Origin of the sequence: Lentibacillus populi, from assembly GCA_014642895.1 — a bacterium.
GTDB lineage: Bacteria > Bacillota > Bacilli > Bacillales > Amphibacillaceae > Lentibacillus_C > Lentibacillus_C populi.
This window is the reverse complement of record BMJD01000010.1, coordinates 1-105,289: the sequence shown is the minus strand read 5'-3', so window position 1 is coordinate 105,289 and position 105,289 is coordinate 1. Positions and strand designations below refer to the sequence as shown.

Sequence of the window (105,289 nt, the reverse complement as noted above, 5' to 3'; positions counted from 1 at the left end):
GCACCAATGGCGTATGAAAAAATGTATCTAAGGTAAGATAGCTTTATAGAAAAACGTACTAGCCTCTCTGTTAAAAGAAGGGGCGTTCTTTCCCCTTATTTTAACAGAGAGGGAAGCAAGCGGAGCGCGGTAGGAATTTAAAAAATTCACCATTTCTAGTGTCCAATTTCTTGACATAGATCCAATTTCCTTTAATATTCAGTTCTGCCTGTATCTCTTCACTAACTGTTACTAAAAACCCCACGATATTCGTCAAATTCCCTATCGATTGTATCTGATTTCCAAGCTTATCTAAAGAGGGATACTGTTCACTGTCTGCAACCAAAGCGTTACCTGTTGCTTGCAAAACATTCCCCCATAAATCAAGATGAGCAAGTAAATCTTGATCATTCACTAAGGACGGGGTATTTGCCACCGCGGAAACCGTTGTGCCTATTGCCTGTATCCAGGTTCCATAAAGCACTTTTAATCGATCATTCAACGCAACCTCCACCTGTTAATTGATTTATTCTATCCTATTTCATTAAAGAAGTATTGTTTCCGCTACAGACTAATGATGTAGAAATTTTCTATTTTCAGGTTTGAAATGTCCTCGAAGAAGGATATTAAACAAAATGACAAAAAACAGTTTAAGCAACGAGAATACATTTTCCGTAGTAAAAAGACAGCAGAAGAACTAAGCAAAAGCATTACCATTAGAATATAAATCATGATAAACTTATTTAAGGGTTAGCTGATAATTTATTTCAAAAGCATTAAAGATATTCAGCATTTATTATTTGATCATTTTAATAACCTTTTTACAGAGATTTTTCATAGAATTGAGGTGTGCTACGATGCCAAGAAAGGGAACAATGATTGAGCGTAAGATTTTTAGCCGTTATTTAGACGAGGAAATGACATTAAAAATCTACCAGCCGGAAAACTTTTCACCGCTTTATAAATATCATATTTGTATTATGCAGGATGGAAATGATTATTTTCAATTAGGCCGGGTGGCAACACTTAGTGACAGGCTTCATGAAAGTCAGGAAATAACAGATACGATTTTTGTTGGGATCCATTATAAGGATAAATTTGACCGCAAAGAAAAATATCATCCAAGCGGCAAACAGCATCAGTCCTATATGAAATTTCTAGTTCAAGAAGTTGTGCCATATTTAGATGATCTCCTCCCGACATACCATATGGGACAATCACGTACGTTAATGGGGGATTCGCTTGCAGGAACGCTAGCATTAATGACCGCAATTACCTATCCTAATACATTCAGTAATGTCATTATGCAGTCACCATATGTCGATGAAACGGTAATGAATGCGGTGAAGAACGCTAAAGATATTTTCTCACTGGATATCTACCACACAATTGGCATCGGGGAGACGGAAGTAGATACAACAGATGGTTCCAAACAGGATTTTCTTACCCCGAATCGGGAATTGAACAGACTGTTAGCTGAAAAAGGTATAAGTTATCTGTATTATGAACTGGATGGCCCCCACACATGGAAGCCATGGCAGAAGGATCTAAAACGCGCGCTTGTCTCCATGTTTGACGAATAATCACACCGCTTACGGTTTGATTAAAACATAAGCCACATATCATACCAACGAATCGTCAAAAATTTTTCGAAAAATTTCTTTTCCATTTTATGCTGTTTTTTGTTATAATAAAGAGTAAATCATAAAATACAGGGTAAATGTATCACGTATTAATGGATTAAATATGAACAGGAGGTTTTACGATGAAATACGGTATTGTTGTTTTTCCATCCAAGCCTATCCAAGATGAAGTTAACTCATATCGGAAGCGTTACGACCCACATTATGCGCTAATTCCACCACATCTTACATTGAAGGAAGCATTTGAAGCTGATAATGATGAGCTGGAGACGTTAATAACCGAGCTAAAAATGATTGCAAACGAAACAGAGCCTTTTAAAATTAATATCAACAAGGTAAGTACATTTGCTCCTGTTACAAACACTATTTATTTAAAAGTTGAGCCGATTCAGGAATTGATTGATTTACACGAAAAAATGCAAAGCGGCAAATTCCCGAAAAATGAAGAATATTCCTTTGTTCCACACATTACGATTGCGCAGAAGCTGAAACACGATGAATATTCCGATATATTTGGCAGTCTGAAAATGAAATCCTTTCAAATCGAGGATACCGTTGATCGCTTCCAGTTATTGTATCAATTGGATAACGGTTCTTGGACTGTTTATGAATCTTTCGTTTTTGGGAAGGAATACGTTTGATGATCAAAAAGGCAAACAGTGATCAGGAAATAAAGCAGGCTTTCCAAGTGCGCACCACTGTTTTTGTTGATGAACAACATGTGCCGCCAGAGGAAGAACTCGATCATTTCGACAAAGAAGCAGTCCACTTTATTGTTATTCAGAATGACAGCCCAATCGCCGCAAGCAGGCTTCGTTTTGCCGGTGACTACGGAAAACTGGAACGCATTTGTGTTTTAAAAGAGCAGCGCGGTAAGTCATATGGTGCACAGCTCATTCAAGCCATGGAAACGGAGACTGCGAAAAAAGGTTATCGAAAAGCAAAATTAAATGCGCAAACACATGCGGAAAATTTTTATAAACGGCTAGGTTATGAAACAGTATCAGGGGAATTCCTCGATGCCGGTATCCCGCATGTTACGATGATAAAGCAACTATAAAATGACAGCCACCATATTGGCGGCTGTCATTTTTAGTTTTTTAATGCTGTGGACAGATCAGAGAATAATTTATAAGAGATGTCTTGGGCGGGTTCTATTGTTATGCTACAGATTACTTCTGTTGTTCAGCAATTCCACAGTAGTCTCCCCTTCATTCGGATTGCCATGCAAGATATCTCCAGTCACAGAACGAAACTTCCTGTCCTAATTGTTTCCAACAATGTATATCCCCTCCACTTCCGGCAATGCTAATTTGTGAATGTGTAAAGGGGGCTTTCAAATGAGTAGTTTTATGCCAATGTTTTTGGAAACGCTTTTTGGTTTTTTTGCTTTGTTTGCTTTGACAAAGATTCTTGGTAAGACACAAATCTCACAATTAACCGCTTTTGATTTCATTGCATCACTCGTTCTCGGTGAGCTTGTCGGAAATGCCTTATTTGACCCTGACACAGGGATTAAGGATATTGCTTTTGTTGTCGTATTGTGGGGTGTGTTATTATACGCGACAGAGATTATTACACAAAAATTCAAAAGAACCCGTGCCATGCTCGAAGGCAGCCCAGCCCTCGTCATACACAAAGGAAACCTGATCAGGGAAGTAATGAAAAAGAATAAACTCGATATAAATCAGCTCCAGCATTTACTACGAGCCAAAAATGCCTTTTCATTACAGGAAGTGGAGTATGCGATATTAGAAACAGATGGCAGTCTCTCAGTAATGAAGAAAGCCGAATTTCAAACGCCTACCAAACAGGATTTGAAGGTTTCACCAGGTGATGCCCAGCTTGCAGTGACCTTAATTAATGATGGGGAAATTTTAGAGGATAATCTGTGTGAACAAGATCTCAGCGAAGAATGGTTAAACAAGGAACTAAGTAGACAGAACTTTCATTCCGTAAAAGATGTATTTTATGCCGAATATATTCCCGGAAAAAAATTGTTCCTTCTCCCCTATGTAAATAAAAATAGTAGAAGTGGTACTTGAGATGAACCAGTATAAATCAGTTGGACTTCTCCGACTAAGCGACTTAAGGATCTTATTTAACCCTCAAATATTAGCAAGCTAATCTTATCAGCAGTTCCCTCCTCACGATAAAACCAGGTCACTTTCTGTAAATGTATCCTGGTTTTATCATATGCTTACATTAAAATGCTTTCCTTTTCCTGTTAAATTTGCATATATTTTGTCCGCACCACAATGCTTTATTTGTTTTTCCTGTTCGACAAAGGTATCTATGATTGGTTGCTGTGATTTTTTGCGAGGGGGATCCTGATTTTGCAATTCCAAGATGATTTTATACGGATTTTCAATATAAAAGGGATCTTGTTTATCTTTCGTAATACGATTTTTATAATCGTGGTACTGATGTTGTGAAATTGGTAACACATAACCCATTCTAACCCCCCCTTGCTACTGTTTTTACATCAATTCGATGCCCTTAAGCTATTTATGTCCGATTTTTCAAATACCTTTACTTAACCATACCCGTTACATGATAACTTTATGCAAAAAATTTTAATTATCCTCCATTTTCTTTTCTAGTTCTTTAATTAACGATTCAAGATGGCCGATCCCTTTTAAAAAATCAGCATTCCACTTTTCCATGTCCTGTTCAATTCGCTCCATATTTTTTTCAGGATATTGGAACCACTTTTCATTCTTTTCCAAATGCTTCTCGATATCCCGCAGATGTCTTAGCCAGGGGATGTTCGATTTTTTAACCATGATATACATTCTCAACTCCTTTTAGCGAAATAAAAGACAGCTTTAACAGCTGCCTCTCATTGTAAGCAAGTAAGCATTATATCCAAGAAAATGGTCCCCGATTATCCCTGTCTTCACTTTCATCCGCATGTTCATGTTCGTTTTCTCGTTCGTCACCAGCCGCTTCAGCACTTTCATGTTGTTCATCCATACGCCGCCCACCAAAAAATGGATCATAACGGTGAGGACGTCGCGGCTCAATATGCACATTGTCAGCTTTAATTACCAGATCCTTCACATGGATGACTTTTTTCTTGTCAGACATTAAGATTCACTCCTTTTTACGTTTACTTCCTTAGAGGATGTTCAAAAAGTCCGGTAAAAAAGACATGCCCCTTCAAAAGGGTAGACGTGAGTTGGGCGCAAAGCCCGTTTTTAGTCGGCCATCATTTGAAGAAGTTAGTTGCCTCGTTTATCGGCGGCTGGAAACTAAGCTGTCTCAAACTAGGTATCCAGGACGTTACGACGGCAGCCGACTTCGATCCTTTTTATCCTCCTTTTGAACACACACTTATAAATTTGGTCGCTATTAGTCTATGTAGACATTTCACCATGGGTATGGACATTCGCCCCTTTCCTCGTAAAATTTTATCCTCTGCTATTCATTGGTTTTATGCCCACACCAACTAATGGAAGTGTCATACCCTATTAGGGACAATACGTCAATAACACATTAGGAAGGAGTAATAATTTATGGGTTGTTGTGGAAAAGAGTTTGATACAGGGAACTGTGTATGTGACATTCTAAAGGAAATAGCAGATGTACAAAATGATATTGTAGAGAACTGCTGTGATTCGAGCTGCGAAAGATCCATTAACGATTTACTGGGAGAGCAGGAAAATAATAACGATCTGGATACAGTACCTGTTCTTTTGTACTGTCAAGATGGTTGCAAACCATTTAAAGGCTTCGGCGCATTCAGGGGCGATAACAATGGTTCGTGTGACTTTGGCGAAGTTGTCGGCAGCTTCTACTTCCGTGTGAAAAAAGTCGACGACAATTGCTGTGCAGTTCTTGAGCTGCTGCGAGATCCAGCCGATGACGATTGCAATCCTGAAAATCCTGTTGATCAGGATACTTGTCATTTACGCGCTACCGGAATTTGCATCACCGTTGATGTAAACTGCTTCTGCCATGTAACATGCTTACCGGCAATTTCAGCATTTAACACTGTAGTATCACCTTCTCACAAATACTAATGCAGAACTTTTGGAGAAGAGGACATTTTATCCTCTTCTCCTTTCATTTTCAGTAAAGAACATATAAAATTTATAGCTGTATGGATTCTTTGACAGGAAGAGCCACGTCTGGCTCCAGCGCCCAGCGGCAACACCGAACCACACTAAATAGCAGGGCGAGAGCACTCTCGCCGCTAACCGAGCACTTCCGCCTTTGTGCTTACATACCAAGCATGCGAATTTCGATAATGTCTTCAATAGGTATACTGAATTTCCTTTTTCCCGTTCGAAGTAATATAACCTCATCCTCGCGTTCTATCATGATGCCACGGTATGATCGGTCCTCTGTTTTTACTTCACATTTTAGTTTAGGGATGTGGGACGGAATGTTAATAAAATAATCAATTTTTTCGGCAATGCTCATATCCTTGAATTTGGGTCTATTCTTATTTTCTTCCTCTCTGGCATCTTCAGTATCATTTCCCGGTTGTTCATGTACATCACTAGTTTCCGATTGAGTGTCAGTCAGTCTTTCACTTTCAGCCGTGGGTTGTGGATTTTGAAATTGCTCAAAGTTATTCCCTCGTGCAGACATTAAAGGGCTAAAATTGTTGTCACCCCGCTGTTTATTTGGTTTTGCTTTTTTTGGCGTCGTATAATTATGCTGCATGGGTGCCTCGGGCTTCTTTATTTTGGGTTGTTGAATGTAAAATAATGGGTCTCTGGCATATCTCTTTCTGACCATTGGACAATCTCTCCTTTTAAACTAATTATCAACTCATTATATGAGCCTATTTGCGTAAACGTGTTTAGGGAAATATCCCGGTGAGAGACTTCAATGCCCAGGAGGTGCTGTATTCTTTAAAACATGTTATTCGATATCAATAATCGCTTATAGTATGCAAAAAGAGTGATACCATTAGAATCACTCTTTTTAGCAAAACTCACAGCAAAAAACCCATGAATGCAGTTGCCAACCCAAAATAGATAAGAATGGAAATAAGATCATTGATCGTGGTAATAAATGGACCTGACGCTACGGCGGGATCAATTTTTAACCGATCCATTACCATTGGAATCAAGGCACCCGCGATTGTTGCAACGGTCAATGTCGCTAAAATGGAAATGCCGACAAGTAGCCCAAGAAAAATATCGCCTTTCCATAAATAGATCACAATCGTAATCACGACTCCACAACATGAACCGGTAATTAGTCCTGTACTGGCTTCTCGCATAATAAGTTTAAGCTTACCGGATTGACCGTATTCACCTGTTGCAATTCCTCTTACTGCAACTGCCAGAGCTTGTGTACCAGTGTTTCCGGACATCCCGGCAATTACCGGGATGAAGGCAGCCAAAATGGTTACTTTACTAAGTGTATCCTCAAACCGGCCAATCAAGCTGGCTGTTAGCATCCCTAAGAATAGTAAAATAATCAGCCAGGGCAACCGTTTTTTTGCAGAATGAATTGCACTTTCAGTAGGCCGATCTACATCAGATACTCCGGCAAGCTTGGAATAATCATCACTCGCTTCTTCATCCATAACATCCAAAATATCGTCGACCGTAATAATCCCGAGTAAATGCTGTTGAAAATCTACTACTGGAACCGCAAGAAAATCATAATCACGGATCATCTGGGCAACTTCTTCCTGGTCAAGAGCAACCGAAACGGACACAACCTTTTCACTCATCACTTCACCAATTAACGTATCTTCATCGGCAATGATAAGATCACGTAACGAAAGTACCCCAACTAAACGTTTATCTTCGTCTACCACGTATAAATAATAAATCGTTTCCGCATCCGGAGCTTCTTTTTTCAGGTCAAGCATCGCCTCTTTCGTTGTCTGTGTTTTGTAAAGGGCGATAAATTCCGTCGTCATAATACTTCCAGCAGTTTTTTCCTCATAATGGAGCAGCTGTTTAATCTCGCCGGCCGCCTCCTGATCCATGATCGTCAGGAAACTTGCAACTTTATCCTTTTCCAGTTCATTTAATATATCGACCGCATCATCGGTCGCCATGTCAGCGAAAACCATTGCGGCAAAACGCGGATCCATTTCACTAAAAAATGCTTCGGTATCTTCCAGTTCAATATTTTCCATGATCTCGGCGGTCTCTTCCGGAGATAAATACGTATAGATTTGCATCCGCAATTCTTTTGGCTGATCCATAAAAAATTTCCCCTGATCATACGGATGCATGTCCAAAAATTCTTCACGAAACAGATCAATTTGTTCATTTTCCAAGACCGTTGTCAAATTCCCCCATTGGCCTTCAATTTCGTTACGATTATCCATATGTATCACTTCCTTTCCGCCTATACTATATCATTATTCCCCAGGCTTTCAACTGTCATAAACACCGTTTATTATTTCACTTTTCAAAATTTGATAAGAATGCTTAAAAAAATCATGGTTTTCGTGTAAACTGTCTTAAGGAGCTTTATTTAAACAAATAAGGAAAAACAGAAAGCAAGGTATCCGAATGAACAGTCTATCGAACCGACTAAATATTGATTATACATTAATTTTCATTATCATCCTACTGGGGTGTGTAAGTTTATTTACCATATATACTATTGTGCCGTCCTTACCTGCAAGCTATGAGGGATCCAACTTTGTATTAAAACAATTTGCCTGGTATATTTGTGGTGGCGTTTTAGCAACATTTATTATGTTAATCGACTATGATCGATTTAAACAAATCACTTGGATATTATATGGGATTGGCATTGTATCGTTACTAATGTTAAAATTGCACTTTCCAGCACCACTTATTCATGAAGCAAACAACGCTACCAGTTGGTTTAAATTTCCGGGTATCGGCACCGTTCAACCGTCCGAATTTATGAAGATATTCCTTGTATTGACGCTTTCCCTTGTCACATCACAACATAATGAGAAGTATAAAGCAAGAACCATTAAAAGTGATTTGGGTCTGTTGCTAAAGATAGGGGCAATTGCTGTGCCACCCATGTTGTTAATAGCTACGGAGCCTGACTTAGGCGGCTTCCTGGTTTTGGCATTCATTACTGCAAGTATTGTGCTTGTATCTGGAATTAGCTGGCGTATCATCTTTTCGATCGTTTTCATTGTGCTTGGCGTTGTAGCTGCTGGTGTTGCTACATGGTACTTCTTCCCTGGTCCAATTGCTGACTTTCTTGAAGACTCGGTTTTTGGCCATGTATCAAGTCGGATATATGGATGGCTTGATCCGGAACAATATCCCGACTCTGGATACCAACTAATCTTAGCGATGCTTGCAATTGGATCTGGTCAGTTATTTGGTAAAGGAATAAGCAATATGGAAGTCTATGTTCCAGAGCGGCACACAGACATGATTTTCACAGCTATTTCTGAGCAATTTGGTTTTATCGGAGCAAGCCTTGTTGTTGCCCTATTCTTTATCTTGATTTATCGTTTAATTCATATCGCCTTATTAAGTAATGATAATTATGGCAGCTATCTTGTCACGGGAATGATCGGGATGTTTGGCTATCAAATTTTCCAAAATATTGGTATGTCCATCCAATTGCTTCCGGTTACTGGTTTACCTTTACCATTTCTAAGCTATGGTGGTAGTTCAACACTGGCCTACATAATGGCCATCGGTATTGTGCTTAATGTCCACTCACGGACGAGGAAGTATATGTTTGAATGATTATTCTCCAGCCACGCTGTTCTTTAAGAAATCGGCTACTTGGCCGATTTCTTTTATTTTTTCTCTTGCCCGATCGACCTGTTTCAAAATTTCTTTTTCCCGTATACTAAAACTATTCATATCAAGATAAAGGTGGGTAACTATGAAAATCGATGTTATCGGTGATGTGCATGGATGTTTGAATGAATTGCACACATTGTTTAATAAGTTAGGTTACGAAAAGCAAGATGATAGTTTTATCCATCCGGACGGGAGATTACCTGTTTTTGTCGGCGATATTACTGATCGAGGGCCACACTCGATGGATGTTATCCGGCTGGTATGTGGCATGGTTCTCGACCAAAATCGAGCAAGATATGTACCAGGAAACCATTGTAACAAGCTGTACCGGTATTTTTCAGGGAATAATGTCATGCTGAAGCATGGACTTGAGACAACGGTCGCGGAGTTTCAGGTGCTGAATGCGAAAGCACAGTCCAGCATAAAAAAGCAATTCATGACGCTCTATGAAAACGCGCCACTCTATTTGGAAATCCCGGAAGCAAATGCAATTGTTGCCCATGCAGGGATTAAGGAATCCTATATTGGGCGCTACGGGAAGAAAGTAAAAACGTTCGTTCTTTACGGCGATATTTCCGGTGAATATTATCCGGACGGGCGGCCAATCAGGAGAGACTGGGCGAGGCATTATCATGGAGATCGGTGGATTGTGTACGGACATACGCCCGTAATGGAACCGCGACTCGTTAACAAAACAGTCAATATTGATACGGGCTGTGTGTTCGGCAACGCGTTAACCGCTTTTCGCCTGCCAGAGGAAGAAACCGTAACAGTCCCATCCAGTCAGCCATTCATCGCCGAAAAATTTACACATTTTGATTAATCAGCCTGTTCATATCTTCCGGAATTGCCGAGTTGAACCGCATTACTTCCCTTGTAAATGGATGTTCAAACTCGATCTGGTAACAATGTAATGCCTGCCGGTCGATAACATTGGAAGTACCCCCATACAGATCATCTCCGACAAGCGGGTGACCGATATGGGAAAAATGAACCCGGATTTGGTGGGTTCTTCCTGTTTCGAGATTAACATCAACAAGTGAGTGTGCAGCTGTCTCCTGGATAACATGATAATGGGTAATCGCCTGTTTCCCCGTTTCCGTGACCGTCCGTTCAATAATGGATCCCTGTTTCCTGCCGATCGGTTTATTGATCGTACCCTGATTCATTGGCAGCGTTCCTTCGACAATTGCCTGATAATGCCGTTTCACTTTCCCTTCCCTTTGCAATCGGGAAAGCAGTGAATGGCTGTAGCGGTGTTTAGCAATTAGCAAAAGCCCGGACGTATCCCGGTCAAGTCGTGTTACAACATGGACTGTAAAAGGGACTCGCTGCTGCTTGTAATAGGCCAAAACACCATTGGCAATGGTACCGGATGGCTGGTTCATCGATGGAATGGTTGCGATTCCAGCAGGCTTGTCAATAACTAAAACCCCATCATCTTCATAGACAACGGAAAGTGGCATTGTTTCCGGGTACATGCCGGTTCCGATTGTTTCTGGCGGAAGCTTTAATTCAAGCTGGTCACCTGTACCTAACGGAAACCGAACAGATTGCGCCTTACCATTTACACGTATTTCTCCTCCAGCAAATTTTACCACCTTCAAAATCCGCCGGGAAACTCCTTGTACCTGCTGTAAATAATCACGGACCAGCATCCCGTTATATTCGTTCGTAATTGTCCACTTCACCCTTGTCACCTGCTGCTTTCTCTCTGTTTGTTCCACGCTTTTAGTACCAAGCATGGCCTTGACCTGTTATTTCTTCTTATCCTCGTCCGTAACAAAGGAATCTCGCACCCGATTCCAAAACGGAAATGGCCGGAATCTGGCAAACCGTACTCTCTCTTTTGCGACACGGCACTGAATCGATTTCACATTTGTATACGTTTCAGTAAAGTGATCTATCGTAATAAGAAAGCTGCGATCGACAATTGGTTTTAGCAAGCATGTATGATGCTTTGGTAAAATTAATGGAGAACCAATTGTCCGGAAAACCCGGTTATTAATCGATGCCATCTCCGTCAGCTGAATGGCTTCCAGTGACGGATGAATAATTCCGCCGCCCAATGCCTTGTTGTATGCTGTGCTTCCCGACGGGGTGGATACACATAATCCATCCCCGCGAAACGTTTCAAAATGCTCGCCCTTAATTTCCACATCAAAAACGACCGAACCATCAGCTGTTTTGATTGTTGCTTCATTTAGCGCAAGGAATCGGTCTTCTGATGCCCCGCTTTTTGCCCGGATAATCACTTCCAGCAGCGGATATTCGACGACCTGGAATGGTGTTTTGGCAATTTCAATAATTAGCTTTTCCACTTCATTTGGGACCCAGTCAGCGTAAAAACCCAAATGCCCTGTGTGGATTCCGATAAATGCGGTAGAATCGGTTCGATGTACATAGCGATGAAATGCCTCAAGCAATGTGCCGTCACCACCAACTGAGATGACCAGATCGGGCTCTTTTTTATCATAAACTAAATCAAAATCGGTTAAATATTGCTTGATTGTTGCTTTGATGCTATTTGAGCGTTCGTCCCCTTTTGATACGATAGAGAATTTCATGTGCAGTCATCCCTTTCCATTCCTAATTCCTTTTAACCTAGCTACTATTATTTACGGTGAAAGATCCGCTGCGCTTCCTGAACCTCATTTTTAATTTTCGACATTTCTTCATCCAGCTTAAACGCAGCCTCGGCGGCCCGCTTAAGTCTTGCTTTGATATCAGACGGAATTCTGCCTGCATACTTGTAATTCAATGAATGTTCATTTGTTGCCCAAAAATTCATGGCCAGGGTGCGGATTTGAATTTCCGCCAATACGATTTTTTCTCCGTGAATCGTTTCAACCGGATATTCAATAATCATATGAAACGAACGGTAGCCGCTGTCTTTTTTATGGGAAATGTAGTCCTTTTCTTCGATAATCGTTAAATCATTCCTTGATCTGATCATTTTTACGATCGTATAGATATCATCGACAAATTGGCAGACAACCCGTACCCCGGCAATATCCTGCATTTCGCGTTCAATGTTTTCAAGCTTTATCTGTTTCCGTTTTGCTTTTTCTAAAATGCTTGGAATCGGCTTCACTCTGCCACTTATAATTTCAATCGGTGAATGCCGTTTTTCATGTTCGAATTGTGCCCGCATCCCTTTTAATTTTACCTTTAATTCTTCAACAACCTGAGCATAAGGCGCAAGTATGGCTTCCCAATTCATCTGATGCACCACCTGTTATCTTTCAAAATTATAGCCCTTTATATTTTAACATATCAGCTGGCAATAGCTAATTTTTGCATATTCACCCAACATCCGCGATAATCAATAGTAACCGATCTTGAAACGATGGAGGTTTTCATGATGCAGGAAATTGAAATCGAATATAAGAACCTGTTGACTGAGCATGAGTTCAATCGGCTTTTACGCCAATACTTCTTTCCCAAAGAAGCCGTAACACAAACAAATTATTACTTTGAAACAAAAGACTCTTTATTAAAAGAAAATGGCTGTGCATTACGAGTTCGTGAAAAAAACGGCAGCTTTATTCTTACTTTAAAAGAACCGCACCCAACAGGACTTTTGGAAACACATGATGCTTTAACGGAACAGGAAGTTCAGGACTTTCTAAATGGGAAATTTATCGAAAAAGCCAATGTCACCAATCGATTAAACACTATGCATATCCCCATTCAATCTTTAGTATACTATGGTAAATTAACTACTGAAAGACGGGAAACAATATACAAAAATGCTTTACTCGTGCTTGACCACAGTATGTACAATGAAACAGCGGATTACGAATTGGAGGTTGAAGCACCATCTGAACAAATTGGAATGCAGGTTTTCATGGCCGTGTTAGAGCAAAATACGATTGAGAGACGGGACACACCGAACAAAATCGAACGCTTTTTTGCAACGTTATAAATTTTTGGTAGATATTCCAGAAAGCGTTTACAAACAGATTAATTGCCCATTTACGGTTAACGTTGCTACAATATAGCTATCATTGCAACAGGAAAGTGAGAAACTCATGGAGCAAACCGGAACCATATTTGAAGCTATCGGCGGCTTCGATACAATAGATCGATTAGTAACAGCCTTTTATAAACGCGTTGGGAAGCATCCAAAATTAGTACCAATTTTCCCGGAGGATCTAACCGAAACAGCTAGAAAGCAACGATTGTTTCTTACACAATTTTTCGGTGGACCGAAACTTTATTCCGAAGAACGTGGCAATCCTATGATGAGGCGGCGTCATTTACCATTTGCAATAACACCATCACGGAAAGATGCATGGCTGGAATGCATGCACGCTGCACTGGAGGAAGCGGAAATTGCCGAACCATATCGGACAGCGATTTTTGAGAAATTAACCATGACGGCACACCATATGATGAACACACCGGAATAACAGAAAGGAGAATCGATGTGAGTTGGGAACATGCTGGGCTGCCAAGCTCGAACAAGACTAACACATCGGCTGGGTACAGATTATCTGACTATGTACAAAAACCTATTGAGATCTACGTTTTTATTGATCCACTATGTCCTGAATGCTGGTCACTTGAACCGTATTTGAAAAAGCTGGCGATCGAATATGGCGACTATTTCACAATCAGGCCAATCGTTAGCGGTCACTTGAACAATTTAAATAAAGATATTTTTGATAAGCCAAAAAAACTGAAAGACATTTGGGAAAAAACAGCAAGCCGGACCGGCATGAGCTGTGACGGGGATTTATGGATGGAAAATCCAATTTCGTCCCCAGCGATTGCTTCCCTTGCGATCAAAGCAGCCGAGCTCCAGGGTAAAAAAGCTGGACGGATATTTTTACGTAAGGTACAAGAGAACTTATTTTTAATGAAACGAAACATTTCTGATGAGGATGTATTGCTTACATGTGCCAAGGAAGCAAACCTGGATCTGGATGAATTCAAAAATGATTTGTACTCATCGTCTGCAAAAAAAGCGTTCCAGGGTGATCTAAAGTTAACACAAGAAATGCAAGTTGATTACATTCCGACAATCGTCTTCTTCAATCAAGTTATCGAACAGCATGGCATCAAAATCTCTGGCCTCTATCCATATGACATCTATGTACGTGTATTAAAACAAATGCTGCAAAAAGACCCGCAACCTGCTGAAAAACCACCCTTGGAAGAGTTCTTGGCTGATTTTGAGGTGGTAGGAAATAAGGAAGTCTCCGTTGTATATGACTGGACAATCGAAAAAGCTGACAAGGAAATGAAAAAACTGCAATTAAAACGGACGGTCGAAAAAATCCCCGCCAAGTTTGGAGCATTTTGGCGGTATATAAAGAAATAAGAACCCTCTATTTGGAGGGTTTTTGAATGGAAAAAAGGCAAGGTTGCCATACCCTTGCCTTTTTAACTTCCTATTAATCGTATACTGGTATTTTCCCATATGGACTTACCGTGACGCCACATTTGCTATTCCCTCCTTCTGTTAAAAATACCTTGTAAGATTATCTGCCAATCTCGTTGTTTGAAATTACGAAAACCGCTAAATTATTACTAACATCTAATGTTAACAAATATCACACAAAAGGAGACGGTTTTTATGGATCCCATATTTTTAATGAATAATGTATGGATTATTATTTGCACGGTCCTCGTTTTATTGATGCAAGGTGGCTTTATTTTACTTGAAGCAGGCTCAACTAAAATGAAGAACGCGGGACATATAGCAGGCAAAACAGTCTTTACTGTCGGGATTGCATCCTTAATCTTTTGGGCTGTCGGTTATGGACTAATTTATGGAGAAGGCAATTCCTTTATCGGTTTTTCCGATTTCTTTTTTGGTGATGCAACAACGATGGGAGAAGGCTTGGCTGGTTCTGTTGATTTTATGTTTCAACTGGCATTTGCTGCAATTGCGCTAACAATTGCTTTTGGCGGATTTGCTGAACGGGCAAAATTATCCGTTTATGTGGTTTTTGCCGTTCTGTTTTCTATCGTTATTTACCCGGTAATCGCTCATTGGATTTGGGGCGGTGGTTGGTTGGCTGAACATGGAAAACAGGATTTTGCCGGTTCAACAGTCGTGCATTTAACAGGAGCTATGGCTGCCATGGCCGCAACGATCATTTTAAAGCCACGGATCGGCAAATATAATAAGGACGGTTCAGCAAATAATATCGCAGGCCACAACCAGGTCTATACGGCATTGGGAACACTGATTCTTTGGGTAGGCTGGTTTGGATTTAATGCTGGAAGTACATTCGGTGTTGCAGACGCATTTTTCGGTTATGTCGCACTTAATACACAACTTGCTGCCGGGGCTGGTGCAATCGGTGCATTAGCAATTGTCTGGTTGGTAAACGGGAAAGCTGATATTCCCACAATATTGAATGGTGCTCTAGCAGGACTTGTAGCCATTACTGCTTCGTGCGCATTTGTAGAGCCTTGGGCAGCCGTAGTGATTGGTTTTATCGGTGGTCTGATTGTCTTTTATAGTATGCGATTCTTTGATAAACAAAAAATCGATGATCCAATCTTCGCATTATCGGTTCATGGTACTGCAGGTGTCTGGGGAACCCTGTCAAACGGTTTATTTGCAACACCTGAATTAGCAAGCATCGGACACCCTGGTTTATTTTATGGCGGTGGTTTTACGCAACTAGGTGTTCAAGCGCTCGGTGTTGTAACCTGCGGATTATATGCATTTGTTGCAGCATATATCATTTTGAAGGTAGTGGATCGTTTATTAGGCGGAATCCGTGTATCGAAGGAAGAAGAACTGATCGGTCTTGATTTAAGTGAACACGGCAGTTACGGGTATCCGGAAGCTATCCGTCATCCAAATGATAAGTTAGGTGCTTAAGCCATTGATGTAATTGAAACTAATTACAATACGAGCGGGATCCCCTCTCGTATTGCTTTCTTTAAATGCTGGCTGAAGTTTTGGAAAATGGAGCGGGATAATTTATGATGAAATGAAATCACCATGACTGTTCATTAAGGGATTAAAGAGGAAGTTACCCAACCGAAACGAGCATTCACTATAAATAGCAGGAGGAACAATTGATATTCATTTTTTCCTCACCCCAAATTGCGCATTAAACTGGCCACGTAACATTTCTTCCTTTAATTCTTTATCTTGCTTATTTTTCTCCTTCAACATGTCTTTGCGAATTTCGAATGTTTGAACTCCCTCTTCCCGCTTATTCGCAATATCAATAAGTTGTTCCACGTCATTGAAAGAATATTTCCGGTTTCCACGTTCCGACCGTTCAGGAAAAATAAGTTTTCTTTCTTCATAATACCTGATTTGCCTTTCCGTTAAGCCGGTTAACTCACTGACAGGTCCAATTGGAATTACTTTTCTTTTTTTATAGAAAGAGTCATTTGTCATCTTCCCACCTCAATATATTTGTTTGTTCGATTATACTAGAAAAACGGATGTGGATACTACTTTTATGTAAGAAAATCTGACATACTTGCTGTTTCCGACAATGTAACGTATCCACTAGCTTCACACCTTTGAGAAATCCACATAAAATAACTATTGGGCAAATTAGCCAGAAGGAGTGTCGTTATGTGCGGTATAACAGGATGGATTAATTGGAATCGAGAGCTAATAGGTGAAGAGCATATTGTAAAACAAATGGTTGCAAAACTGCAACATCGCGGCCCAGACGACTTAAATACATGGGCTTCCCGCCACGCGTTACTGGGACACTCACGTTTGATTGTTGTGGACCCCGCGGGTGGCAGGCAACCAATGACAAAACAAAAAGACGGAAAAAACGTCACGATGGTTTATAACGGGGAACTATATAATACGGAGGAACTGCGCACAGAATTAACCAAACGTCACCACACATTTCAGGGTCATTCTGATACCGAGGTTTTACTTGCGGCATACTTGGAATGGGGAAAGGCTTGTTTGGCTCGGCTTAATGGAATTTTTGCCTTCGCGATCTGGGATGAAGAAAGCGAAGAAATGTTTGCAGCAAGAGACCGTCTCGGTGTCAAACCGCTTTTTTACATCGAACAGAACGGCGAATTGCTTTTTGGTTCAGAAATAAAAGCAATCCTGGCTCATCCCGCGGTTAACCCAATTGTTGACCGAGAGGGTTTATCTGAAGTATTCGGCCTTGGACCTTCGCGTACGCCGGGGCATGGCGTATTCAAAGGAATTAATGAATTAAGACCTGCACATGCGCTTAGCTATAACCGTAATGGGATGAAAATCTGGCGATACTGGGATGTCGAAAGCGTGGAGCATACCGATGATGTCGACACAACCGTAGAAACAGTTCGTACTTTGTTCCAGAATGCGGTGGAGCGACAGCTTGTTGCAGATGTTCCATTAATAAGCTTCCTTTCCGGCGGTGTAGATTCAAGTGCCATTTCAGCATATGCCCAACAGGCTTTTGAGCAGCAGGGCAAGGCACCGCTTCATACGTATTCGATCGAATATGAGGAGAATGAAAAATACTTTAAAACAAGTAAATTTCAGCCTGATTCAGACAGTCAATGGATTGATCAGGTGAAAAATGCGCTTGGTACGGTACACCATGATCTAGTAATAGATAATACAACACTTGCTCATTACTTAAAAGATGCGGTATATGCAAGAGACCTGCCAGGAATGGCTGATGTTGATTCCTCGTTATTATGGTTTTGTGAGAGAATACAGCAACAGGCAACAGTAGGGCTTTCAGGTGAATGCGCGGATGAAATTTTTGGTGGGTACCCGTGGTTTCATAGTCCGGAAACGTCTGCAGCGGAGGGGTTTCCATGGATGCGCTCAACAGCTGAACGCCAGGCACTTTTAAATGATTCGTGGCAAAATAAGCTTCAATTAAATGATTACGTCATGCAGGGATTCCGTAACACTTTACAGGAAACACCACTGCTGGAAGGAGAATCCGAGATAGACGCCAAAAGACGACAGCTATTTTACTTGAATATGCACTGGTTCATGGCGACACTGCTGGACAGAAAAGACCGAATGAGTATGGCGGCAAGTCTCGAGGTCCGCGTCCCATTCGCCGATCATCGTATTGTGGAATACATGTGGAACGTTCCGTGGGCAATGAAAATGCTCGACAACAGGGAGAAAGGATTACTAAGAAGAGCTTTAACTGGAGTACTTCCTCACGATGTATTGTACAGGAAAAAGAGTCCTTACCCGAAAACATTCCATCCCCAATACACAAATGCAGTTGCTGATTGGCTGTCATCGATCATCAATGATTCAAATTCTCCACTACTGTATTTTTTTGATAAGAAGAAAATAAAAGAAATAATCGACACGAAAGGTGAGTCCTTTCAGGTTCCCTGGTATGGCCAGTTAATGACCGGACCGCAATTAATAGCCCACCTTGCCCAAATTAATACGTGGCTCAATGATTATAATATAAAGGTTGAAGAGTATTGAAAAACTTCCTTTCCGGGAAAAAGATGGAGGATTTGCCAATGTCGGCTTTCGCTCCATCTTTTTTGTTTGACTTCTCCGGCTTTTAATTTCCCCATTTTTCCGAATTTAAAAAAGAGCCATTTATGTATTGCCAAGCGAATGAAAACGTGTTAGATTAAACCTTGCAGAAATCGCGAAAGATATTTTTGGCTTAAGGGGGTATGTTTGACATGAAAGGTAAAGGTAATGTGGCAAGAAGGGAATCCAAAGATAATTTGTGGTTTATACCCCTAATTCTCTTTATCGGTAGCATCATTGCCATAAATCTTTATTATTAGGGTTGTAACCATATTAATGATAATTTGACATGTAATAAGGTCAGCAATTTCCTCTATACAAGAGGATGTGCTGACCTTCTCTTATTTTACCAGCAAAAAACTTCATAGCATAATCTTCTCATTTTTTCAGCTATCTCTCCGGAACCGTACGGCTGCTGGCACTTGATTTTATTGTATTTGCATTTCCTGCTGATGGACGAGATTTTTTAATGAAGAACGCTAGTATAAGACCAATTATGGCAAATACGCCGGCAACGATAAACGATACATTGACTCCATGAACCAGCCCATCGACACCTTCTTCTGGTATCGCATTATTTGACATAACGGTAACAAGCAATGCTGTTCCGACTGCACCTGCAACCTGCCTCATCGTATTGTTCATTGCAGTACCATGTGGAATTAAATCCGTTGGCAACTGGTTTAGTCCCGCAGTCGTAACCGGCATCATAACCATCGAAATTCCGAACATTCTAATCGCATTGACCGTTGCAATATACGTAAACGTTGTTTCGCCGGACATATCTGCAAATAAGAAGGTTGTAATAACAACAATGATTAAGCCGGTAACCGCAAGCCATTTCGCACCAAATTTGTCAAATAATCTACCCGTGATTGGGTTCATAGCCCCCATTAAAACTGCTCCAGGCAATAACGCCAGGCCAGACTCTAATGCAGAAAATCCGAGCATATTTTGCATCAATAATGGCAAAACAACGGCCGCCCCAATCATTGCCATAAATGTCACCATGCCAAGAGCAGTAGTTAACGTAAAAATCGAGAATTTAAACACTCGGAATTCAAGGATAGGTTTTTCCAATCTCAGTTGTCTGAAGATGAACCATGTAAGTGCAACCACACCAACGATCATAGAAATAATAACATGCATACTGGTCCATCCATCACTTCCCGCTGTACTGAATCCGTATAGCAAACCACCAAATCCTAATGTAGATAATATAATCGATAAAGCATCGACCTTTGGATTTTTTTGTTCGGTGATATTCCTCAGCATGAAATACGCAACAATAATATCAATAATAATGATTGGCAGGATTACATAGAATAAACTTCGCCATGGAAAATGTTCCACCATCCAGCCGGATAATGTAGGACCAATCGCTGGCGCAAAGGCGATGACCAAGCCAAACATCCCCATAGCCGTTCCCCGTTTTTCAATTGGGAAAATGAGAAACAGGATTGTTTGCATTAAAGGCATAATGATTCCTGCACCAGCGGCTTGGGCAACCCTGCCGAGCATCAAAATCGGAAAATCTGGAGCAACGGAGCAAATTAACGTACCAACCCCAAAGATTCCCATCGCAAACAAGAATAATCCTCTCGTCGTAAACCGTTCGATTAAAAACGCCGTAATCGGAATCATAATACCATTGACGAGCATAAAAATGGACTGCAGCCATTGTGCGACTGTCTCATCCAATTGTAAATCCCGCATAATATGAGGTAATGCTGTTGCTAATAATGTCTGATTCAGGATCGCTACAAAAGCTCCCGAAATTAACACAATCATTATTGGTGTTTTATTAATAGTATTTGACGATTGCGCAGGCACTTGATTTTCAACCATAATTTTCTTTCTTTCGTACGAATTTATTTCCCTTATCGTTTCCATAGCAAGCCTATTTTATGAATAGACTGCCTGCAGAAAAATTTTGATTGGAAACTTCCCATCATTTTCTTCCTTAAAAGGTAACATTTTATATCCTAACACAATAAATAAATGACTAAAAGAAATTAAGATCAAATGAGGAATTTAATTTCACCCGTAAAACACATAAAAAAACAAAGGATATGCGGGGCAGCGCATATCCTTCATTTTCACATCGCTTTGTATTATACAAAGGGGGATGGGAGAAAGTTCATGGTCAAACAAAGGGGTTTTGTTTGTTACTGATCTTACATTTATACTATAACAACGTTTCAACTGATTTTCAATAAGAATGTTCATCATTTCACAAAAATGTCACAGTTTTATTCATATTAACTTACTTTAGATACATATAATAGAGCAAATTAAACTTTTTGAGGTGATGTCGATGCAAGGTTTACTCCCCATTTTGTTTTTCATCATGACCATCATAGCCTTTTTCCTTAATATCCTGGCATTCATGAAACTGGTTCCGATATTTGTATCCTTGCCATTGCTATTCATATCGATCTATTTAACAATTTTCACATTTACCCACAAACGTGTATTTCGCGGCATGCAATAATCAGATTATGTAGCGGGATGTAGCCGGTTTTCAGCGTCATCCCGTTTCATATCCGCCTGTTTTACGTTATTTCCACCTGGCATCCTCAATTCGCCATTTTACATTATTCCCCACTTCCAGAGCCCACCCGATTGTGTATTTACAAAATAGCTGCACCACCCCAGGTGATGCAGTATCTATGATCTTATTTCGATAACAATTTTTCCATTTCATTTAATTTTTCTTCAAAAACATCCAATGCGTCCAGTATCGGTTGTTTGGATGTCATGTCCACTCCAGCATGCTTTAAAACCTCAATTGGATAATCACTGCTTCCGGCTTTTAGGAACTTGTTGATATAACGATCAACTGCGCCCTCCTCACCAGATAGAATCCGATTTGCCAAGGTGGTGGCCGCGGAATACCCTGTGGCATATTGATATACATAATAATCCATGTAAAAATGCGGGATCCGTGCCCATTCCAGGCCAATTGCTTCGTCCGAAACAACATCGTCACCAAAGTATTTTTTATTTAAATTATAATAAATCTCCGTTAGCTTATCAGCTGTTAAGGCATCCCCATTTTGCATGCGAACATGGATATCGTGTTCAAATTCTGCAAACATCGTCTGACGGAAAACAGTGCCGCGAAAGCCTTCAAGGAAATGATTGAGAATATAAAGCTTTTGCTGCTCATCATCCAAGTGATGCAGCATATATTCATTCAATAATGCTTCATTACAGGTAGACGCTACCTCGGCAACGAAAATGGAATAGTTCCCGTAACGGAAAGGCTGTGCTTTTCTCGTATAATAGCTATGAACAGAATGACCTAATTCATGTGCCAGGGTAAACAAATCATTCAATCTGTCCTGCCAGTTTAATAAAATGTAAGGATGGGTTCCGTATGCACCCGACGAATAGGCACCACTGCGCTTTCCTTTACTTTCTTCGACATCAATCCAGCGATTTTCATAACCTTCTTTTACGATATTGACATATTCCTCTCCAAGCGGTGCCAGCCCTTCCAGTACGAGTTGTTGCGCTTTTTCGTATGGGATCTCCAAATCGACATCTTTGACGAGCGGCACATACATGTCATACATATGCAACTCATCAACTCCAAGTACTTTTTTGCGTAATGCCGCATAACGGTGCAGAAGCGGTAATTTTTCATTGACTGCCCCAATGAGATTTTCGTACACCTGCTCATCAATATTATTACTATCCAGCGCCTCCTGTCTTGCTGAATCATAATGACGGACTTTGGCGCTGAAATTATTTGTTTTAATCGTTCCGGTTAGTGTCGATGCAAAAGTATGAATGAAATTCCCGTACGTTTCATACATCTTATTAAATGCCTCTTCACGTACACGGCGGTCTTTGGACTCTAAAAATCCAACATAACGGCCATGGGTCAAATCAACTTCTTCCCCTTTTTCATTCGTAATTGTCGGGAACTTCAAATCGGCATTGTTCAGCATACTGAATGTTTGCGACCCATTATCCATCGGTTCAGCTGCTTCGGCGAGTAATGCTTCTTCCTTTTGGCTCAACACATGTGGCCGCTGTCTCGTAATTTCATCCAGTGTGTGCTTATATACCTGCAATTCTTTCTTTTCCTCCAAAAATTGCTTTAATGTTGTTTCATCGATTGTTAAAATCTCTGGAACAATAAAACTCATGGAGCTGGATGCCAATGTTAACACACTTTCTGCCTTTTGATTGATCGCCTGATAAAATGAATTCGTCGTATCTTCATCATAACGCATATGTGCATATGTAAACAGCTTGCCCAGCCGCATAGATAAATTATCCTGCATTTGTAACAGGTCATACAGATTCTGTGCGGATTCTGCCAGTTTCCCCTGAAATTCTTCTATTTTAGGAATATCATTTTTTAAGGATTGTAATTCCTCTTCCCAAGCATCATCGGTTGCAAAAATATCTTCCAATTTCCATTTCAGTTCCTCTGAGATCTCACTTCTTTTTGGTAATTCCTTTGTTCCTTTCGCCAAGTCAATTTCCTCCTTTATTTTCTGCACTATACAGTTTCAACATCCATTGCCTAAATCCCTCTATTTAGATAGTATAACGAATTTATCCCGATTCATGCTCATATTTTGATCGAATTATTTGCTAACAGCCGATTAATAAACACATCGTCTCCTAATAATGCTTCTTCCACATTTTTATAAAATAAAAGGTTTGTTTGCTTGGTAAAATGAAAAGGAGATTGTTGCTTGAGGATGTTAATCTGTTCTAGTAAAAGGAGATATTGCTGAATTGGTTGTATCTCGGCTGTAATAAGCGGGTAATTGGCTGAAGAAATGATGTGCTTTCTTAATAAATGTACACAGGTTGATAAGGAAATATGTCCGCCAATTGGTAAAGGGTCAAGTAAATCGAGACAAATCCGGCTTTGCCAATCCCATAATGGTGAACACATGCGATATTGTGCGGATACTGGAAGATGAATAACAGATGGCAGGTATTCAAAGTGGGTCCGTTTTAAGTAAAGCCACTGATGCCAGGCAAGCTCACTCCCATACAAACGATCTCTTTGTCGCAAGCGGAATCGCTTTTTTTCCTGTTTCCACAGCGTGTAAAGCAGTTGATTCGGCAGCCGATGTTGGCGAAAGATGTCGATGAATTTCATGTTGTTGAGGAGGGTATACGTTAGCTTTCCGATTGCCTGTTTTGTTGTTGTTATATAAATGTCTTGAAAAGTAGAAAACAGGGTAGTTTCCGGACAGAAGAACAATAAGGTTAACGGGAAACGCTTTGAAAATTGATGAAGAAAATGGTGGAGAAAATTATCCAGTTTGATTTGATACCGACTCAGTCGTTTAAACCGATTGGCACCGATGATCCATATTGGTTGTATGCCAAGCTGACGATAGCCTTCATTTCGTTTCCGGATTTCTTTCAAGGAAATTCTGGTACACTGATATTCCACAGCAATCTTTTTATTGTCAATTGTTACTAATAAATCCGGACGCTGTTTAATTTCAGATAAATATTCCTCAAGTTGAACGTTTAGTTTCTGCTGTTTTAACCATTTGTACAACATAAGCTTGCCTTTTTCATGATAGGCACCTTCCCCACCTTCATGTGAGGGACAATTCACTTTCGCTCGATGGGCAAAATGGGGAATCATTTTTGAGCCGGCCTTTATTACAACTTTTTCCTGACATGACGGACAGTAGAATTGTCCATTTGTTTTTAGTTCGGAAATTTCCTTCTTTGTCAATAAAGCAAGCATGACAAGGTTTCCCTCTTTTGTTTTCGCTTGCAGCATATACTACATCCACCTCCTTCATAATACCTATTCGACAGTAAGGTGTAAAATCCTGCAAAAAAATTAAAAACCTGCAACATATTATCTTTGCAGGCTTTCTACTTACCGAACATGGCACAGTTTTAAGAAGCCATATCCTTATAATTGAGCCGGGAAATGTGTTTTAACCTGGGTAAATACATCATTGGCAAAAATCTTTTTCCCGTATTCTTCGAGAAAATGAATGGTTAAGTCAGAATCATTGCCAAATTCGAGAACCTGGCTAATCAAATCTTCTTGCTGATCATCATCCAATTCATCTTGGGAAAATTCCATATATAAATAATAGATATCATTATAATGGTATAAGCTATTTTCCTCAATACCAGAACCTGTACCATGGAAATAATGACTTAGTTGAATAACATCCTCGAAATCATGGAAGCTTACGATAAGTGATAAATTGCCTTCTTCCGCTGTTTCATCATCCGGGTTTTGCTTGCTGGTTTTTCCAAATTTGTCGTCTAATATATTTTCAATTTTTTCATCAACAGATAAATCGATTGTTTTCCCATTTTCAACAGGAAGTTCAATACTCTCCCCACTTTTGGATACTTGGGCTTTTGTTACAATAATTTCTAAACCCTTTTCCAATGCTTGAACTTGAATCCATAATGGACCATCTACATTAAAATCTTCCTCATAGTTCAATTCATCCATCATTTGCCAAAATAATTGTTCACTGCGTTCGCGATTATACCAAATTTCTTCTCTTTCAAAACCGCGATCCTCAATGTCAATATAAGAAATATAAAATTTAACCGTATTTTCATTGATGCGTTCTATTTCCATTCCAATTCTCTCCCTTCTATAGAAAAACATTCGACCAAACTCAATATCCAAGTCACTCGTTTTTCCGTTACTTTACACCGCATTACTTTTAAACCATTTTAATGCGACAAATCATTAGGTGGAAGAGACAACTTCACCTGATACCTCTTTCCTATTGTTCTTATCCTAAACAGCGCTAACCATTCATTCTTCTATTTATATCTATATCTTATTGTATGACAGAATAACGCATTTTGAAAATTTAAATGCCTATATAATTAATTTATTATGATAACCGATTTTGGACAAATTGTCACTGGAATTTTTTGTGAATATAGTTAAAAATAAAGTGAATAAAAGCGCAGATCAATATTCCTGGATCTGCGCTTTTATTTTGTATCAGAACAATTAGTTTACCATACGCTGAGCTTCACGCAATTGAAAGGTACGGACCGTCCGCGGCAAGAAACGGCGAATTTCGTCTTCGTTGTAACCAACCTGCAGACGTTTTTCATCCAGAATAATGGGCCGCCGTAATAATCCGGGATTTAATTGAATTAATTTAAACAAATCTTTCATCGGCAATTGATCAATATTTACGTCCAATTTTTGAAAAACTTTAGAGCGTGTTGAAATGATCTCATCCGTTCCATCCTCGGTCATACGCAATATTTCCTTGATCTCATCCAATGATAATGGCTCGGAAAAGATATTCCGCTCTGAAAACGGGATGTCATGCTCCTCAAGCCACGCTTTTGCTTTTCTGCAAGATGTACAACTTGGTGAGGTATAAAGTGTTACCATGAAACTTCACTCCTCATTTCTATAAAATGTATGGTCATCTCATAAACTTTGAACAACCTATTAGATTAAAATAAGTTTAAATAACCTTATATGTATAAGTATACTACAATTGTCAAGCAAAAGGTAGGGGATTTCTTAGAAAAATAAGCTGAAATTCAAATGTTCACGAAATGTTTATATTTATGTATAAGATACCCCAGTTTATTTTCAATTAAACATTTTATTTGAAAAAAATATAGGATTTTTATGGAATGTCTTAAAGTGCGTGTTCAAAAAGTCGCCGAATTGGGTCTTGAAGGTCGAGGCAGCGTAGCTTTGAGCACCGGAGTGTACATAAAGGTACATGAGGAGCGGAAAAGCAAGCGGGCGACACGATTCGTCGCTTATCATTTGGTGACTTTTTGAACATCCTCTTCAAAGTCCGTATTCTAAAAATATCTCTTGAAGGCCAAAGCGGCGCAGCCCCGGCACCTGTCTTGGACAGGAGGTATTACCTTCTACTGTTGGCTATTGTCGTGGCGGTTTAGCAGAAGATCTCTACTGCCAGCTCCAGAGTTCGCCGCTCAGCATTTGGTGACTTTTTAAATATCCTCTAAAACATGAAATAAGGGGCATTCCATTTTAAGTCTTTTCCGTTAAACCATCAAATAAATTATCAGATTCCCGCTCTTCATCGTAAATTAATACCTCATCGACAGGCTGATATGATTTTCCATATAGCTCTTCATCTTTATACGTATGGATATCTTCATACATTTGTTTCATCTTTTCATAAATCACATCTTCTGATTCATCGTTGGGAGACCAGTATAAAATTTCCATTGGGGTTTCTTCATTTGTAGCAAGTGACCGGCGATTATAACCGATGGATTGCGCGTGGGTAAATCCTTCTCTTTGATAAAAATGAAGTCTTTTCCCAGTATCCGAATCATCATAATCAACAGGCTCTACCTCCAGGATAATCGGCTTATTTTTTTGTTTTAGCTTTTCAATCAGCTTATGCCCAATCCCTTGACCTCTTGATTTTGCTGAAACCCAAACATAATCAATAAAAATAAAGGTGTCAAATTCGGCGAACATTAATACATGATATGGCCCTTCATCCTTGTAGTACACGTCACCCTTTTCCCTTAACAGCATTTCCATATGTTCTTTGGATTTCATTTCTTCTACTGGAAAATATTTGTTTAACTTTTCATACCAATTCATTGACCTACTCCTTTTTTTATAATCCTTTTCTATTATAACGAAAATTTTCTTGTTTGTTAAATGGCGTTTACAAGGCACCATGTGTAGTTTACCCGGCAGTGTTTTTTTTCAAACATACAAGAGGTCAGCAGCAACATAGCGACTGACCTTAACAGTTAATCGATCGGTGTATAATCAACATTCTTCGTATACACATTTGCAGCATTCCAAATCAAAAATTCGTTAATTCCATTTTCCTGCAGTGCCTTTATTTGCGCTTCCACTTCCGCTTTTCCATATTGGGTTGGGGCGCCATCATACAACCATGGTGCTTCAAAATCTTGGATCCAAGGCCTTGAAATTGGCGGATCGTCCAGCTTGCCTAATACGTCATTTTCCACCTTCGTATATTCGGTTACCAATTTATACGGATGTTTATCGGGAAAATCAATCCCGAAATAGGCTGTCCAATGACTTGGGTAAATCATTGATGAAATAACATCAACATTACTTGCGATTTTCGAGAAATTTTGTCCAATTCCTGGTGCTTCTGGGATAGTTGCCGAATAGCCGAAAATATCGACCCCAACCTTTACATCATAATACGCTAATTCTTTTTTGGCATATTTAACAAAATCCGTAACAGCCTGCACACGACGCTGGATATTTTCTACGTCAGTATCTTGATAGTCCCCTTGGCTGTATTCCAGTTCCTTATCATAATGTTCAAATCCTTCAGGAAACCGGACATAATCAAATTGAATTTCCTGAAAACCTAACGCTGCAGCCTGTTTTGCGAGATTTACATTGTATTTCCATACTTCCTTTTTAAATGGGTTAACGAAAGCCTCCCCTTTTCCATTTGTCCAAACCTTGCCATCTTTCTTGAAGGACAGGTCTGGACGTTTTTCTGCTAAAACGGAATCTTTAAAAACAACAATTCTGGCAATCGGATAAATCCCCTTTTTCTCAAGCTTTTCCAGCATTTTTCGCGGCTCATCTATGTAATTTTGGGCAACATCTTCATATGGTGATCCCTTTTCCGGTCTAAATGTAACGTTCCCATGATCTTCTTTGATGTCAATTACCATTGTGTTTAAATCGGTGGACTCAACCAAGTTTACGAGTGATTCAAACTGGCTTCCCCCAGCGGAAGGACCGGTAACATAGATCCCCCTGACAGCATCAGGATATGTAAAATTGAAGCCGGAGTCATATATGAAACGTTTGAAATGTTTGCTCTCGTCAAGTAGTTTTAAACTGGTCGTATTTTTAGCATGCAACTGGGCGATTTGTAATTCTTCTCCACTAATGACGCACGGCATACCTAATCCAAGCAGAAGAATCCCGAGAATCGTGATATCCTTCAGTTGTCCCTTCTTCATAAATTATCAATCTCCCTATTTTTAGCAACCTATTTATCTAGTATAAGGGAAACAATCAAATATTTGAACGGAATTTGGAGATTTTTGTCGAGTTTTTTAACTTTAAATCTGAATTAAATCAAAACTAGCAAGCGAAGAGATTATAACATAAAAGGCTTCTATCATTTTAAAAGCCCTTTACATTTTATAAAATCTGCTATTCTACTATCTAATTTACGCTAAGAGGCAAAGTAAACCAAAAGGTGTGGTAGTGACCGTTAGACTTTATCCCAATCTTGCCAGTGTGATGTTCAATAATTTCCTTTGAAATCGCAAGTCCAAGCCCTGTACCTCCTGTATCACGAGTCCTGGAAGGATCAACACGATAAAATCGTTCAAAAATTTTTTCTTGTTCTAAAAATGGAATCGTTTGACCAGGGCCAGAGACGGCAACCCTATATTCCGAGTTTAGGCTTTCACCTATAACTGTTATTGGCTCAGTCCCCTGATAATAACGAATGGCATTATCAATTAAATTACTGATGACTTGTGGAACTCCTCCATCATATACATTTACAATGCCGGGCTCGGTCTTTACATGCAACTTAATACCAGCATTTTTCAGAGACCAGCGAAACATCTCTACTGACTGCTCGACTAACACGGCCATATCTATCGGTTCTTTTTGAGAAAAGGTTTGCTTTGTTACATAATCCCATTCTTTCAGTTGTTCAAGTTGTTCAACCAAACTAATAAGTCTTTTTAATTCCTCATGAAGCGATTGATATAACTGCCTGTCACCCGAAATCACGCCACTTTTTAAAGCACTAAGGTACCCGTTTAAATTCGATAAGGGGGTACGAAGTTCATGCGACAAATCTGATACTAGTTTTTGCCGATACTGCTGATTATTTTTTAATTGCTTAACTAAATCATTAAAGTGACTGATTAATTGGCCTGTTTCGTCGTCAGACTTTACTTCAAGGGGATTCGGATATTGTCCCTGTTTCATCCGCTTCGTAGACTCAATCAATTCTTTTATTGGGTGTATCAATTTTTTTGTTAAATAAAAATGTATAAGGCTGCCGATTACAATTGCGGAAACACTAAATATCCACAAATACTGAAAAAGGGTTGAGTCAAACTGACCCTGTTTTTGATTATCCATTGCTCCCAATCCATCCGCCAAAAAACAAGCTGTGTTATAGATCGCCCAGCTGCTAAGTACAATAAAAAAGCCAATAACGATAATGTTTGTAAATGTTAACTTCCATAGAATTTGTTTGGGCCATGTCCTTCCACGTTTATTCATTAACATATTTATACCCCATTCCACGAACTGTATGAATACGTTTAGGTGAAGCAGGATTATCCTCAATTTTTCTCCGTAATTTTTTAATGTGTGCGTCAATTGTACGGTCCAGCACGGTTTTATCAGCGTAAGGATAAAGCCTGTGAATAAGCTCCTCTCTTGAAATGACAACATTAGGATTCTCCATAAAATGATAAAGCAGGTTAAACTCATGTTTAGTCAAATTCAATTGTTTATCAAGCAGCCATACTTCGCCCTTTCGCGGTTTTATGCATAGTCCACCATAGGTAATTTTTTGACAATACTGTCCAGTTCTTCGTAAAACCGCTTCAATATGTGCTACCAATTCATCTGGGTCAAACGGCTTCGTCAAATAATCATCCGCACCTATCTTTAATCCATTAATTCTTTCATCTACTCGTGCTTTTGCGGATAACATAATAATAGATACTTCATTACGTTCTTGTTCCCGGACCCACTTGCAGAAATCCTCTCCACTTAGTTTAGGGAGCATTAAATCAAGCACAATTAAGCATGGATGATAGGTTAAAAAAGCATCCTTTGCCATTTCACCATCAGTAGCCTCAACCACGTCATATTCCGCTTTTTTCAAATAAATGTTGACAAGCTCACGGATCATTTTATCATCTTCCACTACTAAAATTGTTTGTTTCACAGGATCACCTCTCCCCTATTGTACGTAAAAAGGGGTCCTACTTCATCTTTTCAAATTCTTCGACCATCATTTCATAATGTAATGCTCCGAAAGCCTTGTACTGAATAATTCCATTTGAATCAACCATGAAAGAAGTTGGAATCGGACGGATCGCATACGTATTGGCCACTTCAATATTCTCATCTAACAAAATAGGAAATGTTAAGTTAAATTCATCCACGAAATTTTGAACTTCTTGCATCCCTTGCTCTGTTTGTGTTAAATTGACCGCCAAAATAACGACATCTTTATTTTGATGGAATTTTTCCAAATCTGGCATTTCAGCACGGCATGGAGGACACCAGGTAGCCCAGAAGTTAACCATTACACGTTGGCCACGATAATCCGATAATTTCACATTCTTCCCGCTTAGCGTCTTTAGTTGAAAGTCAGGTGCAGCATTTCCTACCTCTAAGCCAACTGTAACTGCATTAGTTGTTTCACTCTTTTTATCAGCTGCTGCTTTGTTATCTTTATCACTATCGGAGCTAGCCTCTTGTTTTATTTCCTCATTTTCATCTTGAATTGACGTATCATCTGATTGGTTAACAAAATCATACACAGCCCATCCTATCATTCCAATAAGCACGATAATAATGATAGCTTTTTTCATTATTTTCACCTCCCTGGAACCCTGATAAGGGGATCATTTTACTCCATCTTTTCCAATTGTTGTACCATAAGATCATAATTCATCGCACCTAATGCAATAAATTGGATCCGACCATTAGAATCAATCATATAAGAAGTTGGATATGCCTGAACCTGATAAGCAGTAGAGACATCTGAGTTTACATCCATCAATACTGGAAAAGTCATTTCGTATTCTTCTACAAAATCGGTGATATTGTCTACGCTTTTTTCCGACTCTGTCAAATTGACGGCTAAAATAACAACATCCTTGTTATTATAAAGTTTTTCCAAGTCAGGAATTTCCGCCCGGCATGGCGGACACCACGTAGCCCAAAAGTTAGCTAAGACGCGTTTCCCTTTGTAATCCGATAAACGTACTGTCTCACCCTCCAGCGTTTTTAATTCAAAGTCGGGAGCAATTTGCCCCTTTGCAAGTCCCACTTTATCAGACTCTACGACCTTCTCTTCATTATCTGCCGGCGGAGAAGTAATTTTACCTCCGGAGATGCCGCCAGTATCTTCTTGAGTTGTTTCATCCGTTGAACTGACAAAATCATACGTGGCAAAACCAAGCATTCCTACTACAATTACAATAAGAATTATCTTTTTCATTGACCTTGACCTCCGTTACTATCCTAATCTCGATAGCCATGTATCTTGTACTAAATTAAGTAAAAACTCTGTAATACGCGGCATAAGACCGAAAAATAAGACCAACCCCATGATAATCATCATAACTGCACCTACCTTCATTATGACCTGACTATGCCTGACAATCCATCTTGTCGACCCAAGGAAAAAAGTCAAAATAAGAAATGGCAGTGAAAAACCAATAACATACATAACAGTGTAAAATATGCCCTGGCTTGGATTGCTTGCAGCCAGAAGCAAAATAGACCCAAAGATCGGACCGATACACGGTGTCCAACCAGCAGCAAATCCTAGGCCGATAAAAAATGTCCCCACATATCCTGCTGGCTTTTTAGAATAATGAAACCGCCTTTCCTTCATTAAGGCCGGTATCGTGATCCAGCCTGCAACAAACAATCCCATAACAATAATTAAAATCCCTGCAATTCGTTGAATAAACAATCCAGAATCACCTAGAAGTAAATTTTGTGCCCATCGACCCAAAAAGGAAGCGCTGGCACCCAAGCTGATAAAAACCAACGAAACTGCCAATAAAAAAAATAAAGAATGGCTTAATAACTGGCGACGAATTTTTGGGTTGTGATCTCCTTGCAATTCTTTTACACTGATTCCGGTAATATAGGACATATAAGCAGGGAAAATTGGCAGCACACAGGGGGACAAGAAGGATAATGCTCCTGCCCCTATCGCTAAAAACATTCCCACAATCAACATCGTATCTGCTTCAATTCCGCCCATTGCGATCCCTCTTTCTATGTTTAAAAATAATAAGTAAAATACTGCTGATAAAAAACAACCCCACAAACCACGGTGCCATTATATAGCCAAATACTGTTACAAACGGCTGAATAAATGTTAACAATAACACTCCTGCAGTCCAACCCGTTAATATCATAATTATTATCGTGATTACTGCTATACGTCCGCGGGTGAGGAAAAATAAAACAAGAAGAACAGTCAGTAAAACCAGGTACCCAAAAGCATATGTATTATCGTTCCAAACGAGCTGAATAAACTCATACGTAAATGACGCTACCAAAAATACATGTAGAAAGGATTCTATAAATTCAAGCACATACAGCTGCTGCCTTTTGGACTTATACACAAGTAGTAAGCCACTAAATAATACAGCCAGGTAAAAGCTTTGTGAATTGCTTGGATAAGCCAAAATAGCTAATGGATCCTTTATGAATATGGAAAAATTCAATATGACTTTTCCAAGCCAAATAAAGATGATAAAATTAATTAACTGTGAAATCATCTCCTCCATATGTTTTTTTCTTTGTTCCTTTGATAAATCGCTCGTTATATAATAGGAAATAAATCCCGCGAACATACTTACAGCAATAATACCAATGGATATTAATTTACTTACAATCACCAAAGAAGTTTCCTCCATTTCGATGTCTATCCAATCCTATCATAATAGGACAATGTGAAAATTTGATGAAAATAAGACTAATCCACAAAAAAGTTGGAATTAAAACAGGGACAATCTCGCGCCACGCTAAAGCTTCACCGCGTTAGTGTAGTGGAGGACTGTCCCACGTCCGTTTTAGATGACTTTATCAATAGATGCTATCAGTCTTTTCTCAATGTCTTGTGCAAGTTCCACAATGGATTCATTTTCGGTCATTTGCATCAATGCTGTCGGCCTAGGCATACCAATTTTTGTTTTTCCCTTATCATCATAAACAACAATTTTATTAGAAAACTTGGCATTCGCCATGCCTTTGGGCGAATGCCTTAGTTGCACTTATGCAGAATAAGAAAGTTTAAACTTTCTTATCTGCCAAGGTAAGAAATAGCCGACCAATTGATTCTGTGATAGCACGCGTTGTGCTGCTTCTGGGTTACACACTCCTAAAACATGATAGGCTTGCTGAAAGTCAATCGCTTTTTTCTGCAATGTTTCTCTAATATCAAATTGCCAAAGGACTCCAAACTTTTCATCTTTCAAACTCTTCTCAAGTGATTGAATTGCTTCATCGATTGTTTTATTTGTTTCAACTGTATAATGAAACATGATCAAGTATCTCCTTTTTAATTAAAGTTTTCCAATTTCAGAGACAGGATTTTATTTAGGGATTGCTCTTACAGCATAATTTGCCGGATTCAAGGGAACAACCTCCGTATCAAAGCCATTCCGTTCAAGAATGTTTATCATTTCGTTTGAAGAAATTCGGTGATGCAATGGCGGGCCTGATTCCGTTTCAATAGCCTCCCAATCGAGCAAAAGCATCTGTCCCTCAGGTTTTAAAATACGGTTTATTTCGGCAAGAGTCCTGTCAACATTCGGAACCTCATGCATCACAAAAGCAACGATAACTTTGTTTACGGATTCATCATCAAGTTTAATATGATCCAAGTCACTTTCTACATACTGAATGTTGTCAAGTTGTTCTTCTCCTGCATTTTCCTTCAGCATTTCCAGCATTTTGGGCTCAATATCAACTGCATAAACTTTTTCCGCGTTCTTGGCAATTGGAATGGTAAAATAGCCATTACCAGCTCCAAGGTCGGCAACAGTATCACCTGAATTCACACCTAGATATTCCATGATCTCATTCGGCGGCAATAATTTTTTACGCTCCGTTCGCATTAATGAATGTGCTTTTTCAGGATTAAATCGCTTGTCCGTCATATTTTTAGCCCCTTCTCTTCGTATTCTTGTCATCTCTTCTTGCCACTTCCAAAGTATTTTATTCAACAATATACTATTCTTCCCTTATCTACACCCAGGCACTCATACCACCTTTTACATTTGTCACATTCTTAAATCCTTGTTTCTTCAAGATTTTGGCTGCTTTCAGACTTCTCATCCCACTTTGACAAATAACTACCACTTCTTTATTTTTATCGAGTTTATTCATTTGTTGAGCTAATTGTGATAACGGTATATTTTTAAATGGTTTTCGGTGATTTGCTTGGTATTCCTGAGGTGTTCGTACATCAACAAATTGAACATTTTTGTCGTTAAACTTCTTTTTCAATTCCGGCACTGTTATTTGTGACAAACCTTTAACAGGCATGAATTTTCTTAGTACAAATGCTAATATTCCTATCAAGATTATCCACTGTATGATTCCCAAAATTATTTCTCCTCCCATTTGACCATGTTAAATGAAGATATCAACCCAAATTTTAATTGCTGTTCCCAAAATTAAAACTGCTAAAATCCACTGAAGATGCTTCGTATTTACCTTTTTCCCTATGTTTGCACCTAATGGAGAACCAAGTAAACTTGCTATTATCATGATTATGGCAGGTATAAATAATATTTGACCTGTCATCATCTTACTCGCAGTTGCACCAATGGATGATATAAAGGTAATTGCCAAAGAGGATGCGATGGTAACCCTTGTTGGAATATGCAATACAGTTAGCATCACTGGCACTAACAAAAATGCTCCACCAGCACCGACAATACCAGCTCCAATCCCAACCAAGAGTGCTATTGCAGCTGCAAGCCATCGGTTAAACTTTACACTGTCAAAAGTCGTTTCATCGCTTTCCCTTTTAGGCAAAAACATCATAATAACCGCAATTAAAGCCAGTATACCGTATATAATATTAATACCGGCTTCTGACATGTGTGATGAAACAAAGCCTCCTGCAAAACTGCCTATTAATATACTAATTCCCATATAACCAATGATCGTTTTATTTAAATATCCACCATTCCGATAGGCAACGACACCGCCTACTGTAGCAAACAGCACTTGAATAGCAGTAATACCAGAAACTTCATATGCACTAAAACTTGCAAAACCTAAAACAACAGGAATATATAATAACATCGGATAATTAATAATCGCTCCACCAATTCCTACCATTCCAGAAATAAAGGAACCGATAAAACCAATCAAAAAAATGGTAACGATAAACATCATACTATATTCCATATAACCTTTCCCCTAAATCAAAGGGGACCCAGCTGAAGGGTCACCTTTATCCTTTTTTTATCCAAAATTTTAGTACACTGTCTTTTTCTAATTCTTTTAAAAGCTCATGTCCACCGGATTTTGCCCATGCTGCTAGGTCACTTTTAGCACCCTTATCTGTTGCATGGACCTCCAATATTTCGCCTGTTTTTAGTTCATCCATTGCCTTTTTTGTTCTTACGATCGGCATGGGACATGATAAACCTGTTGCATCCAATACTTTATCTGCGCTCATTTTGATATACCTCCTAATTTATTCAGTTCAAATACATACGAGGGTATTATTCAAAAAACTATCCCTCAATCGCACAACGGTTAGGTCCTATTTCCATTTCTTTCTGTTCTTCCTGATCGGGCGAAAGTTTACCCATATTTATTTTGCGAATATCTTCATACGCATTCGGTTGCGGCGGAAGATTTTCGGTTACCATTTTTCTAAATTTCTGCTCATCATCTACTTGTAACCCTGCATTTTTCTGATAAAGGTCACCTAACCGAGCTAAGACTTTACCACCTTCACCAAGTTCTTCTGCAAAAGAGTAATGTGCAGGTAATACGATTAAATCATCGGAAAGTTCTTTGTAACGGTTATAGAGCGTATGTCGAAGATCTTCTACCCAATCTTCTGCCAATCCGGCTAAATCCGGACGACCAATTGATCGCACAAATAGATTGTCGCCAGTTAATAAATACTTACCATCAATTATAAATGACGTACTGCCAATTGTATGACCCGGTGAATAGATTGGTTGTATCTTTATAGCAGTATTACCCACCATGATGTCATTGCCTTCTTCAAGTGGTGTATACGAAAAGGTAGCATCCGCTGCATCTTTAGGTGGCAAGTAATAAGTGCCACCAACTTCTTCCGCGAGTTTGCGTCCGCCGGAAATGTGGTCTGCGTGTAAATGTGTGTCCATGACATGCTTAATCTGTACACCCTGTTCTTCCGCAAACTGTTTATAAATATCCGTCATCCTTGCTGTATCTACAATTGCTGCTTCTCCATTTGATTGAATGAAATATGATAGGCAACCTTTTCCTAAACGAACAAATTGGTGCAGGCTACCTCCGTCATTTAAATCAGCAATCTTTACCGGCTCCAAGTATTCACTCCAAGCTTTCATACCATCTTTCAGGCTATAAACCGTTGTAAATCCGGCATCGCTTAGCATATCTCCGATCATTTCGGATGAACCGCCTTTTGCACAGACAACGATTATTTCCTGATCTTTTTTCAACGTACCTTTAATAGGATCGATCCCGTCCAGTAAGTTGAAATACGGTTTATTGATAGCCCTGACCTTTTCGCCCTCTATTTTCCAATTATTAAATTCATCTGTATTCCGTACATCCAAAATCAACGTTTCTTCGCGGTTTACTATTTTTTTCGCCAATTCTTTAACTGAAATTGTTTTTGTCATTTGCAACCCCTCCGTTAAAATGATAGTGAGATATTTGCATCCTTCGCATAATCAATGAATGTAGCCGCGCCGCCTACTTCAATTCCATCAACAAATGCATCCTTAGCCAGATTCATTACATCCATCGTCATTTGGCAAGCAATTAATTTGACACCCAGTTCTTGAGCAATACCTACCAGCTTTTCAATGGATGGCACATTCGCCTTGCTAAATCCTTCCGCAAAATGTTCTTTTCCTTTTGGTAATGGAAGCTGTTTATGCGCCTCCTTATGAATTAGATTTAACCCTTCAAACGTAAAGAAAATCCCTACTTCGGCATCGGACGCTGCAGCTGCCGTCGCAATGTTAAATACCTTATATGCGTCAAATAATGTTCCGTTCGCTGCAATAATTGCTACTTTTGTGTTAGCCATTTAAAAATTCCTCCTAAAAGTGCGTGTTCAAAAAGTCGCCGAATGAGAAGGCCGGCTAAAATCGCAACGTCCTGTTGCAACGCCGGCACTAGCACTTCCTGTGCGTCGCAAGAAGGTCGAGGCGGCGTAGCTTTGAGCACCGGGCTTCCACAGGATGTGGTGACTTCTGCGTTGCCCACAGGACGTGGGCGGTTTTAGCAGAAGATCCTCTTCCGCCAACGAAGAGATTCGCCGCTTATCATTTGGTGACTTTTTGAACATCCTCTATAAGTGGTTATTCAAAAATTGTTTAATTTTTTTCTATTGGGCTATCCCATGTGGACATACCTGGTAAAACATTTATCACATTCTTATATCCTTTTTCGGTTAACTTTTGTGCTGCTAAATCACTGCGGTTAACTGTACGGCAAATAATATATAGCTCCTTATTTTGGTCTATTTCATCTAGACGTTCATCTAATTCCCCAAGGGGTATATTGACCGCCCCTGGAATATGACCAAAAGCAAATTCTATGGGTTCACAAACATCTAGAATTGAAATGGGCGGTTCATTTAACTTACTGTGAAGTTTGTTAAGTTCAATGGTATATTCATGTTTGATTTCTTCCTTCAGTTCGGGATCACTTGCTTTTCGTAGATAATGTTTTAACAGATCACCGCCCTCGACTGTTCCAATATACTGGTGCCCGGTATTCTCTGCCCATGCCTTTAAATCAGCAATTGAGCCTTTATCTATAGCCTGAACTTCCATAACTTGACCAGGTTCTAAGTTCATCATTGCTTTTTTGGCCTTCACAATAGGCATTGGACATGTCAGCCCTTTTGCATCCACTATTCTATTTGCTGTAATCTGAATCCTCCTTACTTTTCAACTTCATCTTCCCAGTCCAGCATACCGCCTGTCATATTCGTAACATCATAGCCTTGCTCACTTAAAAACAAGCAAGCTTTGCCACTTCGACCACCAGAACGGCAAACCATATAATAATGTTTATTTTTATCCATCTCATCAAGACGGTCTGGTAATTGACCAAGTGGAATATGAAGTGCACCCGGTATTTTCCCTTGTGCTACTTCTTTCTCTTCCCGAACATCAATAATGCTCACGTTTTCCCCTGCTTTTAATTTTCCTGCTAATTCTTTTGCTGCAACTTCCTTCACTACTGTTCCCTCCTAACTAGTAAAATTCCAGACCAATCATCATTATACATATACCCGTACAGGTATTATATATTAAATAAAAAAATGGGTTAGTTGATTGCTTGCTTAACCCGTTTTTTATGATAAATGTTGTAAAACAGCTTGTCAATCTTATCTGCTTCTAACTAATAAATTAACTGCTTCTTTAATAAGATCCTCAGAACTTTCGCCAGTTTGTTTTTCTTCACGAATGCACTGTTCCAGATTTTTACTGACAACTAATGCAGCGGTACGATCCATTGCACTTCTGACAGCCGACATTTGCGTCACGACATCCCGGCATTCTTTTTCTTCCTCCATCATTTTTAATAATCCTCTAACTTGCCCCTCAATACGCTTCATTCTATTTTTCATTTGGGCATCATATTTCATTCGTAACACTCCTTTCAGCTTTACTAAGTGAACACATACATCTTTTTTGCGGGATACCGCTTCTGTCGTTTTATTATTGTCGCTATGCTCACATAATATACCCATGGAGGTATTTTGTCAACATGTTTCTACGTAAATGTTAAAATCACATGAATACCCAACTTTTATATAAAAATAAAACAAGAACACTTATTACTTTCTAAGCATCCCTGTTTTATTTTCATCCATTCATTGAATTGTCACTTTAACAGTACGTACTCCCCATTTTATTGCAGCTTGCTTTGTCCGGACATAAACATCAATTTTGTTACCATTAATTGCACTGCCAATATCGCCAGCAATCGCATAACCATATCCTTCTACATGTACGACTGATCCTAAGGGAATAACATTTGGATCGACCGCAATTACTCTTGTATTAGGATTTTCCCTGAGGTCGATTCCGGTGTGCGTCACCCCTGAACCACCGGCACTCTCCATTGTATAAGCGGTGGCAGTAACGGTAAATGTTTTTTTGTTTGTGTTGTCCTGTGTTGCTTTTTTAGGTTTATCTACTTTTTCTTTACTTGCCGTACTAACTTTCCGTCCACTTTTTTTAACTTGTTCAGATTGCGAACTTTTTCTTGCTGCTGCTACAATATTTTGTTTTGCTTCCGTTTGAAGCGAGGCAATCTTTTTGTCTTCCAGTTGCAAGTTATCTATTAATGCAATTAACTCTTGCTGTTTCTTCTCTAACGACTCCCTGCGTTGTTCATTTTGCTGCTTTTCTTCTTTAATTTGTGCTAAAGTTTCCTCTTGTTCCGCTTTCATGGCGTTTAACTCATCAAGCTTTTCTAGTGCAAGCTTTTGCTTTTCGGCTACTTTATGTATGTCATTTTCGAGGGTTTCTAATAAGGAAGCATCAGCCTCCGTAATCTTGTTAACCATGGAAGTTCTGCTTATAAAATCACCAAAACTTTGCGCACCGAATATTACTTCTAAATAAGTCATTGAACCGCCCGCCTGTTGATAAGAGGCAATTCGTTCCTTTAAAATTTCCTTGCGTTTTTCAATATCCGTCTCTAATTCTTTAATTTCATCTTGAAGGATTCTAATTTCTTCTAGTGCACTTGTAATGTTTTGTTCTGTTTTCTCCATCATACCTTGCTTTTCATTCAATGATTGATTTACGCGTTCCATTTCTTTATTCAAATCTTCTATTTCTGACATCAGTTCAGCAACTTGTTCTTCTGCATTTGACAAATCTTCTTTAACATTCTTCCGTTGTTCCTGCAGGTTTTCTAACTTTGAATTTGCTTCTGCATAGCTATAATTGTTAAAAAATAAACTTCCTAAAACAATGATAGTTGCTAAGGTAATTGTAGCTAATTTTCTTGTCAACTTTTTCCCTCGCTTCCTATTTTTATTAAAAATAATTGCATTTCAACTCCAATAGTATATCACGGCAAACTTACACAACAATTAAGCTGAGATTACAATTGTATTTCATAAGTATCTCGCGTCAGAAATTACTTGCCATTTGTTTCATTTTTAAATAGTCTTTAAATAAACACCAATACAGAAAGGATTTTGTCACTGTGGAAAAAAAGATAAAGGATCTGACCCTGCTATTACTATATCTGACCTCTTGGAAGGAAGATGATATCCCAAAAGAAATGAGAAGAAGCTGGAAAGGCTATCCGTTTGAAATTTTAGATGAATTAACGGATGAAGATTTCATTAGAGGAAGTAAAAAATCAAAATCGGTCTATTTAACTGAAAATGGTATCAGCGAAGCGAAAAAATTAATGGAAACATATTTACAATAATGTATCTGCGCACTAAAGTTATAAACCAGGCTTCCCTTATATTTCATTGGCTTATTTTCTGAATAAACATGATATACTATAAGAAGGATCTTTGACATGGAGTGATTGAAATTGGAACGGTTAAACTTGAACGCCCTAAACCAATGGATAGATGAAAAAAAGCCTGAAGTTGAACGGCTAATAACCAGGAATCGTGATTAGAAAAAATAGGTTCGTACTCGCAAACGGGACGAAGATGAACAGAAAATAATCGACAAACTTTGTATTAGAAAATGGAAAATGGCTGATTAGGAAGGAAAAGTAAAATATCTTTCCAAACGGAAGTGGTTCTATGATTTCGATTGACGGGGCTAAATTGCGAATGGCGAATGGAGGGTAAATTATCCCTCCAATAATCAAAAAAGGTGACTCCAAAATTAAAAGTAAATGTTGAGTCGCCTTTTTTGATAACTCTTTTGAAAAAATGAACACCTTTTAGTATATAAAGAACTAACTAAGGACTGCCTCTTCTTCGCTTAGACCAAGCGCTCGCGCTGTTAAAGCATGAATTTCTTGAATAAGTTCTGGATTTTCCACCAGTGACAAGCCATAAGAAGGAATTATTTCTTTTATTTTCGGTTCCCACTCTTTTAGATGCTGCGGAAAGCATCTTTTGAACATATCCAGCACAACATGAACGGCAGTGGAAGCACCTGGAGAAGCACCAAGCAAAGCAGCGACTGAACCATCAGCAGCACTAACAAGTTCCGTACCAAATTGAAGCGTTCCTTTTCCGCCATCATCAGTGTCCTTAATTACTTGTACACGTTGTCCCGCTGTCACGGTATCCCAATCTTCACTTTTAGCATCTGGAATAAATTCCCGCAATTCTTCCATCCGTTGTTCTTTCGATAACATAAGCTGCTGCACCAGGTATTTTGTTAGTGGTATGTTTTTTGCACCTGCCGCTAACATCGTGAAGACATTATTCGGTTTTACAGAGCCAAATAAATCCATATTTGAACCAGTTTTTAAGAACTTTGGGGAGAAGCCGGCAAACGGTCCAAATAATAATGTTTTCTTGTTATCGATATATCGTGTGTCAAGATGTGGCACAGACATTGGAGGAGCGCCAACTGCAGCCTTTCCGTATACCTTTGCATGATGCTGCTTTACAACTTCAGGATTGTTACATACTAGGAATAGTCCGCTTACCGGGAACCCTCCAATATGTTTACTTTCGGGAATCCCGGTTTTTTGCAGTAACGGCAAGGCCCCTCCACCAGCCCCGATAAAGACGTAATTTGCAGTATGGTATTCGAGGGTACCGCGATCGAAATTACGAACTTTCACTTCCCACGAACCGTCGTCAGTACGTTTTATATCATCTACCGTGTGATTGTATTTTATATTTACATTTTGGCCCTTTAAGTAGTCTAACAATTTACGCGTTAGAGTTCCAAAGTTGACATCCGTCCCTGAGTCGATTTTTGTTGCTGCTATAGATCCCTTAGATGTACGGCCATCCATAATAAGCGGAATCCATTCCTTTAATTTTTCCGGGTCGCAAGAAAATTCCATCCCTTGGAACAAAGGATGGTTTGCCAGTGCATCAAACCGTTTTTTCAAAAACATTACATTATCTTCCCCATGTACTAAACTTATATGAGGCAATGGTTTGATAAAGTCCTGAGGATTACTTATCAGATTGCTGTTTACAAAATAAGACCAAAACTGTTTTGAAAGCTGAAACTGTTCGTTAATCTTTAGTGCTTTGCTAATGTCTATGGACCCGTCCGGTTTTTCGGGAGTGTAGTTAAGCTCGCACAGTGCCGAGTGCCCGGTTCCCGCATTATTCCATTCGTTGGAGCTTTCCTCTCCTGGCTTTTCAAGCTTCTCAAATACAGTAATTCTCCAGTCTGGTGCCAATTCTTTTAAGAGAGAGCCCAATGTCGCACTCATGATTCCGGCACCAATTAAAATAACGTCTGTTGTCGTATGTTTATTACTCATATTTACCTTCCTTACATCTTAAAATTTGCACAAAGAAAGCAAGCGCTCCTGCTCATACGTTAACAAGTCAGGGCGCAACCTAGTTATACATCTTTTCTAACCATATTATATTGTATTACAATTATACCATAAGTTATTTAAAAGCTGAAAAAAAGTGAGAAATCAAATGCATACGATATAGCAATGAAAAAGATAAAGTACAATTGCCCGTTGGATTTTTAGGGAGCTGGTGCAAACAAGTACCATGGTAATTTGGAAAATTGGGCTTTGGAGCTAAATTTTTATAAAGTAATTCTGTGTCCAGCAGAGTAATTAGGGTGGCGCCGCGGTTCATGTGTCACATAACCACAAAACCTTTGATTGCATTATTATAGAAATTACTATATAATCCAAGTGATTATTCTCTTCTTTTTTAAGTTTCTATTCTAATTCCTAATCTTCCTATCTAATTGAATACGCTGATTTATTAGCCTCGCAATCGTTTCATCATGCGTTACTTAAAACTCCTTCAATAGTATGAAGCAAAGTAGATATTCCCATTCTAGACTGGCACCATCTTATAGTGATTCAAACAGAACTTATATATTTTTCATTCCATCTATTTCAAATTTTAATAGACTGGGACTCTATAAATAAAAAGGATGTGGACTATGTTTTATAAACCGCGTACTATGTCTAACGAATTAATAATTCTGGAATTATTGAACGAGCGAAAGAATTTACCTAGAAAGGATAAGCAGCACTATTTTAATCTAAACAAAGGTTACGAAGGAGAGGTGCTATTTGATGCCTTAACAGAAAATCTTCAGTGTGAATGCTTGATATTAAATGATTTGTTACTAAAAGTAAATAATACTACCTTCCAAATTGATTCCCTCATTATTGCACATGGAAAGATTTACTTTTATGAGGTAAAAAACTATGAAGGCGATTATTATTACGAATCGGATAAGCTATTCAAAAGGAACCCTAAAGTAGAAGTAATTAATCCTCTGTACCAGTTAGGTAGAAGCGAATCCTTACTGCGTCAATTACTCCTCAGCATCGGATTCAACCCTCAAATAGATGCTTCCGTTGTTTTTATTAATCCGAAATTCACCTTATACCAAGCACCTCTAGATAAACCAATTATTTTTCCAACCCAAGTTAATCAATACATCGAAAATTTTAATGCAATACCTTCGAAATTGTCGGAAAAACATAAAAAAGTTGCAGATCAATTATTGTCGTTAAATAATACCGATTCTCCATATAAGCAAATACCTTCTTTCTATTATGACGAACTACGAAAGGGGATTACTTGTTCTAAATGTCATTCATTTAACTTATCTGTTGAGAAAAGGAAATGTATTTGTCACGAATGTGGGAATGGAGAGCCGGTTACAGACGCTGTAATGAGAAGTGTTAAAGAATTTAAGATTCTATTCCCCAATGAAAAGATTACAACCAATATCATTCATGATTGGTGCCAAGTGGTACAATCAAAAAAGACAATAAGAAGAATTCTAGCAACCAATTTTAATATTGTAGGGGTTCATCAATGGACATACTACGAATAAGATTTAGATTTCTAACGCTATAAGTTCCCTCTAGTCCCTCATAATCAAAATGAAGGACTTTTTAGTGGATTGAAGAACATATTTGAGGTTTTCATCATATCGATGAGTGACTTCTTACTGGCTACACCATCTCATTTAGGCTTTCATCTCTTCTATGAGTGACTTTTCTTGGGTTCCAGCAGCGCGTTTGGGCTCTCATCTCTTCCATGAGTGACTTTTCTCGGGTTTCAGCAGCGCATTTAGGCTTTCATCTCTTCCATGAGTGACTTTTCTCGGGTTCCAGCAGCGCATTTGGACTTTCATCTCTTCCATGAGTGACTTTTCTCGGGATCTACCATCATGATTTGTTCTTCGCCACAAGATGAAAGACGTTTAAGGAGTTTCATCTTGCATTTCAACCAACGGATCTATATAATAATAAAAAAGTCAATATCATAGCAATGAAAAAGATAAAGTACAATTGCCCGCTGGTTTTTTAGAGAGCTTGTGGCTGGTGAAAACAAGCACCATGGCAATTTGGAACTGGGCTTTGGAGCTTATTTTTTATAAAGTGATTCTGCGTCTAGCAGAATAATTAGGGTGGCACCGCGGTTCATTCGTCCCTTTACGCAGGGATAAATGGACTTTTTTAATGGAATTTTTTAATAAAACAAAACGGAGTGAAACAGATGAGCACAATATTTTCAGGAATACAGCCAAGTGGTACGCTAACAATAGGAAATTATTTAGGTGCGATGCAGCAGTTCGTCAAATTACAGGAAGAAAATCATTGCTATTTTTGTATTGTTGACGAGCATGCGATTACTGTACCGCAGGATCGTTTAAAGCTAAGACAAAATATTCGTTCGCTTGCAGCCTTATATCTTGCTGCAGGAATTGATCCGAACAAATCGACATTATTTATTCAGTCAGAAGTATCTGCACACGCGGAGCTGGCATGGATCATGCAATCGATCAGCTATATTGGGGAATTGGAGCGAATGACCCAATTTAAAGATAAAGCAGTTGGTAAGGAAGCAGTTTCTGTTGCATTATTAACGTACCCACCACTAATGGCCGCAGATATTTTACTGTACAATACCAATTTAGTTCCAGTCGGCGAGGATCAAAAGCAGCATCTCGAATTAACACGGAACTTGGCGCAACGCTTTAACAATAAGTACAACGACATTTTTACCATTCCAGAAATCAGCGTCCCTAAAGTAGGCGCGCGCATTATGTCTTTACAGGAACCAACCAAGAAAATGAGCAAATCGGATAGTAATGAAAAAGCATTTATTTCAATGCTGGACGAACCGAAGAAAATCGAGAAAAAGATTAAAAGTGCTGTTACCGATTCAGAAGGGATTGTTAAGTTCGATAAGGAAAACAAACCTGGCATTTCCAATCTACTAACGATTTTGGCGAGCTGTACTGGCGAATCAATTGAAAAGCTTGAAGAAAATTATGCGGGTAAGGGATATGGGGAATTCAAACAGGACGTGGCCCAGGCCGTTATCCAGGTACTGGCACCAATTCAGGACCGTTACGATGCTCTTATCGAAGCTGAAGAATTAGACACTATCCTTGACGATGGTGCAGATCGTGCCGCTTTAATCGCAAATAAAACGTTAGCGAAAGCGAAAAAAGCAACAGGTTTGGGACGAAAACGGAAATAAGATACTAAAAGTTGAACGTAAAAAGAAAAACACTTGACTAAAATTTAGCCAAGTGTTTTTACCGCTATTTTTTTCGTTTTTGCCTCTGAGTTCCGCCCTCTTTATTTCTGCTTCGACGTATTTTGTTCCTGACTTTGTTCCAGTTCCCACATTTTTTCCAAAAACGGCTGACCTTTAATCATTTTTCCGCACAGGTCTTCATGGGCGCTGCTCCAGCCATGTTTGACACCATTATATAAAGCTTGCCAAACCTTTTCCTCATCCATATAACGAATATATGGGTATTTTTTTGGGTTCCATTCCGTCAGCCAATAGCGCAATTCTTCCAGGTTATTTGCTGTATGTAACTGATCAAGCGCCATCATCAGCAACTGTTTCAGCTGCCGCTCCCGTCTTGTTAATCCGAAGACAAGCTCTGGCGGCATGGATAGCATATGATATTCTTTTTTATACAAATCCCCATCAAATTTAAATGATTGTTTTTTCGTGTTTTCGATCATATCAAAGACAAGCTGTTCTTGCCTCGGTATTAATCTGCTTTTACGAATTGGAATCTGATAACCGATTGTATCCATTGCAATGATATCCGTTCCATCCGTAACTACACAGGCATAATCCAGTACGGTACGCTCCTGTCCTTTTCGAATATATGCACGTTTATATATGCAATCAAGCATTGGTTTTGGTAAATCATGCATATCATTTTCAATATAGTTGTATAAATCTTCATTTATGTACAAGAGCGGTACTTGATCAAGCAATTCGATCCCATCTTCCTTCCGCCATTCGTGAAAATAACATACATTATACCCATTCTCCTCCCCTTCAAACCAATTCACCCACACATCGTGCAAATACAACATAAACAACCCTCACTTTTCAACTAACATTTACCATACATTATGACCATCATGTTAGAAAAATATTCTGGGATTTTTATCACGGATTAACGGGTCATCATACCACCATCTCCAAGCGTGAGTAAACTAAAGACGTGAAGGTGAACGATAAACACCCCGTAAATTCCCGATTCTGTTCAATGTGTGTTTGGATATCGATAAATGGCAATCGCCATAAGGATAAACCCAATTGGTAAAAAGTAACATTCCGGTCGTCCTTTAAGGAAGATAAAATAATCAATCCAGCCTAATCCTGCCGGCAAAAAATTGGAATATGCAACAATGGTCACACCACCGGAAACAGCCAGTCCAAACCCCAATAAAAAGAGAAACAAATAAAACATGTCCATCCCACCCACGCTTGTCCATTCGTTTTAATTCAGTTTATGCTTGTGGACCGAAATACATGATAGGGTTGTCCATTTTCATGTTTTCGTTCCTGAATGCTATAGCAAGAATGCGTTCATGTTTCTGCTCTCCGGTTGATGTTTCCGTTCTCCGGTCGATATTTCTGCTCTCCGGTTGATGTTTCCGTTCTCCGGTCGATGTTTCTGCTCTCCGGTTGATGTTTCCGTTCTCCGGTTGATATTTCTGCTCTCCGGTTGATGTTTCCGTTCTCCGGTTGATGTTTCCGTTCTCCGGTTGATGTTTCCGTTCTCCGGTTGATGTTTCCGTTCTCCGGTTGATGTTTCTGCTCTCCGGTTAATGTTTCCGTTCTCCGGTCGATATTTCCGTTCTCCGGTTGATGTTTCCGTTCTTCGGTTGATGTTTCCGTTCTTCGGTTGATGTTTCCGTTCTCCGGTCGATATTTCTGCTCTCCGGTCGATATTTCCGTTCTCCGGTTGGTATTTCTGTTTTCCGGCTGGTGTCCCTGCATCTCCAGTTGATGTTCTCTCCTGGGGCCTATATTCCCGCTTTTCCGCTTGATAGTTACCACCACCCGGTTCACATTCACAGCCTTCTTCATTTTTCTTGCTAGTAAAAAAAGACCAACCAGATCACTGGTCAGCCTCTTTTTAATCCGTAGAACTTATTTATATTTTTTAAAAATCAATGCAACATTGTGTCCGCCAAAACCAAGTGAATTGCTCATGACAACTTCTACATTTTGTTTACGTGCTTCATTCGGCACATAATCCAAATCACATTCCGGATCTGGTGTTTCATAGTTGATTGTCGCTGGTATAATATCGTCATCAATTGCTTTTACAGCAATAACGGATTCAATTCCGCCTGCTGCACCTAACAGGTGACCGGTCATGGATTTCGTTGATGATACAGCTACCTTTCCAGCATGCTCACCGAATACGCGTTTAATTGCAGTCGTTTCATATTTATCATTTAAGTTGGTACTTGTGCCATGTGCATTAATATAATCAACATTTTCCGGGGAGAGCTCCGCATCATTCAATGCTTGTTGCATCGCTCTTGCTGCACCTTCGCCATCAAGTGCTGGTGCTGTAATGTGGTATGCATCCCCTGTTGCACCGTAACCAACAATTTCACCGTAAATATGGGCGCCACGCTTTTGTGCCGATTCAAGCGTTTCCAGGAGCAAAATTCCAGCCCCTTCTCCCATAACGAATCCATCACGATTTTTATCAAACGGTCTGCTTGCAGTTCGTGGATCGTTATTTAGCGATAAAGCCTTCGCCGAACAAAAACCGGCAAATGCCATATTCGAAATCGGCGCTTCGGTACCTCCGGCGATGACATAATCCGCTCCACCACGCTGAATTACTTTAAATGCGTCACCGATGGAATTAGCGCCTGATGCACAGGCTGTAGTCGTACAAGAATTAATTCCTTTTGCGCCCAATTGAATGGATACTTGGCCTGCAGCCATATCCGGAATCATCATTGGTACAAAAAATGGACTAACTCGTCTGGGGCCTTTTTCCAAAAACTTTCTGTGCTGATCCTCCCATGTTTGCATGCCGCCAATTCCTGATCCGATCCAAACGCCGACACGATCAGCGATTTCCTCATCGATTTTTAAATTTGCATCTTCCACAGCCATTTTTGCTGCTGCAACAGCGTATTGTGTGAATGGATCCATTTTACGAGTTTCTTTTTTATCAATATAGTTCAATGGATCAAAATCTTTCACTTCAGCAGCAACCTTTGCCGGAAAATCATCTTTATTGACTTTTGTGACAAAATCAATTCCGGATTTTCCGGCGACAAGATTATCCCATGTTGTCTTAGCATCATTGCCTAACGGAGAAATGGCTCCTAATCCGGTCACAACAACTCTTCTTTCCTCCATTTGGTCATTCACTCCTCGTCCTTTTACTCACCTATCATTATAATTGATTTTAAACGTTTAGGAAATTACGGCGCTCCGGTTCCCCGGAATCTTTCTCCTCTATTTCCCCCAACGTAATGCAACGGACCCCCATGTTAGTCCTCCACCAAAGCCGACTAATACCAGTAAGTCGTTATCCTTGATTCTACCATTCTTTACAGCTTCTGATAAGGCCATCGGAATAGAGGCTGCAGATGTATTTCCATATTTCTTAATTGTTTTTGCCATTTTATCTTCAGAAATGCCTAATCGTTCCCGGGCAGCTTCCATGATTCGTATGTTTGCCTGATGAGGAATCAGATAATCAACATCCTCTTTATGATACCCAATTTTTTCAATAACACTTACCGCTGATTTAGGCATTTGTCTAACCGCAAACTTGAATACCTCACGCCCGTTTTGGAACAAATATTTATCAGGATTCTGATATAAATATTTACCGCCTGATCCGTCAGAACCTAATTCAAACGATAATATTCCTTTTTCTTCCGATACTTTACCAACGACAGCTGCACCTGCACCATCACCAAAAAGGACACACGTATTGCGATCCTTCCAATCGGTTATTTTTGATAGCTTTTCTACACCTATGACCAATACGTGTTTGTAGGCATTTGTCTCGATAAATTGCTTGGCGGTGATCAACGCATACATAAACCCGGAACATGCTGCACCTACATCCATCGCCGCTGCTTTCGTTGCCCCCAGCCGATCTTGCAGGCGGCATGCAACAGATGGAAAAGGTGTATCAGGTGTTACAGTTGCAACCAATATCAAATCAAGTTCTTCTGGTTGCACGTTTGCTTCTTCCAATGCATTTTCCGCCGCATAAAAGGCCATATCTGAAGTATCGGTATCGTCATCAGCTATTCTGCGTTCTTCAATTCCTGTTCTCGTTTTGATCCATTCATCATTCGTGTCCACCATTTTTTCCAAATCTTTGTTTGTCAATACTTTCGGCGGAACATAATGACCCGTACCTAGTATACCAGCACTCATATCTCCATCCCCTTATATTCTAATGTTAATAGTGCTCTTCAAAAAGCTGCCAAATCAACGCCTAGAAGGTCGCCTTGTAGATCCAGGGTACCGGGTTTGCTAGAAAGAAAGTATAAATTTGCAGCTGTATGGAGGCTTTGCGAGGAAGAGCCACGTCCAGCTCCAGTGCCCAGCGGCTAGTGTGCAACACCAGCCTCCGCAAGACAAGTCAACATCGGCTACTCCAGAGTTTACGCTTATTATTTGGTGGTTTTTGAACAACCTCTAATATCAATTATTATGACTTGGTACTAATTTTAATTCATTCTTCCCCCTGTTGCAAGGGAAAAAGAGAGTCAACCATTAACAACGTTTGTAATCGGGTAGGAACCACACAAATTAAGTCCCACCGTTACCGCTCATTTGGCAGCATACCAGTTTTTTTATAAACATCTATAGCATCTTTTATCTTTTCCTGAAATTCTTCTGGGACATCCGGGCTGAACCTGCCTAATGAGATGGCATCATCCTGAAAATCAAATGTTAAAATTTGGCCTGAGAGTTCCCCTTTATTGAACTTTTTGGCAATGAGCTCATACAATTTGTCTGCATGCTGAACGGTGCTTGTCAATACTGCCGTTTCATCAATATCCGACTGATCGGAAACGTATCCAATCGCATAGATTCCATCTTTACTTGCCAGTTTAATCATTTCACTACTAAAGGCATCACCAGCAGGATAAATAACATCAGCATTCACATCACGCATTTTCTCGAAACTCTCCAAAGCGCTTTTTTCATCATTCCAATCATTAACATAATCAATATGCACTTCCGCATCGGGGTTTTGATATTTCACCCCTTCATAAAATCCTTCTATTTCGGGCTGCCATTCATATGCAGCAACAATTGCAACCTGATTTGTTTTTGTCATTTTTCCTGCAATCATTCCACCAAAATAACCCATCGCATGTGCATTAAAATTTAAACTTATCACATTATCCGCATAGTACCCACCATTAAAATAAACAAATTGTACATCTGGATACTCCTGGGAAATATCGACAAAGAACTTCCCATATGCACTGCTATGGCCAAAAATGAGGTTTACTCCATGGTTGACCAATTCATCCACAGCATTTGCCACGTCCTGCTCTGTTTTGATCCCCTCTTTAAAATAAACATCAACATCATACTTATCACGAATGGCGAGTAGGCCCTTATACCCCTTGGCTCCCCATGCTTGATCATGGATTGAGGTTTCTGCCAACATGCCTGCTTTTTGTATTTTGCCTTGGTCAAAATAAGAACTACAGCCTGATAATAGTATGATGAAACCGATTAGGATTATGATGTATCGCTTTTCCAACGTGTGCACTCCCATCCGTGAACATTGATGTACGGGCATCTCCCTATGTTAATTGTAGCGTTTAACCATCCAGCAGTAAACGTTATTCCCGATTACATTTATATTACATTAGTAAATAGTTTTAAATCTATTATAGTGATCCTGCACTTTTTTAACATTCTTCTCGATAGGTCTAATGTCACGAAGGAAGATAAACCGTTTACTGTTCTTATCTAGTTTCCTATTGTCTTTTACAGACCTTAGTTCGATAAAGGATGGTAAATGATTGGATTGAATGATTTGCATCAGACAAAGAACAAAATCTTCAATATAAATGGCATCGTTTAAGAATACGTCTGAATCAAATGGTACAAATCTATTTTGAGCGTACATCCCCTTCTCATTCATTGGCATCCATTCACCAAACAGCAGTGGGAGCATAACCGTTGTCAACTGGGCATCACCTTCTTTCCTCGCTTCATCCCGACATAATTTAACCATTTTGTCTGCCTTCAGATCCAATGCATGACCATTTGATCCGTTTATAATAATTGCTGTATAACGTTCTCTGCATTCTTTTTTATCCTGCAACAAGGAAAATAAATCATTTCGTCCAACCATCATTGCCAAATTCTCTTTCTTATTTGTAGCAGTATTATCAAATCCATCTACCTGATAACCATTTTCAACCAAATAATTGATAATATGAAATCCAATCCAATCGAAACAATTTGTTACAAGAAATGACATCGCCTTTCCCCCTGTTCCTTATTACTATATTATTCATAAAATGAAACTTCATTCTGTGGGGGCTGCCGACGCGACAGGGCGTGCTAATACAGGCGAAGGCATGCGGACATGACGATTTTAGCCTGCCTTCCCTCCCCACAGAGTGTTGTGAGCGAATCAGGAATTTACGAACTCTTTATCTCCTACCTTCCCATTTTTGGTTTAGACACGCTTAGAGATGGGTGTATTACAGCCCGTCACTACGTGATAACGTAAAAGAAATACTTTTATTTTTTTAGCCAATTTGGTAAACTAAAAGCAGAATGTTAAAAAATGAGGTGTTTTCAGATGCGGTTCTTTTGGACGTTCATTTGGGCATTGGCAGTCGGCAGTGTTATTTCTTATATCCTGTCCAGTATGGCTGGTAATCCTTTTAACGTTGTTCATACACTTGCCCTGGCAATTATCTTTACATTAGCTATCTACTTATTAGGAGAAGGTGTACTGAAAGAACAAGAAGAGTAACCTTGGAACGACAAGATTGATTGTATATGTTCAAAAGTCTGACAAGTTACACATAAACCCTTGCCAACAAGGAGATGGCAAGGGTTTTAATGTTAGAAATGAAATGTGCGTCAATTGACTGTTAGTACCATGGTAATACACTTAATGCAGTAAGAGCAGCCAATGGCAAAATTAACCGTCGGAATCTTCTTGGTGGATACCCATAACCCGGGTACCCGAACCCTCCTGGATACCCATAACCCGGATATCCATAACCAAATTGCCGATTTTGATGGTTCATTTCCGGCTGTGTATGGTGTTCATACTGTTCTAAAGGTATAGCTAAATAAACATATTCATCATCCAGTCCGGTTACTATACCGTCAACTTTTGAGCCGTCAACTAATTCTGCAAGTACGTAAGAATGCATATGATCTTTACATAATTCGTATATATGATGATAGTCTTGTTTCATTTCCCTTTTTCACCCTCCTCTGCAACTAGACTATTCATTAGCCCAAAGAATAGTGACTGAAAAAGGATAGCAATTCACATAGATAAGAACAAAGGCGCAAGCGCCCGTTTAGCGGCGTATGTGCTGGACTGAGCCGTAGGAGATAAAGGAAACACGACGACCGGAGGGAGTCGATGTTGACTTATCGTACGGAGGTGAAGGAAGCACACTAGCCGCTGGGCGCTGGAGCCGGACGTGGCTTATCCGGTTATTAAGTTATCCACAGCCGCAAAATTTTATAATTTCCTAGACGATAAGAAAAGCGGAAGCGCCCGTTTAGCAACGTACAAACCGCGCCCGCGCAACGCGGGTGGTTCGGTGTTGCTGCCGGGAGCAGCGGTTTTAACCGAACAAACAACCGCAATGAGATAAAGGAAACATGCCACTAAAAAAGGGGTAGACGTGAGTTGGCCGCAAAGGCCGTTTTTAGTTGGCCTTCCTTCTCCCCGAACCGATGTTACTTATCGTAGTGAAGGAGTGTGAAGTTTGCTTGGCTTTAGCGCTGGAGCTGGACATGACCAACTCGGACGCAAGCAGAATAGAGCCTGAATTTTTATACTTTCTTTACTTATAAATTTAAAAAATGGAGGATTTTTTCATGGATGGCATTACAGAATTCTGGTTATTAGTAAAGTATGTACTGCTAGGATTTTTCCAAGGGATTACTGAACCAATCCCGATTTCTTCGAGTGGACATTTAGTCATTTTACGTGAACTGTTTGGTATTGAGATCAAGGGGCTTTCCTTTGAAATACTAGTCAATTTTGGATCACTCATTGCCGTTTTAGTTGTCTATCGCAACGATATTATACGCCTAATCAACCATTTCTTCCGCTACATATTCACAAAGGATGCATCGGCAAAACGTGATTTTCGATTTGTGATGTATCTGGTAATTGCGACCATCCCTACCGGCATTATTGGTTTGCTGCTGGAGGATTACATCAGCAGCAAACTAAGCACGGTAGCGGTTGTCGGTGTAACACTGCTGATTACTGGTTTTGCTTTATGGATCATCCGTAACCTGCGTGGGAAGAAAAACGATGGTGATTTAACAGTAAAAGATGCGATCATTGTTGGCTTGGCACAATCGGTTGCCTTAATTCCCGGAATTAGCCGCTCCGGTGCAACCATTGTCGCTGCTATGCTTCTTGGAATGAAACAGGAAACTGCATTGCGCTTTTCTTTTCTATTATATATCCCGGTAAGTCTTGGAATAACCGTCATGTCTCTTTCCGATATTGTCAATGATCCTGACTTTGATGTATTAATGATCCCATATTTGCTCGCATTCATGGCTTCCATTATCGCATCATACTTTGCTCTGAAATGGTTTATCAACATTATGCGTCAGGGCAATTTGAAGTATTTTTCTTTCTATTGTTTTGCTATTGGGTTACTTGTAATCTTATTTTTATAATAAGCTCATCCCCTTGCTGCACTAAAGCTTAGTGTAGTAGGCACTGGGCACGGAAGCAATGGGAAATGGCAGCACAAAAAACTAGCGGATCGATAGAAACATTTGTATGTGATGAGCAAATTGTGACTGCCAGATCCGGCTCTAATTTAACATATTTAAGAAGTCGGTATCTTCTGTACATTCATAATTTTAAACAGCTACCTTTTATTTCAAGGATATTATCTGCTATACTTAGTGAAAGAAGATATGATTATTCTTTAAGGTGGTTATTTAAGATGTCTGAGAGGTACATCAAATCCAATATGTCCGATGATCTGAAGGAGCTGCTTGCTTCCGTTGACCATACGAAACCGATCAAAAAAGACACCTTTTTATTTTCGGAAGGCGAAAAAGCTGAAGAGTTGTACATTATAAAATCCGGGAAAATTCAAATTGGCAAGCTATCCCCTGACGGAAGGGAACTCACGCTTAGAATCTGCAACAGAGGTGACATTGTGGGTGAGCTTTCTTTATATGATAATGTGAAATATATTCTGAATGCAAAAGTGTTGGAGGATGGAGAAGTAGCTGTTATTAAAAAGTTTCATTTGGAAGAAAAACTGTTAAATAACGGCAGTCTGGCAATTGAATTTATGAAAGTAATGAGTGAATCCTTCCGCCGGGATCAAACAAGATTTCGTGATCTTGTCATGCATGGGAAAAAAGGGGCGTTATTTTCCACATTGATCCGCCTGTCAAATAGTTATGGCAAGAAACAAAGCAGTGGAAATATCTATATTGATATCGTCCTAACTAATCAGGAGCTGGCAAACTTCTGTGGTACATCCCGGGAAAGTGTCAATCGTCTATTAAATGATCTAAAGCGCAATCATATTATCTCAATGAAAAAAGGACATATTATTATTCATGATTTAAACTTTCTAAAGAAGGAAATAAACTGTGAAAATTGCCCGGTTGTCCTCTGCAGTATTCATTAATTGGACACAAACACTGCCATCATTTGTCAGTCACTCGACTGAGAATCAAAAGCTTCTAGCGTATAATACCTAGAAGCTTTATTCATGAAAGTTACTTTACAGCCCTTTTCTTCCCTCTCATCACCTTAGGTATATACACGCAATATGGCTCGGATTCCATGTAATCCCCCGTAACATTATAGGCTCTCGATCTTGAACCACCGCAAACAAAACGAAATTCGCAGACACCGCATTTCCCTTTATATTGATCTGGATCTCGTAGATTTTTAAATACTTCTGACTCCCGGTAAATCGTTGCTAACGGAGTGGTTCTTACATTACCAGCTTTAATTGGCAACAGACCGCTTGGATATACATCACCAATATGCGAAATAAATACAAAGCCATTGCCATCATTCACCCCTTTTGGTGCACGGCCAAGCCCGTCAATTTGCCCTGTCTTCCCATTCATCAAGGCATCCTCATAATAAATATGGTCTGTACTGCTTTTCCCATTATGTTCCCGCATTTTACCTTGGATAACGACGCGTCGATAGTGCTGAGCTGCAGTTGTTTTAATGTCGAATGGCACCCGTTTGGATAAATTATATAACCAGCGTAAGACACGTTCGTGCTCTGCTGGTGAGATCATATCCGATTCTTTCCCTCGCCCAGTCGGTACGAGGAAAAATACACTCCACAGCACACAGCCCAACTGTTCTACCATTTCAGCAAGTTCATCTAAATAATCAACATTGTACCGGGAAATGACTGTATTAATTTGCAATGGCATTTCCAATTCGTGCAAATAATTAATCGCATTCATTGTTAAATCGAATGAACCGGTTGTACCGCGAAAATGGTCATGAACCTCGGCGCAATGACCATCAATGCTGAATGCCCAGCGTGCCAGTCCGACATCTTTTGCCTTCTTCATTGCTTCCTTTGTGACATTCGGGGTTGCGGACGGTGTCATCGATACGCGAACCCCTTTGTGCACTGCATATTCGGCAATCTCAAAAACATCCGGCCGCTCCAATGGATCACCGCCGGTAAAGACAAGCATTGGATTATCCATTTCATAAATATCATCAATTAATTTCTTTCCTTCTTCAAACGTTAATTCTCTCGGATCCCGATGATACTGAGCCTCGGCGCGGCAATGCAAACATTTTAATGCACATGCACGTGTCAATTCCCATATTACAATAAATGGGTTTTTATTGTAATCTTGTGTAAACATAAAACCATCTCCTACCAATCATTACGACACTACGCTTACTGTACCACGATTTTCAAGTATTGGATGTGATGAAGTTCACAAATATCATTGCAAATGTCTTCGCTTTGAAGGTCCCTTGAATTTGTTTGGCGGATCCCATTATCAAATTTTGGGCTGGTAATGCTGATGTTTCAAGAGTCCTTCATAGTTTTTAACAGGGTATACTGTAAAAAACTTTTCGCTACAGAAGAGATTCACTGCTTAAATTTTACTGACTTCCTGAGCTTCATCTTATATTATTTTTTACCGATAGTAACTCGCCATATTGCTGGTCCCTGTTCCGTATATTCCCATGTAAATGCAGCTTCCCCCCGTTCGATCATCAATTGATAATGAAGTGGTTTTGGATCATGATCATTGGAAAGCTCCATATATTCGCCCGGCTTTAAACTATCAAATATTTCGAAAATCTTCGGATGACGAAAACGCGGCTCAATCTCCGGGGCATGGATTTTGGTTACAAAGTCTATGTTGTCCATTATTTTTCCTCCCTCTTCGTTTTATTACCACACACTTACTATAAAGGATAAATGCTATATAGGATGTGAGAATAAACACCTTCCAACTATGATTTTTATCACGCTATTAAAAACTGTTGACAATTAGGCTAATAACTTGGGGTGGAACGTGCTAAAATGATAAATAAGGATCAATATTTAAGATTTTATCTGCAGAAAAGAGGATGATTATGAACAGTCAATCCATTCAGGAGCTTCTGCAAAAAGTTCCCTTATTCAAAGATTTAACGGATTATGAAATGGAACCGATTGTAGATCTTGCAAAATCTCGAATATACCGGCGTGGGACACACATATTCATGCAAGGAGACCCATTAACGAACGTCTATTTTATCCACCAGGGAAAAGTGAAAATATACAAGACAGATTTTCATGGAAAGGAGCAAATCGTTAATGTCCTGCAGCGTGATGATATGTTTCCCCATCAAGGCTTTTTCAGACAGGACAATTACCCGGCACATGCGGAGATACTGGAGGATGCTACGCTAATCTATATTCCAATCCATTCTTTTGAAAACTTTCTTATCACCCATCCGGAAATTTGCATAAAGTTATTTCGTGTGTTAGGTGATATTATCGTTGATTTGCAAAGTAGATTGGAAGAGAAGATTTTGCACAATACGTACGAACAAATTGTTAAGCTTCTATTACGGCTTGCCCGGCAATACGGCACGAAGACAAGCGATCGTCACATTCGTGTAGCTACCCATTTTACCAACCGGGAGCTTGCCAACATGATTGGATCCAGTCGTGAAACGGTAAGCCGTACATTAACACAGCTGCGAAAGCAAAAATTGGTAACAATGGATAAAGCCGGTTTTTTCCTGCTGGATACGGAAAAATTGGAAGACGAGATGTTTTAGCCTACAAGCGACTGCTGGCATTGTAGTCGGTGTACTAACCTGCAACCTCAAACAGAATGACCCGAATATTCGTATATTTAGATTTAGTAAACTGCACAGCCATAGCTCTCTTGTCATAAAGAAGGCTGTCCTTTCATCGGACAGCCTTCTACTGCTAATCTACGGCTTTCCCATTCCCCGCAAAAACTGCAGCATCATCGTAATACTTTTATTAATCTCGGGATCCTTAAGCGCCTTTAACAGATCGAGCGGTCTGGTTGGTTCAGTTCGTTCATATGTGCGTGCCTCTTCCATCGCGTTGTTTAGTTTAGTTGTAAAATATTTCAGATCATCCACCCGGAGATCACCAAGCAGGAAAACCAATTTTCCGGCATTCTCCATTATTTCGGCATACTGTTCCTTGTTCAGTTCCCCCATAATATTTTCCATTGCTTCTTCTTTATGCTTCACAAGCGCGTTTATCATATCAAGGAACCCATTATCATGGATCGTTGACAATAAATCAATGCCTTTCAAAATAGCTTCTTTATTATCACTGACAGCTTTTATGACTTCTTCTATATTGCGCTCCTGAATGACCTCTTCAGGAATTTCCATTCGTTTAATGCTTGAAATAGGATTTGCCACTAGTTTTTCACCTTGCTTCCTGGAAAGATATAGTCTTTACGTTCCCATTTTCGTTCCACATTGACACTGATTTGCGGCTGCCGATTCCCTTTCCTGTGGTTGTGTGATGGGATTGGACTATTCCCTTTTCTCTGCAAAACTACCATTTTCGCGGCTACTTCCTTGTAAGCCGGTGTATTACTATCCTTATCGACTTTATTATTCGTTAAATAATTAATTGCCGATTTCCCATTATCATTTAAGGGCAAATAAAGCTCTTTCCCTTGTACTCGATCTGTTATATGGACTGATACTTTTACTTCTCCTTCTCTTGAGATCAGCTTCACTTTCGCCCCTTCTTCGACACCACGATCCTTGGCCAGCTCATGGGAAATTTCGACAAATGCGTTTGGTAATTCATGCGTTAATCCTGCTGATTTATAGGTCATATTACCTTCATGAAAATGCTCAAGCACCCGACCATTGTTAACATGCAAATCGTATTCCTCATCTGTATCATAATCATAGTTAAAATCCAATGGGTACAATTGCGCCTTATTATCCTCAAACGGAAACCCATCAACATATAATAACGGTGTATCAGTACCATCTTGTAAAACCGGCCATTGCAAACTACTATAGCCTGTTAAACGATCATAGCTTACTCCTCTAAATAATGAAGCAAGTTTTGCTGCTTCATCCATAATTTCCGATGGATGGGAGTAATTCCAGTCATAGCCCATTTCTTTTGCAATTAACGTGATGATTTGCCAATCCGGCTTTGCATCCCCGACCGGATCAAGTGCTTGGTATAACCGTTGGATGCGCCGTTCGGTGTTCGTAAACGTTCCTTCTTTTTCCAGACTAGGGACTGCTGGCAAAATAACGTCAGCATATTCAGCTGTTTTCGTTAAGAATAAATCCTGTACAATAAAGAAATCCAATTTTTCGAAGGCATTAGTTACGTAGTTTATATTTGCATCGACAACACCAGTATCTTCCCCTAAAACATATAAAGAATGGAGCTCACCATCATGAATAGCACGGATCATCTCATGGTTGTCCTTACCCGGTTCTCTTGGAATCTCAGTATTCCATGCTTTTTCATAACGCTCCCGAACTGCATCATCGGTTACTTTTTCATAGCCCGGGAAGAAGTCTGGCATACTACCAAAATCACTGCACCCTTGTACATTATTGTGTCCCCTTAACGGATATGCCCCAGTACCATTTCGCATATAGTTACCGGTGATTAGCAACAAATTGGATATTGCCGTGCTTGTGTCACTTCCCAACGTATGCTGTGTTACACCCATCGCCCAGCAAATGGCCAATTTATCGACACGAACTATTTCCTGGGCAATTTCCTTTAAATCGGCTTGGGAAATTCCCGTTAATTCCTCAGCATACGCTAACGTAAATTTTTCCAGACTTTTTTTGTATTCAGCAAAGTTATTGACCCATTTATCAATAAACTCCCGGTTTTCCCAGCCTTGGTCAATAATATATTTTGTCACGGCAGACAACCAGACTAAATCAGTTCCGCTTTTGGGCCGGAAAAATCGATCGGCTCGCTGGGCCATTTCATGTTTCCGTAAATCGAACACGTACAGTTTTTGCCCGAAAAGTTTGTGTGAACGCTTAATTCTTGAGGCAATAACGGGATGTGACTCCGCAGTATTCGACCCAATAACTATCACCATATCTGCTTGGGCGATATCGTCAATCGAACCGGAATCACCGCCATGCCCAACAGTCCGAAACAGCCCTTTCGTTGCAGGAGCCTGACAGTAGCGGGAGCAATTATCCACATTATTTGTACCAATAACTTGTCTTGCCAGCTTTTGCATAAGATACGATTCTTCATTGGTTGCTTTCGATGAAGAAATAAAGCCAAGTGCATCTGGACCATGTTCTGCGCTAATTTCCTGAAATCGTTTTGCGATAAAGTCCAATGCTTCTTCCCATTCCACTTCAGCAAAATGATCCTCTTTTCGGATGAGCGGCCTAGTAATCCGTTCCTCTGAATTCACGTAATCCCAGCCGAATTTCCCTTTTACACAAGTGGAAATGCCATTTGCTGGGGAATCTTTTTGTGGCTGGACTTTTAATATTTTCCGGTCCTTTGTCCATACATCAAACGTACAGCCTACCCCACAGTATGTACATACCGTCTTCGTTTTTTCAATCCGTTCTTCCCGCATTGCGGCTTCTGTATCCGAGACCGCAAATAAAGGCCCGTACCCCGTTTCTGCTTTTTTCGTTACTTCAATCATCGAGCGTAACAAGCCTGGTTTATGGTCGGTCATATAGCCAGCTTCGCCTTCCATGGACGTTTCCATTATCGCATTACAGGGGCAAACCGTTGCACACTGGCCGCAACTGACACAAGATGATTGATCAATTGGTACGTCATTATCCCAGATAACACGCGGTTGTTCTCTGTCCCAGTCAATAAGTAAAGTTTCATTCACCTGAACATCCTGACAAACTTCAACACAGCGCCCACATAAGATACATTGATCCGGATCATACCGGTAAAACTTGGACGAACGATCAACCTCATATGGCTTTGCTTGAAAAGGCCTTGCCTGATGTTCCAATCCGAAATCAGCAACCATATTATGAATCTCGCATGTTCCATTGTTGTAATCGCAAACCGTACAATACAATTCATGCTTTTCTAATATTCTGTCTAACGCTTCCTTCTGTGCAGTATGGACCATTTCAGCGGTTGTCTCCACCTCCATCGCCTCGGTAATGGTTGTACCACATGCGCGGACAATTTCCCCATTGACCTTGACCATGCACGTGTCACAGGTCTGAATGGGCCCTAGTGATTCGTTATAACATATTTGTGGTACAAATTCGCCCGTAGTATTTATCAAATCTAGTAAAAGCTGTCCTGGTTCTGCCAGATATTCTCTACCATTTATTGTTACAATGATATGCTTTTGCATCAAGCTTTCCTCCCTATTTGGAAAAATACAGATTCCGCTGCACATCCCCATATATGCGCGAATCATGTGTATATACATTCAGTTTATTTTTGCGGACAAAACCAACTGCCGTAATGTGCAAATCATCAGCCAGTTTTAATGCCAAATCTGTAGGCGCTGATTTTGCTAACAGAATGCCCCCTCCCATTTTGGATACCTTCAAGACTACTTCAGAGGAAATCCTGCCACTAAATAAAATACATTTATCTTTCATTGACAGTTTATTTTGCAAAATAAATCCATATAGCTTATCAAGCGCATTGTGTCTGCCAATGTCAATGAAGGAGCTGATAATGCCGTTGCCAGCTGCCAGTGCTGCCTGGTGTACACCACCAGTACGATCAAACGCCTCGGCGATGTAATCGAATTGTTTCATCAAGTCAAGCGCCTGATCAGTGGAAATCGTTATTCTTGTTGTAATCGTTTTAGCTGTTTTAACGTCCTGTTTCAAATAAAATTCCCTGCTTTTACCACAGCAGGAACCAATCCATCGTTCAGTTCGTTCCGTAAATTCGATCGTGTTAACGAGCTCGACATAAGCAAACCCCGCCACATCGTCAATTGTTAATGCTCTCATTTGTCCGATCGATCGAATAATACCTTCTGAAGCCAAGAAGCCAATAACTAATTCTTCTAGATGATTTGGCGTACAAACAATCGTGGCGTATTGTGTACCGTTGATCACAATCGTCATTGCCGATTCGCGAGCGATTTCGTCTTCCTCTATTGTCTGCAGGTGGTGATGATATTTCGTTGTCTTCCATAATGTTGTACTATTTTTGTCCATAATCGCTCCTCCCTTTGACCATAAACCATACCTTTTCCCACGTAAGACCGACTATTAAATTATATTTCTAACAAGCGCCGATGATTCCACTAACGTGGTTCATTAACAATACCCGAAATTTCGATGTTTGCATCATATTGCTCACCTTGTAATCGTTTCATATCAACCCTGATCCATAGGGAAAGAATCAAAGCAACGATGAAAAGAATGCCAAAGACAAACATCGTAATATTGTAGCTTTTCGTTGAATCATAAATTAGTGATAAAAGAAGCGGACCAGCCACGCCAGCCATTGCCCAGGCAGTCAGAATATAACCGTGAATAGCACCGAGCTGTTTTGTCCCGAATATATCGCCAATATAAGCAGGAACGGATGAGAAGCCACCACCGTAACAGGACACAATGAAAAACACCAGTATTTGCAGCAATATTGCACTTGCAGCAAATGGCAAAAGCAAGAATGCAGCAATTTGAATCACAAAAAACGTGGTATAAACATTTGGACGTCCGATATAGTCTGACAACGTTGCCCAGCCGATCCGACCGCCACCATTAAATAACCCCATAATTCCAACCATGGCTGCAGCCGCGGCAGGTGTCATCCCGGCAATTTGCTGAGCCATTGGAGATGCAACTGAAATGATAGCAATTCCACATGTTACATTCAAAAACAGCATAAACCATAACATCCAAAACCGGCGCGTTTTTATTGCTTCATTCGCAGTAAGCTGGGAAAGATCCGGTTTAATTTTTCGTGTACCATTTTGTTCACTTTCTCGAAATCCTTTAGGTGCCCAGCCCTTTGGCGGTGGGGCAAGATACAAAGAGGCGAGGCTCATAACGGCAAAATAAATAATTCCAAGAATAAAAAACGTGTTGGAAATTCCTACTTTAACGATTAAGGATGCAGCTGCCGGGCCACTAATTAATGCCGCAAAACCAAAGCCCATAATGGCAAGACCCGTAGCAAGTCCCCGATGATCGGGGAACCATTTGACCAGCGTCGATACTGGAGCTATGTATCCTATCCCCAAACCAATTCCACCGATAATACCGTAGAAAAAATACAATAGAAGCAATGATTCCATTGCTGTGGCAAGACCTGAACCAGCTACACCGACACCAAAAAACAGCGCAGCCAGCATTGCTGATTTTCTCGGTCCATGTTTTTCAACAAATCTGCCCATAAAAGCAGCAGCAAACCCCAAAATAAAAATGGCAATACTAAAAACGAGCGAAATTTCTGTCGTACTCCAGCCAAATTGGTCTACCATCGGATTTGTAAAAACACTCCATGCATAGGCGGATCCAATCGAAATATGAACCCCGACAGCAGAGGCAGCAATTAACCAGCGATTTTTAACCCTCTCCAATGACATCCTCTCCCCTTTTGGTTTTCAATTATAAACACTTTGTGAATTAAATTTAAAGCAAATTTATCATGTAAGCGTATGCAAGTCAACCAGCATTTTGACTTTATTGAATTTTCATCGCGCTTTCCATTACGTTCCCACATTCTTGGTGATGTTTCACGTTTTACGTTGCATATGGACTTGTGACATTAATCACTACTTTTCTAATTGAAAATAATTATCATGGGGTATAACAAAGGCATATGAATCCGTAATACGAGGTGATAGTTCAATGAGCACAAAAAAATTTATCGAGTTAGATGTACGGGAGGATCTTCGTTTAAAAAAAGAGCCTTTCGATAAAATCATGGGAGCCGTGAAGCAGTTGGAAGATGGGCAAGCACTTGTATTACACGCACCCTTTAATCCTGTTCCTTTACATGCTGTTTTAAAGCGCAAAGGGTTCACACATGAAGCCGAAAAAGTAGCGAAAAAGCACTGGAAAGTTACCTATATCAAAAAAGGAGTTGAATGAAGTATGATTATTGATAATCGTGGACTAGAACCACCAAAGCCAATGATGCGTACACTAAAGGCATTGGACAAGATGAACAGCGGTGAGTCGTTAACCATTATCAATGACCGTCGTCCGATGTTTTTGTACGAGGAATTAAATGAGCGCGGATATTTGCATGAAACAGAACCTCAGGAAGATGGAAGTTTCAAGATTATCATAACAAAGACTGGTGATTAAACATGATGCCCGGTACGAGCATGAAATCAGACACAAACATTAAATTACCACTGGCTTTTATTCTTTATGCGCTAATAGCATTAGTAGCAGCACAAATAATACTTTTTGTAAATAATGATCTATTAGCTGCGGGAAATTTTCGCATCCCCGACATCTGGATGGGGGCTCATTTTTTGCTGTTAGGATATGCTGTCATGATTGCGATGGGGGCAATGTATCAGCTTGTCCCTGTTGCCTTCCTGACACCGATATGGAATCAAACATTTGGTTTTATCCAATTTCTTGTTACCGCTATTGGGATAACAGTTTTTGCGTTGTTACTGGGCTTGAAACCTGACCAGGCTATCTACGGTGGAATTATGGCCATTATTGGGATCATTATGTTTGTGATTCAGATGGCTAAAACGATCTTAAGGCAGCAAAAGAGAAATTCAATGACCCTATTTGTTCTTGGAGCAATTACCTGCTTTTTTTTAACAATTGTTGCCGGATTTTTGTTAGCATGGAATTTTGCCTTTGGCGGTGTTGGTAACCATAATACCATTTTGCATACGCATATCGTACTTGGCGTTGCTGGATGGTTCACCTTGCTGATTTTCGGGTTTTCCTATAAGCTTGTCCCCATGTTCAGTTTATCTCATGGTTATTCGATGAAATGGGCAAAAACCGCCTTCTTTACCTATATTGCAGGATTGCTCGGATTAATTGGATCATTTTGGACAGGAAGTGCATTGTTATCAGGAATTGGCTGGATTTTGCTGTTAGCCGGATTTAGCTTCTTTTTCTTTGATATTCGGGAAATCCTCGCAAAACGAATTAAGAAAAAATTGGATCGTCCTTTTTCATTTTCTTTGTTAGCCATTCATATTGGTTTAGGTGTCCATATAATCGCTGTAGGGCTATATCTTTTTCAGGTAAGTAATCAATTGATTTGGAGCTGGTTGATTTTTCTTTATGTGATGGGCTGGATCATCTTTAGCATTTTAGGATATTTATACAAAATTGTTCCATTTCTATGGTGGACATACAAATACTCGGAACGAATCGGCAAGGAAAAAGTTCCGACATTAAAAGATATGGTTAATGAAAAAGTGGCTGTAATACTGCTTGTGTTGTTTATCATTAGTGTTGCAGGACTCATGCTGTCCGGGTTATTACAACTTAGTATATTTTTACTTATTTTTCAGGCTCTGCTCGCGTTAACTTCATTACTTTACACAATATCCATTATCCGCGTGCTGCTTGTTTAATAATGAAAGGAGAGATTAGAAATGTCATTATTAACAGAGGTTAGGGCATCATTATTTGAAGTGATTGATCCGGAACTTGGTGTTAATATTATGGATTTGGGGCTTATTTATGCGATTGAACTGGATGATAATGATAACGTTAAAATCACGATGACACTTACGACCCCCGGATGCCCGATGCATGATAGCATTGCTAACGGAGTAAAATATCGAGTCGGTCAAATTGAAGGGGTTGCTGAGATTGATGTTAACCTCGTTTGGGAACCGGCATGGTCACCTGATAAAATGAGTGACCGGGCAAAAGAAATGCTAGGGTTTGCATAAAGTGAAGCTTCATTCAGCGGGGGTTTCCGACACACAGGACGTAGCGTTTTTAGTTTACTCACACTTAGAGGTGGGTATTGCAGCGTTAATACATAATAAAATACTAAAGGCTAAAGATACCGCTATATCTTTAGCCACTATGGCGCCTCCTCTTAATAAGGAGGAGTTAGCAGGTAATCGTAGGCCTCTCCTTGAAGAAGCCTATTTTTTTTATGATATCTCTATGCAAATGGCTCCATCATCCCCCGCTAACCGGCGGAATAAATGCGACGACATCACCATCCGCAATTTTCGCTTCTTCGGTTTGATACTCCTCGTTAACCGCAATCATCGCATTATCAAGGTTTTCCAACTGATAGGTTGCCAGCAATTTTGCTTTTAACTCCTTGACCGAAACAACATCCGCTTCGACAGAAATTTTCTCCTTTCCTATCGCTTCCCGCAACTCGGCAAAAAATAACACATCAATCATTTTTCATTTCCTCCTCTGTTGGCAGATTGTCCATATAAGAAACCATTTCTTTCTGATCACCTATCCACTCGGTGCCATCTTCCCAGTGTTCCTTTTTCCAGATCGGGACAATTTCCTTAATTCGTTCAATGGCATATCTGCTTGCCGCAAAGGCATCATTTCGATGTGGAGTCGAAACAGCAATGACAACAGCAATATCGGAAAGCTCCAAACGACCGATACGATGTACAATTGCTGTTTTGGCATCCGGCCATTTTTCACTTATTTCATTACCGATTTGGCAAAGCTTTTTCTCCGCCATTGCAATATATGCCTGGTATTCCAAAAATAATGTTCGCTTACCCTTCGTAAATTCGCGAACGGTGCCAATAAATGTATTAATCGCTCCCGCCTCGGTACGAACAACCTTTGCGATGCAATCATTCAGGTTTATCGGCTGATCGGTAATCCAAAAATCCTTTGCCATCCTAACACCTTCCGTCCAGTATGTAATCCGCCAGCTTAATTACATGTGCTTCCATGTTTGTGATCGGAAACGCAGGATAATTTACACCTTTTAGCAGGCCTTCATCCCATGATCCTACTGCAATTATCGACGAAAGCTTGTTTAAAAGCGATTTGTCCTCTTCACATTTTAATAAAACAATTTTGGGAAAATCCGCTTGTTTAAACCCTTCTACAAACAATAAATTAATCTGCAATAATGTAAATAATCGAATAAGTTCTGTTAAATCCAGATTCGGAAGGATTATTTGGCTGTTAGTTTCTCCTTGAACCAGACTAACGCTTGCACCTGCTGCAAAATGCTGATAATTATCCGTATTCTTTATTAATGCGGGCTCTCCTCCATGTCCGTGATGTTTTAACGAACCGACTTTCAAGCCCTTTTTGGAAAAGTGCGTTATCAAATACTTCATTACAGTTGTTTTACCTGAATTTTTATAACCAACTATTTGGCATGTTTGCATATCCAAGCCCTCATTTTAAAAATCTCATTTTGAAAAGTAAAAAGGCTGATCCATCACTAATGAATCAACCTTGTACCATAACACTGATCAATCTGGAATGCCTAATGCAATCTTTGCATAACGCGACATTTTATCTTTGCCCCATGGCGGATTCCATACGATGTTCACGTTAACTTCTTTTATTTCAGGGATGTCATCAAGTGCCCGTTTAATGTCAGCTTCAATATGCGCGGAAAGTGGGCAACCCATTGCAGTGAGCGTCATGGTTACATCACAAACACCGTCATCTTTCAAATCAACACCGTATATGAGACCAAGGTTTACAATATCAATGCCCAATTCTGGGTCAATAACATTTTCGAGTGCACCTAGTATGTTATCCTGTAACGCTTCATCCATCAGAATACCTCCCTACCTGTTTCTTATTCTTATTTAAACATATTTCCATGTTTTTTTAAATGATTTACCTCACACCTTATAGTACGTACTTGTGCAAAGGTCTTGAAGGCCTAGGCGGCGAGTTTCCGAGCACGGATTTGAACAGAATGTGCTGACTCCTAACGTTGGCGATTGTCGTAGGTGGTTTTGGCAGAAGATCCCCTATTGCCAGCTCGAGATTGACCGCTTACTTTTGGTACTTTTTGAACATCCTCTTACAAATGTGTATCAAACCATTTTACAGTTTCCAAAATGGCGTAACGGCTCACTTTATGATCACGATTTGCTTCTTTGATAAAACGAATATGATCCTGATTCGTATATTGATGTCTTGCTTCATCATAAAAGGTGTACGAATGATCAAACGGAACAACGGAGTCACTTTCGCCGTGCCAAAATAATAATGGCCGCTGATCAAGTTTTTCTGCCTGTTTTGACAGGTCAAAAGTCACAAGTTCTTCATACAATTGATCGATCTCTTCTTCTGTTACAGGCAGTTTCCCCATTTTTTTAAAGCTGTTAACCAATGTTTTAGCATAGGTGGTGATTTTTGGGGATCCCATTAACACGGCAGCAGCTTTTATCCAGGAATATTGCGTTAATGCAGCCGAGGTTGTAATTCCGCCCATACTTGTCCCGGCAACCCCAATTCGGTTGTCTACAATCAATTCCCGCTTCTCAAGTTCATCCTTGATCTCTTTTAATTCCTTTACATTCTGCATCACAATATCCCAAAATGAAATTTGTTTTTTTAGTGCTGAAATTACAATCTCACGCTCTCCATGGTATTCGCTATCAGGCAGAACAACACGGTATCCCTTCTCAGCTAATAAATACGCTATCGGTAAACTATGTTCTTTCGCACTCGTAAAACCGTGAAAATAGATGACAACCGGTAAGGCCTCCTTTTCCTTATTCGCGTCAACAACAACTAATGCTGGAACTTTATTGAAGTTTTTATGTAATACACCAATCATCATCAAGATCCTCTCGTCAATATTATATATAAGTACATATTAGTATTATTCAGCACCCATTTGCAAACAGTTTGAATATCCGAAAGTAAATGGTGTGTTAACTTTTTGCGTTCGTGCAATATTATCCTTTACATTCTGATGAATCACTTATAAACTAGGTTCAGGCGAGGTGAAAACTAATGGAAAACAAACGGTATTTAATTGCGTTGGATTTAGATGGTACACTTTTAACCGATAAGAAGGAAATTAGCCCCCGAACCAAACAAACGGTAATGAAAGCAAAAGAGGAAGGTCATATTGTTGTTATTTCAACAGGCAGGCCGCATCGTGCAAGCATTAATTATTATAAAGAACTTGGATTAAACACACCAATGGTCAACTTTAACGGTGCACTGATCCATCATCCATACGATGAAAATTGGCAGGCATTGCATAATCCAATGCCAAAAAGAACGGCTCTTAAAATCGTTGATGCCTGTTACCAAATTGGTGTGCAAAACATCCTTGCTGAGGTACAAGACAATATTTACCTTGATCAATATGATGAAAAAATCCTGGAAATTTTTCATACAACACAGAATGACCCGCCATTTACGATTGGCAGCTTAAAAAATGAATTAAAGGATGATCCAACATCATTGCTTATTCATCCGGAAGAAAACCACATTCAGAAATTACGAAACCATTTGGACGATTATCACGCAGAATTAATCGAGCACCGCAAATGGGGCGCCCCATGGAATATCATTGAGATTGTAAAGAAGGGGATGAATAAAGCAATTGGATTAAAAAAAGTCGCTCATTATTATCATATCCCAGAAGAACGAATTATTGCGTTTGGAGATGAAGATAATGACTTTGAAATGATCGATTACGCTGGTGTCGGTGTTGCAATGGGAAACGCCATTAATGAACTGAAAACCATTGCCGATCACGTAACAGATACGAATGAAGCAGATGGAATAGGTGTTTTTCTGGAAAATTATTTGAACCTGGATAAAAACGGAAACACCCATATAGCAAGGTAGAACTCCGCCTGTTCTACCATTCGGTACCTGATGGTAATTTCATTTATTGGATAGTTCTTCTTCTATTTAGAAGTATTCCTTCCATTTCGGACAGTATCTTATCCGACTTGGGCAGTTTTTCCTCTATCTCGAACAGTATCTTATTCGATCTGGACAGTATCCCCTTCATTCAGGATCATTGTTTTCCCAGTGACAGTGTTCCGTAAGTATCTCGTTTTTGTTGATTTCCGGCATTTACCTTCTATATTTGCAAAACATCTATCCATACTAGTAGTGAGCGTAGGATATACGTTCACTTATTTTGTTGGGAGGAATCATCATGGGAAAGCACAGTAAGTCGAGAAGATTTACACAGCAAGGCTCAGATTCCGTTAAAAAACATGATGAACGGTTTCCTTACAGAACACGTTTTTCAGATGTGGAACGAAAACATGAGGAAGCTGACAACCACACAGTAGGAGGATTTTAATTGGAAAATAATCTTTTTCAACAAGCCAAATCTGCTGTTAGTCGTTTAACAAATGCTCAAAATACGCCTAGTGAACAGGAAAAACAGGCTGCACAAAATGCTATCCAGCAAGCATACAACGATTGTACAGCTGAGGAAAAGCAGCAATTGCAGCAGCTTGAACAAACACTTAAACAAAAAAACCAATTGAGCTAATCTCCGCAAAAATGGTCTGGGCAGGCAGAAACCACATGCTTGTCCTACCTAAAAGCTTGGTCTTAGTCAATATCTACTTCATTAACAATGATGAAACAGTTTCGCTATTACTAAGCAAATCCCCCTGGCCAATGAAAATTGACCGGGGGATTTTTCATTTATATCTTTTTTCCCTGTTCTTTTTCTGCTAATATAGATGTAAGTAGGTATAATTTTAGGAGGGATTAATACATGGGAGTAAGAGCTGAAGCTACACCGAATCCAAACGCGCTGAAATTTACAACAGATAAATTGATCTTTCAAGGCAACAACAGTATTTCTGTAATGCCCGGGGATACAAGTGAACATGAAATACTCAATGATTTAATGAAGCTGAAAGGCGTTGATAATGTCTTTGGATATCAAAATTTCATTACAGTCAATAAACAATTTGATGTGGAATGGGACGACCTTCAACCTGAAGTGATAAAGGTATTTGAGAGCTACGGATATTAATCCGCGATGGGAACCGAATTATATTATAAAAAAAGCTTGGGTAGTCCAAGCTTTTTTACATAACTTGCTTAATGTTTTATTCTTTCCCAACATCCACTGGTACATAATTTGGATTAACGATCTCACCTTCGTTATTTTTACTATAAAACGTAAAGACCGGAATTTGTTTTGCTGTTTTTCCGTCATCAGGCTGATCAATCGCCAATTCGAAACTCCCCCACCCACTTTTATCCGTATCCAATTCAATTTTTCTCTCTTCCACAACAACGGTATCACCATATTTTAACGTAAAGAAAAATTCGTCATTTGTAGCGTTCGCATTCCCTTTCACTATAATTTTTCCATCTGGTGTTTTAATATCAATATTATTTAATTGTACCGAAACCTTTTCCTTGTCCGCTACTGGCTTATCCTGATTCTGGTTTTCCTTCTGGCCTGGATTATCTTGACCGCTGCAGCCTGCCAAAAGAAAAATGATGGAAGCTAACAATAGTAGTTTTTTCATGCTTTACCTCCTTGCAGCTTAAATTAGTCGTTGCGTCTAAAAAATCCGAAAATCCCTGTTGTTTGCACAATATTGGTGAATGCATTCGGATCCACTTCGGAAATAATTTTTTCCAGGTCATATAGCTCGTACCTTGTAATAACAAGATACATCATATTTTTGTTTTCTTTTGTATACGCGCCTGTTGCAGGTAAAATGGTGATGCCCCGCACCATTTTATTATGAATTGCCTGTTGCAGTTCTTCTGCCTTGTGCGTTATAATCATAGCCGTTACCTTCTCATGGCGAGTATGAATGGCGTCTATAACACGTGTTGTTACATATAATGCTACCATCGTATATAAAGCATTTTCCGGTTCATAAAGTACACCAGCCAACGCAATTATAACAGCATTCAGCAATAAAAAGTATGTACCAATTGGCCTGTCCTTCATTCGGGAAAGTACCATTGCCACAATATCCATACCACCTGTTGATGCACCAATCTTTAGTGTAATTCCTACACCAGTTCCTGCAATAACGCCACCAAATACAGCGTTTAATATAATATCCTCTGATAAGCGAAGTACCGGGAGAACTTCCAAAAAGATCGTTGTGCACAAAACAGAAATTGCACTATAAATCGTAAAACCTTTTCCTACTTTAAACCATCCCAAGACGGCAACCGGAATATTAAGCAGGAATAACAGAATACCAGTACTAATCCGAATATCCAAAAAGTCTTTAAAGATACTCGAAATGAGCTGTGCAGCACCCGTGAAACCACTCGCATAGACATTGGCTTCAATGAGAAAGAAGTTTAATGAAATAGCTCCTAATAAAGAACCGAATATAACAATAATAATCCGTTTTGCCTCAACTAAAAACATGTCTGCCTCCTTATAATTCAATGGGCTTTTTCCCTCTAACCGTTTGCTGAACGATCGAATCTTTACGGGTAGTTAATCCCCGGCATTTTCTTTTCCACTTTCTTTAAGTATCTGGAAGCAGTGTTTCACTGCCCGTTTAGACGGGTAAAAGCTGGCAATTTTGAAAATAATGAAGAAATATACTTTGACTAACTACTATATTAGCTATAAACTAATAAGAAAATAACGTTTTATTTTATGAATGAAGGTGAAAAACATGAATGTAAAAATTCTAGCCGATTCAGCATGTGATCTGTCGGAACAATATTATAACGAATTTGCCATTGAAATGATACCATTAACCGTTCATCTTGATGAAAAAGACTTTCAGGATGGAAAGACCATTTCGGCGAAAACCGTCTATGATGCAATGCGCGAAGGAAAAAGTCCGAAAACATCCCAAGCATCTGCCCAAGCTTTTAAAACTATTTTTACATCGTACGCGGAAACAAATCAACCCTTAATTTATTTCGCCTTCTCCTCGGAGCTATCTGGTACATATCAAGCAGCAAAAATGATGGAGCAGGAAATTAAAGAAAACTATCCGGATGCGCCCATTTATGCGGTTGACACAAAATGCGCTTCAATCGGCTATGGACTGGTCGTTCTCCGAGCTGCCCAACTCGCGAAAAACGGTGCAAGTGTGGAAGAAATTTTGGAAACTGCAACCTACCATGCCAACCATATGGAGCACATTTTTACCGTTGATGACCTGGAATACCTGTATCGTGGCGGGCGGGTTAGTAAAACAGCCGCATTTGTCGGTTCTTTATTAAAAATTAAACCGATCCTGCATGTTGACGATGGCAAATTAATCCCACTTGAAAAAATGCGCGGGTCCAAAAAATTGCTTGCCCGTATGGTTGACATTATGGACGAACGTGGTGTTGATATCAACAATCAGGTTATTGGTATTAGCCACGGCGATGATTTGGAACGAGCCGAACAATTAGCGGAAATGATTAAGGAAAAATTCCAACCAAAGGATATCGTGATTGAAATGGTTGGTTCAGTAATCGGAGCACACTCCGGGCCAGGTACACTTGCCCTGTTTTTCTTAAATGATCAATATAAATAAATGATATTAGAGCATGTTCAAAAAGTCACCAAATGATAAGCGGCGACTTTTTGAACATGCACTATTAGGCTATCCTGTTGGGTAGCTTTTTCTTTTTTATCACGCATTAACGCGAAGTAATACCCCACTGAATGAAGTTCACTTTATCACTAATGAAGTGCTGCGTTTGTTCGGAAAATAGTCCCTTCCACCGTTCCACCAGATCAAAGGCACAAGATACATTCAATTTCCCCTTGCCGCGCAGTTTTGCAGTTCCATTCATCACAATGTTCAACCACATTTTCAACTCCTTCTGTAACAAAAATAAATGTTCATCGTCTAATTTGTTAAACAGGATTAAAAATGAGGTGTATCCAATGAAAAAGAAAGTTTGGCTGGTTAGTGGTGTGTGTATTGCAATCACAGTCTGTGCATTTTTGTTTTTTTCCCATTCATTAAAAGTGGAGATTCCATTCGCATCTAGCCACGCACCCCCTTTTAAAGCTTGGCAGATTCATTTTTCTCAGGAGATGGATCCGGAAACGTTCCATCATGAAACAGTACAAGTCATTTCCGCTGATAAAAAATCTGTTCCGGTTTCCTGGAAATGGAATGTGGATCACACAGTACTTACAATCAACGCACCCGAATCCGGTTATACCATTGGGGAAACATACCAATTAATCATTACGGATACGGTGCAAACAGCCGGGGGTAAAAACTTCGGTGATAAATTCACCCACTCATTTCAGGCTGTTGACGAACTGCCGAGCATTAAAAACCGCAAGCAGCTGGTAACGCTTTTAGAAGAACGAACAGAGCAAACAAAAGAGTTTACTGTCCTTGAAGAAGATAACGCTACTGCTGATATGAAGACAGAGAGTTCTGCAGCAGAAAATACCCCCACTACATCGGAAACAAATGTGCAGGTACATGGTATTGACGAGGGTGATTTGATAAAAACAGACGGGAATTCCATTTATTTTGCCAGAGATTCCGACATCATCATTGCTGAAGCAAACGGGAAAAGCAGCACGGCAAAAAGCACAATTAGCGAAGAGCATTTTCAGCCTGTTGAATTGTACGTTCACAAGGATTTGTTGATCGCAATTGGCAATTCCAGTAAAAGCCTGCGTGATCAATCGAAAACAGCTGAATACGTTATGGAGCAAACAAGCATTATTTTTTATCGTATCTCTGATCAAAAACCACCAGAAAAAATTAGAGAAGTAACTTTGGAGGGTGATATGACCGCTTCTCGACAAATGGATGGCTATCTCTATTTGGTTGCCAACTCATATCCGCCGTATCATATTTTGCAAGACAACAAGCAAAATATGGATCCACGTCCATTTATAAAGGATAGTGCAGTAGCCCAAAGTAATAGCCAGCCGCTAGCATATCATGACATCTATTTTTTCCCGGAAAGCACGGAGAACGCCTTTATGTTGCTGGCATCCATTAATTTGAATGACATGGAAGAAGCTGCGCAAATTGAATCATACTTGGGTGCTTCTGATCAGCTATACATGTCAAAAAATAACATCTATATCGCAATGGAAAAGTATGATGCTGCCTTGGAAACAAGTGATTCAGCCGAAATAGCTGTCAATAATTCAGCTAATACTGAAATATTTCAATTTCATATTGACAATGGTTCGATAGATTTCCAAAATTCACTCTCCGTTAGCGGTACATTGGTAAATCAATTTGCCATGGACGAACGTGACGGGGTATTTCGTGTCGCAACCACAAATGAAAAAGACAATACCACGACAAATAATTTGTACACGTTTGATTCCAAACTCAATGCATTAGGTTCGATTGAGGATCTCGCGAAAGGGGAACAGATATATAGTGTACGGTATCTGGACAATGTCGCCTATATGGTCACGTTCAAGCAGGTTGATCCATTATTTGTAATTGACTTAGCTGATCCAGCGACACCCACTGTGTTAGGAAAGTTAAAAATACCTGGATTCAGTAATTACCTCCATCCCCTTGACAAAGATCATGTGATTGGATTTGGACAGCATACAAAGCTAGTACAGGAAGAAAATAGTAATGAACCATCCGTACGTATGGATGGGATTAAACTGTCTTTATTTGATGTCAGTGATCAAGCGAATCCGAAAGAAATAGATAGTGAAGTAATTGGTGAAGGCAGCTCGTATACCGAGTTGAATCATAATCATAAAGCTTTATTCAAACACCCGGATAAAAACCTGTTCGGATTTCCTGCTGTGGCGTTTGACGCTAAAACAGTCCATAAAGGCGATGCCACCTACGAAGAAGAACGGCCTGTTTTTGCAGGTGCTTTCTTATATAGCATTTCTCCAGAAGATGGGATTGTCTTGAAAGATTCGATCACTCACCAGGAAAATGTACAAGATTACCCGGAATGGGATTCGGAAATCAGGCGGATTGTTTCAGTTGATCATAACCTTTATACTTTTTCGTATGACCAAATGAGGGTATATGACCTGAAAGGTAAAAAAATTATCCAGAAAATAGCTTTTCCTGACCCATCCACCATGAATTAGCGATACTTAGCAGAGTTATGTATACACACTTTCAAAATTGAAATTCTTATAGATGAGTGATTTGCGTTATTTGATGCCCCCTTCCGTTGTATGAAGCACTCTAATAAGCTCGTAAATAAATTGAACATTAATGAGCCCTGGTAAACACTCCTGTCTGGTACAAAACCTTGTATCCGTGACAGGAGATCTCTTTTCTTCCCACAAAAATTGCCATTTACGACACAAAAATGTTATATTTCTTTGACATTCTTCTATTTCCTATTGCATCTTTTGTCCTATTTGATGAAAATTAATAATAGTTATTGATGTAGGAGCGATCATAGAATGCCGCGGCTATTTATACATTTTACCTTTATTTTATTTACCCTTACAGCTCTATCCGGTTTATGGATGCGATTATTTTCGTTTTTTCCAAGCAGCACGATTCCATACACAAACGTTATGCATGCACATTCCCATTTAGCTATTTTGGGATGGGCATTTATCGGGGTTTTCCTTATTTTTTTAACGCTTTTTTGGAAATCCATCAGGCAAAAACGGCAAGCAATTGCACTGATGATAACCATTTTTATCACCTCGTTTTTAATGTTTACAGCTTTTATTTATCAGGGTTATGGGGTATATTCGATTATCATCTCAAGTATTCATATTTTTACCGAATACTGGGCTGCTCTATTTATATACCGGCAGCTAAAACAACAGAATAACCTGCCTAATACAAGCCGGTTATTTATCAACGGTTCATTAATTGCATTAATCATCTCGTCAATCGGTCCTTTTTCATTAGGATTTATTTCCGCAAATGGTTTAAGGAACAGTCCGATTTTTGATATGGCCATTTATTTTTATTTACATTTCCAATACAATGGCTGGCTGTACCTCGTATTGATTGGATTATTTATTATTGTCCTTCACCAGAGAAGGATTCATTTTCATCATTCACTGGTAAAAACAGGATTCTGGATTTATTTTGCCGCCCTGTTTCCGGGATATTTCTTATCGGTTCTATGGGGGGATCTGGGGAGCTATGGCAGCATACTGGCAACCATTGGCAGTATTGGTCAGTGGATTGGGGTGCTTGCTCTTGTTGTTGCCTTTAAAGGAATATGGTTACACCTTTATAAACAAGTCAACGAAATCACTATCGTTTGTTTATGGATAACCTTTTTCTTGTTAGTCGTCAAAAGTACGATGGAGCTCGGGCTGATTTCACCAACGATGGCAGAACTTGTTTATCAAACGAGAAGTATCATTATTGGCTATTTGCACTTTACCCTTTTAGGTTTCGTCAGCATATTTATCCTGACCCAATATCAGCTGGCACGAATTATAGAAACAAAGAAAATACTAGTCCAATCAGGGATTATTATTTTCCTTATCGGTTTTTTAGTAAATGAATTGTTTTTATTTGGTGATGGGTTAGCCCGCTGGTGCGGATTTGGATCTCTTCCCTTTTTTTCGCAAGGGTTGCTTGCGGCAAGTGTACTGCTGGCAATTGGTATTTTGATCATATGGTTATCTTTTTCCAGACAGAAAAAGCAAGCCGTATGAATGAATTTACTATATCCTTCATATATTTTTAGATAAGCATTGACTGGACAAGTTCTAAAAAATATATGAAGGAGGATATTTATGCAGCTGCAAGATTTAATTCAGGCGTATGAACAAGATCGCGGGCAATCTTACCAATCGATAAACCAGTTGCTGGATTTTTACCAAAAGAAATATATTGCTGGCGAAATTGATATCACAACCTACCAAAAAGTATTTCATTTTTTACATGACCAAGGTGCAACTTCTTCACATGAGTATGCTTTCTAGATACTAAGCTTACATATAAAAGCACCCGGATTCATATTCCGGGTGCTTTATAAGTTTAAGGTTGTATTGCTTCGTTCTTGCGCTGCTTCCGGCTTAACAGGACGACCGCCAAAATAAATAACACAAAAACACCAACGATCATGCCGATAAACAGCCAATTAAACCCGTTATCCTTCTCAACAACAAATATTTCAACCGATTCACGATCAATCCCGATTTTGTACTTTCCCTGTTCATTTTTACGAACAATGTTATCACCCAACAAACCGGTTAGCTGCATACCATCAGGAACATCGGTGACCGATACTGCTTTCGTGCCAGTATCATTATTGATTGCGATAAACATCGTTGTATCTTCATCAGATCGTTTAAACACACTCATTGCTCCGCTTGATCCTGCAAGTTCAAAGTCTCCATACGACAGGACGGGAAATTGTTTACGAATAGCTGCGATTTTATTAAAGTAGTCCTGTAAATCCTGGTCACTATTGTTAAATTGCACCAGCCGTTGTACCTCTTCCAACGATGCACCATCCATCGGTATTTCTGAGCCTTGATAGATTTGTGGTACTCCTGGCGCTGTATATAAGTAGACAAGTGCGATTTTCCACGTTGTTAATGGGTTTTGCCCACTTTCTACGATCTTTTGGGTAAAACGTTTGGTAAACTTATCATCAACATAGACTAAGCCTCCCCTTTTTCCGTTCGACTCCCATGTATGATAAAGCTCTTCAACCGGTGTTCCTGCATTGGTCAATACATCTGATATTGCCTTTTGCATTCCCGCATTTTCTATCAACGGGATACCCACGTTATCATATTCATCGGTTAGATCATTCTCATGTAAAACACTTCCAGTTAAATCAATATTTGGCTTAACGCTTCTCAGATGATCAACAAATTCCTGTAAGAACGGGAGTGGTGTTTGATCAATTGCGTGAAGATTGTAGCCATCAATATTTGCTTCTTCAAGCCAAAAGTCTGCAGCCTTAAAAAGCATATTCTTCACTTCTGTATTTTCCAGATTTAACGTTACTGCCTTATCCAGCCATACCGAATCCTTTACAGAAGTTGGGATCGTTTTATCGGCATCTTTTGCAAATGGGTGTGTCGGTGCAACATAATTCGGGACAAATTCCAGTATAACGTGCAAATCACGTTTATGTGCCTCTTCAACCAGCTTTTGTAAGTCTTCCATCGTGCCAAATTGCTCTTCAACCTCGAAAAAATTTTCAATCCAATAGCCATGGTAGCCTTCTCCTGCGTTTTCCATAATGGATGATATGGAGATCGTCGTAAAGCCCAGTTGTTTTATGTAATCCAATTTATCGGTAATCCCTTTAATATCGCCACCATGGTATGCTTCTGGGTCATCCACATTGACCTGATTACCAAGCTGCTGATCACCATTGTTAAACCGATCAACAAAAATCGTATATATCATTTCCTCCTGTATGGAATTATTCTCCTCTGCATGGATCGAATCCCCCCAGCAATAAAAAAGTGGGATGACAAGCAGTAGTGATACTAGCTTTTTCATATGTATTTCCTCCAGAATAGTAGTCGCCTACCTTTCATTATTCTCCTTTTCGGTCAATAGTCAACAATCCCGGCAACATTGTTAAAAATCATTCATAATACGGTGGTTGTTAACAAGCAGTAGTTCCAAAAAGGCAGGATTCAGTAAAATTAGTCCGAAAAACGGTCCGTGTTAGTCGAAAACAGTGTTTCCAATTGCTCATTTGGTGCAATGTGCTGTTTGGCATGGTTTACCGCAATTGGTCCTTCATTAAATCCACCAGCGATTAAATGCAATTTGTTCGGATAATACGCAATATCACCAACTGCAAATATTCCAGGAATGGACGTCTGCATTGTACTGTCGACTTTAATTACCCCATCAAACATGTCACAGCCCCATTCTGAAATAGTACCTAAATCGATTTCGAATCCATGATTGACAATAAGATCGTCAAGTGGGAGTATTTTCTGTTCACCTGTTTTGACATTTTCAATTGTAATTTCAGCTATTGCTTCTCCATTACCGGTCAACCCGGTAATGCTATACGGTGTAAAAATGTTTACGGATGAATGTTGCATTTTCGTTACACTACTTTCCATCGCCGGAAACGCATCTTTTCGGTAAACCACGCTCACCTCCGCGGCAATCGGTTCGAGCTCATTTGCCCAATCAATCGCTGTATTTCCACCACCAGAAATAATAACTTTTCTACCACGGAACCGTTCACGCTCCCGGACAAAATAATGTAAATTCGTTTTTTCATAGACAGGAGCTTCTGGTAATCCGAGCTTGATTGTTTTTAAAGCGCCAAAGCCTGTTGCCAGGATAATCGTCCGGGTATAGTGCTCTTCCCCGGTTTGTGTTCGAACTATAAAATTACCATTTTCTAATTTCTGTAAAGTGGTTGCCTGTTGCTCCAGGATTATCGTCGGATCAAACGTTTTCGCTTGTTCGATTAGCTGCTCCGTTAATCCTATCCCGGATATCTTAGCTATTCCACCGACATCACGAATTATTTTTTCCGGATAAAAATAGGGAACTTTTCCGCCAAGAAAAGGGAGAAACTCGATTATCTTTGTTTTCATTTCCCGCATCCCACTATATAATGCCGTAAACAAGCCAACCGGCCCGCCACCAATAATTGTAACGTCGTAAAGCTCTAATTGTTTTTCCATCCGCTTTATCCCCTTTATACTTTCTGGCTTGATGTTCGTCTATACCGGCAAAAATAGGTAATTTCTGTCCGGAGTGAAGGATTTACAGTCCAATTTAGATGAAATACTGCCCAAATCAGATCTAACATTGTCCAACCTTTCACCAGTACGCTACCGCTCTTGTCCCTACTTCGTTTTCATCAATAAATATACAAAATATGGTGTACTTAAAATAGCAACGACAATGCCGACCGGGATCTGTGTTGGTGTAAGCAGATTTTTCCCGATTATATCTGCTGTCATTAATAATAAGGCACCGACAAGTGTCGAAATCGGAATAATCAACTGATGGGTTGGACCTACAATTCGCCTCGCGATATGCGGGACTACAAGCCCGAGAAAGGCAATTCCTCCACCTGCAGCAACACAAGCACCAGCAAGCGCAACTGCTAGCATTAAAAGAATTCGCCGCTCATTCTCCACCTTTGAGCCAAGCCCCGCCGCTATCTCATCACCCAGATTTAACACATTTAAGCTGCGTGCCTTATGCATGGCATACGGAATTAAAATGAAAATCCAGGGCAATAAAGCAAACACAAAATTCCAGTCAGCATTCCATATATCACCCGACAGCCAAACGGTCGCCTGGCGAAAATCCTGTGGGTCCATTTTTAATTGAATTATGATTAATGCCGCACTAAAAGCAGCATTAACACCAATTCCTACTAAAATAAGCCGAATTGGATTAACACCATTCTTCCATGCCAAGGCATAAATCAATAGTGCTGCAAAAAGAGCTCCGATCAGAGCGAATAGTGGCATGATAAAAGCAGATAAGGTACTTCCCGCGTTTAATGTATCCTGGAAAAAAAAGATAAATAACACAACGGCAAGCCCTGCTCCCGTATTGATTCCCAATATTCCAGGATCAGCAAGTTCATTTTGCGTTACCCCTTGCAATATCACCCCTGACACAGCTAGTCCCGCTCCAATTAATAAAGCAAGAATGATTCCTGGCAACCGGAAATCAAATAGAACAAGCTCTTGTTTAGCTGTTCCGTAACCAAACAAGGTACGAATCACATCTAACGGTGCTATTTTAATAACCCCGATACTTAAACTAACAAAAAACATTACCACAATGAGCACGATTAATAGACCTATTAATGCTATAAAGCTTTTTCGTTTCAAGGTTTTCTCTGATGTCATGATTTACTCCCCCCACTGCCACGTGCTAAATATAGAAAGAAAGGTACACCAATGAGTGATGTAATAGCTCCTACCGGCGTTTCAAAGGGAGAATTAACTAAACGCGCTGTTACATCAGATATCACTAACAAAAGAGCGCCAAATATTGCTGAGGTCGGGATAATCCAGCGATAATCTGTGCCAATAATAAACCTGGTAATGTGTGGCACAATTAAACCAACAAATGCAATCGTACCGGCAATGGAAACAGCCGATCCGGTCAGGACTAATACAGCAATAATACCAATTACCTTCGTTACCACATTATTCTGTCCCAAACCAGTTGAAACATCTTCACCAAGGCTTAGCAATGTGATTGATCTAGCAATAAAAAATGCCAAAAATAAACCTGCTGCACCAGACAGTAGCAGGATGTGAATCGACGTCCAATTTACACCAGCTAGTCCGCCGGCAATCCAGAAACCCATTTCTTTTTCAAGCTGGAAGTGTAATGAAATAACGGAGGACAAAGAACTTAACATGGTTCCGATTGCTACACCAGCTAAAGCTAATTTAACAGGAGTCAGGCCACTTGTGGAAAAGGAACCAACCATAAACACAAGGACAACCGCTATACCAGCACCGGCAAAAGCTGCCATGGTATAGCCCAAATTACCTGCTCCCGGGAAAAAGGCAAGCATCATTACAAGCGTAAATGCAGCGCCATCGGTAACCCCCATGATGGATGGCGATGCCAAGGGGTTTCGGGTCAGTCCTTGCATAATTGCCCCTGATACGGCTAAAAACGAACCAACTAATGCTGCAGCAATCGCCCTAGGTAAGCGCAATTCCTGGATTACTTGATGAGAGGTGAGCTTACTCTCAAAGTGAAAAATGGCTTGCCAAACAGTTGATAGTTTTATATCAACAGCACCATAAGAAACAGATATTCCGATGGAAAAAACTAAAGCTAGTAATGCAACTACATTAATTGCTAATTTAAGTGCGTGCGAATTTTTTATCATTGAAAACATCATATTCCCCTGACTTTACTAAATGTGCTCGGCAAATCAATTTGATTGATAATCATAATCAATTAAAAGTATAATCGTAAACGTTATGTACTGCAATGATATTTGATCGAAGGATTCAACAATTAATTGACAATTCAATTGAAAATGATTATCATTACCGTTAGGGAAAACATTAAAAAGGAGAATTACATATATGAAACGAATCCCATCACGTCTTACCATCTTCGCCTTACTAGTTGTACTATCCATGATTATTGCTGCTTGTGGAAATAGTGCAGATGATAAGCAAACAAATGAGTCCAAAACGGAATCAGAGGGTAATACAGAGGTAACACTTGATAGTAAAATGGGTGAGGTAACCTTACCGGCAGACATCAAGAATGTCATTGCGCCGTATCACGAAGATGCTTTATTAGCATTAGGGATAACGCCCGTTGCCAAGTGGTCCATCGGTGAATCAATCCAAAATTATTTGGAAGACGAGCTCAAGGATGTACCGCGAATTGAATGGAACCTGCCTGTTGAGCAAGTGCTTGAGAAAAGTCCGGATTTAATTATCCTGGAAAGTAATCTTGACAGTTATGAAGGAAGCTATGAGGATTATCAAAAGATCGCACCAACATACGTTATGCCTGAAGAAGTGACCACCGACTGGAAAAAACAAATTGAAACGTTCGGAAAAATATTCCAAAAACAAGACAAAGCTACGGATGTTTTAAACCAGTATAAGGATAAGGTGCAAGACGCAAAAGCAAAGCTTACTGACGCAATTGGTGATCAGACGGTTGCTGCTATAATGGTCATGGGAGATAAATTTTATCTATTTGAGAAAGACCGTCATGTTGCTGACGTACTTTATTCCGATCTTGGATTGCAAGTGCCAGCATTAGTTGATAGTTTAGGTAATGCAAAAGCGCAATGGAATCCGATTTCCATCGAAAAGCTATCCGAACTGAAAGCGGATCATGTCTTTCTATTGGCTGAAGAAGGCGAGCAAGGAATGGAAACATTACAAAATAGTCAAGTCTGGCAAAATACGCCGGCGGCCAAAAATGATCATGTTTATACCCTGAACGACCCAAGCCATTGGACAAATAAAGGACTAATTGCATCAGAGAAAACAATTGATGATGTGTTAAAAGAATTGGTGAAATAAAAATAAAGGGCAAGTCTCCCAGAGGTAATGGGGGCTTGCCCTTTATAGTTTATGGCAATAAGCCGCCTGGCAGTCGACCAAATCCTAAAACCATTGTTAACAATACAGCGATTACCAATTGGATCCACCAGCTTTTGGTCGGCTCTTCCCGACCTGTTTTCAAGCTGATCATTTCCATGGCAAATATTGCCCAGATACCTGCAAGTCCTTTAAAGATGGCCTCTCCCATCATTGGACTTCCACCAAAATATTTTGCCAGCAATGCCCCGCCTGAATACAGGATCAGTAAATAATCCAGTCTTAAAATCATTTGAACAATTTTTGCACCCTTCGCCTTCCCTTGCTTATTGAGTATGACAACAATAATAAACAAGATAAAGGCCAATGCCCAAGCTGTTATGTGTAAATGTGTATTCACCCGAAGTTCCTCCTCAATGTTTTTCATACTGGCCAATTTATTTGCCTAATAAAGCTATCATATCATGTCCATCCAATAAATTCATTTGAAAATTATATGAACATTGCTAAGGGAAGTCAAACATACAGAAAACTGTTATAATGAAAAATGTATTGTATTTCACTTTAGAATTCGGAAAAACACGAACTTGCCGCTCAATTTAAGCAGCGTTTTTCCAAAAACCAGGAGGGATAAGATGGCACAATCAAGTCAACAAATTATCGATCAAACCCAGGAGTACGGGGCAAAAAATTATCATCCGCTCCCTGTTGTGATAACAAAAGCAGAAGGTGTTTGGGTAGAGGATCCAGAGGGCAACCGCTACATGGATATGCTAAGTGCCTATTCAGCAGTTAATCAGGGACATCGGCACCCGAAAATTATTGAAGCATTAAAACAACAAGCTGATCGCGTAACATTAACTTCTCGTGCCTTTCACAATGATCAGTTAGGCCCATGGTATGAAAAAATTTGCAAATTGACAAACAAAGAAAATGCCCTGCCAATGAATACTGGTGCCGAGGCTGTCGAAACAGCTTTCAAGGCTGCGCGCAGATGGGCATACGATGTGAAAGGTGTTGCAGAAGGCAAGGCCGAGATCATTGCCTGTGAAGGAAATTTCCATGGCCGTACCATGACAGCGGTTTCTCTATCATCAGAAGCAGAATACAAGCGTGGATTTGGCCCAATGCTGCCAGGGATCAAACTTATTCCATATGGCGATATTGAGGCATTGAAGGAAGCTATTAATGAAAACACGGCAGGCTTCCTATTTGAACCAATCCAGGGGGAAGCAGGTATCGTTATCCCGCCGGAAGGGTTTCTGAAGGAAGCATATGAAATTTGTAAAGCGAACAACGTACTATATATTGCCGATGAAATTCAGGCGGGTCTTGCTCGTACTGGAAAAATGTTTGCCTGTGACTGGGAGGACGTCACCCCGGACATTCTCATCTTAGGAAAAGCACTTGGCGGTGGTGTGATGCCAATCTCTTGCATCGTCGCCAACAAAGATATTCTTGGTGTATTTAACCCCGGATCACATGGATCAACATTCGGCGGTAACCCATTAGCATGTGCAGTCTCCGTAGCCGCGCTTGAAGTGCTGGAGGAAGAAAACCTGGCAGACCGTTCACTGGAACTTGGCAATTATATGATGGACGAATTGCGTAAGATTGATAACCCAGCGATTAAAGAAGTTCGCGGCAAAGGACTATTTATCGGCGTTGAATTAACGGAATCTGCCCGTCCATATTGCGAGGCGTTAAAAGAAAAAGGATTGCTATGTAAAGAAACACACGAAAATGTAATTCGCTTTGCACCTCCACTTATTATTAAAAAAGAAGATTTGGACTGGGCGATTAAGCATATTAAAGAGGTTTTAGCAGAGTAATAGGTGACAAGGCTTTCTATTTGGAAAGCCTTGTTTTGTTGATGCTGCACAGTTTACTGTCTACAACTTGCATAGCTATTCACTAGACAACTGTTCTTTTCGGACCTTTTTCAGTGGCTGCCGCTGCCAATATGTTAAACTCCGCCAAATCCATTCCAATGGACCAAACAGAAAATGGGAAAACCACCATCTGCTCACAAAAATTTGACCAACGAAAACGATCACAACAATCACCACGCTAACACTTGGGCGGATTGACCCATACAACCCAAACCCGACTCCATAAAAGAGGATAAAACAGATAATCGACTGTGTTATGTAATTGCTTAGTGACATGCGACCAACATATGTTAATGGTTTCATTAGTTTCATACCCGTTTTAGTTTGGGTTAGCAACACAATCGATAGGACATAAAATAATGCGGATGCTGTTCCGCCAATATTATCCTGAATATACGAAAACCATGTCGGATTCCCGTACGCATACGGCCCCATTTTTAACACCAGGAAAATAACAAGACTTATAACCCATGCCGTAACAAGCAGACTTTTGTTTTTATCAGGCTGATGCAGCCAGCGTTTCCGGGCGATAAACATGCCGAAAAGGAACAACGGTAATAATGTTGTTGCTAACATAAAGTACGAGAATATGCCATTTGCGTAAAACCAGTCTTTACTATTCTGGCCGAGAATAACAAGCAAATTACTGCTGCTATAATGCTCTATCGCCAAATAAATGGCAGCAACATCATAATAATCCAAATAATCCCTAAAGGCATATAAGAAACGGGAATAGACATATGTACTACCACCTAAAATCAGCACTGCCCAGATTACCATTGTTTTGTTCGAACGATTGATAAATGCCGGCAGAAACAGCCCGATAATGCCATATGAAAGTAAAATGTCTCCGTTCCAAATGAAAAAAGCATGAATCACACCGAAACAAATCAGGATAAAAAGTCTGCGAAACAAAAATGGACCGACATCAATATTTTTTTCCACAAGTCGTTCCTTCAACATTTGAAAACCAAATCCAAATAATAGGGAGAATAACGTGTAAAAACTAGCCTGAAAGAAAATATCGATTATCTCCATCGTATAGCGGTCAATCGTCTGAGTCCACGTATCCTCTGCTCCACCATACAAAAAATATGGAGCGGAAAATGCTCCGATGTTCACCATAAATATTCCAAATATCGCAAATCCGCGAGCGGCATCGACCCATTGCAGGCGACTTGCTTCTTTTATTGGAGCAGCTTGACTGTTCATCTCCCACCCCCTCCCTCCTAATTATATATTCGCTGCTGCTCGCTGTACTTCCTTCCCTGTTTCAACAATTTAGGAAAATCACATAAACTATAGAACAAAGGCGCAAGCGCCCGGTTAGCGGCGTATGTGCTGCGCCCGCGCAACGTGGGTGGTTCGGTGTTGTTGCGCAAAGCAGCGGTCTTAACCGAACAATCCTACCGTAGGAGATAAAGGAAACATGCCCCTGCAAAAGGGGTATGCCGACGTTGGACGCAAAGTCCGCTTTTAGTCGGCCTTCCTTCTTACCCGAGTGGATGTTGACTTATCGTACGGAGGCGGGTGTTGCACTAGCCGCTGGGCGCTGGAGCCGGACGTAGCCTTTCCAGATAATAAATTAATATAGCTAATTTTCAATTTTTTTCATTAATAAAGAAGGGGGACTATCAATGCCAGCAAAAGTAGGTGCAGTTAAAGTCATAACAGTTGCTTCGTCCAGTATTTTTAATATTGGCGACGTATATTCCATGTGCCCGGAAAGCTCGGCAAAAACTTATGCTGGCGGCGGTTCCTTTAATACAGGTGACGGCATTCGGGTAAAACTTGCCAATTCGCATACGTATGTTCATGACAAAGATTTTATTGACCAGCCAGTTGAGTAATTAACGGAGTGAGGAATATGAATATTACGATTCATCAGTCCATCCATATTAATATCATCAAAATCGGTTCAATTACAAATTCTTCCGTTTTACAAATTGGCAGTACTGGCAGTATCCAGTCACAAGCAGATATCCACAATACCGGAGGATACACCGAACCGGCGGCAGAAGCTGAAGCAGTTAGAAATATAACTTCCCCATTAATTCCGCTAGCACCAGAGACGAGGAAGCACAACTTTTAAAGAGCCGCATACAATAATCATGGGCCCTAGCCTATTTTAAAAGCGCTAATTGATCTATCAGGTATTTAGGGGGACTTTTTCATGAACGGAAATGAATGGACGAATTACTTTTACGACCTCCATCAGCATATGAAAGAACAAGATAAGAAAATAAAAAAATTGGAATCAAGGCTAAATCAAGTGGAACAGATCGCACAGGAGAAAAACAAAAACACAATCGAGAAAATCGAATATAATTTTGATCAGCTAAAAATTGAGCGACTTGACGGGACACTGCATATCGGGCTGACACCAAGTGACTTGGCGAACATTGATGACCTTGGAATTAACCAGGCAAACCAAGCAAACCAGGGCGACCAGGTTGGTGTCGAACAGCCAATCAAGCAAACGTTATTAACTGATTTAAGCCGGTATCTCAGCAAAGAGGGACCGACACTTATCCAGCATTTAGCTGAACAATATCGGAACCCTGTTGATAAAGGATTCCAATCCATCATGCTCCAGGATATTGAAAAACAACTTCCCCATCGGATTGCTTTTTACGAGCAAGAAGCAAGAAAAAACAATAAAGTAGTTTCAGAGGATCAATTAACGGCCTACATTACGGAGCAAATTAAACAAGAAATTTACCAATCGCTTGTTTCCTATATGCAAGGAAATGAACAAAAAGGAGAAGATCAATGAATCTGGAAGTTCATAACTGGGGATTAAACGTATGTAATGTGGAAATTGATGCCATTACAGCCTCATCCGTGTTTCTGATCGGTGATAATGATGAAATGATCCTTTCATCATTTTTCGATACCCCACCTGAAGCTTTCACGGTTGGAGCGATTGTTCCATTAGCGCCATAATAAAGCAGACTAAACAGATTTCTGAAAAGGTGATTCAATTGGAAAAAAGGACTGCATGTGTAAAAAATGTCGAAGGTGCTTCCGTTGCCTTTAGTTCCATTTTAGCAATCGGCGATACGGAATTTTCACGGCCAATTTCAAGGGTGATTGCAGTACAAAAAGAAGGGGCTGTGTTCACTCCTAAAGACGATGTCCCATTTACAAATTACGATTTATTTACTCGGCCTGCCAAGTGGCTGAATAAAAGCAGTAACGTAAAGCAGCGAATCTATCATCATGAGCCATCTATCCATGTACAACAGGCTCAATTCATTGGGGTTGATACTTCTTCTATCTTTCAAATCGGCAGCATTCATAAACTATCTGCCGAGGCTCGAATAAAACATTTCCGGATCTTGCGTGAAGAAGATGTTAGCCCTGCACAAAGCACATAAAGGATTCATAGTTTATCCTAGGAAGAAAAAAACCCAGGAAGGTGTAAAAATGCCATCTATTGTAGGTCCGCTAAAAGTAAACAGCATTGATGGTGGGGTTGTTAATTTTGGAGATTCCTTTTACCTGTCTCCCAAAAGCACATCAAAAACAAGCTCTGGTTCCGGTTCGTTCAACACAGGGGACTTTATTTGTACCAATACAGGTATTAGCTCGACAAACCCATTTGATCAGGATGCATACGACCAAATTATATCTGCAAATGCATAGGGATCGGTCCTCCGCAAATCTAATCCAAAATCGCGGAGGGCGGATTCTTTATTCATAGGTTGATTGATCGGTGAAAATGAACTGGATACCATAAATAATCATACACGCCGCCATCGCAAGTGACCCCCAGCCAAGTGTTTTTTGATCGACCTCCAGGTAGTTGTTACATATTTGTTCATCCGTACCAATATACAAAACTGCCATTAATGAAAAAATAAGCATAATAAATACGTAAATAAATCCTTTTCCGAAAGTACTGAGCTTCTTCCAACTATCACGTAGGGGAACCCCAGCTAAAAATGGCAAACTAATAAATTTAAATATCTCGACGACCTGAATCGTAATTGCCTCATCCATCGCCCGTGGTATCATCCAATAACTCCAAACGATAAGGAAAAGGAGAAGCCCTGGTACACCATTTTGATTCCATTTGGCAAAAAAGCGTGGAAAGCGGAGTTGGAAAAATTGCGCCATAAGAAATCCGGAAAAAACGAGCAGCGGCATTTGGGTATGCATATGAACAATCATAATCGACTCAAGCAAATTCGCAACAGGCGGCAGGATCAAAAAAATATATAACAATAAACCATACATTGCCTGTTTCATTTGTCAGCCCCCCGTTTCATTACCAAGCATCGCGATAACGGTATCTGCAGCATCTTCTATTTTCGTATAATCCAGTATCTCCATTAAATGACCTTGCTTACCTATTAAATAGAATGCCGTATTATGAGTGAAATTTCCGTTCCCATCAGGAATGACAATGACACCTAATCTCTTTAATAATGAATCCAACTCTTTCTTATCATTGATCCGTGCCATTCGCCAAGTCTCACCATCACTGCCGAAATAGGTTTGATATTTCGCTAACGTTTCCGGATTATCCCGCTCCGGGTCAAAACTGATACTTAAGAAAAGGATATCCTTGCCAATATATTTTTTCGGAATCGCCTCATAAACATCAGCCATATTCATTTCCAATTGCGGACACACGGTGGTGCAGCTTGTATACATAAACGTTAGAAACACAAATTTCCCCTCGGCAAACTCATCGAATGAATATGTCCGTTCCTGACTGTCCTGTAATGTCACATCAGGGAAAACTGGCTTATCTTTTAACAATTCATATGTTCTCGCACTTTCCGCAGTAAACGCCCTGAACCCATCTGTACCAACGTAAAATAATGCACTTCCAAATATGATGACTAGTATAATAGCTAACGTATTACGCCAATTTTTCATAAACGATCACTTCCTTATCTAGCAATCAGATGACAAAAGTCGGAGGTCAGATTTAGATATAATGAATTTACCGATCTCTTTTCTCTGACTTCCGACTTCTGTTCACTGGCCTCTGAACTTATACAGTAATCAGGGGCCAGAATTCGGAGGCAAGATTTGCATGCAATGAATTCGCCGATCTTCTTTCTCCTGCTTCCGACCTCTGGCATCCCACCTCTGCTTCACCATGTCTTGATCGGTGGTGATCCTGGAGGTGCATTTACAATAAAATCAACAACAGGTACGACATACGCCATCGCAACAACCATTAGCATCAGGACAATCCATAACCCCCAGCGTTCCATCCAAATTGGCGTTGGCAGTGCATCGTCTTCCGGTTCACCGATTGGAAATTCAGTCTCTCCTTTTGGTGCAAAAAACATCATGTTAAATACGGCGTAAACTTGAATAATTACCCCGATTAGCAATAACGTCGCGCCAATCCCCATCACATATTCATAAGGAACCCAGCTTAATGCTGTGTTATGATCCCCGTATGTGGTAAAAGCTGTACGCCTTGGATCACCAAGGAGCCCTACTAGATGTTGGGAACCAGACATGAGAATCATTCCGACCGTCCAAATGATCGTTTGAATGACACCAAGCTTATTCATTTGTGGTGTTAGCTTGCGTTTTGCTAAATACGGGATCAGCCAATAACAAATTCCAAAGAATGTTAGAACAACTGATGTCCCGACTGTCAGGTGAAAGTGTCCTACTACCCATAATGTGTTGTGAATAACCTGGTTCATCTGGTTGCTCGTATTTACAATACCACCAGCTCCTGCAGGAATAAAGGCGATCATTGCAACCATCGGCGCCAGGAACCGAACATCGCCCCATGGCAGTTTTTTGAACCATCCCAGCAGCCCTTTTCCACCTAATTTCCTGCCAGCCCGTTCAAATACGGCAAACATAGCGAATGCAGTCATTAGAGAAGGAAACGCAATTGATATACTCATAAATACATGTAAAAACTTAACTGATTCCGAAATTCCCGGATCAATGATCTGATGGTGGAATCCTCCAGGTATATTAAGAATCACTAGTAAAACAACTACCAGTCTTGCTAATTTGTCACTAAACACTCTTCCGCCGATAATCTTTGGTACTACGACATACCATGCGGAGGTTGCTACAATATACCAAATGTTTACTAATGTATGACCAAAGCTCCAGAACAATGTACGACTAACCATTACATTGATCGTTTCTTTCCAGCCCAATGACCAAGGAATAAGCGTTAAAACTTCGGTGGTTACACCAAGACTTCCAAAAAACCATAATACAAAGACGCCCATAGCGAAAAATGCCAGTAATGGAGTTACCTCACCGCGATGATTTTTCCGCCAGTGGTTATAGTTGATAAACACCCCAAAACAGCACGACCATATTCCAAGTACAACAAACACTAATCCAATATAAAACACCGGTGATGCTGCAAGCGGCGGGTAAAACGTATATAAAACAGACGCTTCATTTGCCACAATCGTGATGACTACTAATGCTACACCAATTAGCATGAGGACAAATCCAGTCCAAGCCATTTTCCGGACTTTTGGCAGCAATCCGCCAAGTGTATGGGAAACCCCTGCATATAAATAACCGATTGTAAATGTTGACGTGAAAATAAGAATGAGTAAAATTCCATGTGCTGTTAACACTTGATAATAGTTCAGCCAAGCTGGCAATTCCAGCAAACCGGAACGCTCAAGCCCTTGCAATAATCCTAAAATACCGCCAACAAGCAAGGTGATGAAGGATACGGATAGGTATGCTTTTGATAGTTTCGCGTCCTTGAGATTGACACCTAATGCTCTGTTCGCTTTCTCCCGTAATGTTGATTGAATCGCTTGTTCCATTTCAGTTCCCCTCCTTTACTTCACGGTAATTGTTGTAGACATCATCTGATGTCCTGTGCCACAATATTCGTTACATAAAATTAAATAGTTTCCCGGCTTATCAAATGTGTGTGATATTTTTTGAATATGTCCTGGCATTACCATTGCATTCACATTTGTTTCAGCAATTTGGAAGCCATGTGTCACATCCTTTGACGTCATAGTAAAGTTCACTTTTGCCCCAGCTGGTACTTCAATATTACCTGGGTTGAAACCAAATGCCTGTAGTGTCATGACTACTTCATATTCGTTTTCACCAATTTTCTTTACTCCCGGATCGTTAAATGGTGCAATCTGATCTACTTTTTGCGGATCAATCGTTTCTTTTTCACTTGGCGGCCCCATACCTAATGCAAACGTTTGATAGCCGACAACCACCATAAAAATGATTAAAATACCTGCACTTAAGGTGAGCCAAATTTCCTCAAATTTATGCATGCCCTCTCCCCCCTATAATCTAGTCATATATAACCAAAATACCGCTACCCACATTATGACGATCACAGCACCGACGATTCCTGTTGACACCAACGTGCCTTTTAACGATTTTACGTCATCTGCGCCCTCTTGCTGTTTGGAAATATTCGCTTTGGTTGTGTTCATTTCCAACCCTCCCTGGTTCTGACTATTACACTTACATCTTATTAGGGAAGTGCTATGCAAGAAGTGAAATAAATCACGAGCAACTGTGATTTTTATTACAGTTATAGGGGGAAAAATTAGCAGCAGCGGGTTCCCACTGTAACGATATTGGGGCAAACCACTGGTATAGAAAGGTTTACGCGTTGTTAACACCAGTTATAAATTGCAACAAATCCGTCACAATCCAATAAGAAAAGCGCAAGCGCCCGTTTAGCAACGTACAAACTGGAGCACTCCGCAATGAGATAAAGGAAACACGGTGAGCTGGAAGCGAACCGATGTTGACTTATCGTAGTGAAGGAGTGTGAAGTTTGCTAGTTGCTGGGCGCTGGAGCTGGACATGGCCAACTCTGACGTAAGCAGAATAGAACCTAAATTTTTATACTTTCTTTACCTAGAACAAAGGTGACAAGTTTTAGAAGCAAGGTGTTTCATTGGGAATCAATGGCTGTTCGTTGGCACGCGGGAAAAACCTTGTATCCATTTTACCTGGCGTGACAGTCAGGCAAACTTATTCGATTTGATTCACTTTCTGTCTGTCTTTTACATACGTTAATATATATCGGTTTAAGGAAAAGAGTTGGCTAGTGGAGGAATATCCGGGACTCATTCATATTTCTTAACCGCAAGTAGACCTATTCCATAATGGAATAGGTCTGTTTATTGTTCAGTAATGATGTATGGCTGCTCTCCCAGGTTTGGCATGAATACAGGTTTCTTCTTGTCTCAACTCGTCCTGTTTTATTGTCCGCACCCTCCTGGGGAATGTTCACGCACCTAATTTCATTGCTTGCTCACATCCCATAATCACGGTGCTTATTCGCCAGTGGCATCCGGTACTTTAACCACCAGCTGTTTAGCAAAGAAATAGAGGTATGTCTCTTTTACCGGCTGGTGCCAAATTGTTTCAATTGCTTGCCGGTACAGGTTCATTTGCGTCATGTATCTCTTCTTAAGTTTGCTGGTAACCTGTTCTGTTACTTCTCCATCAATGGCATCTGTCTTATAATCCAAAATAATCCAGCCGTCATCTTTTGGAATAATACAGTCGATCACACCTTGAACCAAAACGTGTTCGTCCGTTTCACTTGACCAATCCGGATAAACCTGACTAGCCGGCAAAGACAGACTAAACGGGACTTCCCGGTATAGCTCGGGAGTGGAAAGCATGTACTTGCCAATTTCGGTTGTAAAAAACTGAGCTATAGCGCTAAAGTCAATGACCGCCGCTTTATCGTTTGTCAGTATTTCTTTCTCCACGAGGATTTCTGCAAACTCCTCAACCTCTTCAGCTGCTAATGCCTTGTCCAAAGGAATATGCTGCATCACCGTATGCATTACCGTGCCACGTTCGGCCGCTGAGATAGTTTGTTCCTGCTGCATGAATTTAGGACGTGTGACGATTGGTGCTTGAAATGTTTGGACAAGCTGTTCATCGCTGTATTCGTCTTTTATTTCCCGCTGCCGCTTTATTTCGGTAACAGTTTGTTTAGCCCGGGCCGTTTGGGCCTGCTGGAACGGGTACTGGAATGACAAACGTCGGTTAACGGCTTCGGTTAATCCAGCATCCGCTAATAGCAATGGCTGCCACTCGATTATATTTTCCTTCAGTTTGGCGTCCGCTTCCACCTTTACCTCATCTAAATTAGCATATTCACTGCCATGAACAATGGAAACGTTCCATGCCGATGGATCAACCTTAATTTCATCCAAAACAGCATCACTTAATTCCTCTGTTCGTAATGCAGCATTTTTCTGGTGACGAAGCAGCGCAGGACCAACCCAATCCAAATATGTTTTTGCTTCCATACGATAGTGTGCTGGTAAAACCCATTCACCATGATCGATCATCTTTTGCCATTTTGCTTGTTTCTTCTCAAAGGAAGCGACATTGGCGACCATTACCAGTTTTTCTTTTGCGCGTGTCAGAGCAACATACAAAACCCGCATTTCTTCTGCCAAAAGCTCTCGCAATTTCTCTTTTTGGAAAGCATGAAAAAGCAGGGTCGGATATGTAATCCGTTTTACCGGATCAATATATTTACTGGCAAAACCAAGATCCTTGTGCAATAAATAGCGTTGTTTGAGATCCTGCATATTAAATTGTTTATCCATTGCACCTAAAATAACAACCGGGAATTCCAGTCCCTTGCTTTTATGAATTGTCATGATCCGGACAACATCTTCCTGCTCACTAAGCGCCCTTGCTGCACCTAGGTCTTCTCCACGCTCTTCCATCCGCTCAATAAAACGCAAAAAACGGAATAATCCCCGGAACGATGTAGTCTCATAGCCACGGGCACGGTCATAAAGCGCTCGCAGGTTTGCCTGGCGCTGCCGTCCACCTGGCATACCGCCGACAAAATCATAATAGCCAGTTTCCCGGTAAATTTGCCAGATCAGCTCCGATAATGCTCCCTGCCTTGAGGCAACACGAAACCGTTTAAGCTGCTCTAAAAAGTTGTTTATTTTTACAGCAGTCTCTCCTGTTTCCTGGCGATTAAACTTTTTCAAGGCATCATAGTACGTATGCCGCCTGTCTGCCAGGCGGATCCTGGCTAATTCCTCCTCGTTCAGTCCAACAATCGGAGACCGCAATATCGATGCGAGCGGAATATCCTGTCTTGGATTATCAATGACCTTCAGAAAGCTCAGCATAATCTTCACTTCAATTGCTTCAAAATAGCCAGTGGAGAGCTCGGCATAAACCGGGATACCTTGTTTTTTCAGTTCATCAACAATTGTTGGCGCCCATGTCATCGATCGTAATAAAATTACGACATCACGATATTGGATACCCCGTTGTGTTTGGGTTGCTTTATCGACAACCTTTAGTGGCGGGTTGTCCTTTTGCCCAATCCAGCCTTTAATCTTTTCGGCATATGCTCGTGCTTCAAGTTGCGCTTTTTCCAGGTCTTGATAATTTTCCGGTTCATCCTCCTGTGTTTCATTTTCTTCCGGTGCTTCACGGTCAATGATTAATAGCTCCGGTTCGGATTCTTGAAAGTCAAGTGAATCGTACATGTGGTTTGCATAAATTAACTCGGCATCCTGATCATAATTAATCTCTCCTACATTTTCATCCAAAATTTGTCGAAAAATATAATTTGCACCAATTAACACCTGTTCACGACTGCGGAAATTACTTGCCAGGTCAATCCGTAATCCGTTCGTTTCCGGTTGGGCGAAACGTTTGTATTTGTCAATAAACAAGGACGGCTCAGCATGTCGGAAACGATAGATGCTTTGTTTCACATCACCAACCATAAACATATTCCCTGAACCGTCCTGATCACTGATCAACGACAAAATTGTCTCCTGCACCAGATTTGTATCCTGATACTCGTCCACCAATACTTCGGTAAACTGCTTTTTAAAATGGTTGGCTACAGTTGACGGCACAGGATAATCATTCCCCATTGAGGTATCGCTTAACAGTTCGAGACAATAGTGTTCTAGATCGGAAAAATCGACAATCGCTTTTTCCCGTTTTTGCTCGGTAAATCGTACTTTAAATTGTTTGACAAGCTCCGTCAGCTGTTTAATGACAGGGGCAAGCTCCCGCATATCGGCAATATGACCCGAAAGATCACGGGTAAACCAGTTTTGTTTCATATCATTCCAGCGTTTTTTGTAGCTGTCTCTGAGCATCTTGACCTTATTTTTCTTCGTTTCGTCACAATCGACTTTTTTCCTGGATAGATTGGCAAAGGTGCTTTGTTGCATGTAAGCTTGCAGGTTGTCCCATGATTCAAGCTGTGCTAATGCTTCTTCCAGGTTGGCCAAATCGGCGGCAATTGCTTCAGCATAATGGTATGGACCATCATTTTCTCTCGTCAGCCCAAGAGCGAGGCTCGTTTCTTCCTTCATTGCGGCAAGTTGGCTGCTTACTTCCCGCTTCATGATCGAAAGCCACGGCAATTTGGCTTCTGTCCATCCGTCTTTGACGTCGTATGTTTCCGCCAGACGATCAAGCCAGCGCTCCGGGTAAGGATTTTGCATCGCAAATGTATACAGGTCAAGTACGAGATTCTCCACATCTATATCACTGCGGTCGCTGGAAAAACGATCGACAACAGCAAAAAAGTGACCTTGTTCATCACCTTCCTTGCCATACCATTCCTCAAACAGATCAGCAATGACTTCCTGTTTGATTAAATCTGCCTCCATATCATTGGCAATCCGGAAGCCTGGATCAATATCAAGCAAATAGGCATATTGTTTCACCACATCCAGGCAAAAGGAATGTAATGTTGAAATCGAAGCTCGCTGCAACAGGGACAATTGTTTTTTTAAATGGTTTGATGCTGGGTTTTCGGCAAGTGCCCGTTCCAATGCCAGCCCAACACGATTGCGCATTTCCTGTGCGGCTGCATTTGTAAAGGTAACGACTAGCAATGTATCGATGTCAACCGGATTGTCCTGTTTAATTAACTTCTGAATAATCCGTTCTACAAGTACGGCAGTTTTTCCCGATCCAGCAGCTGCCGCAACCAGTACATCACTTCCATCTGTATAGATAGCCTTATGCTGCTCGTTTGTCCAATTCACCATATTATACTCCCCCGTCTTTCCGCAGTTTTTCGATGATGTCGTCTTCTTTCATTTCGGTTAGCTTGCGGAAATTATTCTCGTCCAGACTCGGGTCAAATTGACAGACGGAGCTAAATGAGCAAAATGTACAGGCGTTTTTCTGTTTATGCTGATACGGGTTTAAGTGGACGCCACCTTCCGTCATATCAATACCCGCATTAATCATTAACTGTTGAATATGACCTTGGAGGATTTGAAATGTTTCCTGGTCCGCAACATGAGAGCTTGCATAAAATCCCCCATTTTTCTTTACCCCTGCTGGGACAATTTGGCTTGTCCCCGATTCCAGTGATGTATCCATCATTTTTACCGTGTCTTCATTAGCGAGAAGCAATCCCTGCATTTTATATTTTTTAAAAAGTTCATTGTCAATATCCTGATCATTCATGTTTTGCTTTGCCGAAATCATTGGATTATGCACATGGAAATAAAGTACTCCCGCTGGCGTTGCTTTGACTCCAAGCCATTGCTCCGACTGTGACAGAACAACATCCAAATAAGCGAGCATCTGCAATGTGAGGCCGTAATACACTTCAACAAGATTTAACCCCTTTGCACTTGATTTATAATCGATAATCCTGAGAAACAGGTTTTCCTGATTGATAGCCTTGTCAACCCGGTCAATTCGCCCGCCAAGCATTAATTCAAACCCATTGGCAAGCGGCAATCTGACCGGTTTCAGTGTTTGTTTTTCTCCAAAACCAAGCTCCAGACCAATTGGTGAAAAATTGCTTTGGCGCGCCTGTTCACTTAAAACATATGCAGCTCTGGCAATAACCTCCTCCAGTTTTTGCTGTATATAGTGATACCTGTTCGAACTGTGCAAAATCTGATGCTGTAAAATCGGTGCCAATTTCGTTACCGCTTTTTGCGCATAGGTGGCAGTGTCGATTTTGCTTAATTGGGCAAAATCTTTTCCTTCAGCTTGAATCCATTCGGTTATTTTTTTCAATGCCTCATGAAAAAGCTGGCCAATATCAGGTGCATCCAATTGGTATGTTTTCCGCTCATCAAGTCCTAAACTGTACTTAGCAAAATGCTGATAGGAACAGCGATAATACATTTCCATTCTTGACACACTTGCTTTTACTTGCTTTGGATACAATTTTTCCGTTGTTCGTTTTGATAGATTGACCGGTTTATTCTGGTAATACAAGCTTTGCAAAATCGTATAAGTTGTTCCGTATTTTTCACTTGTTTTTATATACCAATTGAGCACATGCCACCAGATCGGCTGTACCGGGTATCCCTTCCGATGACGGGCAAGCTGGGCTGTTAACGCTGACCTTGTTTTAATTGGTGTCGTAATAAACCGGTCAGCCTCCACTAGTTCATCGGGATCCTGAAGCAGCAGGTGATCACAGCAGGCAGGAAACAAATCCTCCATCCGTTTAATCAATTGTGAAGGCATTTTCGCTTTCCCATCCTCATCACTCAGTGGATAACTGATCCATAGTTGATCACTTACTGCAGTAAACGCAAGATACATGTAAAACCAGTCATCCAGTAATTGCCGCTTACTGCTTTCAGCCAACCGTAAGCCATGCTCTGCCAGGAGTTCCCGTTCTCTTTCATTAATCATCCCGTCAGCTTGTGGCTTCATTGGCCAAACACCATCATTTACGCCTAGCAAGAATGCACATTTCATCCCGCTAATCCGCGAACGATCAATAGTTCCAACGATAACATGATCGATGCTTGGCGGCACATGGGCAAATTTCAGCGAATCAAACCCGGCATCAAGTGTCGAACGAAATGTTGTTAGATCCATCGTTTCATCCCCGATGATTTCGACCATTTCGTCAAGCAGCTGAACGACCGCATTCCACACTTGTTCCTGCTCACGACCTTTTTCAATCTGTCCAGCATCATCAAACACATCACGCATTTGTTCAAGGCGCTGCGGGACATGAAGCTGTTCCATCCATTGAAACAAAACCTGGCACATTTCCTTTACTGTACCCGCTTGCCGGATTTGATCATCAAACGGTTTTAATGCCCTTGCCACTTGTTTGCGGTATGCATTAATCCGCTGCTGCATTTCTTTTTCGCCATCTGTTTGGGCAGTTTGATCAAACCCGCGAAACCGCTGGAATATCCAATCTTTATCACTCGTCCAGCGTGTTCGTGAACGAATCCCGTATTCCAATACATAATTTTCCAATTCATCAATCGCATCGTCCGTTAAAGGGTATCGTTTATCCGAAACAGGAATAAAGCCTGTCTTCAGCACGCGAAAAATAGCATCATAGCGCCAGTTCCCCTCAACAATATCGAAAGCGGAACGGATCAGCTCTATCAGCGAATGATTCAGCATTGTCCGTTTTTCATCGATAAAAACAGGAATACCGTAATCCTCGAATATCGTAGCAATCAAGTCATGGTAATTTTCCGATTGCCTGATAAATATCGCGATGTCCCGATAACGGTAATGTTCTTCCCTTACAAGCCGAATAATTTCCTGAGCAGCTCCTTCGACTTCTGCCCGTGGATGGACAGCCTCAGCAATTTGAATCGGTACATCACCATGAAATTCAGGGGCGGGTCGCACATCAAAATTTGCTTCCAAATGGAGAAAAGCAGGATTATCTCTAAATCTGCCATGTGCTGGACGCAATACAATTGTGTCTTCAACAGCAACCTGATTTTCTCTGGCAATTGTCCGGAGTAATTGGTAGGTTTCCTTCGTCTGATAAAACAAATCCAGTTCAGAAACAGCGGTATCTTCCGGGTCATCAATGGTCAGAGCAATCGTAACATGGCTTGCCTTTTTCATTAATGCCTCGACTACGAAGAGCTCCTGTGGTGTAAAGCGGTGAAACCCGTCGAAATAGATATCCGCTTTATCCAGAAGTGAGGCTTGTCCTGCTTTTTCCGCCAGCAATTGCAATTGATCCTCACTATCAATATATTTATCTTGCAGCGTAATGGATAATTTTTCGTATAAATAAGTTAAGTCCTGAAGCTTATTCGTTAATGCCGCTTCACCAGGTTCTTTATGTGTAAACTGATTTATTTGCTCTATTTCCATTTTCAGCATTTCGGGGGTAATACTATACCGTTTAAATTCGGTAATTATTTTTTCCAATTGCTCCAGAAATCCTTGCTTTTCCATTGCTTTTTGAAAAACGTTCCATTCCGATTGTTTTTCTTCTATAATCTTTCTTAGCATCATTTGCATACCCGTTGAACTAATAAACTGCCTTGTTCCCCCGCCAGTTTCCTGTAAAACCCGCCATGCTAGCCGGGAAAAACTGACAACATTGGCACGCGTACTGCCATGGATCGTTTCATCACGAAACAATGCATATTCCTGCTGAAACGTCATTTGATCCGGAACAATGTAAAATATTGGTGCACCTCGTGGATCTTCTTCCAGCTTTTGTTTGATTTCGTCAAGTATTCTGCCGCTTTTCCCTGTACTAGCCTTCCCCAGTAAAAATCGTATCCCCACTGTAAAAATCCCCCTAACATGGCATCTATTTTAAATCGTCTTATTCTCACCAAAAGACATTTTCCATCAAAAAATAAAGCTTCTTTCCTATTTTATCAAAGAAAGAAGCTTTATTATACTCTCAGACTTAGACTGTAACTTACTTGTGAAAGAACTCCATAGTGTGCTTCCATGGATAACTAGGTATTCATGTTTGGCCACGTCCAGCTCCAGCAGCGGCTAGTGAAACATTGCTGAATTAACCAATCCACTATCCTAATATATTTTTATGCCAAACACTAGAATCGGGCAATTCAATAACGGGTTATACATTTCAGCCATGCTCCACTAGTGTGCTTCCGCCTTTATTTTCCCAAACTGAAACTTGCCTGTGACAGTGGCCAATATTTAATATCTACCTTGCCGACAAGCTGTTCAACCGAAATAAAACCGAATGATCTGCTGTCAAGGCTATTATCCCGATTATCACCCATGACAAATAATTTTCCTTCTGGCACCTTGCTAGCTCCCGTTATTTCCTGTAATGCAAAATCTTTCGTAAATGGTGTCGCTTCGTTTACATCTCTAAATGGCTCAAGAAAATTTTCTTCTACATATTTCCCATTAATATACAGCTTATCATCTTGATAGACAATTTCATCTCCAGGCAAACCAATTACCCGTTTCACATAATCGTTCTGCTTATTTGCATGAAAAACGATAACATCAAAACGATCAACATCTTTTAAGTTATAGACTACCTTATTAACCATTAGCAAATTTCCATCGTTTAGTGTCGGTTCCATTGATTCACCATCAACAACATAGCTTGCAAACAATACAGTCCGGAAGATGATCGCTAAAACGATGGCAAAGAAAATGACCGAAATAATTTTACGGTAATTTAATCTTTTCATTGTCTTTCCTCCAGGGTTATTCTCTTTTACATCATACCCTGTTTTTGTCCTGTTTAATCACCGTTATGCTGCGATGCATCTCTTTCCTCCGCTCTTCTTTGCAACCTTTTTTCAATATATTTTCCTAACACCCAAAATAACGCGATACAAATGCCTACAATGATTGTTCGGACAGGATTCTCTGCAAATGACATAATACTTGCCCCAACATATGCCATTGTAAAGATCATAACTGACTTTCCCATGATAACTGCCAAGACAAATTGCTGCAGGCTGATTTTCGACAGCCCGGCAACAATATTGATGACGGATGATGGGGAAAACGGAAAACACATGAGTAAAAATAACGGCCCAAAACCGTGCCGTTCAAGCCACGCTGTTACTTTATGTACCTGTTTATTTTTCCGTACAGCTTTAAAAATCCGCTTTTTCCCCAGTTTGCGGACAATAATAAACACAAGGATTGCGCCAAGGCTTGATCCTAACCAGGACAATAAAAAACCTTGAAACAGCCCATATGCAGCAGAATTTGCAAAAACAAACACGACTAACGGTAAAAACGGTAAAAAGGCTTCCAGAAACGGCAGCAATATCCCCGGCAGCGGGCCCAATTTTTCATAATTGTTTAGAAGCTGTTGAATATACTCGTCCAGTAAGTCATTTTCAATAATCATTCGCCAATTTGTTATGCTGATGTCTAGTAGATACATTTCGTTAAAATCCCCTCACACAAGTAAAGCGCCAAGTTAAACAGTTTTGCTATATTTATTTTAAAGTAATTGTCTTCATCTGCATAGCAATAATTGCCGCTTTTTTGCCTCTTTCTTTTCATTATGAACAAAAATTATATTTTTAGTGTATTTTTTACTTATTTTATCATATAATAGTTATAGAACAAACGTTCCTGAGAGGGGATTGCTTATGCGCTATCTTAGTGATGAGGAAATAGATGTAGCATCAAGCTTTTTATTTCTTTCCATGGCATTAATCGTCATTCAGCAAGACATTCAGGAAATACAATCCGGAGCTTTCAAAATTAAAGAGCCTTATCTTGAACTTCTGGAAAAAATGACAGCGGAAGCAACTGAAGAACGAAGGAAGTTACAGGAAGTAATGAAGAAAAAAGATATAAAAGTCGTTACCTTAAATCAAAATGATTCTTTTTCTTCTTATCTCTTCCTTTGCCAAGGGCGTGAAGAAAAACGGAATTATTTTAACCCGGCTATCCGAAAAAAGGTAAAAGCAATTATTCAAGAGCTTATGCATAAGGCTCTGCAACCATTTCAACCGTTTGCTTCTGCAAATATTTGATCCGATTGTCCAATAAGTAACGAAATTGTGCCGTTCGCTGGATTTGATTTAACACCGAACCGAATGAAACTTCCAGAACTATTTTCTTGCCGGTTTTAAATAACACTTCCGTACATTGATTGGCAGCTTTATTCACCTGGTCAATATGAGAGTGAGCAATCCATGAACATTTTTCACTTGATGGTGATGTCGTGGGAAAGAAATACATGCCACTAGCCGGATCAATCGAAATTGGTGCCTTATGCGTGATCCCGCAAATATCCCTCGTTCCTTCCTGTCTCCCTTTTAGGCTCGACCCGAAGAACTTGCAGGCATAATCAATGATTTTCGTAGGGGTTTGTTCAACAATGATTTCTTCCTGCTCTTCTAAAATACATGTTGATACTTTTCCTGTTTTCGTTTTACCACGCTGAACTAATACGGCCATTGTCAAAGGAGTAATTTCATATGCTGGGTAGAAAAGATAATCATTAAACATTTTTCTCATCCATCCTTTCCATGTTCCATGAAAAGAAAGAGGCTTATTTACTAATTTACCAAAAATATAGGTAAAAAGATACTATAAAAATCAAATTTTCGTATAAGTTCACAATTTGTTCACAAACTATCATTCGTTTCATTATCCGTTAATTCGTTGTCTTTGCTCAGGTTCTCCTCAATCGCTTCCCTGCTCTCTACTGTATAAAAATCCGGATTTAGCAGTGTAAATGTTGCAAGTTCTGGGTCTTTTGTCTTATTTTTTTCCATTTTTAACAGATCCTTTTTATAATTAGTTTCCCTTTCAAATGGATCACTAGCGTTGCATTAATTATAACTAATAATAAAAAATGTTGGTAATGTTCAATTTTTAACTGTCTAGACAACAAAAAATCCTTTATAATGAATAGG

General features: G+C 40.0%; 114 protein-coding genes, 1 pseudogene and 1 other annotated feature. Of the genes and pseudogenes, 41 read left to right on the top strand and 74 right to left on the bottom strand.

All coding sequences use genetic code 11. The features are described from left to right. Nucleotides 1-100 precede the first annotated feature (100 nt). On the bottom strand, nucleotides 101-481 hold the full coding sequence (locus IEX12_RS08740) for a DUF6944 family repetitive protein (protein WP_188724955.1): 381 nt from the start codon (nucleotides 479-481) through the stop codon (nucleotides 101-103). Nucleotides 482-836: 355 nt separating this feature from the next. Between IEX12_RS08740 and IEX12_RS08735 the strand changes: the two genes are divergently transcribed. The 4 genes from IEX12_RS08735 (at nucleotide 837) to IEX12_RS08720 (ending at nucleotide 3,667) form a co-directional block, all read left to right on the top strand. Beyond that, nucleotides 837-1,562, top strand: a complete 726-nt coding sequence (locus tag IEX12_RS08735) for an alpha/beta hydrolase (protein ID WP_155555207.1) — start codon at nucleotides 837-839, stop codon at nucleotides 1,560-1,562. Between the two features lie 182 nt (nucleotides 1,563-1,744). Beyond that, a complete protein-coding gene (locus IEX12_RS08730; RefSeq protein WP_155555208.1) occupies nucleotides 1,745-2,263 on the top strand; it encodes a YjcG family protein in 519 nt (172 codons plus the stop codon). Then, a complete protein-coding gene (locus IEX12_RS08725) occupies nucleotides 2,263-2,682 on the top strand; it encodes a GNAT family N-acetyltransferase (RefSeq protein WP_308777558.1) in 420 nt (139 codons plus the stop codon). The genes IEX12_RS08730 and IEX12_RS08725 overlap by 1 nt, the downstream gene beginning before the upstream one ends. Nucleotides 2,683-2,962: 280 nt before the next feature. After that, entirely contained in the window at nucleotides 2,963-3,667 is a 705-nt protein-coding gene (locus IEX12_RS08720) for a DUF421 domain-containing protein (protein ID WP_088049790.1), read from the top strand. Between the two features lie 147 nt (nucleotides 3,668-3,814). Here the strand turns inward: IEX12_RS08720 and IEX12_RS08715 are convergent, their stop codons facing one another. From IEX12_RS08715 to IEX12_RS08705, 3 genes are all read right to left on the bottom strand, one after another. Next, complete coding sequence (locus IEX12_RS08715) at nucleotides 3,815-4,078, bottom strand: hypothetical protein (RefSeq protein ID WP_088049789.1); 264 nt, start codon at nucleotides 4,076-4,078, stop codon at nucleotides 3,815-3,817. A gap of 120 nt (nucleotides 4,079-4,198) precedes the next feature. After that, nucleotides 4,199-4,408: a hypothetical protein gene (locus IEX12_RS08710; protein WP_088050960.1), complete on the bottom strand. Its 210-nt coding sequence runs from the start codon at nucleotides 4,406-4,408 to the stop codon at nucleotides 4,199-4,201. Nucleotides 4,409-4,484: 76 nt separating this feature from the next. Beyond that, entirely contained in the window at nucleotides 4,485-4,712 is a 228-nt protein-coding gene (locus tag IEX12_RS08705; protein WP_088049788.1) for a hypothetical protein, read from the bottom strand. Nucleotides 4,713-5,140: 428 nt separating this feature from the next. Here IEX12_RS08705 and IEX12_RS08700 point away from each other — a divergent pair, with 428 nt between their 5' ends. Further along, nucleotides 5,141-5,647 (top strand): CotY/CotZ family spore coat protein, encoded by a 507-nt coding sequence (locus tag IEX12_RS08700; RefSeq protein WP_088049787.1) that lies wholly within the window; start codon nucleotides 5,141-5,143, stop codon nucleotides 5,645-5,647. 199 nt (nucleotides 5,648-5,846) lie between these two features. Here IEX12_RS08700 and IEX12_RS08695 read toward each other — a convergent pair whose 3' ends face one another. Both IEX12_RS08695 and mgtE read right to left on the bottom strand, forming a co-directional pair. Next, nucleotides 5,847-6,371 carry a CotO family spore coat protein gene (locus tag IEX12_RS08695; protein ID WP_088049786.1) on the bottom strand — a complete coding sequence of 175 codons (525 nt, stop codon included), beginning with the start codon at nucleotides 6,369-6,371 and terminating at the stop codon, nucleotides 5,847-5,849. Between the two features lie 199 nt (nucleotides 6,372-6,570). Beyond that, on the bottom strand, nucleotides 6,571-7,929 hold the full coding sequence (gene mgtE / locus IEX12_RS08690) for a magnesium transporter (RefSeq protein ID WP_188724954.1): 1,359 nt from the start codon (nucleotides 7,927-7,929) through the stop codon (nucleotides 6,571-6,573). Between the two features lie 187 nt (nucleotides 7,930-8,116). Between mgtE and IEX12_RS08685 the strand changes: the two genes are divergently transcribed. Both IEX12_RS08685 and prpE read left to right on the top strand, forming a co-directional pair. Beyond that, on the top strand, nucleotides 8,117-9,292 hold the full coding sequence (locus tag IEX12_RS08685) for an FtsW/RodA/SpoVE family cell cycle protein (RefSeq protein ID WP_088049784.1): 1,176 nt from the start codon (nucleotides 8,117-8,119) through the stop codon (nucleotides 9,290-9,292). Between the two features lie 142 nt (nucleotides 9,293-9,434). Next, nucleotides 9,435-10,175 (top strand): bis(5'-nucleosyl)-tetraphosphatase PrpE, encoded by a 741-nt coding sequence (gene prpE / locus IEX12_RS08680; RefSeq protein WP_102415497.1) that lies wholly within the window; start codon nucleotides 9,435-9,437, stop codon nucleotides 10,173-10,175. On the opposite strand, the gene IEX12_RS08675 is transcribed toward prpE, so the two are convergent. Genes IEX12_RS08675 through yjbM form a run of 3 tightly spaced genes read right to left on the bottom strand, consistent with a single transcriptional unit; the run spans nucleotide 10,159 to nucleotide 12,575 of the window. Next, the gene (locus tag IEX12_RS08675) at nucleotides 10,159-11,052 is read right to left on the bottom strand and encodes an RluA family pseudouridine synthase (RefSeq protein WP_286171040.1); all 894 of its coding nucleotides are present in this window, start codon (nucleotides 11,050-11,052) and stop codon (nucleotides 10,159-10,161) included. The genes prpE and IEX12_RS08675 overlap by 17 nt on opposite strands. Before the next feature lie 57 nt (nucleotides 11,053-11,109). Further along, nucleotides 11,110-11,919, bottom strand: coding sequence for an NAD kinase (locus IEX12_RS08670; protein ID WP_088049782.1), 810 nt, complete (start codon nucleotides 11,917-11,919; stop codon nucleotides 11,110-11,112). Nucleotides 11,920-11,966: 47 nt separating this feature from the next. Continuing rightward, entirely contained in the window at nucleotides 11,967-12,575 is a 609-nt protein-coding gene (gene yjbM, locus IEX12_RS08665) for a GTP diphosphokinase (RefSeq protein WP_088049781.1), read from the bottom strand. A 141-nt stretch (nucleotides 12,576-12,716) separates the two neighbouring features. On the opposite strand from yjbM, the gene IEX12_RS08660 reads away from it, so the two are divergent. The 4 genes from IEX12_RS08660 (at nucleotide 12,717) to IEX12_RS08645 (ending at nucleotide 16,199) form a co-directional block, all read left to right on the top strand. Next, complete coding sequence (locus IEX12_RS08660) at nucleotides 12,717-13,280, top strand: CYTH domain-containing protein (protein WP_308777550.1); 564 nt, start codon at nucleotides 12,717-12,719, stop codon at nucleotides 13,278-13,280. A 106-nt stretch (nucleotides 13,281-13,386) separates the two neighbouring features. Further along, entirely contained in the window at nucleotides 13,387-13,767 is a 381-nt protein-coding gene (locus tag IEX12_RS08655; RefSeq protein WP_088049778.1) for a globin domain-containing protein, read from the top strand. 17 nt (nucleotides 13,768-13,784) lie between these two features. Continuing rightward, on the top strand, nucleotides 13,785-14,681 hold the full coding sequence (locus tag IEX12_RS08650; RefSeq protein WP_088049777.1) for a ClpXP adapter SpxH family protein: 897 nt from the start codon (nucleotides 13,785-13,787) through the stop codon (nucleotides 14,679-14,681). 255 nt (nucleotides 14,682-14,936) lie between these two features. Continuing rightward, nucleotides 14,937-16,199 carry an ammonium transporter gene (locus IEX12_RS08645; protein ID WP_088049776.1) on the top strand — a complete coding sequence of 421 codons (1,263 nt, stop codon included), beginning with the start codon at nucleotides 14,937-14,939 and terminating at the stop codon, nucleotides 16,197-16,199. Nucleotides 16,200-16,406: 207 nt separating this feature from the next. Here the strand turns inward: IEX12_RS08645 and IEX12_RS08640 are convergent, their stop codons facing one another. Next, nucleotides 16,407-16,730: a MerR family transcriptional regulator gene (locus tag IEX12_RS08640; RefSeq protein ID WP_088049775.1), complete on the bottom strand. Its 324-nt coding sequence runs from the start codon at nucleotides 16,728-16,730 to the stop codon at nucleotides 16,407-16,409. Between the two features lie 183 nt (nucleotides 16,731-16,913). Between IEX12_RS08640 and asnB the strand changes: the two genes are divergently transcribed. Next, nucleotides 16,914-18,764 (top strand): asparagine synthase (glutamine-hydrolyzing), encoded by a 1,851-nt coding sequence (gene asnB, locus IEX12_RS08635; protein ID WP_088049774.1) that lies wholly within the window; start codon nucleotides 16,914-16,916, stop codon nucleotides 18,762-18,764. A gap of 447 nt (nucleotides 18,765-19,211) precedes the next feature. Here asnB and IEX12_RS08630 read toward each other — a convergent pair whose 3' ends face one another. Beyond that, nucleotides 19,212-20,669, bottom strand: a complete 1,458-nt coding sequence (locus IEX12_RS08630) for a DHA2 family efflux MFS transporter permease subunit (protein WP_088049773.1) — start codon at nucleotides 20,667-20,669, stop codon at nucleotides 19,212-19,214. Between the two features lie 463 nt (nucleotides 20,670-21,132). On the opposite strand from IEX12_RS08630, the gene IEX12_RS24015 reads away from it, so the two are divergent. Beyond that, a complete protein-coding gene (locus tag IEX12_RS24015) occupies nucleotides 21,133-21,315 on the top strand; it encodes a hypothetical protein (RefSeq protein ID WP_503826791.1) in 183 nt (60 codons plus the stop codon). Between the two features lie 184 nt (nucleotides 21,316-21,499). On the opposite strand, the gene pepF is transcribed toward IEX12_RS24015, so the two are convergent. The 23 genes and pseudogenes from pepF to IEX12_RS08515 form a co-directional block, all read right to left on the bottom strand. Beyond that, nucleotides 21,500-23,314: an oligoendopeptidase F gene (gene pepF, locus IEX12_RS08625; protein ID WP_088049772.1), complete on the bottom strand. Its 1,815-nt coding sequence runs from the start codon at nucleotides 23,312-23,314 to the stop codon at nucleotides 21,500-21,502. 98 nt (nucleotides 23,315-23,412) lie between these two features. Then, nucleotides 23,413-24,597, bottom strand: a complete 1,185-nt coding sequence (locus IEX12_RS08620; RefSeq protein ID WP_155555224.1) for a competence protein CoiA — start codon at nucleotides 24,595-24,597, stop codon at nucleotides 23,413-23,415. A gap of 138 nt (nucleotides 24,598-24,735) precedes the next feature. Then, nucleotides 24,736-25,428 carry an adaptor protein MecA gene (gene mecA, locus IEX12_RS08615; RefSeq protein ID WP_088049770.1) on the bottom strand — a complete coding sequence of 231 codons (693 nt, stop codon included), beginning with the start codon at nucleotides 25,426-25,428 and terminating at the stop codon, nucleotides 24,736-24,738. Nucleotides 25,429-25,815: 387 nt separating this feature from the next. Beyond that, complete coding sequence (spxA, locus tag IEX12_RS08610) at nucleotides 25,816-26,211, bottom strand: transcriptional regulator SpxA (RefSeq protein ID WP_088049769.1); 396 nt, start codon at nucleotides 26,209-26,211, stop codon at nucleotides 25,816-25,818. Nucleotides 26,212-26,832: 621 nt separating this feature from the next. Then, nucleotides 26,833-27,420, bottom strand: coding sequence for a GNAT family N-acetyltransferase (locus IEX12_RS08605; RefSeq protein ID WP_088049768.1), 588 nt, complete (start codon nucleotides 27,418-27,420; stop codon nucleotides 26,833-26,835). A 155-nt stretch (nucleotides 27,421-27,575) separates the two neighbouring features. Then, nucleotides 27,576-28,784 carry a putative glycoside hydrolase gene (locus IEX12_RS08600; protein ID WP_088049767.1) on the bottom strand — a complete coding sequence of 403 codons (1,209 nt, stop codon included), beginning with the start codon at nucleotides 28,782-28,784 and terminating at the stop codon, nucleotides 27,576-27,578. Between the two features lie 208 nt (nucleotides 28,785-28,992). Then, nucleotides 28,993-29,931, bottom strand: coding sequence for a sensor histidine kinase (locus IEX12_RS08595; RefSeq protein ID WP_230856168.1), 939 nt, complete (start codon nucleotides 29,929-29,931; stop codon nucleotides 28,993-28,995). A 136-nt stretch (nucleotides 29,932-30,067) separates the two neighbouring features. After that, entirely contained in the window at nucleotides 30,068-30,751 is a 684-nt protein-coding gene (locus tag IEX12_RS08590; protein ID WP_088049765.1) for a response regulator transcription factor, read from the bottom strand. Nucleotides 30,752-30,788: 37 nt separating this feature from the next. Beyond that, entirely contained in the window at nucleotides 30,789-31,403 is a 615-nt protein-coding gene (locus IEX12_RS08585) for a redoxin domain-containing protein (protein ID WP_088049764.1), read from the bottom strand. Nucleotides 31,404-31,441: 38 nt separating this feature from the next. Beyond that, nucleotides 31,442-32,035 (bottom strand): TlpA family protein disulfide reductase, encoded by a 594-nt coding sequence (locus IEX12_RS08580; protein ID WP_088049763.1) that lies wholly within the window; start codon nucleotides 32,033-32,035, stop codon nucleotides 31,442-31,444. A gap of 18 nt (nucleotides 32,036-32,053) precedes the next feature. Next, nucleotides 32,054-32,812, bottom strand: a complete 759-nt coding sequence (locus IEX12_RS08575) for a cytochrome c biogenesis CcdA family protein (protein WP_088049762.1) — start codon at nucleotides 32,810-32,812, stop codon at nucleotides 32,054-32,056. Further along, nucleotides 32,799-33,455, bottom strand: a complete 657-nt coding sequence (locus tag IEX12_RS08570) for a hypothetical protein (protein WP_230856172.1) — start codon at nucleotides 33,453-33,455, stop codon at nucleotides 32,799-32,801. Before IEX12_RS08570 ends, IEX12_RS08575 begins: the two co-directional genes overlap by 14 nt. Before the next feature lie 174 nt (nucleotides 33,456-33,629). Then, nucleotides 33,630-34,100, bottom strand: a pseudogene (locus IEX12_RS08565) (DUF302 domain-containing protein). Nucleotides 34,101-34,151: 51 nt separating this feature from the next. Next, on the bottom strand, nucleotides 34,152-34,751 hold the full coding sequence (locus IEX12_RS08560) for a class I SAM-dependent methyltransferase (RefSeq protein ID WP_286171038.1): 600 nt from the start codon (nucleotides 34,749-34,751) through the stop codon (nucleotides 34,152-34,154). Nucleotides 34,752-34,806: 55 nt separating this feature from the next. Further along, a complete protein-coding gene (locus IEX12_RS08555; protein ID WP_088049759.1) occupies nucleotides 34,807-35,166 on the bottom strand; it encodes a rhodanese-like domain-containing protein in 360 nt (119 codons plus the stop codon). Nucleotides 35,167-35,193: 27 nt separating this feature from the next. After that, nucleotides 35,194-35,979 (bottom strand): sulfite exporter TauE/SafE family protein, encoded by a 786-nt coding sequence (locus IEX12_RS08550; RefSeq protein WP_088049758.1) that lies wholly within the window; start codon nucleotides 35,977-35,979, stop codon nucleotides 35,194-35,196. A gap of 46 nt (nucleotides 35,980-36,025) precedes the next feature. Further along, nucleotides 36,026-36,253 (bottom strand): sulfurtransferase TusA family protein, encoded by a 228-nt coding sequence (locus tag IEX12_RS08545; RefSeq protein ID WP_088049757.1) that lies wholly within the window; start codon nucleotides 36,251-36,253, stop codon nucleotides 36,026-36,028. 58 nt (nucleotides 36,254-36,311) lie between these two features. Then, a complete protein-coding gene (locus IEX12_RS08540) occupies nucleotides 36,312-37,442 on the bottom strand; it encodes an MBL fold metallo-hydrolase (RefSeq protein WP_088049756.1) in 1,131 nt (376 codons plus the stop codon). A 14-nt stretch (nucleotides 37,443-37,456) separates the two neighbouring features. Further along, nucleotides 37,457-37,855, bottom strand: a complete 399-nt coding sequence (locus IEX12_RS08535) for a DsrE/DsrF/DrsH-like family protein (protein WP_088049755.1) — start codon at nucleotides 37,853-37,855, stop codon at nucleotides 37,457-37,459. Nucleotides 37,856-38,144: 289 nt separating this feature from the next. Continuing rightward, complete coding sequence (locus IEX12_RS08530; RefSeq protein ID WP_188724958.1) at nucleotides 38,145-38,711, bottom strand: sulfurtransferase TusA family protein; 567 nt, start codon at nucleotides 38,709-38,711, stop codon at nucleotides 38,145-38,147. 5 nt (nucleotides 38,712-38,716) lie between these two features. Further along, the gene (locus IEX12_RS08525; protein WP_088049753.1) at nucleotides 38,717-39,016 is read right to left on the bottom strand and encodes a rhodanese-like domain-containing protein; all 300 of its coding nucleotides are present in this window, start codon (nucleotides 39,014-39,016) and stop codon (nucleotides 38,717-38,719) included. Nucleotides 39,017-39,166: 150 nt separating this feature from the next. Further along, nucleotides 39,167-39,427 (bottom strand): metal-sensitive transcriptional regulator, encoded by a 261-nt coding sequence (locus IEX12_RS08520; RefSeq protein ID WP_088049752.1) that lies wholly within the window; start codon nucleotides 39,425-39,427, stop codon nucleotides 39,167-39,169. Between the two features lie 228 nt (nucleotides 39,428-39,655). Further along, nucleotides 39,656-40,807: a PcsB-like coiled-coil domain-containing protein gene (locus IEX12_RS08515; protein WP_088049751.1), complete on the bottom strand. Its 1,152-nt coding sequence runs from the start codon at nucleotides 40,805-40,807 to the stop codon at nucleotides 39,656-39,658. Between the two features lie 197 nt (nucleotides 40,808-41,004). On the opposite strand from IEX12_RS08515, the gene IEX12_RS08510 reads away from it, so the two are divergent. Further along, complete coding sequence (locus tag IEX12_RS08510) at nucleotides 41,005-41,235, top strand: DUF6429 family protein (protein WP_088049750.1); 231 nt, start codon at nucleotides 41,005-41,007, stop codon at nucleotides 41,233-41,235. Between the two features lie 489 nt (nucleotides 41,236-41,724). On the opposite strand, the gene IEX12_RS08505 is transcribed toward IEX12_RS08510, so the two are convergent. Further along, entirely contained in the window at nucleotides 41,725-43,227 is a 1,503-nt protein-coding gene (locus IEX12_RS08505; protein WP_188724953.1) for a malate:quinone oxidoreductase, read from the bottom strand. Nucleotides 43,228-43,877: 650 nt separating this feature from the next. Here IEX12_RS08505 and IEX12_RS08500 point away from each other — a divergent pair. Beyond that, nucleotides 43,878-44,786 (top strand): nuclease-related domain-containing protein, encoded by a 909-nt coding sequence (locus IEX12_RS08500; RefSeq protein WP_188724952.1) that lies wholly within the window; start codon nucleotides 43,878-43,880, stop codon nucleotides 44,784-44,786. Between the two features lie 431 nt (nucleotides 44,787-45,217). Then, nucleotides 45,218-45,393 (top strand) — a binding site (T-box leader). Between the two features lie 61 nt (nucleotides 45,394-45,454). Then, nucleotides 45,455-46,444, top strand: coding sequence for a tryptophan--tRNA ligase (gene trpS, locus IEX12_RS08495; RefSeq protein ID WP_102415503.1), 990 nt, complete (start codon nucleotides 45,455-45,457; stop codon nucleotides 46,442-46,444). Between the two features lie 101 nt (nucleotides 46,445-46,545). Here the strand turns inward: trpS and IEX12_RS08490 are convergent, their stop codons facing one another. The 7 genes from IEX12_RS08490 to IEX12_RS08460 form a co-directional block, all read right to left on the bottom strand. After that, nucleotides 46,546-47,307 carry a YjbA family protein gene (locus IEX12_RS08490; protein WP_088049746.1) on the bottom strand — a complete coding sequence of 254 codons (762 nt, stop codon included), beginning with the start codon at nucleotides 47,305-47,307 and terminating at the stop codon, nucleotides 46,546-46,548. Nucleotides 47,308-47,480: 173 nt separating this feature from the next. Next, on the bottom strand, nucleotides 47,481-47,687 hold the full coding sequence (locus IEX12_RS08485; protein ID WP_088049745.1) for a YuzI family membrane protein: 207 nt from the start codon (nucleotides 47,685-47,687) through the stop codon (nucleotides 47,481-47,483). Between the two features lie 119 nt (nucleotides 47,688-47,806). After that, on the bottom strand, nucleotides 47,807-48,292 hold the full coding sequence (locus IEX12_RS08480) for a hypothetical protein (protein ID WP_188724951.1): 486 nt from the start codon (nucleotides 48,290-48,292) through the stop codon (nucleotides 47,807-47,809). A gap of 81 nt (nucleotides 48,293-48,373) precedes the next feature. Further along, nucleotides 48,374-49,612, bottom strand: a complete 1,239-nt coding sequence (gene fabF / locus IEX12_RS08475) for a beta-ketoacyl-ACP synthase II (protein ID WP_188724950.1) — start codon at nucleotides 49,610-49,612, stop codon at nucleotides 48,374-48,376. Nucleotides 49,613-49,711: 99 nt separating this feature from the next. Beyond that, on the bottom strand, nucleotides 49,712-50,650 hold the full coding sequence (locus tag IEX12_RS08470; RefSeq protein ID WP_088049742.1) for a beta-ketoacyl-ACP synthase III: 939 nt from the start codon (nucleotides 50,648-50,650) through the stop codon (nucleotides 49,712-49,714). Nucleotides 50,651-51,041: 391 nt separating this feature from the next. Beyond that, a complete protein-coding gene (locus IEX12_RS08465) occupies nucleotides 51,042-52,007 on the bottom strand; it encodes a BMP family ABC transporter substrate-binding protein (RefSeq protein WP_308777555.1) in 966 nt (321 codons plus the stop codon). 99 nt (nucleotides 52,008-52,106) lie between these two features. Next, nucleotides 52,107-52,727 (bottom strand): hypothetical protein, encoded by a 621-nt coding sequence (locus tag IEX12_RS08460; RefSeq protein WP_088049741.1) that lies wholly within the window; start codon nucleotides 52,725-52,727, stop codon nucleotides 52,107-52,109. Between the two features lie 327 nt (nucleotides 52,728-53,054). On the opposite strand from IEX12_RS08460, the gene IEX12_RS08455 reads away from it, so the two are divergent. Beyond that, on the top strand, nucleotides 53,055-53,231 hold the full coding sequence (locus tag IEX12_RS08455) for a YjzD family protein (RefSeq protein ID WP_088049740.1): 177 nt from the start codon (nucleotides 53,055-53,057) through the stop codon (nucleotides 53,229-53,231). A 121-nt stretch (nucleotides 53,232-53,352) separates the two neighbouring features. Here the strand turns inward: IEX12_RS08455 and IEX12_RS08450 are convergent, their stop codons facing one another. Beyond that, nucleotides 53,353-53,685 carry a hypothetical protein gene (locus IEX12_RS08450; protein WP_088049739.1) on the bottom strand — a complete coding sequence of 111 codons (333 nt, stop codon included), beginning with the start codon at nucleotides 53,683-53,685 and terminating at the stop codon, nucleotides 53,353-53,355. A 646-nt stretch (nucleotides 53,686-54,331) separates the two neighbouring features. Here IEX12_RS08450 and IEX12_RS08445 point away from each other — a divergent pair. Next, nucleotides 54,332-55,144, top strand: a complete 813-nt coding sequence (locus IEX12_RS08445) for an undecaprenyl-diphosphate phosphatase (RefSeq protein WP_188724956.1) — start codon at nucleotides 54,332-54,334, stop codon at nucleotides 55,142-55,144. 275 nt (nucleotides 55,145-55,419) lie between these two features. Next, nucleotides 55,420-56,121, top strand: a complete 702-nt coding sequence (locus tag IEX12_RS08440) for a Crp/Fnr family transcriptional regulator (RefSeq protein WP_155554511.1) — start codon at nucleotides 55,420-55,422, stop codon at nucleotides 56,119-56,121. Nucleotides 56,122-56,212: 91 nt separating this feature from the next. On the opposite strand, the gene IEX12_RS08435 is transcribed toward IEX12_RS08440, so the two are convergent. After that, nucleotides 56,213-57,343 carry a TIGR04053 family radical SAM/SPASM domain-containing protein gene (locus IEX12_RS08435; protein WP_088049738.1) on the bottom strand — a complete coding sequence of 377 codons (1,131 nt, stop codon included), beginning with the start codon at nucleotides 57,341-57,343 and terminating at the stop codon, nucleotides 56,213-56,215. 275 nt (nucleotides 57,344-57,618) lie between these two features. Next, nucleotides 57,619-57,861 (bottom strand): DUF2249 domain-containing protein, encoded by a 243-nt coding sequence (locus IEX12_RS08430; RefSeq protein WP_088049737.1) that lies wholly within the window; start codon nucleotides 57,859-57,861, stop codon nucleotides 57,619-57,621. A gap of 209 nt (nucleotides 57,862-58,070) precedes the next feature. On the opposite strand from IEX12_RS08430, the gene IEX12_RS08425 reads away from it, so the two are divergent. After that, nucleotides 58,071-58,763 carry a Crp/Fnr family transcriptional regulator gene (locus IEX12_RS08425; protein WP_088049736.1) on the top strand — a complete coding sequence of 231 codons (693 nt, stop codon included), beginning with the start codon at nucleotides 58,071-58,073 and terminating at the stop codon, nucleotides 58,761-58,763. A 159-nt stretch (nucleotides 58,764-58,922) separates the two neighbouring features. Here IEX12_RS08425 and IEX12_RS08420 read toward each other — a convergent pair whose 3' ends face one another. From IEX12_RS08420 to IEX12_RS08405, 4 genes are all read right to left on the bottom strand, one after another. Continuing rightward, nucleotides 58,923-59,390 (bottom strand): helical membrane plugin domain-containing protein, encoded by a 468-nt coding sequence (locus IEX12_RS08420; RefSeq protein WP_088049735.1) that lies wholly within the window; start codon nucleotides 59,388-59,390, stop codon nucleotides 58,923-58,925. After that, nucleotides 59,390-62,329: a formate dehydrogenase subunit alpha gene (fdhF, locus tag IEX12_RS08415; protein WP_188724948.1), complete on the bottom strand. Its 2,940-nt coding sequence runs from the start codon at nucleotides 62,327-62,329 to the stop codon at nucleotides 59,390-59,392. Before fdhF ends, IEX12_RS08420 begins: the two co-directional genes overlap by 1 nt. Before the next feature lie 13 nt (nucleotides 62,330-62,342). Continuing rightward, nucleotides 62,343-63,155, bottom strand: a complete 813-nt coding sequence (fdhD, locus tag IEX12_RS08410; RefSeq protein WP_088049733.1) for a formate dehydrogenase accessory sulfurtransferase FdhD — start codon at nucleotides 63,153-63,155, stop codon at nucleotides 62,343-62,345. A gap of 89 nt (nucleotides 63,156-63,244) precedes the next feature. Next, nucleotides 63,245-64,528, bottom strand: coding sequence for an L-lactate MFS transporter (locus tag IEX12_RS08405; RefSeq protein ID WP_188724947.1), 1,284 nt, complete (start codon nucleotides 64,526-64,528; stop codon nucleotides 63,245-63,247). A gap of 271 nt (nucleotides 64,529-64,799) precedes the next feature. Here IEX12_RS08405 and IEX12_RS08400 point away from each other — a divergent pair, with 271 nt between their 5' ends. Genes IEX12_RS08400 through IEX12_RS08385 form a run of 4 tightly spaced genes read left to right on the top strand, consistent with a single transcriptional unit; the run spans nucleotide 64,800 to nucleotide 66,835 of the window. Then, the gene (locus IEX12_RS08400; protein ID WP_088049731.1) at nucleotides 64,800-65,042 is read left to right on the top strand and encodes a DUF2249 domain-containing protein; all 243 of its coding nucleotides are present in this window, start codon (nucleotides 64,800-64,802) and stop codon (nucleotides 65,040-65,042) included. Between the two features lie 3 nt (nucleotides 65,043-65,045). Continuing rightward, on the top strand, nucleotides 65,046-65,261 hold the full coding sequence (locus tag IEX12_RS08395; protein ID WP_088049730.1) for a DUF2249 domain-containing protein: 216 nt from the start codon (nucleotides 65,046-65,048) through the stop codon (nucleotides 65,259-65,261). A 2-nt stretch (nucleotides 65,262-65,263) separates the two neighbouring features. Beyond that, entirely contained in the window at nucleotides 65,264-66,511 is a 1,248-nt protein-coding gene (locus IEX12_RS08390) for a hypothetical protein (RefSeq protein ID WP_188724946.1), read from the top strand. A 21-nt stretch (nucleotides 66,512-66,532) separates the two neighbouring features. Further along, a complete protein-coding gene (locus IEX12_RS08385; protein WP_088049728.1) occupies nucleotides 66,533-66,835 on the top strand; it encodes a metal-sulfur cluster assembly factor in 303 nt (100 codons plus the stop codon). A 238-nt stretch (nucleotides 66,836-67,073) separates the two neighbouring features. Here IEX12_RS08385 and moaD read toward each other — a convergent pair whose 3' ends face one another. The 5 genes from moaD to IEX12_RS08360 form a co-directional block, all read right to left on the bottom strand. Beyond that, nucleotides 67,074-67,307, bottom strand: a complete 234-nt coding sequence (gene moaD, locus IEX12_RS08380) for a molybdopterin converting factor subunit 1 (protein WP_088049727.1) — start codon at nucleotides 67,305-67,307, stop codon at nucleotides 67,074-67,076. After that, a complete protein-coding gene (locus IEX12_RS08375; RefSeq protein ID WP_088049726.1) occupies nucleotides 67,300-67,773 on the bottom strand; it encodes a molybdenum cofactor biosynthesis protein MoaE in 474 nt (157 codons plus the stop codon). Before IEX12_RS08375 ends, moaD begins: the two co-directional genes overlap by 8 nt. Before the next feature lies 1 nt (nucleotide 67,774). Next, nucleotides 67,775-68,275 (bottom strand): molybdopterin-guanine dinucleotide biosynthesis protein B, encoded by a 501-nt coding sequence (gene mobB, locus IEX12_RS08370; RefSeq protein WP_088049725.1) that lies wholly within the window; start codon nucleotides 68,273-68,275, stop codon nucleotides 67,775-67,777. Nucleotides 68,276-68,362: 87 nt separating this feature from the next. Beyond that, nucleotides 68,363-68,674: a metal-sulfur cluster assembly factor gene (locus IEX12_RS08365; RefSeq protein WP_088049724.1), complete on the bottom strand. Its 312-nt coding sequence runs from the start codon at nucleotides 68,672-68,674 to the stop codon at nucleotides 68,363-68,365. 254 nt (nucleotides 68,675-68,928) lie between these two features. Next, nucleotides 68,929-69,690 carry an alpha/beta fold hydrolase gene (locus IEX12_RS08360; RefSeq protein WP_088050955.1) on the bottom strand — a complete coding sequence of 254 codons (762 nt, stop codon included), beginning with the start codon at nucleotides 69,688-69,690 and terminating at the stop codon, nucleotides 68,929-68,931. A gap of 179 nt (nucleotides 69,691-69,869) precedes the next feature. Here IEX12_RS08360 and IEX12_RS08355 point away from each other — a divergent pair, with 179 nt between their 5' ends. The 4 genes from IEX12_RS08355 (at nucleotide 69,870) to IEX12_RS08340 (ending at nucleotide 71,877) form a co-directional block, all read left to right on the top strand. Then, a complete protein-coding gene (locus IEX12_RS08355; RefSeq protein WP_088049723.1) occupies nucleotides 69,870-70,718 on the top strand; it encodes a Cof-type HAD-IIB family hydrolase in 849 nt (282 codons plus the stop codon). 319 nt (nucleotides 70,719-71,037) lie between these two features. Then, nucleotides 71,038-71,187: a hypothetical protein gene (locus IEX12_RS08350; protein WP_188724945.1), complete on the top strand. Its 150-nt coding sequence runs from the start codon at nucleotides 71,038-71,040 to the stop codon at nucleotides 71,185-71,187. Beyond that, nucleotides 71,188-71,382: a DUF3813 family protein gene (locus tag IEX12_RS08345; protein ID WP_088049722.1), complete on the top strand. Its 195-nt coding sequence runs from the start codon at nucleotides 71,188-71,190 to the stop codon at nucleotides 71,380-71,382. Between the two features lie 231 nt (nucleotides 71,383-71,613). Then, nucleotides 71,614-71,877: a NifU N-terminal domain-containing protein gene (locus tag IEX12_RS08340; protein ID WP_088049721.1), complete on the top strand. Its 264-nt coding sequence runs from the start codon at nucleotides 71,614-71,616 to the stop codon at nucleotides 71,875-71,877. A 76-nt stretch (nucleotides 71,878-71,953) separates the two neighbouring features. On the opposite strand, the gene IEX12_RS08335 is transcribed toward IEX12_RS08340, so the two are convergent. Next, nucleotides 71,954-72,382: a lipoprotein gene (locus IEX12_RS08335; RefSeq protein WP_088049720.1), complete on the bottom strand. Its 429-nt coding sequence runs from the start codon at nucleotides 72,380-72,382 to the stop codon at nucleotides 71,954-71,956. Nucleotides 72,383-72,405: 23 nt separating this feature from the next. Next, the gene (locus IEX12_RS08330; protein ID WP_088049719.1) at nucleotides 72,406-73,251 is read right to left on the bottom strand and encodes a YitT family protein; all 846 of its coding nucleotides are present in this window, start codon (nucleotides 73,249-73,251) and stop codon (nucleotides 72,406-72,408) included. 256 nt (nucleotides 73,252-73,507) lie between these two features. Between IEX12_RS08330 and IEX12_RS08325 the strand changes: the two genes are divergently transcribed. Next, nucleotides 73,508-74,368, top strand: coding sequence for a DegV family protein (locus IEX12_RS08325; protein ID WP_088049718.1), 861 nt, complete (start codon nucleotides 73,508-73,510; stop codon nucleotides 74,366-74,368). A 106-nt stretch (nucleotides 74,369-74,474) separates the two neighbouring features. On the opposite strand, the gene IEX12_RS08320 is transcribed toward IEX12_RS08325, so the two are convergent. Next, complete coding sequence (locus tag IEX12_RS08320) at nucleotides 74,475-74,648, bottom strand: hypothetical protein (protein ID WP_159457754.1); 174 nt, start codon at nucleotides 74,646-74,648, stop codon at nucleotides 74,475-74,477. A 76-nt stretch (nucleotides 74,649-74,724) separates the two neighbouring features. Between IEX12_RS08320 and IEX12_RS08315 the strand changes: the two genes are divergently transcribed. The 3 genes from IEX12_RS08315 to yppF all read left to right on the top strand — a co-directional run bounded on the left by IEX12_RS08315 (nucleotide 74,725) and on the right by yppF (nucleotide 78,711). Further along, nucleotides 74,725-76,890, top strand: a complete 2,166-nt coding sequence (locus tag IEX12_RS08315; protein ID WP_159457753.1) for a beta-propeller domain-containing protein — start codon at nucleotides 74,725-74,727, stop codon at nucleotides 76,888-76,890. 324 nt (nucleotides 76,891-77,214) lie between these two features. After that, complete coding sequence (locus IEX12_RS08310; protein WP_088049716.1) at nucleotides 77,215-78,441, top strand: hypothetical protein; 1,227 nt, start codon at nucleotides 77,215-77,217, stop codon at nucleotides 78,439-78,441. A gap of 81 nt (nucleotides 78,442-78,522) precedes the next feature. Beyond that, nucleotides 78,523-78,711, top strand: coding sequence for a YppF family protein (gene yppF / locus IEX12_RS08305; protein ID WP_088049715.1), 189 nt, complete (start codon nucleotides 78,523-78,525; stop codon nucleotides 78,709-78,711). 55 nt (nucleotides 78,712-78,766) lie between these two features. Here the strand turns inward: yppF and IEX12_RS08300 are convergent, their stop codons facing one another. From IEX12_RS08300 to IEX12_RS08285, 4 genes are all read right to left on the bottom strand, one after another. Further along, on the bottom strand, nucleotides 78,767-80,251 hold the full coding sequence (locus IEX12_RS08300) for an alpha-amylase family glycosyl hydrolase (protein ID WP_088049714.1): 1,485 nt from the start codon (nucleotides 80,249-80,251) through the stop codon (nucleotides 78,767-78,769). Nucleotides 80,252-80,400: 149 nt separating this feature from the next. Beyond that, complete coding sequence (locus IEX12_RS08295; RefSeq protein ID WP_088049713.1) at nucleotides 80,401-81,408, bottom strand: NAD(P)/FAD-dependent oxidoreductase; 1,008 nt, start codon at nucleotides 81,406-81,408, stop codon at nucleotides 80,401-80,403. A 165-nt stretch (nucleotides 81,409-81,573) separates the two neighbouring features. Next, nucleotides 81,574-82,596 carry a FecCD family ABC transporter permease gene (locus tag IEX12_RS08290; RefSeq protein ID WP_088049712.1) on the bottom strand — a complete coding sequence of 341 codons (1,023 nt, stop codon included), beginning with the start codon at nucleotides 82,594-82,596 and terminating at the stop codon, nucleotides 81,574-81,576. Next, nucleotides 82,593-83,609, bottom strand: coding sequence for a FecCD family ABC transporter permease (locus tag IEX12_RS08285; protein WP_088049711.1), 1,017 nt, complete (start codon nucleotides 83,607-83,609; stop codon nucleotides 82,593-82,595). The genes IEX12_RS08290 and IEX12_RS08285 overlap by 4 nt, the downstream gene beginning before the upstream one ends. Before the next feature lie 193 nt (nucleotides 83,610-83,802). Between IEX12_RS08285 and IEX12_RS08280 the strand changes: the two genes are divergently transcribed. Further along, entirely contained in the window at nucleotides 83,803-84,765 is a 963-nt protein-coding gene (locus IEX12_RS08280) for an ABC transporter substrate-binding protein (RefSeq protein ID WP_088049710.1), read from the top strand. 49 nt (nucleotides 84,766-84,814) lie between these two features. Here IEX12_RS08280 and IEX12_RS08275 read toward each other — a convergent pair whose 3' ends face one another. Then, a complete protein-coding gene (locus IEX12_RS08275; protein ID WP_088049709.1) occupies nucleotides 84,815-85,183 on the bottom strand; it encodes a YisL family protein in 369 nt (122 codons plus the stop codon). Between the two features lie 235 nt (nucleotides 85,184-85,418). On the opposite strand from IEX12_RS08275, the gene IEX12_RS08270 reads away from it, so the two are divergent. Then, on the top strand, nucleotides 85,419-86,615 hold the full coding sequence (locus IEX12_RS08270) for an ornithine--oxo-acid transaminase (RefSeq protein WP_088049708.1): 1,197 nt from the start codon (nucleotides 85,419-85,421) through the stop codon (nucleotides 86,613-86,615). A 75-nt stretch (nucleotides 86,616-86,690) separates the two neighbouring features. On the opposite strand, the gene IEX12_RS08265 is transcribed toward IEX12_RS08270, so the two are convergent. After that, nucleotides 86,691-87,887, bottom strand: coding sequence for a DUF418 domain-containing protein (locus tag IEX12_RS08265; RefSeq protein WP_088049707.1), 1,197 nt, complete (start codon nucleotides 87,885-87,887; stop codon nucleotides 86,691-86,693). A gap of 425 nt (nucleotides 87,888-88,312) precedes the next feature. Here IEX12_RS08265 and IEX12_RS08260 point away from each other — a divergent pair, with 425 nt between their 5' ends. The 6 genes from IEX12_RS08260 (at nucleotide 88,313) to IEX12_RS08235 (ending at nucleotide 90,323) form a co-directional block, all read left to right on the top strand. Next, nucleotides 88,313-88,525 carry a spore germination protein gene (locus IEX12_RS08260; protein WP_088049706.1) on the top strand — a complete coding sequence of 71 codons (213 nt, stop codon included), beginning with the start codon at nucleotides 88,313-88,315 and terminating at the stop codon, nucleotides 88,523-88,525. Between the two features lie 17 nt (nucleotides 88,526-88,542). Continuing rightward, on the top strand, nucleotides 88,543-88,767 hold the full coding sequence (locus IEX12_RS08255; RefSeq protein WP_088049705.1) for a spore germination protein GerPB: 225 nt from the start codon (nucleotides 88,543-88,545) through the stop codon (nucleotides 88,765-88,767). 81 nt (nucleotides 88,768-88,848) lie between these two features. Next, nucleotides 88,849-89,451 carry a spore germination protein GerPC gene (gene gerPC / locus IEX12_RS08250; RefSeq protein ID WP_088049704.1) on the top strand — a complete coding sequence of 201 codons (603 nt, stop codon included), beginning with the start codon at nucleotides 88,849-88,851 and terminating at the stop codon, nucleotides 89,449-89,451. Further along, a complete protein-coding gene (locus IEX12_RS08245; RefSeq protein ID WP_088049703.1) occupies nucleotides 89,448-89,621 on the top strand; it encodes a spore germination protein GerPD in 174 nt (57 codons plus the stop codon). Before gerPC ends, IEX12_RS08245 begins: the two co-directional genes overlap by 4 nt. 38 nt (nucleotides 89,622-89,659) lie before the next feature. Next, nucleotides 89,660-90,055 (top strand): spore germination protein GerPE, encoded by a 396-nt coding sequence (locus IEX12_RS08240; RefSeq protein ID WP_159457752.1) that lies wholly within the window; start codon nucleotides 89,660-89,662, stop codon nucleotides 90,053-90,055. Nucleotides 90,056-90,104: 49 nt separating this feature from the next. Further along, nucleotides 90,105-90,323: a spore germination protein gene (locus IEX12_RS08235; protein ID WP_088049701.1), complete on the top strand. Its 219-nt coding sequence runs from the start codon at nucleotides 90,105-90,107 to the stop codon at nucleotides 90,321-90,323. 48 nt (nucleotides 90,324-90,371) lie between these two features. Here the strand turns inward: IEX12_RS08235 and IEX12_RS08230 are convergent, their stop codons facing one another. From IEX12_RS08230 to IEX12_RS08190, 9 genes are all read right to left on the bottom strand, one after another. Beyond that, nucleotides 90,372-90,929: a hypothetical protein gene (locus IEX12_RS08230; protein ID WP_188724943.1), complete on the bottom strand. Its 558-nt coding sequence runs from the start codon at nucleotides 90,927-90,929 to the stop codon at nucleotides 90,372-90,374. Between the two features lie 3 nt (nucleotides 90,930-90,932). After that, nucleotides 90,933-91,565 carry an SCO family protein gene (locus IEX12_RS08225; protein ID WP_188724942.1) on the bottom strand — a complete coding sequence of 211 codons (633 nt, stop codon included), beginning with the start codon at nucleotides 91,563-91,565 and terminating at the stop codon, nucleotides 90,933-90,935. Between the two features lie 221 nt (nucleotides 91,566-91,786). Further along, nucleotides 91,787-93,466: a cbb3-type cytochrome c oxidase subunit I gene (locus IEX12_RS08220; protein ID WP_088049698.1), complete on the bottom strand. Its 1,680-nt coding sequence runs from the start codon at nucleotides 93,464-93,466 to the stop codon at nucleotides 91,787-91,789. 15 nt (nucleotides 93,467-93,481) lie between these two features. Beyond that, a complete protein-coding gene (locus tag IEX12_RS08215; RefSeq protein ID WP_088049697.1) occupies nucleotides 93,482-93,943 on the bottom strand; it encodes a cytochrome c oxidase subunit II in 462 nt (153 codons plus the stop codon). Between the two features lie 12 nt (nucleotides 93,944-93,955). Next, on the bottom strand, nucleotides 93,956-94,108 hold the full coding sequence (locus IEX12_RS08210; RefSeq protein ID WP_088049696.1) for a cytochrome c oxidase subunit 2A: 153 nt from the start codon (nucleotides 94,106-94,108) through the stop codon (nucleotides 93,956-93,958). An 855-nt stretch (nucleotides 94,109-94,963) separates the two neighbouring features. Continuing rightward, nucleotides 94,964-98,701: a helicase-exonuclease AddAB subunit AddA gene (gene addA / locus IEX12_RS08205; RefSeq protein ID WP_102415526.1), complete on the bottom strand. Its 3,738-nt coding sequence runs from the start codon at nucleotides 98,699-98,701 to the stop codon at nucleotides 94,964-94,966. A gap of 1 nt (nucleotide 98,702) precedes the next feature. Continuing rightward, nucleotides 98,703-102,194: a helicase-exonuclease AddAB subunit AddB gene (addB, locus tag IEX12_RS08200; protein ID WP_188724941.1), complete on the bottom strand. Its 3,492-nt coding sequence runs from the start codon at nucleotides 102,192-102,194 to the stop codon at nucleotides 98,703-98,705. A 344-nt stretch (nucleotides 102,195-102,538) separates the two neighbouring features. Next, entirely contained in the window at nucleotides 102,539-103,090 is a 552-nt protein-coding gene (gene lepB / locus IEX12_RS08195; RefSeq protein ID WP_088049693.1) for a signal peptidase I, read from the bottom strand. Nucleotides 103,091-103,143: 53 nt separating this feature from the next. Beyond that, complete coding sequence (locus IEX12_RS08190) at nucleotides 103,144-103,800, bottom strand: TVP38/TMEM64 family protein (protein ID WP_088049692.1); 657 nt, start codon at nucleotides 103,798-103,800, stop codon at nucleotides 103,144-103,146. Between the two features lie 211 nt (nucleotides 103,801-104,011). Here IEX12_RS08190 and IEX12_RS08185 point away from each other — a divergent pair, with 211 nt between their 5' ends. Next, the gene (locus tag IEX12_RS08185; RefSeq protein ID WP_088049691.1) at nucleotides 104,012-104,401 is read left to right on the top strand and encodes a YhjD family protein; all 390 of its coding nucleotides are present in this window, start codon (nucleotides 104,012-104,014) and stop codon (nucleotides 104,399-104,401) included. Here the strand turns inward: IEX12_RS08185 and IEX12_RS08180 are convergent. Beyond that, nucleotides 104,349-104,879 (bottom strand): competence protein ComK, encoded by a 531-nt coding sequence (locus tag IEX12_RS08180; RefSeq protein ID WP_102415528.1) that lies wholly within the window; start codon nucleotides 104,877-104,879, stop codon nucleotides 104,349-104,351. The genes IEX12_RS08185 and IEX12_RS08180 overlap by 53 nt on opposite strands. Before the next feature lie 119 nt (nucleotides 104,880-104,998). Then, on the bottom strand, nucleotides 104,999-105,148 hold the full coding sequence (locus IEX12_RS08175; protein ID WP_155554522.1) for a hypothetical protein: 150 nt from the start codon (nucleotides 105,146-105,148) through the stop codon (nucleotides 104,999-105,001). Nucleotides 105,149-105,289 lie beyond the last annotated feature (141 nt).

Excerpts from the sequence above, each read along its gene's own strand:
- IEX12_RS08710 (WP_088050960.1), bottom strand. The coding sequence starts at position 4,408 with ATGGTTAAAAAATCGAACATCCCCTGGCTAAGACATCTGCGGGATATC.
- IEX12_RS08545 (WP_088049757.1), bottom strand. The coding sequence starts at position 36,253 with ATGAGCGCAGATAAAGTATTGGATGCAACAGGTTTATCATGTCCCATG.
- spxA (WP_088049769.1), bottom strand. The coding sequence starts at position 26,211 with ATGGTAACACTTTATACCTCACCAAGTTGTACATCTTGCAGAAAAGCA.
- IEX12_RS08330 (WP_088049719.1), bottom strand. The coding sequence starts at position 73,251 with ATGTTTTTAGTTGAGGCAAAACGGATTATTATTGTTATATTCGGTTCT.
- IEX12_RS08180 (WP_102415528.1), bottom strand. The coding sequence starts at position 104,879 with ATGTTTAATGATTATCTTTTCTACCCAGCATATGAAATTACTCCTTTG.
- IEX12_RS08505 (WP_188724953.1), bottom strand. The coding sequence starts at position 43,227 with ATGAGTAATAAACATACGACAACAGACGTTATTTTAATTGGTGCCGGA.
- IEX12_RS08550 (WP_088049758.1), bottom strand. The coding sequence starts at position 35,979 with ATGGAATATAGTATGATGTTTATCGTTACCATTTTTTTGATTGGTTTT.
- mecA (WP_088049770.1), bottom strand. The coding sequence starts at position 25,428 with ATGGAAATAGAACGCATCAATGAAAATACGGTTAAATTTTATATTTCT.
- IEX12_RS24015 (WP_503826791.1), top strand. The coding sequence starts at position 21,133 with ATGTCGATGCAAGGTTTACTCCCCATTTTGTTTTTCATCATGACCATC.
- IEX12_RS08315 (WP_159457753.1), top strand. The coding sequence starts at position 74,725 with ATGAAAAAGAAAGTTTGGCTGGTTAGTGGTGTGTGTATTGCAATCACA.
- IEX12_RS08325 (WP_088049718.1), top strand. The coding sequence starts at position 73,508 with ATGAATGTAAAAATTCTAGCCGATTCAGCATGTGATCTGTCGGAACAA.
- IEX12_RS08265 (WP_088049707.1), bottom strand. The coding sequence starts at position 87,887 with ATGAACAGTCAAGCTGCTCCAATAAAAGAAGCAAGTCGCCTGCAATGG.
- IEX12_RS08560 (WP_286171038.1), bottom strand. The coding sequence starts at position 34,751 with ATGACAAGAATACGAAGAGAAGGGGCTAAAAATATGACGGACAAGCGA.
- IEX12_RS08300 (WP_088049714.1), bottom strand. The coding sequence starts at position 80,251 with ATGAAAAAGCTAGTATCACTACTGCTTGTCATCCCACTTTTTTATTGC.
- lepB (WP_088049693.1), bottom strand. The coding sequence starts at position 103,090 with ATGAAAAGATTAAATTACCGTAAAATTATTTCGGTCATTTTCTTTGCC.
- IEX12_RS08695 (WP_088049786.1), bottom strand. The coding sequence starts at position 6,371 with ATGGTCAGAAAGAGATATGCCAGAGACCCATTATTTTACATTCAACAA.
- IEX12_RS08400 (WP_088049731.1), top strand. The coding sequence starts at position 64,800 with ATGAGCACAAAAAAATTTATCGAGTTAGATGTACGGGAGGATCTTCGT.
- IEX12_RS08425 (WP_088049736.1), top strand. The coding sequence starts at position 58,071 with ATGAACAGTCAATCCATTCAGGAGCTTCTGCAAAAAGTTCCCTTATTC.
- IEX12_RS08470 (WP_088049742.1), bottom strand. The coding sequence starts at position 50,650 with ATGAGTGCTGGTATACTAGGTACGGGTCATTATGTTCCGCCGAAAGTA.
- IEX12_RS08700 (WP_088049787.1), top strand. The coding sequence starts at position 5,141 with ATGGGTTGTTGTGGAAAAGAGTTTGATACAGGGAACTGTGTATGTGAC.
- mgtE (WP_188724954.1), bottom strand. The coding sequence starts at position 7,929 with ATGGATAATCGTAACGAAATTGAAGGCCAATGGGGGAATTTGACAACG.
- IEX12_RS08230 (WP_188724943.1), bottom strand. The coding sequence starts at position 90,929 with ATGAAACAGGCAATGTATGGTTTATTGTTATATATTTTTTTGATCCTG.
- IEX12_RS08435 (WP_088049738.1), bottom strand. The coding sequence starts at position 57,343 with ATGTTTACACAAGATTACAATAAAAACCCATTTATTGTAATATGGGAA.
- IEX12_RS08490 (WP_088049746.1), bottom strand. The coding sequence starts at position 47,307 with ATGTTGTATTTGCACGATGTGTGGGTGAATTGGTTTGAAGGGGAGGAG.
- IEX12_RS08535 (WP_088049755.1), bottom strand. The coding sequence starts at position 37,855 with ATGGCTAACACAAAAGTAGCAATTATTGCAGCGAACGGAACATTATTT.
- IEX12_RS08290 (WP_088049712.1), bottom strand. The coding sequence starts at position 82,596 with ATGACATCAGAGAAAACCTTGAAACGAAAAAGCTTTATAGCATTAATA.
- IEX12_RS08500 (WP_188724952.1), top strand. The coding sequence starts at position 43,878 with ATGTTTTATAAACCGCGTACTATGTCTAACGAATTAATAATTCTGGAA.
- IEX12_RS08360 (WP_088050955.1), bottom strand. The coding sequence starts at position 69,690 with ATGATTGGTGTATTACATAAAAACTTCAATAAAGTTCCAGCATTAGTT.
- IEX12_RS08485 (WP_088049745.1), bottom strand. The coding sequence starts at position 47,687 with ATGTTTTATTTGTTTCTCTTTTTATTGGGGTTTGGACTGGCTGTTTCC.
- IEX12_RS08190 (WP_088049692.1), bottom strand. The coding sequence starts at position 103,800 with ATGTATCTACTAGACATCAGCATAACAAATTGGCGAATGATTATTGAA.
- IEX12_RS08645 (WP_088049776.1), top strand. The coding sequence starts at position 14,937 with ATGGATCCCATATTTTTAATGAATAATGTATGGATTATTATTTGCACG.
- IEX12_RS08735 (WP_155555207.1), top strand. The coding sequence starts at position 837 with ATGCCAAGAAAGGGAACAATGATTGAGCGTAAGATTTTTAGCCGTTAT.
- IEX12_RS08660 (WP_308777550.1), top strand. The coding sequence starts at position 12,717 with ATGCAGGAAATTGAAATCGAATATAAGAACCTGTTGACTGAGCATGAG.
- IEX12_RS08725 (WP_308777558.1), top strand. The coding sequence starts at position 2,263 with ATGATCAAAAAGGCAAACAGTGATCAGGAAATAAAGCAGGCTTTCCAA.
- IEX12_RS08235 (WP_088049701.1), top strand. The coding sequence starts at position 90,105 with ATGCCATCTATTGTAGGTCCGCTAAAAGTAAACAGCATTGATGGTGGG.
- IEX12_RS08620 (WP_155555224.1), bottom strand. The coding sequence starts at position 24,597 with ATGCTGCAAGCGAAAACAAAAGAGGGAAACCTTGTCATGCTTGCTTTA.
- IEX12_RS08220 (WP_088049698.1), bottom strand. The coding sequence starts at position 93,466 with ATGGAACAAGCGATTCAATCAACATTACGGGAGAAAGCGAACAGAGCA.
- IEX12_RS08460 (WP_088049741.1), bottom strand. The coding sequence starts at position 52,727 with ATGTCATTTCTTGTAACAAATTGTTTCGATTGGATTGGATTTCATATT.
- moaD (WP_088049727.1), bottom strand. The coding sequence starts at position 67,307 with ATGATTGATGTGTTATTTTTTGCCGAGTTGCGGGAAGCGATAGGAAAG.
- IEX12_RS08215 (WP_088049697.1), bottom strand. The coding sequence starts at position 93,943 with ATGCATAAATTTGAGGAAATTTGGCTCACCTTAAGTGCAGGTATTTTA.
- IEX12_RS08285 (WP_088049711.1), bottom strand. The coding sequence starts at position 83,609 with ATGTTTTCAATGATAAAAAATTCGCACGCACTTAAATTAGCAATTAAT.
- yppF (WP_088049715.1), top strand. The coding sequence starts at position 78,523 with ATGCAGCTGCAAGATTTAATTCAGGCGTATGAACAAGATCGCGGGCAA.
- IEX12_RS08655 (WP_088049778.1), top strand. The coding sequence starts at position 13,387 with ATGGAGCAAACCGGAACCATATTTGAAGCTATCGGCGGCTTCGATACA.
- IEX12_RS08730 (WP_155555208.1), top strand. The coding sequence starts at position 1,745 with ATGAAATACGGTATTGTTGTTTTTCCATCCAAGCCTATCCAAGATGAA.
- IEX12_RS08520 (WP_088049752.1), bottom strand. The coding sequence starts at position 39,427 with ATGAAATATGATGCCCAAATGAAAAATAGAATGAAGCGTATTGAGGGG.
- IEX12_RS08450 (WP_088049739.1), bottom strand. The coding sequence starts at position 53,685 with ATGAAACAAGACTATCATCATATATACGAATTATGTAAAGATCATATG.
- IEX12_RS08375 (WP_088049726.1), bottom strand. The coding sequence starts at position 67,773 with ATGGCAAAGGATTTTTGGATTACCGATCAGCCGATAAACCTGAATGAT.
- IEX12_RS08385 (WP_088049728.1), top strand. The coding sequence starts at position 66,533 with ATGTCATTATTAACAGAGGTTAGGGCATCATTATTTGAAGTGATTGAT.
- IEX12_RS08355 (WP_088049723.1), top strand. The coding sequence starts at position 69,870 with ATGGAAAACAAACGGTATTTAATTGCGTTGGATTTAGATGGTACACTT.
- fdhF (WP_188724948.1), bottom strand. The coding sequence starts at position 62,329 with ATGCAAAAGCATATCATTGTAACAATAAATGGTAGAGAATATCTGGCA.
- IEX12_RS08715 (WP_088049789.1), bottom strand. The coding sequence starts at position 4,078 with ATGGGTTATGTGTTACCAATTTCACAACATCAGTACCACGATTATAAA.
- IEX12_RS08640 (WP_088049775.1), bottom strand. The coding sequence starts at position 16,730 with ATGACAAATGACTCTTTCTATAAAAAAAGAAAAGTAATTCCAATTGGA.
- IEX12_RS08390 (WP_188724946.1), top strand. The coding sequence starts at position 65,264 with ATGATGCCCGGTACGAGCATGAAATCAGACACAAACATTAAATTACCA.
- gerPC (WP_088049704.1), top strand. The coding sequence starts at position 88,849 with ATGAACGGAAATGAATGGACGAATTACTTTTACGACCTCCATCAGCAT.
- IEX12_RS08630 (WP_088049773.1), bottom strand. The coding sequence starts at position 20,669 with ATGGTTGAAAATCAAGTGCCTGCGCAATCGTCAAATACTATTAATAAA.
- IEX12_RS08670 (WP_088049782.1), bottom strand. The coding sequence starts at position 11,919 with ATGAAATTCTCTATCGTATCAAAAGGGGACGAACGCTCAAATAGCATC.
- IEX12_RS08225 (WP_188724942.1), bottom strand. The coding sequence starts at position 91,565 with ATGAAAAATTGGCGTAATACGTTAGCTATTATACTAGTCATCATATTT.
- asnB (WP_088049774.1), top strand. The coding sequence starts at position 16,914 with ATGTGCGGTATAACAGGATGGATTAATTGGAATCGAGAGCTAATAGGT.
- IEX12_RS08600 (WP_088049767.1), bottom strand. The coding sequence starts at position 28,784 with ATGAAGAAGGGACAACTGAAGGATATCACGATTCTCGGGATTCTTCTG.
- IEX12_RS08175 (WP_155554522.1), bottom strand. The coding sequence starts at position 105,148 with ATGGAAAAAAATAAGACAAAAGACCCAGAACTTGCAACATTTACACTG.
- trpS (WP_102415503.1), top strand. The coding sequence starts at position 45,455 with ATGAGCACAATATTTTCAGGAATACAGCCAAGTGGTACGCTAACAATA.
- IEX12_RS08340 (WP_088049721.1), top strand. The coding sequence starts at position 71,614 with ATGGGAGTAAGAGCTGAAGCTACACCGAATCCAAACGCGCTGAAATTT.
- mobB (WP_088049725.1), bottom strand. The coding sequence starts at position 68,275 with ATGCAAACATGCCAAATAGTTGGTTATAAAAATTCAGGTAAAACAACT.
- IEX12_RS08395 (WP_088049730.1), top strand. The coding sequence starts at position 65,046 with ATGATTATTGATAATCGTGGACTAGAACCACCAAAGCCAATGATGCGT.
- IEX12_RS08320 (WP_159457754.1), bottom strand. The coding sequence starts at position 74,648 with ATGTGGTTGAACATTGTGATGAATGGAACTGCAAAACTGCGCGGCAAG.
- yjbM (WP_088049781.1), bottom strand. The coding sequence starts at position 12,575 with ATGAATTGGGAAGCCATACTTGCGCCTTATGCTCAGGTTGTTGAAGAA.
- IEX12_RS08540 (WP_088049756.1), bottom strand. The coding sequence starts at position 37,442 with ATGACAAAAACAATTTCAGTTAAAGAATTGGCGAAAAAAATAGTAAAC.
- IEX12_RS08260 (WP_088049706.1), top strand. The coding sequence starts at position 88,313 with ATGCCAGCAAAAGTAGGTGCAGTTAAAGTCATAACAGTTGCTTCGTCC.
- IEX12_RS08335 (WP_088049720.1), bottom strand. The coding sequence starts at position 72,382 with ATGAAAAAACTACTATTGTTAGCTTCCATCATTTTTCTTTTGGCAGGC.
- IEX12_RS08185 (WP_088049691.1), top strand. The coding sequence starts at position 104,012 with ATGCGCTATCTTAGTGATGAGGAAATAGATGTAGCATCAAGCTTTTTA.
- IEX12_RS08350 (WP_188724945.1), top strand. The coding sequence starts at position 71,038 with ATGGGAAAGCACAGTAAGTCGAGAAGATTTACACAGCAAGGCTCAGAT.
- IEX12_RS08455 (WP_088049740.1), top strand. The coding sequence starts at position 53,055 with ATGCGGTTCTTTTGGACGTTCATTTGGGCATTGGCAGTCGGCAGTGTT.
- IEX12_RS08245 (WP_088049703.1), top strand. The coding sequence starts at position 89,448 with ATGAATCTGGAAGTTCATAACTGGGGATTAAACGTATGTAATGTGGAA.
- IEX12_RS08295 (WP_088049713.1), bottom strand. The coding sequence starts at position 81,408 with ATGGAAAAACAATTAGAGCTTTACGACGTTACAATTATTGGTGGCGGG.
- IEX12_RS08720 (WP_088049790.1), top strand. The coding sequence starts at position 2,963 with ATGAGTAGTTTTATGCCAATGTTTTTGGAAACGCTTTTTGGTTTTTTT.
- addA (WP_102415526.1), bottom strand. The coding sequence starts at position 98,701 with ATGGTGAATTGGACAAACGAGCAGCATAAGGCTATCTATACAGATGGA.
- prpE (WP_102415497.1), top strand. The coding sequence starts at position 9,435 with ATGAAAATCGATGTTATCGGTGATGTGCATGGATGTTTGAATGAATTG.
- fabF (WP_188724950.1), bottom strand. The coding sequence starts at position 49,612 with ATGGAGGAAAGAAGAGTTGTTGTGACCGGATTAGGAGCCATTTCTCCG.
- fdhD (WP_088049733.1), bottom strand. The coding sequence starts at position 63,155 with ATGGACAAAAATAGTACAACATTATGGAAGACAACGAAATATCATCAC.
- IEX12_RS08605 (WP_088049768.1), bottom strand. The coding sequence starts at position 27,420 with ATGAATTGGTATGAAAAGTTAAACAAATATTTTCCAGTAGAAGAAATG.
- IEX12_RS08440 (WP_155554511.1), top strand. The coding sequence starts at position 55,420 with ATGTCTGAGAGGTACATCAAATCCAATATGTCCGATGATCTGAAGGAG.
- IEX12_RS08580 (WP_088049763.1), bottom strand. The coding sequence starts at position 32,035 with ATGAAAAAGATAATTCTTATTGTAATTGTAGTAGGAATGCTTGGTTTT.
- IEX12_RS08255 (WP_088049705.1), top strand. The coding sequence starts at position 88,543 with ATGAATATTACGATTCATCAGTCCATCCATATTAATATCATCAAAATC.
- IEX12_RS08210 (WP_088049696.1), bottom strand. The coding sequence starts at position 94,108 with ATGAACACAACCAAAGCGAATATTTCCAAACAGCAAGAGGGCGCAGAT.
- IEX12_RS08430 (WP_088049737.1), bottom strand. The coding sequence starts at position 57,861 with ATGGACAACATAGACTTTGTAACCAAAATCCATGCCCCGGAGATTGAG.
- IEX12_RS08365 (WP_088049724.1), bottom strand. The coding sequence starts at position 68,674 with ATGGATGAAGCGTTACAGGATAACATACTAGGTGCACTCGAAAATGTT.
- IEX12_RS08595 (WP_230856168.1), bottom strand. The coding sequence starts at position 29,931 with ATGGATAATCAAAAACAGGGTCAGTTTGACTCAACCCTTTTTCAGTAT.
- IEX12_RS08705 (WP_088049788.1), bottom strand. The coding sequence starts at position 4,712 with ATGTCTGACAAGAAAAAAGTCATCCATGTGAAGGATCTGGTAATTAAA.
- IEX12_RS08585 (WP_088049764.1), bottom strand. The coding sequence starts at position 31,403 with ATGAAAAAAGCTATCATTATTATCGTGCTTATTGGAATGATAGGATGG.
- IEX12_RS08280 (WP_088049710.1), top strand. The coding sequence starts at position 83,803 with ATGAAACGAATCCCATCACGTCTTACCATCTTCGCCTTACTAGTTGTA.
- IEX12_RS08685 (WP_088049784.1), top strand. The coding sequence starts at position 8,117 with ATGAACAGTCTATCGAACCGACTAAATATTGATTATACATTAATTTTC.
- IEX12_RS08310 (WP_088049716.1), top strand. The coding sequence starts at position 77,215 with ATGCCGCGGCTATTTATACATTTTACCTTTATTTTATTTACCCTTACA.
- IEX12_RS08575 (WP_088049762.1), bottom strand. The coding sequence starts at position 32,812 with ATGGGCGGAATTGAAGCAGATACGATGTTGATTGTGGGAATGTTTTTA.
- IEX12_RS08270 (WP_088049708.1), top strand. The coding sequence starts at position 85,419 with ATGGCACAATCAAGTCAACAAATTATCGATCAAACCCAGGAGTACGGG.